We start from the raw sequence: 115,343 nt of genomic DNA, 5'->3' as shown, positions 1-115,343 counted from the left end.
CGAGCCCCACAGGCGGACCTGGCTGTAGCGCGCGGTCTGTGTTTGCAGATGGGCCAGGGTGATCACTTCGAACTGCGGCAGCACCGCGTGCCAGAAGAACGCATGCAGCGCCATCACCAGCGCCAGCCAGGCGTAGGTGTGGCTGACAAAAATCAGTGAAAAACTCGCCAGGGTGCATACCGCGCCGAAGCGCACGATGGCCAGGCGCCGGCCCGTGTAGTCGCCCAGCCAGCCCCACAGGTTGGGCGCCACGCAGCGCATCAGCATGGGGATGGCCACGAGTTCGCCGATACGCGCGCTGGAGAACCCCAAATGGTCGAAGTACAGCGCCAGGAACGGCGCGGTTGCGCCGAGCAGGGCGAAGTAGAACAGGTAGAAGCTGGAGAGGCGCCAGTAGGGGAGCGTGGTCACCGTCAGGCCGTCACAGCTGGCCCAGCACCGGCGTACTCACGCGTACGTCGGCGTTCTGCCCGCGATGGCGCAGCAGATGGTCCATCAGCACGATGGCCATCATCGCCTCGGCAATCGGCGTGGCACGGATGCCGACACACGGATCGTGGCGACCCTTGGTGATCACGTCCACCGGGTTGCCGTGCACGTCGATCGAACGGCCCGGCGTGGTGATGCTCGACGTCGCCTTGAGCGCCAGGTGTGCCACGATCGGCTGGCCGGAGGAAATACCGCCGAGGATGCCGCCGGCGTTGTTGCTGAGGAAACCTTCGGGGGTCAGCTCGTCGCGATGCTCGGTGCCACGTTGCGCCACGCAGGCAAAGCCGGCGCCGATTTCCACGCCTTTCACGGCGTTGATGCTCATCAGCGCGTGGGCCAGCTCAGCGTCGAGGCGGTCGAAGATCGGCTCGCCCAGGCCGGGCTTGACGCCTTCGGCAACCACGGTGATCCGAGCACCCACGGAATCCTGATCGCGGCGCAACTGGTCCATGTAGGCTTCCAGCTCCGGCACCTTGTCCGGGTCGGGGCTGAAGAAAGCGTTGTCGTCCACGCTGTCCCAGGTCTTGAACGGGATTTCAATCGGGCCCAGTTGGCTCATGTAGCCGCGAACAACGATGCCCTGGGTGGCCAGGTATTTCTTGGCGATGGCACCGGCGGCCACGCGCATGGCGGTTTCGCGGGCCGAGCTGCGGCCGCCGCCGCGGTAGTCGCGTTCGCCGTATTTGTGGTGGTAGGTGTAGTCGGCGTGGGCCGGGCGGAACAGGTCCTTGATGGCCGAGTAGTCCTTGGACTTCTGGTCGGTGTTGCGGATCAGCAGGCCAATGGCGCAACCGGTGGTGCGGCCTTCGAACACGCCGGAGAGGATCTCGACTTCGTCGGGCTCCTGGCGCTGGGTGGTGTGGCGGCTGGTGCCAGGCTTGCGGCGGTCGAGGTCACGCTGCAGGTCTTCCAGAGACAGCTCCAGGCCTGGCGGGCAGCCGTCGACAATGGCGACCAACGCCGGGCCATGGCTTTCGCCCGCGGTGGTGACAGTGAACAGCTTGCCGAAGGTATTGCCGGACATGCAGGGCGCTCCGTGAAATCAGTTGAATCAAGTCAACTGTAATAACTTAAGGCCGCCAGTATACGCAGGCCAACCGACTAGTTCATCCTCGAAACCTTACCGGTAGACCCTGGTCCAACCGGCACCTCTCCAATGATGGCGCGATGATGCTGCGAGTTCTGCTATTTACCCTCACCCTGTTTGCCGCCGTGGCCCAGGCCGCCTCCCCTGTCGTACTGCAACGCCCCATCAGCCTGGAAACCGGCAGCGGCGAGCTGTTTGGTTCGCTGCTGTTGCCGCAGTCGGACAAACCCGTGCCGGTAGTGCTGATCATCGCCGGCTCCGGACCCACCGACCGTAACGGCAACAGTGCCGACGGCGCGCGCAACGACAGCCTCAAGCGCCTGGCCTGGGTGCTGGCCCGGCATAACATCGCCAGCGTGCGCTACGACAAGCGTGGCGTGGCTGCCAGCCTGGCCGCCACGCCTGACGAGCGCAACCTGACCCTGGACGCCTATGTCGCGGACGCCGTAGCCTGGGGCAAACTGCTCAAGGCCGACAAACGCATGGGCCCCTTGATCGTCCTCGGCCACAGCGAAGGTGCGCTGGTGGCGGCGCTCGCCGCGCCGCAACTGGACCCGGCGGGCGTGATTTCGCTGTCCGGCAGCGCGCGCCCGGTCGACCAGGTCATTCGTCAACAGTTGGCCGATCACTTGCCCCCCGCCCTGCTGCTGCGCAGCAATCAAATCCTCGATCACCTCAAGGCAGGCCAAGTGGATGCGGATGTGCCTGGCCCGCTGGAAGGCATTTTCCGGCCCAGCGTGCAGCCGTACCTGATCAGCCTGTTCCGTGCCGACCCGTCGGCCGCCTTCGCCAAGCTGCGCATGCCGGCGCTGATCATCCAGGGCACCCACGATATCCAGGTCGGCGTGGGCGACGCCCAGCAACTGAAAAAGGCCAAGCCCGACGCACAGTTGGCGGTGATCGAAGGCATGAACCACGTGATGCGCATCGTGCCCAACGATGTAAAACAGCAACTGGCCTCCTACAACGACCCGCAACTGCCCCTCGCCGCCGAGCTGGGCAGCCGCCTGGTGCGCTTTATCGACGGCCTGCAACCTCGCTAAGCGGCAATTGGCCTCCAGTCCTGGGGAAAACGGCCGATAAGCCCAAGGTCGACAGCAAAAAGACTGTCGGCTTGCTGGGTTTGGACAGGATCGCGCCGCATGACAACCACTGAAGCAACACCGGAATCTACCGCCGAAACCCCGGCTGAAAAAACCGAGGCCGTCGACGCGGCGGCCCTGCCGTGGGCGGATGTTCAGGCCGAGCATTTCAAGATGCTGCGCCTGGCGCCCCTGGCCATTGACCGCGCCACGGGGGTGCGGCCGTTGCGGTTCGTGCAGTTCGGCTATGCCGAGCGCCATGACAAACACCATAGCCTGCTGCGCATGGTCATTCAGTTACCGGGGCAGCGCGTGCGCCGTGAGCAGAATCACCTGGATATCTGGGTTGACCACGACAAGCATCGCGTGCACTTCGGCCCGGGCAACAGCCTGGAAATCGAACCGGTCAACCGTGGGATCGGCCGCTTCCTGGTGGCCCAAGCGGCGGCCTGGGCGAAGAAAAAATGGTCGCACTACCGCGTCGACGGCGTGGACCTGTCCAACAAGGACGCGCTGAACGAATCCACGCGCCTGCGCCGCGATCATTTCCTGCGCATCCACGGTTTTGATGTGGCCTACGCCGATGTCCAGCATCTGAAGGGTAACGTGCAGCCGGGCAAGGTCGGCGATGTGCTGGAGAGCTGGAACACCGAGAAGGTGCAGTTCGTGGAGATTCTGGAGGCTGCGCAGATGCTGCAGCAAGCCGAGCAGAACCTGGCGGAGCAGGAAGTGAAGCTGCGCAAGGAAGAGGAAAAGGTCACCAAGTTCAAGCGTGAAGACAGCGGGTTGCGCTTTACCATCACCTGTTTGGTGGCGTTCACGGTGTTTCAGGCGGGGTTGTTGATCTGGATTGCCACGCACCGGTAGCCGGTTGAAATGCGATCAACCTGTGGGAGCTGGCTTGTCGGGTCGCCGCATCGCTGCGATGACGGTGGGTCAGCTTGCACAGGTTGGCGGTTTCCCCTGTGGCGAGCGGGCTTGCCCCGCGTTGGGCTGCGAAGCAGCCCTAAAATCAGGCTCTGCGGATTGTCTGATACACCGCATTCTGCTGACTGGGTCTGCTGCGCAGCCCAACGCGGGGCAAGCCCGCTCGCCACAGAGAGATTTGTCAGCCGTTGAAATTGTTTTGATATCTATGGCTATCGCAAGCCAGCTCCCAAACTGACCGCGCTCCTGCCGTCAGACCCTGGCGGCAAACACCGCCTGATGCTGGCGGCATTGCTCCGCCGTCAGCATGAACACCCCGTGCCCGCCACGCTGGAACTCCAGCCAGGCGAAGTCGACTTCCGGGTACAGCGCCTCGACGTGCACCTGGCTGTTGCCCACTTCAACGATCAGCAAGCCCTTCTCGGTCAGATGGTCCGCCGCCTCGGCCAGCATGCGCCGCACCAGGTTCAAGCCATCGTCGCCGCAGGCCAGGCCCAGCTCCGGCTCGTGCTGGTATTCGTCGGGCATATCGGCGAAGTCTTCGGCATCCACATACGGCGGGTTGGACACGATCAGGTCAAAGCGCTGGCCCGGCAGGCCGTCGAAGCCGTCGCCCTGCACGGTGTAGACGCGCTGGTCGACGCCGTGGCGTTCGATGTTCTGGTTGGCCACTTCCAGGGCTTCGAAGGACAAGTCACCCAGCACCACTTCGGCGTCCTGGAACTCGTAGGCACACGCGATGCCAATGCAGCCGGAGCCGGTGCACAGGTCGAGGATGCGTGCCGGCGGCTGGGCCAGCCAGGGTGCGAAGCGGTTTTCGATCAGCTCGCCGATCGGCGAACGCGGGATCAGCACGCGCTCATCGACGATAAACGACAAGCCGCAAAACCAGGCTTCACCAATCAAATAAGGCGTCGGCACGCGTTCGTGGATGCGGCGATGCAGCAACCGTTGCAGGTGGGCAACTTCCTCTTCTTCCAGGTTGCAGTCGAGGTAGCTGTCGGCGATTTCCCAAGGCAAGTGCAAGGCGCCGAGCACCAGTTGCCGGGCGTCGTCCCAGGCGTTGTCGGTGCCATGGCCAAAAAACAGGTCTTCCCCATGGAAACGGCTGACAGCCCAACGGATATGATCGCGCAAGGTGCGCAGGCGGGAAGTGGTCACGGGGTAAGCTCCTGGAAAAAACGACTGGCGATTCTATCAGCCTTCACCTGTACCGACGATGTACGAAAAAGCCTCTGCCACCCGTCGGATTTCATCTGAATTAGCCTCATTGTGTTAAACAGGCCAGCCTCTTGACATGGCTGCACGCCAGCAACGGCGTACCTTACGATGGTAGCGATTCACAGAACCGCTCAGCCAGTGGACAATGGCGCAAAAGCCCCCCTCACAGGAGCCCCAGAATGTCCGTTCCAAAGACGATGTTTCAACTCAGCGGTCGTGGTTACGCAGCAGCGAACCTCAGCCATGCGACCCTCGTGATCATCGACGCGCAGAAGGAATACCTCAGCGGCCCGCTCGCCCTGTCCGGCATGGACGCGGCGGTCAGCAACATCAAGCAGCTCGTGTCTTCGGCGCGCAACGCCGGGCGCCCGATCGTGCACGTGCGCCATCTGGGCACCGTGGGCGGCCTGTTTGACCCCCAGGGCGAGCGCGGCGAATTCATCCCGGGCCTTGAGCCTGAAGGTGACGAAACCATCATCGGCAAACTGTTGCCCAGCGCGTTCCACGGCACCGGCCTGGAAAAGCATCTGCAGGATCTTGGTTCCCTGGACCTGATCGTCTGCGGTTTCATGAGCCACTCCAGCGTCAGCACCACCGTGCGCGCCGCCAAGAACCTGGGCTTTCGCTGCACCCTGGTCGAAGATGCCTGCGCCACCCGTGACCTGCCTTACAAAGGCGGCATCCTCAGCGCCGAGCATGTGCAGCAGACCGAAATGGCGATCATGGCCGACAATTTCGCCACCCTTGCGCTGACTAAAGACCTGATCTGATCCAAACGAGCGCCGATGAGCGACGCGGCAATGTTTATTGCCTCGCTCATGGGCAAGACCCTTTCATTTGGCGCATTTACCCCTCGTCCCGGAACAACCTGTGTATTGTCCGGTCGAAGGGCCGATACCCTGGAGGAAAGGTCGGAATGAAGATATCCGATGGTTTTGATGCTCGTCGCTTGCGCCCCAAGGGCCCGAGCAACTGGCGTCTGCGCCTGGTGGCCGGCATTGCCGCGCTGCTGGCGATTGTAGGTCTGCTGCTGGCCGGCGCTGGTGGCGCCGGCCTGTTTGGTCACTCTCCGGCCCTTGGCGAGCTGAATGCCAGCCCTGGCGGCTCGGCGATTCTGTTGGCGATTGGCCTGCTGGTGCTGTGGCTGGGCGTGTGGTTATGGCGGCGCAGCCGTCGGAAAATGCGCCAGCCATTGTCGCTCAACATCGCTTCGCACCTGATGAAAAAGCACGACTGATGGCGCTTGGATAGCGTTTCCTGCGCCCTGGCCGCCGCGTTTTAGGTAAACTGCCCGCCCTTCGCGGAGGCCATCATGCAAGACGACGATTTTTCCCTGTTCAAGAACGAGCTGCGCGGCGTCAAGCCGATCAAGCACGACCGCGCCGACACCGGCAAGCCCAAGGCCGACCGGGCGCAGATCGCCAAGCTGCGCCAGGCCGCGACCGTGCGCACCGACGCCACCACCGTGGACGGCCTGTCGGACCAATTCGTGATCGACGTCGGCCCCGAAGACGAGCTGATGTGGGCCCGCGATGGCGTGCAGGAAAGCCAGATGCGCAAGCTCAAGGCCGGCCAGATCCCGTTCGAAGGCAGCCTTGATTTGCACGGCATGAACGTGGAGAAAGCCCGGGAAACCCTGTGGGCCTTCCTTGCCGAAGCGACCAAGTTCGAGATTCGCTGCGTGCGCGTCACCCACGGCAAGGCCGTGCGGCTGGACGGCAAGCGGCCCATGATCAAGAGCCACGTCAACACCTGGCTACGCCAGCACGCCCAGGTGCTCGGCTTTACCTCTTGCCAGGCCCGCCACGGCGGCGCGGGCGCAGTGTACGTGATGCTCAAGCGCACGATGATGGAAGGGCGCGACGAGTAGGCGTGAAAAAGCCCAGCACTCAGGCTGGGCTTTGGCTTAATGGGCCAGATGCCTAGTTGCCATTAAACTCTTGAGACTTCTTTTCTTTGGCCAAAGAAATCACAGCTTTTTGCATCGTTATCGCAGTATTGGCTGCGCTTCGATACACCGCCCGCCTTTCTTCTACCGAACAGTTGCGGAAAAAGTCCGACATGGTCGTTGATTGATATTTTTCTACCGATTCCGTGATTCCGCCTTTCATAAGGCTGCTCCGGTCAAAATTTGCTCAAGTTGATCTGGATAGTAGGGCTGGCTGACCAACTCGTCAACGTCCTCAGCCGAAAGGTCGATACCGACCTCTGCATCACCACCGTCCGTGTCCTTGATGAGTACGTCGACCTGAAGGCGATCCTGAAACTCGCGGTTTAACTGACAAACCGTCGCCTTTGATGCGTAGAACTGACGAACAAACTCATTGCAGGGAATGTTCCTTCCTTCGATGGCTTCACGTGCCAACACAAACTCCCAGGCTAACGTCGGTTTCTGATAAACATAGATCACTTGAACCGATCGGTTTTTCTTATCCAGAGCACGCTGAACATTTTCTCGGGCGACATCAAGATTCGCAAGTGTTCCATCCAAAAGAAACGACTGGCACTGTTGATAAACAAGGTCGACGGTCCGTTCCACGATGGCTGTTACACCACGCTGGAAAAGACTTGAGTTCCCACCCGTGTACTCAGGAAAATATTCTCTGAAATCGTCAGGATCGATACGAAGAGCAGTCGATCCGTGGGCCTCCATCAAACGGATAAAAGACTTCGAAACTTCTGTCTTGCCTGCGCCAGGGGAGCCGGCCATAAAGACTGAAACTGGATACTCTTCACCCGGATATCGACTCAGGCAGGCCAACTCCCGAGCTATTCGTGTCCGATTTGCTTTGGCAAAAAGTACGGCGCGCTCAGAAATGCTTCGTTCCAAGGGTGTCATCGGGTCCTCCTCAACGAGGGCTGACTCTAGCATCGGGATCGCCAAGGAATACAACTGTCGGCGCACCTAAGCTACTATGTGCGCCATTAATCAGCACGCGATGCGCTACACCCGCTGAAAACTGCGCTTCACATTGGTACAGGCATACACCGTACCGTTCTGAAATCCATACGGAAACAGCCCTGTGACATTGGAACAAAACTACACCGCGATCCTCGGCCAGCTCGGCGAGGACGTTTCCCGCGAGGGCCTGCTCGACACGCCAAAACGTGCCGCCAAGGCAATGCAGTACCTCTGCCGTGGCTATGCGCAGACACTGGAAGAAGTCACCAACGGTGCCTTGTTCAGTTCTGACAACAGCGAAATGGTTCTGGTCAAGGACATCGAGTTGTACTCGTTGTGCGAACACCACTTGCTGCCGTTTATCGGCAAGGCCCACGTGGCGTATATCCCGAGCGGCAAAGTGCTGGGCCTGTCGAAGGTCGCGCGGATCGTCGACATGTATGCGCGCCGCCTGCAGATCCAGGAAAACCTCAGCCGCCAGATCGCCGATGCGGTGCTGCAGGTGACCGGTGCGCTGGGCGTGGCCGTGGTGATCGAGGCCAAGCATATGTGCATGATGATGCGCGGGGTCGAGAAGCAGAATTCGTCGATGATCACGTCGGTAATGCTCGGTGAGTTCCGCGAAAACGCGGCTACCCGAAGCGAGTTTCTCAGCCTGATCAAGTAACGGGCTGCGTAGGAAGAACCGGCGTTCATCGCCGGTTTTTTTTCGCCCGGCAAAAATCAGGTAAGCTGCGGCCCCTTCTGTCATGGGCAAGAGGTTTCAGCCATGTTCGTCAAAGCACTTCGAGTGGGCCTCGGCCAACTCATCATCGCGGGCGACTACCTTACCCGCCCACGCAAAAAACAACGCAGCGCCGAACAGCAGGCGCAGGTGAACGCAGCGGCCAAGGAATTGACCCTCTACCAGTTCCACGCCTGCCCGTTCTGTGTGAAGACCCGCCGTACCCTGCACCGCCTGAATGTGCCAGTGGCGTTGAAAGACGCAAAGAACAACCCACAGGACCGCCAGACCCTGTTGGAGCAAGGCGGCAAGATCAAGGTGCCGTGCCTGCGCATCGAAGAAAATGGCCAGACGACCTGGATGTATGACTCCAAGGTGATCATTGATTACCTGGACCAGCGGTTCGCCGCGGTCTGACAGACGCTGCAAATCCCTGTGGGAGCTGGCTTGCCTGCGATGCAGACGACGCGGTAGCCCAGGCGTACCGAGGTGATGCCATCGCAGCATAGGTATCTACACATTTTTGTAGTGAGCGGGCTTGTCCCGCGCTGGGTGGCGAAGCCGCCCCAATAAAGACACCGCGCAGTTTCAGACAAACCCAATTCGCCTGGTTTGGGGCCGCTTCGCAGCCCAGCGCGGGACAAGCCCGCTCACTACAGGGATTTGTCAGCCTTTGAAAGTTGTGTAGATACCCATGGCCATCGCAGGCAAGCCAGCTCCCACAGGATCTACGCCAGTCTTAAATCCTGTATTTCCAAAGCCAACAGCGCCGAACCCAGGCACTTGCCATGGGCATCCAGCGCCAGCGAACGCGTGACGCCACCGCGCAGGATCCCCGGCAGCACGAAGTTCAGCGCCTGCACGTTGGGCAATTCATAGCGCCTTACCTGCGCCGCGCCTGCCTCGCGCATGCCCGCGAAGAACTCGGCCACGCGCTCGGCCGTCAAGTATTCGCACAGCAACGGATAATCCTCGGCGCGATAGGCAATGATCGAGATATTCGAGGTGTCGCCCTTATCTCCGGTGCGGGAATGGGCCAGCGTATGCAGCTTCATGCTTCGATCCTCGGCTTGACCGCGTTACGCGGCAGCAGCAACGACGCCACCGCCACCACCTGGCGCACGCTTTTGCTCGCGCCGCCGCCGCCCGACGGGCCGTTGGTATAAAGGGTTTCCACTTCATTGCCCACACGCACGGCTTCGCTGCGTTCTTCGCAGCGCGCGGCCACGCGCAGGCGTACTTCCCAGGGTTCGACGCCGCTGCGCGGGCCGTGGAGCGAGTCCATGCCGATCAGCTCGGCGCGCACGTCCTGCAGCTTCACGCCAATCAATTCCAGGCGTTTAAGGACCACATCCCTTGCCAGTTGGGCTCGTGCGACAGCGCCGGGGCCGCCATAGGACATCTGCCCTTCACCGATCCAACCCTCCAGGTAACCGACGCTGACCTTCAACTGCTCGGGTCGCGCACGCCCGTCGGCGCCCTGGGCGCGAACGCGATCGACGCCCTCCTCGACAAACCCTACCCGGGAAAAGTCCGCCGTCACATCCGGTGTGAGGTAGGCGGCCGGGTCGTGCACTTCGTAGATAAGCTGTTCAGTGCAGGTGGCACGACTGACCCGCCCACCGGAACCGGCCACCTTGGTGATCAACGCTTCACCGTCGGCATTGATCTCAGCCAACGGGAAGCCCAGGCGAGCCAGGTCATCCACGTCCTTGAAACCAGGGTCGGCGAAATACCCGCCGCTGACTTGCCCGGCACATTCGAGCAAATGCCCCACCAACGTGCCGCGCCCCAGGCGCTGCCAATCGTCCGCCGCCCAGCCGAATTCAAACATCTGCGGCGCCAGGAACAGCGATGGGTCAGCCACGCGTCCGGTAATGACGACGTCGGCATCAGCGCGCAAAGCTTCGAGAATGCCGTCGACACCCAGGTAGGCATTCGCCGAAATCAACCGCTCGCCCAACGAGCCGACGCTCTGGCCGTTATCCAGTAAAAAGTCGGGCTGCAGCACTTTCAACACATCGTCGCCGACGACGGCGACCACCTTGAGATCCAGGCCCAACGCGGCGGCGATCCGCCGCACTTCAATGGCCGCCGACACCGGATTGGCGGCGCCCATATTGGTGACCACCCGCAGACGACGACGCCCGGCCTGCACGCCCACAAAGGGCAACACGCGGCGCATGCGCTCGCTGAGCAAGGGGTCGTACCCACCGTCGGGATCGCTGATCCGCGCCTGTTGCGCCAGGGCAATGGTGCGTTCAGCCAGGCACTCGAACACCAGGTAATCCAAGTCGCCTTGTTCGGCCAGTTCCACGGCAGGCTCGATACGGTCGCCGGAGTAGCCGGCGCCGGAACCGATGCGCAAGGTTTTCATATCAGATAACTCCCAGGAGCAACGCGGTCAGGGTCATCAACACCGACGCGGCAAACAGAAACGGAATGGTGAAACGCTGGTGATCGGCCAATTCGATCTTGCACAGGCCCACCAGCAGGAAGGTCGCAGGGGTCAGCGGGCTGACCGGGAACCCGGTGGTGTGCACGCCCAGCAAGGAGGCCTGGGCCACTTGCAGAGGGTCGACGCCCAACGCTTTGCCGACTTCGGCGATCACCGGCATCACGCCGAAATAGTAGGAATCGGGATCGAACAGCATGCTCAACGGCATGGAAAGGAAACCCACCACCGCCGGGATCAGCTTGCCGTGGCCGGCCGGGATCTGCGCCACCGCCACTTCAGCGATGGCCTTGAGCATGCCGGTGCCCTGCATGATGCCGGTGAACACGCCGGCCGCCAGCAGGATACTGGCCATGGTCAGCGCGGTCTTGGCATGCGCGTCGATACGGGCGCGCTGGGCGTCGACGTTCGGGTAGTTGATGCACAGCGCGAGCACCGTGCCGAGCATGAACATCACCACCGGGTCGACCCAGCCGGCGATCATCACCACCATCACCAGCACCGTCAGGATCAGGTTGACCCAGAACAGGCGCGGACGGCGCAGCTTGATGTCGTCGTCACTGAGCACCCGCTGCGGCACGGCGTCCACGCTGGAACCGGCACCGAGGCCCAGGCGTTTTTCCTCACGATGGCCCAGCCACCAGGCACAGGCGAAGACGAAGATCAGGCCGACGATCTGCACCGGGATCAGCGGCTGGAACAGATCCGCCACCGGCACATGCAAGGCCGCCGACGAGCGCAGCACCGGGCCGGTCCAAGGCAGGAAGTTGACCCCGGCCGCCATCGCACAGACACACGCGAGGATGCGTTTATCGATCCCCAGCCGGGTATACAAGGGCAGCATGGCCGGCACCGTCACCAGAAAGGTCACCGCGCCGGAGCCGTCGAGGTGCACCAGCAGCGCCAAGGTCGCGGTACCTACGACAATTCGTGTAGGACGCGTCCCTACCGTGCGCAGGATGCGATCAATGATGGGGTCGAGCATGCCAGCATCGGTCATGATCCCGAAAAACAGAATCGCGAACACGAACATGCCCACCACGGGGGCGACGTTCTTGATACCGGTGATGATGAAGGCGCTGGTCTGCAGGCCGAACCCGCCGAGCAGTGCGGCAATGATCGGCAAGGCGATCAGGGCCACCAGCGGTGAGAGGCGTTTGCTCATGACGGCAGCGAGCAGGCACAGGATGGTGATGACACCCAGGGTTGCGAGCATGGGTTACTCCAGAGCGGCCTTGGTGGCCGGTTATTGTTTTCCCTGGAGTATTGGAAGCGAGGTAGTCTTTGTAAATTGGAATATTCACCTGCTGGCATTCGGAAAAACAAAATGAAGAACAGCATCCAACACATTCAGGCCTTCCTTGCGGTGGCGCGCGCAGGCAGTTTCACCAAGGCGGCCAATGAGCTGCACCTGTCGCCCTCGGCGCTCACCGTCCAGGTGCAACAACTGGAAGACTGGCTCGGCGTCGCCCTGCTCGACCGCAGCCCGCGCCACGTCAGCATCACCGCCGCCGGCCAGGAAGCTCGCGGGCCGATGGAAAAACTGCTGCTGGACCTGGACAACATTGTCACCGGTTCTCGTGACCTGGCCGCGCTGCGCCGGGGCGTGGTCACCCTCGCCGCCCTGCCCTCGGTGTGCGCCGGCACGCTGCCGCCGGTGCTGCGCCTGTTTCGCGAGCGTTTTGCCGGGATCGAAGTGCGCCTGCATGACCTGGTGGCCCATCGCATTCACGCCCAGGTGCGTTCCGGCGAGGTGGATTTCGGCATTGGCGTACGTGCGCGGCTCAGCCATGGCCTGGAATTCGTACCGGTACTGAATGACCGATTATGTGCGTTTGTGCCGCAGGATCATCCTCTCGCTCGCCATCGCCAGTTGACCCTGGAGCAACTGGCGGACCAGCCGATCATCCTCACCGGGCGCGACAGCAGTGTGCGTGAGCACGTGGATGCTCTATTCGATGAGACAAAGCTGACGATGACCGCCGGCATGGAAGCCAACTACATGTCGACGGTATTGGCACTGGTGCGCCAGGGGCTGGGGATCAGCGTGCTGCCGGAGTCGGCGGCGGACAGTCTGGAGGGGTTGAAGCGCATCCCTATTGATCATCCGGGTGTGAACCGGGAGATCGGGTTGATCAGTCGCAGTGGGGTTGCACTAAGCCCGGCCGCACAGCGCTGCTTTGATCTATTGCATGACCAGCTATCTGACACACCACCGGGCTAACTGTGGGAGCTGGCTTGATCTGCGCCAGGTTAGTTGCCTGACACACCGCTATCGAGGTATCGACACAACTTTCAAAGGCTGAAAAATCTCCCTGTAGTGAGCGGGCTTGTCCCGCGCTGGGTGGCGAAGCCGCCCCAATAAAGACACCGCGCAGTTTCAGGCAAATCCAATTCGTCTGGTTTGGGGCCGCTTCGCAGCCCAGCGCGGGACAAGCCCGCTCACTACAAAAATGTGTAGATACCTATGGCTATCGCAGGCAAGCCAGCTCCCACATTTGGACCGCGTTTAATCCAACATCGCCACATGTTTCGGATGGCTGGCCACACGCGCCAGCCATGCCTGCACTGCCGGATAGGGCGCCAGGTCAAACCCACCCTCATGGGCCACATGGGTATAGGCGTACAACGCAATATCAGCGATCGAATACTGCTCGCCCACTAAATACGGCGTGGCCTGCAACTGACGCTCCATGACCTTCAGCGCCTTGTAGCCGCCCTTATGGGTGGTTTTGTATTCCTCCAGGCGATCCTGCGGCATGTTCAGGTAAAACTGGATAAACCGCGCCACCGCAATGTACGGCTCATGGCTGTATTGCTCGAAGAACTGCCACTGCAACACTTGCGTGCGCAGGCGCGGCTCGGTGGGCAGGAACTCGCTGCCATCGGCGAGGAAGTTGAGGATCGCATTGGACTCCCACAGGCACGTGCCGTCTTCCAACTCCAGCACGGGGATCTTGCCGTTGGGGTTCTTGGCCAGGAATTCGACGGTCTGGGTGTCACCCTTGAGGATGTCCACATCGACCCATTGGTAAGGGATGCCCAGCAGGCTAAGCATCAACTTGACCTTGTAGCAGTTGCCCGACTTGTAATCGCCATAAACCTTGTACATGGGGCTCCCCTTATGCCGCTTGCGCGTGCTGTGCTTGACGGACCACCGCGGCCAGGCGCTTGAGACCTTCGTCCAGGCGGGCCGGGTCGATATGGCTGAAATTGAGTCGCAACGAGCCAAGGTGCTGGTCGGGCTCGGAAAAGAAGGGTTCACCGGGCATGAACGCGACGTTCTGGTCGAGCGCTTGAGCCAACAAGGTGCGGGTATCGAGCGGCTGTTTCAAGGTCAGCCAGAAGAATAATCCGCCTTGGGGCACTTGCCAGTCGGCCAGGTCGGCGAAGTGGCGCTGCAGCGCGGCCTGGAATGCATCGCGGCGATCGCGGTAAAAACTGCGCAACTGCACCAGGTGCTGCTGGTATTTCTGCGTGCCGATCCACTGCATGGCCTGCCATTGGCCGACGCGGTTGGTGTGCAGGTCCGCCGACTGCTTGAGCTTGAGCAGGTGTGGGAACAGGTCCGGGCTGGCGATCAGGTAGCCGACACGCAGGCCGGGCAGCAGGGTCTTGGACACGGTGCCGGTGTAGATCCAGCTGGCTTTTTGCAGGCGGGCGACAATGGGTTTGGCACTGGCGCCGTCGAAGGTCAACTCGCGGTAGGGTTCGTCTTCGATCAGCGTCACGCCGAACTCATCGAGCAAGGCGGCGACGGCTTCGCGCTTGGCCTCGCTGTAGCGCACCGCAGACGGGTTCTGGAAGGTCGGGATCAGGTAGATGAACGCCGGGCGATGGCGTTCGAGGTTACTGCGCAATGCACCCAGGTCGGGGCCGTCGGCCTCCAGCTGGACGGTGAGGCAGTCGGCGCCGAACAGTTGGAAGATCTGCAAGGCGGCCAGGTAAGTCGGGCCTTCCAGCAGGATCTGCGTGCCTTTGTCGATATACAGCTTGGCCGCCAGGTCGAGGGTTTGCTGGGAACCGCTGACCACCAGCACCTGGCTGGCCTGACAGTGGATACCCAGCGCGCGCGCCTCGGCGGCGAGCAGTTCACGCAGCTGCGGCTCGCCTTCGCTCATGCCGTATTGGCCGATGTTCAGCGGCATGTCGTCCCAGTTCAGCGCCGGCAGCATGGCTTCGGCGGGCAGGCCGCCGGCGAACGACATCACTTCCGGTCGCTGGGCCGCCGCAAGGATTTCACGGATCAAGGAGCTTTTGAGGCGCGTAACACGTTCAGAGAAGGCCATGGGGGTCACCGGTAGCGAAGCCTGGGGAAAATACGTCAAACTGGTTGACCGAAATTACGACGACTCACACGGATACGTCAATATGCTTGACCTTAAAAACCCCCTCGCCCAGCAAGAAGCCATGCAAGCGTTCTTCTTCGGTTACCAGGCGTTCACCGCCAAGGCCGACGAAATGCTTGAGCGCCGTGGGCTGAGCCGGGTGCATCAGCGCATCGTGTTTTTTATCGCGCGCTACCCGACGTTGAGCGTCAAGCAATTGCTGGAATTGCTGGGCGTGAGCAAACAGGCGCTGAATATCCCGCTGCGCCAGTTGCAGGAAATGCACTTGGTGCACAGCGTGGCGTCCGAGACCGACAAGCGTAAACGCCTGCTGCAACTGACCGAGGAAGGACTGCGTTTCGAGCAGTCGCTGCGCCGTGAACAGGTCAAGTTGCTGCAGCGCGCTTTCAGTGAAGCCGGCGAAGCCGCGGTGGCCGGATGGCTGGCCGTCAATCAGGCATTGAGCGCCGCGAACTAGCCTTTCATCGCGCTATTCGAAAACATTATTTGCTTTCTTTGTATACAAAAGCATAATTCGCCTCGAGCGAGTTCCTGACCTAATGGTCAACAAACCCGCCAGTACCTCACAGCGCGAGCCCACTTGCGTGACCCGCGCTGGAAATAACAATAAAACTCTTGAGGAGTACTTGCCGTGGATAGCCGCAAATCCGAAGCCCCTACGCTGGACCTTGCCCCGCCCCACAACGGCTGGCTGGAACGCCTGTTCAAACTGCGCTTGCATGGCACCACAGTGAAGACCGAGCTGATCGCCGGCCTCACCACCTTTATCACCATGGCCTACATCATCTTCGTCAACCCCAACATCATGGCCGATGCCGGCATTGATCACGGCGCCGCATTCGTCGCCACCTGCATCGCCGCCGCGCTCGGTTGCCTGTTGATGGGCCTGTACGCCAACTGGCCGGTGGGCCTGGCGCCAGGCATGGGCCTGAATGCGTTTTTCACCTACACCGTAGTCGGCACCATGGGCTACACCTGGGAAACCGCACTGGGGGCGGTGTTCGTTTCCGGCGTGCTGTTCATGGCCCTGACGCTTTCGCGGGTACGCGAATGGCTGCTCAACAGCATCCCCGTGAGCCTGCGCCATGCCATGGGCGAGGGTGTCGGCCTGTTCCTCGGGGTGATCGGCCTGAAGACCGCCGGGATCATCGTCGACAGCCCGGCCACGTTGATCAAGCTCGGCTCGTTGCATGAACCGGCACCGCTGCTGGCGGCCATCTGCTTCCTGCTGATCGCCATCCTCAGTTATCACCGTGTGTTCGGCGCGATCCTGATCAGCATCATCGCCGTCACGCTGGCCGGTTGGGGCCTGGGCCTGGTGCAGTACAACGGCATCCTCGCCACGCCGCCCAGCCTGGCGCCGACTTGGATGGCGATGGATGTAAAAGGTGTATTCAATGTAAGCATGATCAGCGTGGTATTTGCCTTTCTTTTTGTACACATGTTCGATACCGCAGGTACACTGATGGGCGTCGCGCAACGGGCCGGCCTGGTCAATGCCGATGGCAAGATCCATAACCTGTCCCGCGCGTTGAAAGCCGACAGCGCTTCCAGCGTGTTTGGCGCCATGGTCGGCGTGCCGCCGGTGACCAGCTACGTGGAAAGTGCCGCCGGTGTTGCCGCTGGCGGCCGTACCGGGCTGACGGCGGTGACCGTGGGTGTGTTGTTTGTGGCGGCGATGTTTTTTGCACCGCTGGCTGGCATGATTCCGGCCTATGCCACCGCCGGCGCGCTGATTTACGTGGCGATGCTGATGATGGCAAGCATGGCCCATATCAACTGGGATGAAGCCACCGACAGCATTCCGGCGATTGTCACGGCGATCATGATGCCGCTGACCTTCTCGGTGGCCGACGGCATCGCGTTGGGTTTTATCACCTACGTGGCGCTCAAGACCGGCACCGGCAAGTACCGCGAAATCTCCGTGAGCCTGTGGGTGCTGTGCGCGATCTTTATCGCCAAATTCATATTTCTGTAAGGAGCAACGGATGAACCTGGAAACCTGGCTGCTGTTCAGCGGCGCGGCCCTGGTGGTGATCCTGATACCGGGGCCACTGTCACTGCTGATGATCAGCAACAGCCTCAACTATGGCCTGCGCCGCTCGTACCCAGCGTTTCTCGGAGGGGTGTTTGCCTCGATCTGCCTGCTCAGCGCTTCGGCCCTGGGCCTGGGCGCCCTGCTGCTGGCGTCGGAACGGTTGTTCAGCGCCTTGAAGATCGTCGGCGCGGTGTACCTGTTCTACCTCGCTTGGCAGAGCTGGCAGCAATCGCGGCAACCGGCCAAGGCCGCCGAAGTGCCGTACAGCGCGCCCGTGCCACGGTTTCGTGCGTTGTTTGGCCGCGCATTCGTGCTGGGCGCGAGCAATCCCAAGGACATTCTGTTCTTTGCCGCGTTCCTGCCGCAGTTTCTCAGCAGCGAGCAGCCCTTCCTGCCTCAATTACTGACGATGATTGCCACCTGGACCCTGCTCGATCTGCTGTGCAAGCTGGCCTACGGTGTGGGTGCACAGGGGGCCTCGCGCTACCTGCGCAACGGCAGTGGCCAGAATTGGTTCAACCGCGTCAGCGCCGGGCTATTCGGTGGTGCTGGCGTGATGGCACTGATCAAGGCCCGGACCGGCTGACTTTGGCAAAATAGACACTCGCTTCGCGCCCGGCCTGACTGCTCCACTGAATACCCGCAACGATCGGGACGAGGCGGTTTTCGCTCATGGCGCTGCTGACGCCTGCCAATGCAGGCACATCCGGATTGCTGCGAATAGTTTCAGTTAACCAATGATCCGTCAGCCGCGTTTTCAAATCGATCGTCCCGCCGTATGCCCAATGCATTGACACGTAGTAAACCTTGTTGGAAAGCGGATGAGTCACGATCAATTCACGCGTGGGCTTATTGGCGTGGATTGCCAACACGTCTTGTACGTCAAAGCCTTGCCGCTGCAACACGTGGGTGATGGCCTGACGCATCGCAATGTTGCGCTGATCCGTCCGCTTGGGGACTGGGTACCGAAGCGTGGGATCTAAACCTTGGGTCCTGAAGTCGACCCGCGTCAAGCCCGGCGCCTCGCCTTCCAGCCCTATGAATATCGATTTGACCTGCCTCTCGGTGGGCCGCAGCATTCTCAGCAAATCATCCGTCTGCCCCGGTTGCGCGGGGGCCGGGGGCAGCCAGTCGTCCAATGTCGCACGGATATTGAGCATATGACTGGCCGTTGCAGGGCGCTCCGGGCCTGATAGCTCAATCATCCGTGCCACGGTGAATTCTCGGCTTTTGGCGGTCATGGTGGGAAACGCCGTGCCGACATAGTCCGGCAATGACCTGTCAAACAGAGGGGCATGGAGCTGCCAGCCGCCCGTCGGCGTATGCGACGCAGGAAGGGGCTGTTCGTGACGTGCTGTGCTTGTCCAACGTTCGATATCCACACGGGCCAATGAAACCAATGGCTCATCCGTTGTGATAAACACAATGTTACCCAATGGAGCCTGCCCCCCCTGGGGGAGCAACCTGTAATAAGCGCTCAAAGGATCGCTCAGGCTCGTAAAGGGTGGGGCTACACGCAGGACATTGTAGGAAAACCCTCGGTTATCCATCGGGACGTGAAAAATACCGGGCGACGGGCAAGTCAACTGCTGAACATCCGGAATATGCGTACGCCAAGCCAACCAGTGGGTGGCCGTGGTGGAGGATTGGAGTATCCGGCTTTCCGTCGTCCTGCGTACCACGGGTGGCCACCAGTCCGGCGGCGGCAATACCGGGGCTGTCCACGGGCGAAGCACGCTCGAACTCGTTCCCGCCACGGGTGGAGGGGCGTCCGCGCCGAGTAACCACTCCTTGGACTGGTGGATATCCAGAATCAGCTCGTCCTGCCCTGGCGACTGCCGATTTTTCAGACGAAACCATTGCTCGCTGTCCCGTTTGTAAACCGGGTAATGGTGTGTGTTATCCGCCACAAACAACTCGCCATGTTTGGCGTAGACACCTGTTTGACCCGGCCCTTTCAACGCCACGGCCCCCTCAGGCACCGATTTGATCCTGAAACGCTCCAGCGCCTGAAGTTGCTTCACAGATGACGCCGAACGGGCAATGCCTGCCGGTTCCACACGCCAATGGCGCACCCGCCCCAACGCAGAGGGCAGAGCGGACCGTATGGCGGGAGTCAACGCAACCCCCGCCTTCTTGGGGCCCGGTACGAAAGTCGTGAGCAGATTGACCAAAAAGAATTTTGTCGTATCGGCCAACACTCGCTTATCGCTGGGATCGCCCGAATGCTGATAACGCCGCGCCGCACCGTACAACGCATGGATGTCGCTGAATATCCCGAATATTGGAACAAAGGTACTTAACAGCATCCGAATATTGGCGACTCTATCGTCGCGAAGGCGGCGGATTCGGTATTCCTCCAAGGCCTTACTGGAGTAACTGGCCGCTTGTGTCTGGCGTTGCAACTCATGCACCTTGCCGTGGTATAGCAACGCCTGGGCATCGCAGTTGGAGTTGGCGACAATCGCCAGCCAGTCCTGCGGATCACAGGCAATCTGCTCGAGCACTTGTTCTTCTATTTCATCAAGCGACAGCGAGGGTTCCAGATGCTTCACGCGGGAGCTTCGAGTCCATCGCCAAACCCCTTTCACAAGGAAAATAACAGCGGACACATCAAGAAGGTTGATGGTCACTGGATCAAACAGAGAAGGGGTGGCCTGAAAGGCCCAGCCGGGTGCGACCTGTCGTGCCAGCGTCTTGACGTTATCTGGCAATGCGCCAAGACGGTTCAATTCAGCGCTGGCCTGTTCAAGGCTGCTGTACTCAGTGAGCACCAAGGGGAGCGGGGCCTGGGGCCAATAGATCACGCAAAGCTGCGAGCGCTTGTCCTGCATGACCACTATCCCTGCGACATAGCGGTCATGCAGCAGGGTATGCCCCACCAAATGAACCACGTGCAGGTGTAACTCGTGCTGGTTCTTCAACATGTCCTGAGGCGTGCGTGCGGCCATTGCCGTGCTGAATACGCTTTGCCCTTTCGCCGACAACCCCTGTTGCACCGCTGAAAACAGATGCTGTTCAACACCGGCGCGCAACGCGCGATTCAATAACTCGGGAATACGTCCTTCGCTGAGCGGATGGTTGGGATTAACGGATGGATAAAAGACCTCGTTGATCAACGCGTCGTACCGGCCGCCGATATCCAGCGAAGAGATGAGTTGTCTTAAATGCCCCGTCGAAAGGCTGTCTGGCCATGTCCATCGCAAAGGGCAAGCACGGTTTAATTTATGCTGCGTCCAGGGTGCCAGCGGGTCCAGGTTATGCAGCGCCAGCTCCAACAGACTGAAGGCTCTGCACGAAGAAGACGGGGGCAATGTTTTTTGCGGGTCCTTCAAGAGACAAGCGTCTTTATGATCGCAATAGGTGCCGTGAATATCCCCGGACATCGCTATAAAGGGCTCGTCCAGCCCAATGCCCAGGGCGATCCCGTCACGACGCAAGCGGGCGGTCAACGCCTGGCGCGCATAGGTGTTCAAGTCCGGCAGACGTTGTTCAAGCCGCGTTAAAAATGCCCAGGCGCTGGTCATGTAAAACTTCTGCGAGTGTCTGAAGTGTCTACGTTGCGCACGCGTTGCCCCTGCCAACCATGCCGGCAGTTTTTTAGCTTCACGCGCGACCTTGCGCAGCAACTCAATATTCGCCTGCGCGCGGCTCAGAGCACTGTTGACGGGAACCTGCAGTTGTTGCTCCAGCTCAGTCAGCAGCAGCTCGCGGCTCAACTCGGCATCCTTGACCTCGCTGAAAATACGCGTGATGTCATCGGTGCTTTTGTACAAGCGACCGCAGCTCCCAATGAGTTTTTTGATGGAGGCCAATGCCGGCTTCTGAGGGATGGGCACGTAGCGTACTTCCAAGGTTTCACGCGCCGCATGTGTGCGTAAGTCGTTACGCTTATCGCGCGCGACACTGCCCCACAGCACGGAATCGTCCCGACTGGCGAGGCTTGCCTTGACACTGCGCGTGAGTGCGTCCAGCCCGAAAAACGGCATCACCCCGCCCTCTTCTCCAAAAGCGTATAGCACCACGGGAAGTTGGCGACGCGGGACCCTCACCGCCGCTGCGGTCGTGACTACCCAGATGTTATGGAGCGAGTAAAAGGCATCCAGCTCGCTGCCGATGGCGATCGACAGCACTTGGGTTTGACTGCCCGCGCGGCGGGCGGGCAACGGCTGCTCCACCACTTCAATCATCAAGTCCCGATGCGCCGTACTCAGCAGCTTAAGCCTGTATTGAACCTGAACCTCACAGCGCAAGGCCTCGGTTTGGGCACGCATAAACAACGTAATCCGCCTGGGCGTATCCTTGCCACCGGGGCGCTCAGACCAAAAGTCAAGGTTAAGCAACCGTTGCCGGGCACCCTGCGACACTGCATTCACGGTTTGGGCGTGAGTCTTGAGTTGGACCAGCAACGCAACGACCTCCTGATAGGCCGGTGTCTCGGCGCTTGGATCTTGCGGATCCAGCAGCGCGACCAGGCCTTTTTCGTAACGCTTGATCTGCTGCTCTGCCGTGCGCAGGGCCAAGCCGGGCGCGGTACTGGCAAAGATAATTTCCTTGCTGCGTCGCTGGTGGTCCCACTTGAGCAATTCGTCACGCAGCTCACCGAGCCGAGCCCTCCCGACCAGTCGTTGCCTGTTGCCCTCCACATACTTGAGGAAAGCGCCGGCATCCAGCGGCTGCGGTCGCTCTTGGGCAAATACCTGCTTGTGATAAATCGTCGAAATACAGGCCAATTCATTATTCCATTGCTGCCTCAGCAACTCTTGCGCCCCCAATGCCAACGCGTCCTCCAGGATCTCCAAGCCACGTGCCACGGTGGACGCAGGGGACAAATCCGCAGGGCGGCACAGCACTTGGCGACGATTCAAGGGCAAGCATTGCCAGAGTTCGTCAAACCGCGATTGGCTCAGCTCCAGCACACCGCACTGAAGCGCGACGAAGGAAGGGTACTCGTAGAAATTGCGGGCAATACCTGGCAGGTAAATGATGTGGGGCACACCGCTGGGGTCACCCTCACGGTAGATATGCAACGCACCTGGAATCACAGTTGCAGGCGTACCTGGCCAGAGTAGCTGGCCCACTCGCACACAGGCCCAATCCGCACCGGCGCGCTGACGCGCCTCAGCGCTCGGAGCATCAATCACGGCCTGGACCATGGCCATTGCGTTACCCGACAGCTCATCCAGTTGCCGCGCGATAAAGGCACGGTCGGCGAACAGTTGCGCGTGCAACGCTACCCAGCGTTCCCGGAGCGTCAGCCAGGAACCGTACGCCAACGTGTCCCAATAATCAGCGGCCGCGCGGACCAATCGCTCAAAAAGTCTCATCGCATCCAACCGTTGAAGTGCTTGCAACGGCGTCAACGTCAAGCGATAGCCAGGCTTGCCTTTGAGGCTCAGGTTGGTTGACGAGGTGACACGGGGCTCCATCACGGGCTCGAAGAGCGACGACAATGCCCGACTTGTCAGGCTGTCGACTTTCTCGGGTTCATCGTCCTTCGCGGGCTCGGTAAACAGCAGGTCATCCGGGTCCTCCGTGAACGCCTTGTGCAGCTCGGCGCGAATAACCTTCAAGACTGTCGGCGAGCGCCCCAGCAGATGTGTCAGCGTCTGCGCCGACTCGCTGCAACGCATGTCGGCCAGGCAAATTTGATTGATCAAGCGGCTTGGCTGGGTAGAGGCGTTAATTTGCAGCGTCAACTGTTCGCGGATGGCCCATAACTCAGCTTCGGTGACCTCGTCGGTGTCGGTGTCGAACGGAGGGCTGGAAACGGGAGCAGCGGACGAGTTCTCGGTAACCGAGGTCATGGTCTTTTCTCTGATTGAGGAAAAACCAGCCTAGGCAGCGCAGGTGCTCAAGGGGCGTTAGATAGTTGAGTGCGCGCAAAAAAAAGCCCGCAGTGTGAGCGGGCAACTATCAACGAAGCGCTTTGGGGGGTGAAGCGAGGTGACGCTAGCTACCGCGATAGGTGGAGTAGCTGTAGGGCGAAATCAGCAGCGGGACATGGTAGTGCTCCTGTTCGGCGCTGATGCCGAAGCGCAACACCACCACGTCAAGGAACGCCGGCTCGGGCAATTGCACACCACGGGCGCGGTAGTAGTCACCGGCGCTGAATTGCAGCTGGTACACACCGCTGCGGTAGGCGTCGCCTTGCAACAGTGGCGCGTCACAGCGGCCGTCGCTGTTGGTCAAGGTGGTGGCAACCCGTTCCAGTTGCGTGCCTTCGACGCGATACAGCTCAACCTTGATCGCGCTGCCGGGGCAGCCGTGAGCGGCGTCCAAAACGTGTGTGGTCAAACGTCCCATGGCGGTTATGCGCCTCCCGAAGTCAGTCATAGAGTGATCCGCACTTTTTCAGGGCATCGAAAAAGTCGGCGATGGCTGATTAAGACACTTTTAAAAAAAATTGTACACAATAAAAATCACAAACTATTTAACGGCTTCCACGGAAGCTTTTCTGTAGGAGCGAGCTTGCTCGCGAAGATCGTCAAAGATAACGCGTTCAAACTGAATGAACACGACGTCCTTGGGTTTTTCGCGAGCGAGCTCGCTCCTACAACACGCGGCGTTTATTTTTATTTTGCTGACCACTCGGGCAAGTTTCTTGCAAAAGCTACCGTTCAGAAAAAATGCAGAAATGCAGGCTTACAAAGTCGATGATAAGTTGTATACAATCACTCATCGCTGTGACGCCACCCAGTCATTTCACTGCCCGGCCGCCACACACACTTGCTACCACGAACAAGAAGGAAGACTGCAGTGAGCGCTGACTACCCACGCGACCTGATCGGTTACGGCAGTAACCCTCCTCACCCCCACTGGCCGGGCAAGGCACGCATCGCGCTGTCTTTCGTACTCAACTACGAAGAGGGCGGTGAGCGCAACATTTTGCACGGCGATAAGGAATCCGAAGCGTTCCTCTCGGAAATGGTCTCGGCGCAACCGCTGCAGGGCGCGCGCAACATGAGCATGGAGTCGCTGTATGAATACGGCAGCCGTGCCGGGGTGTGGCGCATTCTCAAGCTGTTCAAGGAATTCGATATCCCGCTGACCGTGTTCGCCGTGGCGATGGCCGCACAGCGCCACCCCGAGGTGATCCGCGCCATGGTCGAGGCCGGTCATGAGATCTGCAGCCACGGCTACCGCTGGATCGACTACCAGTACATGGACGAGGCCCAGGAGCGCGAGCACATGCTCGAAGCCATCCGCATCCTCACCGAACTCACCGGCGAGCGCCCGCTGGGCTGGTACACCGGGCGCACCGGTCCCAATACGCGGCGGTTGGTGATGGAGGAAGGCGGCTTCCTCTATGACTGCGACACCTATGACGACGACCTGCCCTACTGGGAGCCCAACAACCCAACCGGCAAGCCGCACCTGGTGATCCCCTACACCTTGGACACCAACGACATGCGCTTCACCCAGGTGCAGGGCTTCAACAAGGGCGATGATTTTTTCGAGTACCTCAAAGACGCGTTCGACGTGCTGTATGCCGAAGGCGCGGAAGCGCCGAAGATGCTGTCCATCGGCCTGCATTGCCGCCTGATCGGCCGCCCGGCGCGCCTGGCCTCGTTGAAGCGTTTTATCGAGTACGCCAAAGGGCATGAACAGGTGTGGTTCACCCGCCGAGTGGACATTGCGCGCCATTGGCAGGAAACCCACCCGTACACGGGAGCCGCGAAATGACTGCGTTCCAGACCCTCAAGCCGTCGAGCCTGAGCCGCGATGAATTCGTCGCCGCCTTCGCCGACATCTACGAACACTCGCCATGGGTGGCCGAAAAGGCCTTCGACCTGGGCCAGGATGCTTCGATCGACCAGATCGAAACCCTGCACCAGCGCATGAGCGACACCCTGTTGAGTGCTGATCATCAAAGCCAACTGGCGCTGATCAACGCTCACCCCGACCTGGCAGGCCGTGCCGCCGTCCAGGGCGAACTGACCCAAGCCAGCACCGATGAGCAAGCTGGCGCGGGGATTCACCAATGCACGGCCGAAGAGTTTTCTCGCTTCACCGAGCTGAACGAGGCCTACAAGGCCAAGTTCAAGTTTCCCTTCATCATGGCGGTAAAAGGCAGCAACCGGCATCAGATCCTGGCCGCGTTCGAAACGCGCATCCACAACTCTGCGGACGCTGAGTTCAAATGCGCACTGGACGAGATCAACAAGATCGCGTTGTTCCGCTTACTGACCCTCTAAACGACCAATCCCCAGCCACTCTATCCAAGGCAGACAAGAAGAATGAATGCTTACGCCGTACCTTTCGAAAAGTTCGTCAACCTGGCCGACGCCCGTCTAGGCACAAAGATTATCTCGGTGACCGATGACTGGTTCGCCGACGCCAACCGCCTGTTCCAGCCGACCCCGGCCGTGTGGAAGGAGGGCGTTTTCGATGACAACGGCAAGTGGATGGACGGCTGGGAGTCGCGCCGCAAGCGCTTCGAAGGCTACGACAGCGCGGTGATCCAACTGGGCGTGCCCGGTTCGATCAAGGGTGTGGACATCGACACTTCATTCTTCACCGGCAACTACCCGCCGTCGGCATCGCTGGAAGCCTGCTTCCTGGCCTCGGGCGAGCCTGACGAGCACACCCAGTGGGTGGAAGTGCTGTCGGCCGTCGAGCTGCAAGGCAACAGCCACCACTATCACGAGATCAACAACGCGCAGGCGTTCAGCCACCTGCGCTTCAATATCTACCCGGATGGCGGCGTGGCGCGTCTGCGCGTGTACGGCGTGCCGTTCCGCGACTGGTCCGCGGTAGGCGACAACGAACAGGTCGACCTGGCAGCCGCGCTGAACGGCGGTCGCGCGCTGGCTTGCTCCGATGAACACTTCGGGCGCATGAGCAACATCCTCAACCCCGGCCGTGGTATCAACATGGGCGACGGCTGGGAAACCGCACGGCGTCGCACCCCAGGCAATGACTGGGTGATCGTCGCGCTGGGGCACCCTGGCGAGATCGAGAAAATCATCGTCGACACCCTGCACTTCAAGGGCAACTACCCGGACACCTGCTCGATTCAGGGCGCGTTCGTCAAGGGCGGCACCGACAGCCAGATCGAAACCCAATCGCTGTTCTGGCGCGAATTGCTGCCGGCGCAGAAGCTGGAAATGCACGCAGAACATACCTTCGCCGAGCAGATCAAGGCGCTGGGGCCGATTACCCACATCCGCCTGAACGTGTTCCCGGATGGCGGTGTGAGTCGCCTGCGGGTACTGGGTAAAGTTTCGAAATAAGCGGGCTGATCGTTCCCACGCTCCGCGTGGGAATGCATCCCGTGACGCTCCGCGTCACCAAGAGCGGACGCGGAGCGTCCAGGGCAGCGTTCCCACGCAGAGCGTGGGAACGATCTATACAGCATCCGGATAAGAGACAGCCATGCGCACACTGATGATCGAACCCCTGACCAAAGAAGCCTTCGCCCCTTTCGGAGACGTTATCGAAACCGACGGCAGCGATCACTTCATGATCAACAACGGGTCGACCATGCGCTTTCACAAGCTGGCGACGGTCGAGACCGCGCAGCCTGAAGACCACGCCATCATCAGCATCTTCCGCGCCGACGCGCAGGACATGCCGCTGACCGTGTGCATGCTGGAGAGACATCCGCTGGGCAGCCAGGCCTTCATTCCGCTGCTCGGCAACCCCTTTCTGATCGTGGTCGCGCCAGTTGGCGATGCACCTGTATCAGGCTTGGTCCGCGCCTTCGTCACCAACGGCAGGCAGGGCATCAATTACCATCGCGGCGTCTGGCACCACCCGGTGCTGACGATCGAAAAGCGGGATGACTTCCTGGTGGTTGATCGCAGTGGCACAGGCAATAACTGCGATGAGCATTTTTTTGAAGAGGATGAGCGGTTGATCCTCGCCCCCCACCAATAAGAGAAGGCCGGATCACCCGACAACAAGGGTGACAGGCGAGAGGTAAAGACTGTGGAAGCACATCTGTTGGAATGGCTGAACCTGAGCGTGCGCTGGGTTCACATGATCACTGGCGTCGCCTGGATCGGCGCTTCGTTCTACTTCGTCTGGCTGGAAAACAACCTTAACCGCGTCAACCCCAAAAGCGGCCTGGCCGGTGACTTGTGGGCGATCCACGGTGGCGGTATCTACCACCTGGAAAAATACAAACTGGCTCCCCCGACCATGCCGGACAACCTGCACTGGTTCAAATGGGAAGCCTATTTCACCTGGATGTCGGGCGTCGCGCTGCTGTGCGTGGTGTTCTACTGGAACCCCACGTTGTACCTGCTGGCACCGGGCAGCAGCCTCAGCGGCACCGAAGGCGTGTTGCTGGGCATCGGCTCGTTGTTCGCAGGCTGGTTCATTTACTCCTTTCTCTGTGACTCGGCACTGGGCAAACGCCCGGCCCTGCTCGGCTTGATCCTGTTCGTGCTGTTGATTGCCGCAGCTTATGGCTTCAGCAAGGTGTTCAGCGGACGCGGTGCGTACCTGCACGTGGGCGCGGTAATCGGGACGATCATGGTGGGCAACGTGTTCCGCATCATCATGCCCGCCCAGCGTGCACTGGTGGCGGCCATCGCCGAAAACCGCACGCCGGACCCGGCACTGCCGGCCAAAGGCTTGCTGCGTTCGCGTCACAACAACTACTTCACCCTGCCGGTGCTGTTCATCATGATCAGCAACCACTTCCCGAGCACCTACGGCAGCCAATACAACTGGCTGATCCTGGCCGGGATCGCCGTGGCGGCGGTGTTGGTGCGGCACTACTTCAACACTCGGCATAACAGCCAGAAGTATGCGTGGACCTTGCCGGTGGGGGCGTTGGCGATGATTTGCCTGGCCTATGTAACCGGTCCCAAGCCCGCCGCTGAAGTGGCCAAGGCGCCTGCGGCGATTGAGTACCAGCCCTTGCCGGAAACCGCGCTGGGTGGTGGCTTGAAGCCCGCAGCGCCTGCCGCACCGGCGGCTGGGCCGGCACCGGCACAGGCCACCACGGATTTCGGCCAGGTGCACCACGTGATCGAGCAGCGCTGCACCGTGTGCCATTCGGCCAAGCCCACCAGCCCGCTGTTCAGCACGGCACCGGCAGGTGTGATGTTCGACACCCCGGAGCAGATCCAGCAACAGGCGGCGCGTATTCAAGCGCAGGCCGTGGCGAGCCAGATCATGCCGCTCGGCAACATCACCCAGATGACCCAGCAGGAAAGAGACCTGATCGGCACCTGGATCAACCAAGGAGCCCGCACCAACTGACTGTTTCACACCGTTCCCATGTGGGAGCTGGCTTGCCAAAAATCTCCCTGTAGTGAGCGGGCTTGTCCCGCGCTGGGTGGCGAAGCCGCCCTAAACCCAGGCGCCTGAGTTCTGTCTGGCAGAACGCGGTGGCTGGATTGGGGCGGCTTTGCCACCCAGCGCGGGGCAAGCCCGCTCACTACAAAGATGTGTAAGTACTCCCACAATTGAGATGCGTTCCAAACAACACAACAATAAAAAGATCCGAGGTGTTGCATGACCGAGTTAGTCGAACCGCAGATTCCTGCCGCGCCCGCCATGGCGCGGCTGCCCCTCTTGCAACTGATTCTGGTAGGCCTGCAACACGTCTTGCTGATGTATGGCGGTGCCGTCGCCGTGCCCCTGATCATCGGCCAGGCTGCGGGCCTGGGCCGTGAAGAAATCGCCTTCCTGATCAATGCCGACCTGCTGGTGGCCGGTATCGCCACCCTCGTGCAGTCGTTCGGTATCGGCCCGCTGGGCATCCGCATGCCGGTGATGATGGGCGCCAGTTTCGCCGCCGTCGGCAGCATGGTGGCCATGGCCGGCATGCCGGGTATCGGCCTGCAAGGCATTTTCGGCGCGACCATCGCCGCCGGGTTCTTCGGCATGCTGATTGCGCCGTTCATGTCCAAGGTGGTGCGCTTTTTCCCGCCGTTGGTGACGGGCACAGTGATCACTGCGATTGGCCTGTCGCTGTTTCCCGTCGCCGTGAACTGGGCGGGTGGCGGCAGCGCCGCCGCGACCTTCGGCTCGCCGATCTACCTGGCGATCGCCGCGCTGGTGCTGGGCACCATCCTGCTGATCAACCGCTTCATGCGCGGCTTCTGGGTGAACATCTCGGTGCTGATCGGCATGGGCCTGGGGTATGTGTTGTGCGGCCTGCTTGGCATGGTCGACCTCAGTGGCCTGGCCCTGGCCCCGTGGGTGCAGGTGGTAACGCCGCTGCACTTTGGCATGCCCAGGTTCGAGCTGGCGCCGATCCTGTCGATGTGCCTGGTGGTAGTGATCATCTTTGTCGAGTCCACCGGGATGTTCCTCGCGTTGGGCAAGATCACCGGCCGGGACGTCACGCCCAAGATGCTGCGCCGTGGCCTGCTGTGTGATGCCGGCGCATCGTTCTTTGCCGGCTTCTTCAACACCTTTACCCACTCCTCCTTTGCGCAGAATATCGGCCTGGTGCAGATGACCGGCGTGCGTTGCCGCTCGGTGACGATCATGGCCGGGGTCTTTCTGATCGTACTGAGCCTGCTGCCCAAGGCCGCGTACCTGGTGGCGTCGATTCCCCCGGCGGTGCTGGGTGGCGCGGCGATTGCCATGTTCGGCATGGTGGCGGCCACTGGAATCAAGATCCTGCAAGAGGCCGATATTGCCGACCGTCGCAACCAGTTGCTGGTGGCGGTGAGCATCGGCATGGGTCTGATCCCCGTGGTGCGCCCGGAATTCTTCGCGCAACTGCCGCTGTGGATGAGCCCGATTACCCACAGTGGCATCGCCATGGCCACCCTCAGCGCGTTGTCGCTGAATATCCTCTTCAACATTCTTGGCGGGGCCGGGCGCCCTGCCGTTGAGCACGCCCACACCTGAAACATGCCCCATTGTTGCCCTGTGCGCGCTGTAACGGCGCACTTGAGCCCAGACGTGGGAGCCAGTATTCTCCGCGCCCGCTTGAATCGACGGTTTTTCTACCGCCTTGGCGCGGCTTTTGCTGTAGCCATAAAGCTGACCAATCAGACGAGTTTTTCAGCCAATCCAAAGGCGCCACACCAGAGCGCCAGATGAAAAAAAACATAAAACTTTAACTCGGGAGCACCGAATGAAACCTATGTTCAAAGGCCTGATGCTGGCGGGATCCCTGCTGGCCGGTGGCCAAGCCGTGGCCGGTGATGTGCTGCAGTGGCAGAACAACAGCCTGACTTACCTGTGGGGCAAGAACTTTACCGTCAACCCGCAGATCCAGCAGACCGTCACGTTCGAACATGCCGATGCCTGGAAGTACGGCGACAACTTCTTCTTCCTCGACCGCATCTTTTACAACGGCAAGGAAGACGGCAACGCCGGTCCGAATACCTACTACGGCGAGTTCAGCCCGCGTTTGTCGTTCGGCAAGATTCTGGACAAGGATTTGTCATTCGGCCCGATCAAGGACGTGCTGCTGGCCTTCACTTACGAGTTCGGCGAAGGCGACAACGAGTCGTACCTGCTGGGCCCGGCTTTTGACCTGAACATCCCTGGTTTCGATTACTTCCAGCTGAACTTCTACCAGCGCCAGACCGAAGGCAATCGCCCGGGTGACGGCGTGTGGCAGATCACACCGGTGTGGTCGTACACCCTTCCCGTGGGCAACTCCGATGTGTTGATCGACGGTTTCATGGACTGGGTGGTGGACAACGACAAGAACGCTCGCGGCACGTATCACGCCAACCTGCACTTCAACCCGCAGGTCAAATATGACCTGGGCAAGGCGCTGCATTGGGGTGACAAACAGCTGTATGTCGGTTTTGAATACGACTACTGGAAGAACAAGTACGGGATCGAAGATTCGGGCGCGTTCAAGACGACTCAGGACACGGCAAGCTTCCTGGTCAAGTATCACTTCTAACTGCTGGACACTATCCCCTGTGGGAGCTGGCTTGCCTGCGATAGCGATAAGTCTGTGCCAAATAGGTTGGCTGACACTCCGCCATCGCAGGCAAGCCAGCTCCCACATTCAGATTGGGGACAGGCCAAGGAACCGTGTGATTTCCTCACGCTTGGCCAGCGCATCCTTGCGCCCCAACTCAATCAACTCGCTGCAATACCCCGCCTCGAATAGCAGATAACTCAACACCCCCGCCCCGCTCGTCTTGGTCGCTCCCGGCCCACGCAGGAACATGCGCAGTGCCGCCGGCAATTCCTGCCGGTGCCGCGCGGCGATTTCATCGATGGGCTGGCTCGGCGCGATCACCAGTACTTCCACCGGCGCCAGGCCCTGGGCCGCGCTGCCGGTCGGCTGGAATTCGCTGAACTGGTTCAAGCGCTCAAGCAATTCGATATCACTTTCCAGGCTGTCGATGAACGTGCTGTTGAGCATATGCCCGCCGATCTGCGCCAGCGTCGGTTCCTGGCCGGTAAAGGTGCGCTGCACCGCTGGAGCATTGCCACGTGGGTTACCGCTGACGCCCACTACCAACACGCGGGTGGCGCCCAGGTGCAAGGCCGGGCTGATGGGTGCCGATTGCCGCACGGCGCCGTCGCCAAAGAACTCCTGGTCGAGTTTGACCGGGGCAAACAGCAAGGGGATCGCCGAACTGGCCAACAAGTGTTCAACCGTCAGCCGGGTGGGCATGCCGATACGGCGATGGCGCAACCAGGCGTCGATGGTGCCGCCGCCTTGATAGAAGGTCACCGCTTGCCCGGACTCATAGCCAAAGGCCGTCACGGCTACCGCGTGCAGGTGCTTGTGCCGGATGGCCTCGTCGATGCCGTCCAGGTCCAGGCGTTCTTGCAGCAGGTCGCGTAACGGTGAGCTGTTGAGCAAGGCCACCGGCACTTGGGCACCCAGGCCCAGCAGGCTATGGATAAAGAAACGGCTCGCTTGGCGCATCACGCCCGGCCAATCGCTGCGCAGCACCAGATGACTGCGAAAGCCCTGCCAGAAGGCGGTCAGGCGTTGGATCGCGGCCCGAAAGTCCATGGCGCCACTGGCCAGGCTCACCGCGTTGATCGCCCCCGCCGAAGTGCCGACAATCACCGGGAACGGGTTGGGTGCGCCCGGCGGCAGCAATTCGGCAATCGCCGCCAATACCCCTACCTGATACGCCGCTCGCGCCCCGCCGCCGGAAAGAATCAAGCCTGTAACCGGTTCAGCTGGGCGCATTGCGTCACTCCGCGTGGGGAAAAGTAGGCCTTATCGGCGGCGTTTTTCGTACAGCTTGGGTTCACCCGGTGGCCGGCTCTTGAAGCGGCGATGGGTCCACAGGTATTGCTCGGGGCATTCCCGCACCGAGGCTTCGACCCACTGGTTGATGCGCAGGCAGTCGATTTCATCGCTTTCGCCCGGAAAATCGCTCAACGGCGGGTGGATGACCAGCCGATAACCGCTGCCATCGGCCAGGCGCTCCTGGGTGAACGGCACCACCAGCGCCTTGCCCAGGCGCGCGAACTTGCTGGTGGCGGTCACGGTGGCGGCCTGGATGCCGAACAACGGCACGAAAATACTCTGCTTGGCGCCGTAGTCCTGGTCCGGTGCGTACCAGATGGCGCGGCCGGCGCGCAGCAGCTTGAGCATGCCGCGCACGTCTTCGCGCTCCACGGCCAGGGAGTCGAGGTTGTGACGCTCGCGGCCACGGCGCTGGATATAGTCGAACAACGGGTTGCCGTGCTCGCGGTACATGCCGTCGATGGTGTGCTTCTGCCCGAGCAGCGCGGCGCCGATTTCCAAGGTGGTGAAGTGCAGCGCCATGAGGATCACGCCCTTGCCATCCAGTTGGGCCTGCTTGAGATGCTCCAGGCCTTCGACATGGGCCAGGCGCGCCAGGCGTTGGCGCGACCACCACCAGCTCATGGCCATTTCAAAGAAGGCGATGCCGGTGGAAGCGAAGTTTTCCTTGAGCAAGCGCTTACGCGCCTGGGCGGATTTTTCCGGAAAGCACAGCTCGAGATTGCGCGCGGCGATGCGGCGACGTTCGCCGGCCACATGATACATGCCGGCACCCAGCACGCGACCAATGGTCAACAGCGCGCGGTACGGCAGTTGGGTAACCAGCCACAGCGCGCCAAGTCCCAGCCATAACAGCCAGAAACGCGGGTGAAAAAATGCAGTGCGAAAACGCGGGCGATCCATTACAGATTCCGGTAAAGACAGGGCCGCGCATTCTACAACGGTTCGACTCGGCTTGCGGCCCGTGGATGTTCTCGTTATAAGTCTCGACACTTTTCGTGACAAGCCGCTTTTGCCGACCATGAGCCAAACCGAACCGCTAGACCAAGATCCCGTGTTCCAGCTGAAGGGCAGCATGCTCGCCATCACCGTGCTGGAACTCGCCCGCAACGACCTCGACGCCCTGGATCGCCAGCTCGCCGCCAAGGTCGCCCTGGCGCCGAATTTCTTCAACAATGCCCCGCTGGTGCTGGCCCTGGACAAACTGCCGGCCGGCCAAGGCAGCATCGACCTGCCCGGCCTGATGCGCGTGTGCCGCTCCCATGGCCTGCGCACGCTGGCGATTCGCGCCAGCCGCATTGAAGACATCGCCGCCGCCATCGCTATTGAACTGCCAGTACTGCCACCGTCCGGCGCACGCGAGCGTCCGCTTGAACCATTGGTCGGTGAAGAGAAGAAAAAACCGGAAAAACCACCGGAGCCGACGATCAAGCCTACAAAGATCATCACCTCGCCCGTACGCGGCGGGCAGCAGATTTACGCCCAGGGTGGCGACCTTGTGGTGATCTCTTCGGTCAGCCCGGGGGCGGAACTTCTGGCCGATGGCAACATCCATGTATACGGCCCGATGCGCGGCCGTGCGCTGGCCGGCATCAAGGGTGATACCAGGGCCCGTATTTTCTGCCAGCAGTTGACCGCTGAGTTGGTATCCATCGCAGGCCAGTACAAGGTTGCCGAAGATTTGCGCCGCGATCCGCTGTGGGGGGCTTCGGTGCAGGTCAACCTGTCGGGCGATGTGTTGAACATCATTCGTCTTTAACGGATACTGCCGCATTTTCCAAGCATCTCTAAACTCTGATAGCACAGCGAAACCGGCAATACTTGTGTAGGACTAATTGGAAGTTGGCGTTTCCCTGCGGAAACCACATCTTTTTCCTACAAAGGCTGTCCGCCTGCAGCGAGTTCCAAGAGATGTTTTTCAGGGACTGAAACGTCCTTCTTCCTTAGGGGTGAAACACCTTGGCCAAGATTCTCGTGGTTACATCCGGCAAGGGTGGTGTGGGTAAGACCACCACCAGCGCCGCTATCGGTACCGGTCTCGCTCTGCGCGGCCACAAGACAGTGATTGTCGACTTCGACGTCGGCTTGCGTAACCTCGACCTGATCATGGGCTGCGAACGCCGCGTGGTGTATGACTTCGTCAACGTGGTCAACGGCGAAGCCAACCTGCAACAGGCCCTGATCAAGGACAAGCGCCTTGAGAACCTGTACGTACTGGCCGCCAGCCAGACCCGCGACAAAGACGCGCTGACCAAGGAAGGCGTAGGCAAAGTCCTGGCCGAGCTGAAGGAAACCTTCGAATACGTGGTCTGCGATTCGCCGGCCGGTATCGAGACCGGTGCTCACCTGGCGATGTATTTTGCCGACGAAGCGATCGTGGTGACCAACCCGGAAGTCTCCTCCGTACGTGACTCGGACCGCATGCTCGGCCTGCTGGCCAGCAAGTCCCAGCGCGCCGAGAAAGGCGAAGACCCGATCAAGGAGCACCTGCTGCTCACGCGCTACAACCCTGAGCGGGTCAGCAATGGCGAAATGCTTGGCGTTGAAGACGTGAAGGATATCCTCGCCGTGACCCTGCTGGGCGTGATTCCAGAATCCCAGGCCGTCCTCAAGGCTTCCAACCAGGGCGTCCCGGTGATCCTCGACGACCAGAGCGACGCCGGCCAGGCGTACAGCGACGCCGTCGATCGCCTGTTGGGCAAGACCGTGGAACACCGCTTCCTCGATGTCAAGAAGAAGGGATTCTTCGAGCGTATCTTTGGAGGCAACTAAACAATGAAATTTCTCGACTTCTTTCGCGCCAACAAAAAGCCAAGTACCGCGTCGGTAGCGAAAGAGCGTCTACAGATCATCGTGGCGCACGAACGCGGCCAACGCAGCACACCGGACTACCTGCCAGCCCTGCAGAAGGAACTGGTCGAGGTGATCCGCAAGTACGTCAATATCGGCAACGATGACGTGCATGTCGCCCTGGAAAATGACGGCAGCTGCTCGATTCTGGAACTCAATATCACCCTGCCTGATCGTTGATCGAACAGGCGGCCGCCACGGCGGCTCGTTCACCCGTATCCCTTTTCAAGGCCGGGTGGGCGAGCCGCCGTTGGCGTTTGTTACGAGGCTGTTTAATGCCGTTGTCCAACATCCATATCCTCTATCAGGACGCCGCCGTCCTGGTGGTGAACAAGCCGACCCTGCTGCTCTCGGTGCCTGGTCGCGCCGATGACAACAAGGACTGCCTGATCACCCGCCTGCAGGAAAACGGCTACCCCGAAGCCCGCATTGTTCATCGCCTGGACTGGGAAACCTCGGGGATCATCCTGCTGGCCCGGGACGCCGACACCCACCGCGAACTGTCGCGCCAGTTTCATGACCGTGAAACCGAAAAAGCCTACACCGCTCTGGCCTGGGGCCAACCGGCACTGGACAGCGGCAGCATCGATTTGCCCCTGCGCTACGACCCGCCGACCAAGCCACGGCATGTGGTGGACCACGAATTCGGCAAGCATGCGCTGACGTTCTGGAAAGTGCTCGAGCGTTGCGGCGACTGGTGCCGCGTGGAGCTGACGCCGATTACCGGGCGTTCGCACCAGTTGCGGGTGCACATGCTGTCTATCGGTCACCCGTTGTTGGGGGACGGTTTGTATGCCCATGAACAAGCCCTGGCCGCCTGGCCGCGCCTGTGCCTGCATGCGAGCATGTTGAGCTTTACCCATCCGCAAAGCGGCGAGCGCCTGCGCTTCGAGTGCCCGGCGCCTTTCTAACCTGCAAACCCGATCGAATGTGGGAGCTGGCTTGCCTGCGATAGCGATGGATCAGCACCACATTTTTTCCTGATAGACCGCTATCGCAGCGGTGCGGCGATCCGACAAGCCAGCTCCCACAGGGTTCTGAGTGATCTTCGATAGAGCAGCCACACTCCAAATCCGGAGCCAATACGGTAAACTCCGCACACTGCTGTCTGGAGCTATTTATGCGCGAAGCGTTGAATCAAGGCCTGATCGACTTCCTCAAGGCCTCCCCTACTCCTTTTCATGCCACTGCCGCCATGGCCCAGCGCCTCGAAGCGGCCGGTTACCAGCGCCTCGACGAGCGCGACACCTGGACCACCGAAGCCAACGGCCGTTATTACCTGACCCGCAACGACTCCTCGATCATCGCCTTCAAGCTCGGCCGCCATTCGCCGCTGCAGGGCGGTATCCGCCTGGTCGGTGCCCACACCGACAGCCCATGCCTGCGGGTCAAGCCGCAGCCGGAGTTGCAACGCCAAGGCTTCTGGCAGTTGGGCGTGGAAGTCTACGGCGGCGCGCTGCTGGCGCCGTGGTTCGACCGCGACCTGTCCCTGGCCGGCCGCGTGACCTTCCGCCGCGACGGCAAGGTCGAAAGCCAGTTGATCGACTTCAAGCTGCCCATCGCCATCATTCCCAACCTGGCGATTCACCTGAACCGTGAAGCCAACCAGGGCTGGGCGATCAATGCGCAGACCGAGCTGCCGCCGATCCTCGCGCAGTTTGCCGGTGACGAGCGCGTGGACTTTCGCGCCGTGCTTACCGAGCAATTGGCCCGGGAACACGGGCTGAACGCCGACGTGGTGCTCGACTACGAGCTGAGCTTCTACGATACCCAAGGCGCCGCGGTGATTGGCCTGAACGGCGACTTCATCGCCGGTGCGCGCCTGGACAACCTGCTGTCGTGCTACGCCGGCCTGCAAGCCCTGCTCACCAGCGACAGCGAAGAAACCTGCGTGCTGGTGTGCAACGACCACGAAGAAGTCGGCTCCTGCTCGGCCTGCGGTGCCGACGGCCCGATGCTCGAACAGACCCTGCGCCGATTGCTGCCTGAAGGTGATGAGTTCGTACGCACCATTCAGAAATCCCTGCTGGTTTCGGCGGACAACGCCCACGGCGTACACCCCAACTATGCCGACAAGCACGACGCCAACCACGGCCCCAAGCTCAATGCCGGCCCGGTGATCAAGGTCAACAGCAACCAGCGCTACGCCACCAACAGCGAAACCGCCGGGTTCTTCCGCCATCTGTGCATGGCCCAGGAAGTACCGGTGCAGAGCTTCGTGGTACGCAGCGACATGGGCTGCGGTTCCACCATCGGCCCGATCACCGCCAGCCATCTGGGCGTGCGCACCGTAGACATCGGCCTGCCGACGTTTGCCATGCACTCCATTCGGGAGCTGTGCGGCAGCCATGACCTGGCGCATCTGGTGAAGGTGTTGGGCGCGTTCTACGCGAGCCACGATTTGCCTTGAGACCGTAGCGCAGCCATCGCGGGCAAGCCCGCTCCCACATTTGGAAGGCATTCCCTGTGGGAGCGGGCTTGCCCGCGATGGCGATTTCAAACACACCGAACGCTACCTGATACACATCAACCCCACTTCCCCCAATCCCGCCTAGACTTGTCAGTATTCCTACTCCGACAAGGCCATCACCCCATGATTTCCATGTCCTCCTTCCACGCCATGCTGATCCCGATCCTGATCGGCATGTTCCTGCTGGCCGTGGGTTTCAACTTTCGTGACAAGCCCCTCGGCGTGTTCGGCATGTGGGTGGGTATGCTGCTGATTCTGGGCACGGTGGTATACAAGATCCTCGCCAAACTGGCCGAATGACGCTTGCCCTCGTACACTCGATCGACCTGCCGTCTTCAAGGTTGCCCGCCTCGTGTTTTCCCGTCTGTTCGCCCTGCCCTGCTCGCTATTGATTGCCCTGCTCGTACTGCTGCCATGCGCCCCTGCCCAAGCCGTGGGTTTGCCAGGCATGCTCGGCAGCGGCGCCAAGGCCCAACCCCAGGCCGAGGTGCCGTTGGGCCAGTCGTTGGACGAGGTCATCAAGACCCTGGAGAACGACCAGCAGCGCACCCAGTTGCTGAGTGACCTGAAGAAGCTGCGCGCAGCCACGCAAAAAGCCCAGCCCGCCGCAGAGCTGGGGGTGTTGGGGCTGATCGGCAGTACGCTGTCGGGCTTTGAGCAGCAGTTTTCCGGCACCGACAGCCCGATGGGGCGCTGGTCCAACGAAGTCGACCTGGCCAAGCAAGAACTCAGTGCGCTGATGCTGCCGGCCAACGAATGGCTACCGATCATTTTCGGTTTTGCCCTGATCCTGGCGGTATGGAGCCTGCTCGCCGCCGCGCTGATCTGGCTGAGCCACCGCGTGCGCGAACGTTTCGGCCTGCCCGAGGAATTGCCGCAGCACCCACGCACCTGGGACATGGTGCGCTTCGCCCTGCGCAAACTGGGCCCCTGGCTGATCGCCCTGGTGATCACGGTTTACCTGAGCTACGCCCTGCCTTCGTCCCTGGGCAAATCCCTGGCGATGGTATTGGCTTACGCCCTGGTGGTCGGCACCTGCTTCTCGGCCATCTGCGTGATTGCCTTTTCCGTGCTTGACGGCCCCCATCGCCATCGCGCGCTGTACATCCTGCGCCACCAGGCGTTCCGCCCCCTCTGGTGGATCGGCAGTTTTGCCGCCTTCGGTGAAGCCCTGAGCGATCCCAGGCTGGTACAAGCCCTTGGGCAACACCTGTCCCACACCGCCGCGACCGTGGCCAATGTGATGGCGGCTTTATCGACCGGCGTGTTTATCCTGCGTTTCCGTCGGCCCATCGCCCACCTGATCCGCAACCAGCCGCTGTCACGCCGCCTCACACGCCGCGCCCTCAGCGACACGATCGAAATCATCGGTTCGTTCTGGTACATCCCCGCGTTGCTGCTGGTGGGCATTTCGCTGTTCGCCACGTTCGTCTCCGCCGGCGACACCAGCACCGCCTTACGCCAGTCACTGCTGTGCACGGTGCTGCTGGTGTTGTGCATGGTGATCAACGGTCTGGTACGCCGCCACGCGCTCAAGCCACAACGCGGGCACAAGCGCCACGCGCTGTACTCCGAGCGCCTGAAAGGCTTCGTCTATACCTTGGCGCACCTGCTGGTGTGGCTGGTGTTTATCGAGCTGGGCCTGCGGGTGTGGGGCCTGTCGCTGATTCGTTTTACCGAAGGCGATGGCCATGAGGTCAGCGTCAAACTGTTCGGCCTGGCCGGGACCTTGCTGTTTGCCTGGCTGATCTGGATTCTCAGCGACACCGCGATTCACCATGCGCTCACCCGCTCGCGCAAAGGCCTGGCCAACGCGCGGGCACAGACTATGATGCCGTTGATCCGCAACGTGCTGTTCGTGACGATTTTCATCATCGCCGCCATCGTCGCCCTGGCGAACATGGGCATGAACGTCACGCCGCTGCTGGCCGGTGCCGGCGTGATCGGCCTGGCCATCGGCTTTGGCGCGCAATCGCTGGTGGCGGACTTGATCACCGGCCTGTTCATCATCATCGAGGACTCCCTGGCCATCGATGACTACGTGGACGTGGGCGGCCACCTGGGTACCGTCGAGGGCCTGACCATCCGCACGGTGCGCCTGCGCGACATCGACGGGATCGTGCACACCATCCCGTTCAGCGAGATCAAGAGCATCAAGAACTACTCGCGGGAGTTCGGCTACGCGATCTTCCGGGTGGCGATCCCGTACAACATGCAGATTGACGACGCCATCAAGCTGATACGCGATGTCGGCCAGAAAATGCGCAACGACCCCCTGCAACGGCGCAACATCTGGTCGCCTCTGGAGATCCAGGGTGTGGAGAGTTTCGAGTCGGGCAGCGCGATCCTGCGTGCACGCTTCAAGACCGCGCCGATCAAGCAGTGGGAAGTGTCGCGGGCGTTCAACCTGTTGCTCAAGCGCCAACTGGATGAAGCCGGGCTGGACCTGGCGACGCCGCGGTTGAGTGTGCAGGTGGTGACGGGGGCTGCGGGTGCAGAGGGGAAAGAGAAGAGTGTCCAGTAGGCAATGGGGTCTGGGAGTTGGATTGCCTGCGATGGCCGTGGCAAGGGAGCTTGCTCCCGTGGCGGCCCCTGGGCCGACCATGTCTCTGGGTTTGAGTACATATCCATTCCTGCGGTAACGGCGGCTATTGGTTCCGCCCTTACGGCGGCTCACTTTTGAAAAGCGCAAAAGTAAGCAAAACGCTCTTGCCCCACCACTCGGTGCCTCGCCTAGGCTCGGCATGCCCGAACGCAGGCTTGAATCCGTGGGCCGCCGTCATGGGCCATCCATGGCCCAGGACGGCTAACCCGGCGTCCTGCCGGGTTACCCACGGATTCAAGCCTGCGTTCGGCCAGCGTGGTTGACGGGGCGCCTGAGATCAAGATCAAAACCCAGATCAAGAGCAGATCAAGAGCAGATCAAGAGCAGATCAAGAGCAGATCAAGAGCAGATCAAGAGCAGATTAGGTGGCACTCCACCGATCTGCTTTTCTGTGGGAGCTGGCTTGCCTGCGATGCAGACAACTCGGTGTGCCTGATTTACCGAGGTGTTTGCATCGCAGGCAAGCCAGCTCCCACATTTTGAACCAGTACCGACAGCAAATACCGGTCGGCTCTAAGGCCGCCGCGCTTTGGCTTTTGATCTGGGATCGCCCCGTCAAACACGCTGGCCGAACGCAGGCTTTGGAGCGTGGGTAACCCGGCAGGACGCCGGGTTAGCCGCACTGGGCCATGGATGGCCCATTGCGGCGGCCCACGCTCCAAAGCCGGAGTGAGGGCATGCCGAGCCTAGGCGAGGCACCGAGTGTTGGGGCGAAGGCCTTTTGGTTACTTTTGGGCCTTTCCAAAAGTGACCCGCCGTAAGGGCGGAACCCTAAGTGGCCGTGACCGCAGGAATGGATATGTACTCAACCTCAAATACATGGTCGGCCCAAAGGCCGCCACGGAAGCAAGCTCCCACACTGAATCGTGACGAATCAGTTAGCGACGGCAGCACCATCCATCTTCTGCCGCAAACTCAACGGCCGCATATCAGTCCAGACTTCCTCAATGTACGCCAGGCACTCTTTCTTCATGCCGCTCTTGCCCACGGTGCGCCAGCCTTCCGGCACGGCCTTGTAGTCGGGCCAGATGGAATACTGTTCTTCGTGGTTGACCACTACCTGAAACAGGATGTCGTCGCGGTCAAATACTGAGGTCATTGCTGTTCTCCATCGCTAAAAGGCGGGCTGCGCACCGTGCGCAGCACTGATATCTGTAGAAACGTATAACCCTGGCAAAAAATTAGAGGCTGGCGACCGCCGCCGCCAACGCGCGCCCGAAGATATCCGCGACCCGGTCGACTTCGGCGGCGGTGATCACCAGCGGCGGCAGGAAGCGCACCACGCTGCCATGTCGCCCGCCCAGCTCGAGGATCAGCCCGCGCTTGAGGCATTCGCGCTGCACCAGCGGCGCCAGCTGGCGATGAACCGGTGGGTGGCCTTGAATGTCGAGTGGACCCTCGGGCTCAACCAGTTCCACGCCGAGCATCAGCCCGCGACCGCGAATATCCCCCAGGTGCGGGAAGTCGCGCTGCAGGATGCGCAGGTGTTCACCCAGGCGTTCGCCCATGGCCGCCGCATGGCCGGCCAGGTCGTGGTCCTTGAGGTAGCGCATCACCGCCGAACCCGCCGCCATCGCCATCTGGTTGCCACGGAAGGTGCCGGCATGCGCGCCCGGCAGCCAGGTGTCGAGCCAGTCGCGGTACACCACCACCGCCAGCGGCAGGCTGCCGCCGATGGCCTTGGACATCACCACCACATCCGGGATGATGCCCGCGTGTTCGAAGGCGAACATCTTGCCGGTGCGGCCGAAACCGCTCTGGATCTCATCGACGATCAACGCCACGCCCGCTTGCTCGGTGATGCGTCGCAGGCCGCGCAGCCAGTCCAGATCAGCCGGGATCACTCCGCCTTCGCCCTGCACCACTTCGACGATCACCGCCGCCGGCAGCAATACGCCTGCTTCCGGGTCATTCAACAGGTTTTCCAGGTAATGCAGGTTGACCCGCACACCTTCCGCGCCGCCCAGGCCGAACGGGCAACGGTAGTCGTAGGGATACGGCAGGAATTGCACGCCATTGCCGAGCAACGCGCCCAAGGGCTTCTTCGGTCCCAGGCTGCCCATCAGGCTCAACGCGCCCTGGCTCATGCCGTGATAACCGCCCTGGAACGACAACACGGTGCTGCGCCCGGTGGCGGTGCGCACCAGTTTCAAGGCGGCTTCGACGGCATCGGTGCCGGTGGGGCCGCAGAACTGGATCTTCGCTTCCCGCGCCAGCGCTGGCGGCAGCAGGCCGAACAGGTCCTGCACGAACTGGTCCTTGACCGGGGTGGTGAGGTCCAGGGTATGCAGGGGCAGTTCATCGGCGAGCACTTGCTGGATGGCCTCGATCACCACCGGGTGGTTATGCCCCAGCGCCAGGGTACCGGCGCCGGCCAGGCAGTCGATGAAACTGCGGCCTTCGACGTCTTCCACGTAGATGCCTTTGGCGCGCTTGAGCGCCAGGGGAATGCGCCGTGGGTAGCTGCGGGCGTTGGATTCCTGCTGGCGCTGACGGGCAAGCAGCGGGGAGTCGTCGAACTGGTAGAGCGTTTCATGCACCTGGGCGTCTTCGATACGGCTGGTAGCGACTGACATTTCTCGATCCCTCAATACGCTGATGATGACCAAACTGCCGATCCGATGGCGTCTGGCCCAAGGGGCATGCGCACGGATTTCCTGTTCTGGAAACGCACCAGCGCAGGGAGGATTTACTCCGCATGTCGCGAAAAGCCACTGGCCGGTAACTCGGGCAACTGTGGGAGCTGGCTTGCCTGCGATGACCATAGGTATCTACACAACTTTCAAAGGCTGACAAATCTCCGTGTAGTGAGCGGGCTTGTCCCGCGCTGGGCTGCGAAGCGGCCCCAACCCAGGCGACCTTGTTCTATCTGGAACTCTGCGGTGTCTTTATTGGGGCGGCTTCGCCACCCAGCGCGGGACAAGCCCGCTCACTACAAAAATGTGTAGATACCTATGCTGCGATGACATCACCTCGGTGTGCCTGATGTACCGAGGTGTCTGCATCGCAGGCAAGCCAGCTCCCACAGGACAGCATTCAGGCTTCAGAGTCCGAGGTACTTTTCATTCAGCGCATATAAGATCGCGCAGGTCTCTGTGTCCAGAACCCCGTAGAAATCCCGCGGGCGGAAGTGCATCTGAAATGCCCGCGTCCTCTGTTGAAACGCCTGCCGGTTCTTTGCAGGCGCATACCCGTAGCGCTGGAATGCCCGCTCCACCTCGACTTCCGAGGGCAACCCGGTGCAAAATCGACGTTGATACATCGCCCGCGTCGGCTCATCGAACCAGGCACCCACGCCTGCCTCATGCAAACGACGCCACGGCAGTTGCGGCCCCGGATCGCTCTTGCGCGCATACGCCACGTCCGAATGCCCAAGGATGTCGGTGGGCCCAACTTGCGGATAACGTCCAAGAATGTCGCGAACCAGCGCTATCAGCACGTCAGTCTGTTCCTCGCCGTAGGACGGAAAAGTGAACACCCCGCCGTCATCCCGCGCCAGGTTGACGATTTCGATGCCAATCGAGCGGCTATTGAGGTTATCGCGTCCCGCCCAATGGCTGACCCCGGCATGCCAGGCGCGCTGTTCTTCCGCCACCAGGCGAAACACCCGCAGCTCTTCATAACCGGCAGCGCGGTAACTTGGCTCATCTGGATCGGGCAGCAAATAGTGCGCACTGACCCCGTCCCGGGTCAGGGTGCGCAGGGAGGAGCCAAAGGGCGCCGCGGTGTAATGCAGAATCACCTGCCCCACAGACTCGCCGTTACGCTCGTTGAAGCCTGTGGCAGGAAAACTGGTATCAATGACCAACATAAGAACCGTCCTTTTCAATTCAGGCCGAGTCGTTCAGCCCGTTCAAACGCAAAAAATCAACGCCATCCTGAAGGCTTGAACCTCAGGAGGGCGGTAACTATTTGTGCTTGAAAGAAAAGTTGGCACCCAAAAGAAAAGTGATCAGCGCCGCAGCGGCATGCCCAATTCGACGCGCAGGCCATCCGCCTGGCTGTCGAACTTCAGCGAGCAGGAACAACGCTGCACGATCGCTTGCACGATCGCCAGGCCCAGGCCGCAGCCTTCGCTGTTGCCATTGCGCCAGAAGCGTTGGGTCAGGTATTGCAGGTCCTCGGGCGAGATCTGCTTGCCGTGGTCACGCACGCGGAACACCACATTATCGGCCGAGGTGATCACGCGCAGTTCCACGCGCGTATCCGCCGGCGTGTGGCGCAAGGCGTTATCCAGCAGGTTGCGCAAGGCCGCGACCGCCAGGCCAACCGGCATGCCCACCGGCGCGTCGGACAGGGTGTCGGGCAGGATCAGGTCGATGCGCGCGTTGTCGCCGGCATTCGCATCCTGGATCGCCAGCCGTGCCACTTCTTCGGCACTGGACTGCACGCCATCATCGAATGACAGGCTGCCTTCCACCCGCGCCAGCAACAGCAATTGCTCCAGGGTGCGATGCAGGCGGTCGGCGCCCTCCTCGGCGTGGGCCAGGGACTGGTCGCGGGCCGCGCCCTCGGTCATGCGCGCCACTTGCAGGTGGGTCTTGATCGCCGTCAGTGGGCTGCGCAGCTCGTGGGCGGCGTCCCCGGTGAGGCGCCGTTCGCGCTCGATGGTCTTGGCGATGCGTTGCAACAGTTGGTTCTGGGTGTCGAGCAGTGGCTTGAGCTCGCTGGGCAGTGGGTCGATCTGCAGCGGCTCGAGGGAGTCGGGGCTGCGGCGCATCAACGCATCACGCATGCGGTTGAGCGGCAGCAGGCTCTGGCCGATGCCCAGCCACAACAGGCACAGGCAGCCCAGCATCGCCACGCCCACCGGCACCGACGCCGCCAGCAGGATCGACAGGTTCAGCGCCTCGCGTTCCACCTGGCGGTCAGCGGTGGTGATCAACAGGTCGCCACGGGACAGGGTAAAACTGCGCCAATTCACGCCATCGATCACCTGGTCCCGAAAGCCGCTCACCCGCGACTCCAGCCCTTCATCCGGGGTAGCGTGGCTGCGCGCCAGCACTTCACCACGCAAGGAGCTGACCTGGCACGCCATGCCCCCCGGTACATTCAGGCTGCCATGCAAATGCGCGCCAGCGCTCTCACTGGCCAGCCCCGGCATCTGCTCGGTGAGCCCCGCCACCATGCGCGCGGACGCCACCAGGCGCTGGTCGAGGGAGAACATCATCTGGTTACGCAAGTCGTTGAGCATCCAGGCCGCCGCGAGGGCCCAGATCAGCACAAAGGCGGCGCCCAGCTTGAACGTCAGGCGCAGGCGCAGGCTTTTCACGGGGCGTCCTCGCCCCCGTCAGCCGGGCCCAGGCGGTAGCCCAGGCCGCGCACGGTCTCGACAATGCCGTTGCCCAATTTGCGCCGCAGATGGTGGATGTGCACGTTGAGCGCATTGCTTTCAAGCTCATCGTTGAAGCCGTAGACGCTGTCCTTGAGCTGCTCGCTGGACAGCACGCGGCCCTTGTTGTGCAGCAGGGCTTGCAGCAGCGCCTGCTCACGGCGTGACAGGTCCACCGGCTGGCCGCCCAGGAAGGTTTCGCGGCTGCTGGGGTCGTAGGCCAGGCGGCCATGTTCGATCAGGTTGACCCGGCGGCCGGCCACGCGGCGCAACAGGGTCTGCAGGCGCGCGGCGAGCTCGCGCAGGTCGAAGGGCTTGAGCAGGTAGTCGTCGGCGCCGGCTTGCAGGCCGTCGACGCGGTTGGTCACCGAGTCCCGCGCGGTGAGGATCAGCACCGGGATTTCCAGGCCCTGGCTGCGCTGTTGCTGCAACAGCTTGAGGCCATCCTCGTCGGGCAGGCCGAGGTCGAGCACCATGATGTCGAACGTGGCCGCCCTGAGCATGGCCCGCGCGGCGCCGGCGGTAGCCACGCGCTCGACGGTAAAACCCTGGGCGGTAAGGCCGGCCACGATGCCGCTGGCGATCAGTTCGTCGTCTTCACAGACCAGTACGTGCATGGTGAACCCTTCAGGAAAGATGGGGGTGATTAAAGGTGCCGCGGATTAAGCGCAGATTATGCCGCTAAACCCGCCACACTCCCTCTAGAATAGCCTGGGTTAATCATCGGTTAATCAACGCCACACATTGTGTGCCTCACTTGCATCGAACTAAGGCTTGACCATGCGGCATCTGTTTACCTTTCTGCTGGTGTTGTTCGCGGGGTTCGCCCAGGCCGCGCCGGGTAACCCGTTTGAAACAAAACCCGACTTCCTTCCGGTGGGCAAAGCCTTCACCTTTACCTCGGAACGTCTTGAAAGCGGCGAGACCCAGCTGTATTGGCAGATTGCCGATGGCTATTACCTGTACCAGCAGCGCATGAAGTTCGATGGCCTGGCCGAAAAGCCCGTGTTGCCCCAGGGTGAGCCCCATAGCGATGAGTTCTTCGGCGAGCAGCAAGTGTATCGCCAGGGCCTGGAAGTGAAGATTCCGGCCGGCGCAACCGGCCAGGTCAAACTGGGCTGGCAGGGCTGCGCCGATGCGGGCCTGTGCTACCCGCCGCAGTCGATCACCGTGGATTTGGGTGGCAATCCCGCCGTGGCAGCCACGGCCCAGGCTCAGGACCAGAGCCTGGCCAGCGGCTTGCAACAACGCAGCCTGGGCTGGAGCCTGCTGCTGTTCTTTGGCCTGGGCCTGCTGCTGGCGTTTGCACCGTGCTCCTTGCCGATGCTGCCGATTCTCGCCGGCCTGGTGGTGGGCAGTGGCGCCAGCCCCCGTCGCGGTTTTGCCTTGGCCAGCAGCTACGTGGTGTGCATGGCGCTGGTGTATGCGGCACTGGGCGTGTTGGCCGCATTGCTCGGCGGCAACCTCGCCGCGTTGCTGCAAACGCCGTGGATCCTCGGCAGTTTCGCTGCCTTGTTTGTGATCCTGGCCCTGCCGATGTTCGGCTTCTTTGAACTGCAACTGCCCGCGTTCCTGCGTGACCGCCTCGACAACGTCAGCCGCCGGCAAAGCGGCGGCAGCCTGGTGGGTGCCGGGGTGCTCGGCGCGCTGTCCGGCCTGTTGGTCGGCCCGTGCATGACCGCGCCCCTGGCCGGCGCGCTGCTCTATATCGCCCAGACCGGCAATGCGCTGCACGGCGGCCTGATCCTGTTCACCATGGGCATCGGCATCGGTATTCCGCTGTTGCTGCTGGTGACCGTGGGCAACCGCTTCCTGCCCAAGCCGGGCACCTGGATGAACGTACTCAAAGGCATCTTCGGCTTCCTGTTCCTCGGCACCGCCGTGCTGATGATTCGCCCGGTGGTTGGCGACGCCTTGTGGATCGGCCTGTGGGGCGCACTCGCGCTGGTGATGGCTTACTGCGGTTGGACCCTGGCCCGCGAATACGGCCTGGCCGCCAAGGTGTTTGGCGCCGGTTCCGTGGTGCTGGGCCTGTGGGGCGCCGTGCTGGTGGTGGGCGCAGCCGGTGGCAGCGGTGATCTGTGGCAACCGCTTAAGGTCTACAGCGGCTCGCGGGCCGCCGCCGTATCGACCGCCCACGACGCCTTCATGACCATCAACGACCCCGCCGTACTGCAAAGCCAGCTCGACAGCGCCAAGGCCGAGGGCCAATGGGTGCTGGTGGACTACTACGCGGACTGGTGCGTGTCGTGCAAGATCATGGAGAAGCAGGTGTTCGGCAAACCCGAAGTCATGCAAGCCCTGAAAGACGTGCGCCTGCTGCGCCTGGACGTCACCGCCGACAACGCCGCCAGCCGCGAGCTGCTCGGCCGCTACAAAGTCCCTGGCCCACCAACCTTCATCTGGATCGGCCCCAACGGCGAAGAACGCCGCGCCCAACGCATCACCGGCGAAGTGGATGCCGCCGCCTTCCTGCAACGCTGGACACACACCCGGGACGCCCTCTGAATGCTGACCCTGACCATCGGCACCTTCGCCATCGCCTTGAATCACCTGCTGCTCATCAGCGCGCTGGTTCTGGCCACCCTGGTGGGTTGGCGCGTGGCCAAGCGTGGCGGTGAAAACCCGGAATCGGTGCTGTTCAGCCTGTTTCTGCTGGGCATGCTGGTCGCCCGCGTCAGCTTTGTGCTGATGTACTGGAGCGATTACCGCCACGACCCGCTGCAGATGGTCGACCTGCGCGACGGCGGTTTCCTCGCCTGGCCCGGCGTGATCGCACTGGTCCTCGGCGCGCTGGCCTACGGCTGGCGCCGCCCGGCCCTGCGCAAGCCTCTGGGCGCCGGGGTAATCACCGGCCTGATGTTCTGGGGCATGACCAGCCTGTCCCTGAGCCTGTACGACAAGGGCACCCATCTGCCGGACATCACCTTGCGCAACGCCAATGGCGATGTGGTGCAACTGGCCGACTACAAGGGCGGCCCGCTGGTAATCAACCTCTGGGCCACCTGGTGCCCGCCGTGCCGTCGCGAGATGCCGGTACTGGAACGCGCCCAGCACCAACGCCCCGACGTGACCTTCCTGTTCGTCAACCAGGCCGAAAGCATGCAAAGCGTCGCAACCTTCCTCGCCACCCAGGGCCTGACCCTCGACAACGTGCTGTTCGACGCCAGCGGCCGCCTCGGCCAGGCCGTGGGCTCGATGGCGCTGCCCACCACGTTGTTCTACACCGCCGACGGCCGCCTGATCAACAGCCACCTCGGCGAACTGTCCCAAGCCAGCCTGGCCCGTGCCATGGAACCCTTCGACACCGATACAACAAGGAAACCCACATGCCCCGCCTCCGCCACCTGCTGACCCTGCTGCCACTGACGCTGGCCGCCACCCTGGCCCATGCCGAAGACTGGCCGGCACCGATCAAACAGATCGAGGCCAAGGGCGCCAAAATCCTCGGCAAATTCGACGCCCCCAGCGGCCTCACCGGCTACGCCGCGCAATACCAGAACCGCGGCATGGCGCTGTACCTGACCGCCGACGGCAAAAGCGTGATCGCCGGCAACCTGTACGATGCCCAAGGCAATGACCTGAGCAGCGCGCCCCTGGAGAAACTGGTGTACGCGCCGATGGCCAAGGAAGTCTGGGCCAAGATGGAAAAAAGCAGCTGGATCCAGGACGGCGACGTCAACGCGCCGCGCACCGTCTACCTGTTCAGCGACCCTAACTGCCCCTACTGCAACATGTTCTGGGAACAGGCCCGCCCGTGGGTAAAAGCCGGCAAGGTGCAATTGCGCCACATCATGGTCGGCATCATCCGCGAAGACAGCCCCGGCAAATCCGCCGCACTGTTCGCCGCCAAGGACCCGCAAAAAGCCCTGCAGGAACACGAAGCGGCGGGTAAAGGCAGCAAGTTGCAGGCACTGGACAAGATCCCGGCCGATATCGAGGCCAAGCTGGATGCGAATATGAAGTTGATGGAAGAGCTGGAGTTATCGGCGACGCCGGCGATTTTCTATCTGGATGACAAGGGTGGGTTGCAGCAACAGCAGGGGGCGCCTTCGCCGGAGAAGTTGGGGAAGATCATGGGGCCGAAGTAAGCGCATCCGAACAGGTTGACGTTAAAAAACGCCCATGCAGTTTGCATGGGCGTTTTTGTATGTCGCTACAACCAGAATGTGAAGAAGTCAAAGAACATGTAGTCCCCAGAGTGTATTTCTATACGCCCGATTTTTGAGCTCCCTGGCGTAGAGAAGTCCACCCAACCATGAAGCGGAGATCCAATATTGGCGCCATTCAAGTTCACCACACCCAAGTAGACACCCGACGCACTGTAGAACGTGAGCACCGTGTGGAGGTGGCTCCAAGTGTAAGCGAACTTCACTCTCTTGCATTCGAAGGCTAAATCCAAACGTAGATGTTGTTTAGGATTCTGGTCGGCGCCGCGACACAATACAATTGCTTGCCCCTCTAGCAGCCCCGGAGTTGGAGAGTATGAATCGATCCCCGCTGGGCCAGGGCCTGACAGGAAATTGATACGCATGGTCGGCGTACTAATACTCTGTCCCGCCGAAATAATCCTGGTGGGCTCTGTGGTGAAGTTCTCATAACGAATCTCCGGTGGCGCAACCAGGTTCAACACCCGCGGTGGGCATACCACGTTCACATTTGAACTACCATCGGTTGATAAGCTGAAAGTCAACGTCAGAGGGGTAGCGTCCATCAGTTTATCCAACTCGGGCCGCAGGACAGGTCCAGCCACCCCTACAGTCTCTTCTGCTGCCGTGATGGCTCTGGCCGAGTAAACATTGAACGAGTAGGGATTGCCGTTTTTATCCGTTCCATCCGTCCGTAACCAGGCCTTCTGCCCTGCCCGTAAAAACCACATTGGCTCTTCGATGGAATTGGCATTCCCAGTGAACGTTCTCAGGTCCAGAACAGCGTTTTGCGTCTTGGGCGGCGTTGCCTCCAATACGTTTGGCGTTTCCAGGCGCACAGGCAAACTGATCTTCAAGTTCAACGGCGGTGAGGTCTGCACCTTGCAGGCGGTGGTGACGGTGTAAGTGATCTCTACCGCTGTACCCATGCTCTCGATCACGGCTTCCGGCGGCAACAACCAGATCACCGCGCCCGTTGTGCTGCCAGGTTGGGAGGCCACCAACCAGCAAGAACCATTCGGTCTCTTCCAGCAGACGATGATGGCGTGCTTGGGGTTATTGCCGACATAATTCACTTCAACATGTACACCGGTGCGCCCGTTATAAGCGGTCAATTGGCCAAGCACCGCTTCCCTCACGGTGGGTTCGATCAGCACCATGGGCCCCTGTTCGATTTTGAAGGTCTGAACAGGAAATTCGTGTGCGCTAGCCAGATCACACTTGTCACAAAAACTCACTGCGAAGTGCAGGTCGAATTCGCTGCAATCCGCCAGCTTTTGCAGCTCAGCCCTTAGGATGGGTGGATTGATTCCATTCGCCTTCCAAACATCTGTAACAGGTGCATCCATCAAAATATCAAAACGGTAGGCACTGCCGTCTTCATGCTCACCCGTGATCCACATCCAGCAACATTTCGAACACTCGGCATAATCCCATACCGGCACAAAAGCCGTTGCGTCCGCTGGAAATGTGCTGAGGTCCAGGGTATTTCCCGTCGCCTGTTCGATCTGCGAATGAGGAAATTGGGGTAGCAACACGTTGACCATCTGTTCAGGTGATAGCTGTGGTTCACCGCCACTGGGGAATTGAACGGTGTAGGTGAGCATCATCGGCTTATTGAAAAAACAGGCAACGTCACAGGGCGACAGCTTGATAGACGCCCGATCCCCGTCCTTCTCAATCGTTACGCAGCCAAGCGGCTTGCTCCCATCATCGGGACCGCTCACGTAAAAACAGATTTGGTCGCCTTCGTAGATATCCAGACCGGAGACATCTACATCTCCCCCGTCTTTGGTGAGTTCCGGGTTGAGGCACCATTCATCGTCGTACAGCACTGATTGCCGTAGATGGGGGCGTGGCATGTTTTCAAGACGAGGATCCACAATCAACGCACTAGTGGGGCGAGGCCGACCTTCAAGCGCATTTTCCGGTAAACGTGTTTCAAGAATAGGATCGACATCAGCCGGAGGCAGTGGGGCGCGGCCATCGCAAATCCAACCCCAATGAATAGTCAACGACCCCCAAGGCCGACGACGCCCCATCCAGCCACGTGGCAGAGACAGCCTGAACACATGACCTGGCACAGCTTCAGCAGCCGTGACAACACGAGAAAACGCCACGTTATTGAAAGCAAAAGGCGTTTTGTCTTGGTCACCCGCCACGTTCACGAAAAATTGATCGCCTTCCTTAATGAGAGGATGGGCATACGCCTGGATCGTTTCATTCCCGGAAAACTTGTACATGTCCAACGTGGGCGTATTGTGAACGGGCTCAGAATGGACAAACTCGGGCGCAAAACCTTCAAGGTCTTTCTCGTCGTAAAAACGTACCTCCACTTCTGATACTCGAGACTGTGCAGGCTGTCCCGCCACCGTCCCTTTAAACGAAAACAACAGGGTGTGGCCCATACCCGAAGTTATGTAATTCAGAGGGATAGGGATTTTCCGCGCCCCACTCGTGCCACTGGTATCTACAATGTCTTCAAATTGCGGTTCGCCTCCATCCTTGACTTGAATCTGGACAGTAATATCCGAGTTGTCCATGTCCGAATCCGTGGTTAGAAAGGCTCCATCCTTCACATCCAATGGGTAAAGGGTACCTCCCTCCCCCTTGTAAATATCTGGAGCTTTAACCTCAACTGCCTTGGGCTTTGGAGGCTTAGGTTTGGGCGCTTTCACGAGTTTAGAGGGCGTGCCAGGCGTTAAATTTTTTTTAGCCATGATAAGAACTCCGTGTTCAGAACTTATTACCCTCGCCAGACCTGAGGCCGAGGGTCTCCCTCTAGTGAGCTCTTTTGACGCTTTCTCGCCTACTGTCAGAATTGACAGTTCGGACGAATCGCCTCGATTTGCCCGATAAACGGCTACCTTGAAACCAACATCACCGCCGCATTGCGCTCAAGATAAATCGCGGCGAAAGCAAGAACCCGCCTCCACTGGCATCTCGCCGAGATCGTCACCCGTTTTGGGGTAATACTAAAGTGAACGCACGCGAAATTCGTCAAGGTTGTAATCATCCCCATCACCGCCGGCGGGTACCGATCGATGGGTATAGACACTCAGCCACATGGTCGACGCCGTAGCTTGAAACGATCCTTTTAACTCAACCCATGTCCATCCTGGAAACTGCGTAGGCGCGGTGACATTAAGCACCGTAGTACCGTCGGTAGCCTGCAGGGACAGTGTCGGTACCGGAGGATAACCGTTGCGATTCTGAACCTTAATGCTGAATTCATAGCTTTGGCCAACAGCCAAACCGTCATAGCGTTTCCTCACCAGCTCGCCAGTTCTTGTGTCGGCTGCGTCGTGAACCAATACCCAGTTTCCTCCAAGGTTCGTCATAAGCAGGTCCACCGGACGGTAGGCGGCGGGACCAGGCTGCCAGCCATTCCAGTCCCCTCCCGTGAACGGGGTAAAGTCATAGAGTGGGTTGGTTTTGACTACCAGCATCCGCGATGGGCATACCACGTTCACATTAGCACTACCGTCGGTTGATAGGCTGAAAGTGAACATCAAAGGGGTGGCATCCATCAGTTTATCCAACTCGGGCCGCAGGACAGGCCCAGCCACCCCCGCAGTCTCCTCTGCCGCAGTAATGGCTCTTGCCGAGTAAACATTGAACGAGTAGGGATTGCCGTTTTTATCCGTTCCATCTGCGCGTAGCCAGCTATTCTGTCCCTCCCGCAAAAACCACATTGGCTCTTCGAGGGAATTGGCATTCCCAGTGAACGTTCTCAGGTCCAGAACAGCGTTTTGCGTCTTGGGCGGCGTTGCCTCCAATACGTTGGGCATTTCCAAACGCACCGGTAGGCTGATCTTCAAGTTCAGAGACGGTGATGTCTGCACTTTGCACGCGGTAGTGACGGTGAAACTGATCTCTACCACGTTACCCATGCTCTCGATCACGGCTTCCGGCGGCAACAACCAGACCACCGCGCCCGTCGTACTGCCTGGTTGAGGGGTCAGCAGCCAGCATGAACCGTTCGGTCTCTTCCAGCAGACGCTGATGGTGTGCTTGGGGTTATTGCCGACATAACTCACTTCAACATGTACGCCATTGCGCCCATTGTAAGCGGTCAATTGGTCAAGCACCGCTTCCGTCACTTTTGGCTCAAGCAGTACCAGAGGTGCCTGCTCTATTTTGAATCCCTGGGTTGGGAATTCAAACGCAGTAGCCCGATTGCATTTGCCATCAAAGCCCACAGCGAAATGCAATTGGAATTCGCTGCAATCTGCCAGTTTAGTCAGCTGAGCCCGTGAGATGGGGGTATTCACGCCTTTCCCCACCCAATCTGCAGTAAGGGATTCATCTACCAATACGTCGAACTGATAGACGCTGCCATTCTCAAGCTTGCCACTTACCCACATCCAGCAGCATTGACCCTCTGCGGCGTAGTCAAAGATCGGAACGATACCTGTCGCGTCACCAACGAATGTACTGAGGTCCACCGTACCCGCTGTTGCCTCTTCAATGTCCGGACCTGGAAGTTGTGGCGCCAGTACGTCGACATCTCGCTGAGGCGAAGACTGCGGCGCGTAATTATTGAATTGAAGGGTGTAATCCAGCGTCAGCGTCTTATTGAATAGCGCAGCGAAGACCTTGGGAGGGACGTCAAACGACAAGCTGCTTTCACCCGCTTTCACTGTCTGACAACCGAGCGCAATAGGCCCATAGTTGGGCCCTCGGGCCTGAGCACAAACAAGATCGCCTTCAGCCATGCCTGCATAATTGACGACCGCATGCCCGCCCTTGACGGTGTTGGTTGGGTTGACCTGCCAGTGACCGGAAGGCAGCTCGACCGACTCTCGCAGATGTGCAGGATTCAAATCCTGGTACGGGTCCACTTGCAGCAGCGTGGTGGTACGCAAGTGGAAATCCTGGGCATTAATAGGCAGCGGGTTTTCAAGAAGAGGGTCATCAGGCTGTGGAAATACTGGGCGGGTCCCATCCCAAATCAAGCCAAAGTGGGCCGTCAGCGCCGAATTGTCATCCAGCCTGGACATCCATGGGCGTGAAAGAGGGAACCTGAAGACATAACCCCCATGAGCCTCATGGGGCTGTACCACATAATCCAGCGCGACCCAGATGAATCGGTATGGCGCGGTATGCTGGTTACCGGCGACCGTGATAAACAACCGTTGCCCAGGAAAGATAAAGGGCCAGGCCTTGACTTCGAGGGTTCCATCACCAGTAAAACTCTGCATCCTCAGCCACCAAGTGTTCCACTCGTTCTTGGAATGCTTAAACACCGCCCTCGATACAACCAGATCCTCCTCCCTCAATAACTGGACTTCCAGCTCCAGCACCAGGGAAGTTTCCTCCTTTGCGCCTGCCAACGCCGTGTACCACATCAGCACCGTATGCCCAATCATCAAACTGAGTAACCGCGCAGAAATCTGTACTACATCATCGCCGTCATCCACAAAGATGGGCTCGAATGCAGGCTCGGCCTGATCCTTGATGGCGATAAAAAATGTGCAGTCCGTCGCCCCCGCAGGCAGTGTCAGCTTGGCTTCAGTCCCATTGATCGCCTCCATGGGGTTAAGCACGCTGTTATTGGCTGCGAACTCGACAATAGGAACGGGAAATTGCGCTTTGGGCTTTTTCGGCCGGCGGGGTGGAGTTTTGGCGGGTTGGAGAGACGACGCTTTAGAGATCAGTTTTTTAGCCACGATAAGACTCCTGTCCAACGTTAGATAACCATCAAGGCTGGCTTTACCAACCAAAAACTTCGGTTATCTAACGCTCGGATCAGAAATCTTGCCTACTGTCAGATCTGACAGTTCTGACAAACGGCCCGCTCAAAGCCCCTCCAACTCCGCCATCAAATCACTCAACCGATCCACCGTCCCGGCACTGATCTCATTCCCCGCCAGCCCGTCGATATACTCAGCCAACTCCGCCACCGTACTGCACTCGAACATCGCCCTTAGCGGCACATCCCGCTGCAAGGTCTTCTGCACCCGCGACGCAATCTGCGTGGCCAGCAACGAGTGCCCGCCCAGTTCGAAAAAGTTGTCCTGTACCCCTACCCGCTCGACCTTGAGTACCTCGGCCCAGATCGCGGCCAACGTGGTTTCCAGGTCGTTGCGCGGCGCCAGGTAGTCCTGGCTGTGAAGCTGGCCGATCTCCAGGGCCGGCAGGGCCTTGCGGTCGAGTTTGCCGTTGGCGTTGAGTGGCAGGCGGTCGAGCCAGAGCCAGTGCAGCGGCACCATGTATTCCGGCAGTTCAGCGCGCAGGCGTTGCTTGATGCGGTCCAGGCGTTCGCCTGGGTTGAGCGTTTCATCCGTCGCCACCAGGTAGCCGACCAGGTGCTTGCCGTTGACGCCTTCCTGCACGCCGACTGCCCCATCGCGCACTTCCGGTTGTTCGTGCAGGCGCGCTTCGATTTCGCCGAGTTCGATGCGGTAGCCGCGAATTTTCACCTGGTGGTCGATACGCCCGACGTACTCCAGCACGCCGTCGCTGCGTCGCCGTGCGAGGTCACCGGTGCGGTAGAGTCGCTCGCCCGGTGCGCCAAACGGGTTTGGCACAAACACCGGGGCGGTACGCAGCGGGTCGCTGACGTAGCCGCGACCGACACCCGTACCGGCGACGCACAACTCGCCCACCGCGCCTTGGGGCACCAACTCCAAAGCACCATCGAGCAGATACAAACGGTTGTTGTCGGTCGGCGTGCCAATCGGCAGGTAAGTGCCACGGGTCGAGGCCAGGTCGACGCGGAAGAACGCTACGTCGTCGGAACATTCCGCCGGGCCGTAAGCGTTCACCAGCCCGATCTGCGGATAACGTTGCAACCACTGGCGCGCCAGTTCCGGCGGCATGGCTTCACCGGTCGGCAGCATCCAGCGCAGGCCATCCAGGCCGATACGCTCCTGGGCCAACATGCCCTGGATCAGCGACGGTACGCTTTCCAGCAGGGTGATGCCCTTGGCCTGCACATGTTCCAGCAGGCCTTGGGGATCATGCGCAATGCTGTTCGGCACAATGTCCACCCGTGCGCCGAACAGCGGCGCGGCGAGGAACTGCCACACGGAAATATCGAAGCTCTGTGAAGCGGTCTGCGCGATCACATCCGCGTCGCTCAAGGCCAGGTACGGCACCTTGCTCAGCTGGTTATTGAGCATGCCGCGCTGTTCCACCATCACGCCCTTGGGCAGGCCGGTGGAACCCGAGGTGTAGATCACATACGCGAGGTTGTCCGGGCCGCTGTAAATGCCGGGGTTTTCCCCACGTGCGGGCACTTCTTCCCACACCAGCAGCTGGCAGTCGAAACCCTCCAGCAACTCGATGGCCTGCTCGCGGCACGCCTCGGTGCACACCAGCAACGGCGTGCGGCTCAGCTCGAGGATGCTGCGTAAACGCTGGCTCGGCAGGCCCGGGTCCAGCGGCAGGTAACCGGCACCCGCCTTGAAGCTGCCGATGATCATGCCCAGCAGGTCGAGGTTACGCTCGGCCAGCAACGCTACCGGTTGATCCAGGCCGACGCCCGCCGTGATCAGCGCGTGGCCCAGGCCGTTAGCGCGACGGTTCAGCGTGTCATAGCTCCATTGCTGGTCCAGGCAACTGGCGACGATGCGCTGCGGATACGCGGCCGCCTGGGCTTCGAACAGTTCGACATAGCTGCGTTCCAGCGGGTAGTCATGTTCACTCTGATTGCAGCCGTTGAGCAGGAATTCGCGCTCCTGTTCGCCCATCAGCGGCAGGTCGGCCATGTCGCCATGGAAACCCTGCACCAGCGCCAGCAGCAAGCGCTTGAACTCGCCCAGCATGCCTTGCACGGTGGTTTCGTCGAAGTAGCGCTGGTCATAGGAGAGGTGCAATCCAAGGTCATCCCCGGGATAGCACACGGCGGTCAGCGGGAAGTTGGTGTGAGTACGCCCGGAATCCGAGGTGGCATTCAGGCTCTGCGCACGGTCCAGCACCGAGACTTCCACCGGGGCGTTTTCGAACACGAACAGGCTGTCGAACAACGGCTGGCCCTTGGGCAGTTCGCTGTGTTCCTGGATCGTCACCAGCGGCAGGTATTCGTACTCGCGCAGCTGCATATTGCTGTCGAGCAGGCCGCTCAGCCACTGGCGCACACTGCAGCGCTGGTCGTCCTCGGGCAGTTTGACCCGCAGCGCGATGCTGTTGATGAACAGGCCGACGGTGCGCTGCATCTCGGGCATGTCCACCGGGCGGCCGGCGACGGTAACGCCGAACACCACGTCGCGCTCACCGCTCAAACGCCGCAACACCAGAGCCCATGCCGCCTGGGCGAAGGTGTTGATGGTCAACTGATGGGCCTGGGCCAGTTCGCGCAGTTGCGCACCGTCGCGGGCATCGAGACGGGTGTAGCAGTCACCCACCACCATGCCGCCGCTGTGGCCCGCATGTTCGCGCAGGAACGGCCGGTCGCTCGGAATCGGCGTGGTGCGCTCGAAGCCTTGCAGGTTCTGTTGCCACCACTGGCGCGCCTCATTCAGGTCCTGGCGTTGCAGCCAGGCAATGTAGTCGCGGTAGCGCGGTGGCGCGGCCAGTTGCGCGTCGCGGCCTTCGCCGAGGGCCGTGTAGAGGTCGAAGAAATCATTCATCAGCAACGAACGGCACCAGGCATCGATGAGGATGTGGTGGTTGCTCATCATGAACCAGTAGCGGGCCTCGGCGACGCGGATCAGGCGCAGATGGAACGGCGCCTGGTTGAGCAGATCGAAACCGGCTTCGCGCTCCTGCTTGAGCAACGCTTGCAGGCGTGCTTCCTGTTCGGCTTGCGGGTCGTTGCTCCAGTCCAGGTATTCGATCGGCGTGCTGCCGGGTTTATGGATCACTTGCAGCATGTCTTCGCCAACGTTCCAGCAGAACGAGGCGCGCAGGGCTTCGTGGCGGGCGATCACCGCCTGCCAGGCCTGGGCGAAACGCTCGGGGTCCAGGGCGCTGTTGATGCGGTAGCGGTCCTGCATGTAGTAGAGACCGGTGCCCGGTTCCAGCAGGGTGTGCAGCAGCAGGCCTTCCTGCATCGGGGTCAACGGGTAGACGTCTTCGATGGCGCTGGCCGGTACCGGCAGGCTGTCGAGCTGCGACTGGGTCAGGCGCGCCAGCGGGAAGTCGGACGGCGTGAGGCCGCCGGCGTCGTCCCGGATGCAGTGCAGAGTCAGGCTTTGCAGTTCAGCCAGGTACGCATCGGCCAATTCGCGGATCGTGTGCGGGTCAAATCGCTCGCGGCTGAAGGTCCAGCGCAGCACCAGTTCACCGCCGTACACCTGGCTGTCGACGCTCAGTTCGTTGGGCAGCGGCGCGTCCGGGTCATGGGCCAGGCCTGCGGATTCATCCAGCGGATGGAACAGCGCATCGGCGCCGAAGCTCTGGTCAAACTGGCCCAGGTAGTTGAAGGTAATCGGCGCGCTCGGCAGTGCGGCCATGCTCTGTTTGCAAGCATGATCCGCCAGGTAGCGCAGCACGCCGTAACCCAAGCCTTTATGCGGCACGCCGCGCAGTTGTTCCTTGATCGCCTTGATCGAGTCGCCCTGGGTCGCTTGCGGGGTCAGGCGCAGCGGATAAGCACTGGTGAACCAGCCGACACTGCGGGTCAGGTCGATGTCATCGAACAGGGTTTCGCGGCCGTGGCCCTCCAGCTGGACCAGCGCCGAGGCGTGGCCGCTCCAGCGGCACAGCACGCGCGCCAAGGCGGTCAGCAGCAGGTCGTTGACCTGGGTGCGATAGGCGCTCGGCGCCTGTTGCAGCAACTGGCGGGTGTGTTCGGCATCCAGGCGCACGCTGACGCTGTCGGCATCGCGGTGGCGCAGCGAACCCTGCGCGCGGGCCACCGGCAATGCCGTGTCGGGCCCGGCCAGTTGCGCCTGCCAGAGGCTAAACTCTTCGCGCAGCGACTCGCTGCCGGCATAGGCTTGCAAACGCGCGGCCCAGTCACGCAGGGCGCTGGTCTTGGCCGGCAGGCTGACGGGCTGGCCGTCGCTGAGTTGGCGGTAGACCGTTTGCACGTCTTCCAGCAACACGCGCCACGACACGCCATCCACCACCAGGTGATGGATCGCGATCAGCAGACGTTGCTGACCTTCGGGACCGTCCACCAGCAAGGCGCGCAGCAGCGGACCGTGCTGCAGGTCGAGGCTGCGCTGGGTGTCGGTGAACAAGGCGGTGCAGTCCGCCATGTCGCGCACTTGCGCCTGCAGCAGCACCCCGCCTTGGGGCACGGCCAGATGTTCGGCGTGCCACTGCGCGTCGCGCTTGCTGAAGCTCAGGCGCAGAGCGTCGTGGTGTTCCAGCACGGTCAGCAACGCTTGTTCCAGGCGATGGGGCTGCAGCAATTGCAGCGGTTTGAGGACCAGCGCCTGGTTCCAGTGCTGACGCTGTGGAATTTCGGTGTCGAAGAACCAATGCTGGATCGGTGTGAGGCCCGAGCTACCGGTCAGCACGCCCTGCTCCGCCGTGACCAGCTCGGTGCGCGTGGCAACGGCGGCCAGGGTCTGCACGGTCTGGTGCTGGAACAGGTCACGCGGGCTGAAGTGTATGCCCGCCTGCCGCGCACGGCTGACCACCTGGATCGACAGGATCGAGTCGCCGCCCAGCTCAAAGAAGTTATCGTCCAGGCCGACTTGCTGCACGTTCAACACCGCGCACCAGATCGCTGCCAAGCTGCTTTCCAGCGCGTTGCGCGGCGCCACATAGGCTTGGCGGTTGGCCTCGGGATCCGGTTGCGGCAAGGCCCGGCGGTCGAGTTTGCCGTTGGCGGTCAGCGGCATGCTGTCCAGGACGATCAGGTGCGCGGGCACCATATAGTCCGGCAGATGTGCCTTGAGATGCGTCTTCAGCGCATCACGCAGCGTGCCGTGGTCGGCGTCGCTGGCCAGGTACGCCACCAGCTGTTTGCCACTCGGCGCATCCAGCGCCAGCACCACCGCTTCGCGCACGGCTTCGTGTTCCAGCAGGCGGGTTTCGATTTCGCCCAGCTCAATACGGAAACCGCGGATCTTCACCTGATGGTCGATGCGCCCCAGGTACTCCACCAGGCCATCGGCGCGCTGGCGCACCAGGTCGCCGGTGCGGTACAGCCGCGCGCCATTGCGGGCAAACGGGTCGGCGACAAAACGCTCGGCGGTCATGCCGGGACGCTGGTGATACCCCTGGGCAAGGCCGGCGCCGCCGACATACAACTCGCCGCTCGCCCCTTGCGGCAGCAACGCCAGGTCGGCGTCGAGAATATAGGCCACACGGTCGCCGATAATGCTGCCGATCGGTACGCTGCCGGCGCCCTCCTCCAACTGCTCGGGCGCAAGGCTGGCCAGCGGCATCACCACGGTTTCGGTCGGGCCGTACGCGTTGAAGAACATTTGAGGCTGGAACGCCGCGCGGATGCGCTGCAAGTGCTCGCCGGTGAGCGCTTCGCCGCCGGTGATACACATGCGCACCGGCAAGGTCTGCTGCCGGGTCGCCAGCCACTGCGCCAACTGGCTGCCGTAGCTGGGCGTAAAGCCCAGAATGTTGACGCGATGGGTGCGGATCAGCGCGCAGATTTCTTGCGCATCCCACTGGCCCTGGGCTCGCAGCACCACCTGCGCGCCGCTGAGCAGCGGCACCAGCAAACGCTCGGTGGCGGCGTCGAAGTTGATCGAATAAAAGTGCAGTTCGCAGTCGTCCGGGCGCATGCCGAAACGCTCGATCACGGCCTGGCAATGCATGGCGATTTCACCGTGGCACACCACCACGCCTTTCGGCTTGCCGGTGGAGCCGGAGGTGTAGATCAAGTAGGCCTGATGGTGCGCCAGGCTGATAAACGGCAGCTCATCGCTCGGGTAGTCGGCAAGCCGCGGCACATCATCCTCAAGGCACCAGCACGCCACGCCCGCCGGCAATTCGCCGAGGGCCTGGAACATGGCCGCGTCGCTGAGCAGCAGGCCAATGCCGCTGTCTTCGATCATGTAGTGCAGACGGTCCAGCGGGTATTCCGGGTCCAGCGGCACATAGGCGCCACCGGCCTTGAGAATCGCCAGCAGGCCGATGACCATTTCCAGGGAACGCGGCAGCGCCAGGCCGACGCGCACCTGCGGGCCGACGCCGCGCTCGCGCAGCATCCAGGCCAGGCGGTTGGCGCGGGCGTCCAGCTCGCGGTAGCTGAGCGTCACGTCGGCAAAGGTCAGCGCGGGCGCATCGCCACGGGCTGCCGCCTGCTGGCTGAACAGTGGATGAAGACACTGGTCGAGACGGCGTTCGCCCGCTTCGATGCCCAGGCTGTCCTGCACTGCGCGTTGCTCGGTGGCGCTGAGCAACGGCAGTTCGCTGAGGCGCTGTTGCGGGTCCGTAATCAACGCCTCCAGCAGGTTGCGCCAATGCTCGGCCATGCGTGCGATGCGCGGTTCGTCGAACAGGTCGGTGCTGTAGGTCAGGCAGCAACCCAGGCGATGGTCGAGGTCGGTGACTTCCAGGTTGAGGTCGAACTTGGTCGCGCGCGCGTCGTTCGCCAAGTACTCCACGGTCATGCCGGCCAGTTGGCGGCTTTGCTGGAATTCCCAGCGCTGCACGTTGCACATCACCTGGAACAGCGGGTTGTAGGCCGCGCTGCGCGGTGGTTGCAGGGCTTCCACCAGGTGATCAAACGGCAGGTCCTGATGGGACTGGCCCTCGATCACGGTGTGGCGCACCTGCTCGAACAACTGCGCGACAGTCATCTGCCCATCGAGCTGGCAACGCAGCACCTGGGTATTGAGGAACGCGCCGATCAGCCCTTCGCTTTCCGGACGAATGCGGTTGGCCACGGGCGCACCGATGCGCAGGTCGTTCTGGCCGCTGTAGCGATAGAGCAACACGGCCAGGGTGGCGGTCATGGTCATGAACAGGGTCAAGCCGCGCTCGGCATTGAACGCTCGTACGCGGGCGGCCAGGTCAGCGCTCAGATCGAAGCGGTACAGCTCGCCCCGGTGGCTTTGCACAGGCGGCCGTGGCCGGTCGCCGGGCAGTTCCAACAGCGGATGTTCGTTGCCCAGTTGCGCGGTCCAGTAGTCCAACTGACGCTGGCGTTCGCCGGACTCCAGCCACTGACGCTGCCACACGCTGTAGTCGAGGTATTGCACCGGCAACGGCGCCAGCGGTGACAAGCGCTCATCGATAAAGGCTTCGTACAGGGCGCTGAGTTCACGGGCAAAGATGTCCATGGCCCAGCCTTCGGTGACGATGTGGTGCAGGGTCAGCACCAGGTAGTGTTCCTGCTCGCCGGCCTTGACCAGGCACGCACGCAGCAAGGGCCCGGTTTCCAGGTTGAACGGCGTGTGCGCTTCTTGATCGGCCAGTTGTTGCAGACGCAGTTGGCGCTCGGATTCGCCAAGGCTTGAGACGTCCTGCCAGTCCATGCGCAGGCCCGTTTGCGGCGAGACCTTTTGACAGGCTACGCCGTCGACGCTCGGGAAAGTGGTGCGCAGGGTTTCGTGACGCATGATCAACGCCTGCAGCGCGGCCTCGAAACGCCCCACATCCAGCACGCCACGCAGGCGCGCCATGCCGCCGACGTTGTAGGCCGGGCTGTCCGGTTCCATCTGCCACAGGAACCACATGCGCTGCTGGGAATACGACAGCGGCACCGGTTGGCTGCGGTCGACCTTGGCGATGGCGGTCTGCTGGTTGCGTTGGCCCGAGGCCTGGATCAGGCCGACTTGCTCAGCAAAAGCGCCCAACTCACTGGCTTCGAACAAGGTGCGCAACGGCAGCTCGACGTCGCAGGCCTGGCGGGTGCGGGAGATGATCTGCGTGGCCAGCAACGAGTGGCCGCCCAGCGCGAAGAAGTCATCACGCAGGCCAACGCGCGGCAGGCCCAGCACTTCGCGCCAGATCGCGGCGATCTGCTGCTGCAAAGGGGTCTCGGGTTCGACATGTTCGCGGGTTTGCCACACCGGTTCCGGCAGCGCGCGACGATCCAGCTTGCCGCTGGGGCTCAGGGGCATGCTGTCCAGGCGCATCAACAGCGCGGGCACCATGTACTCCGGCAGCTCGGCGGCCAGGGTGGTTTTGACCTGCTGTTCATCAAGTTCACCATGGGCGGTGAAGTAGCCGATCAATTGCCCGTCGCGCACCAGCACTACGGCTTGGCCGATGCCGTCCATGGCCAGCAGGCGCGCTTCGATCTCCTGCGGTTCCACCCGGAAACCGCGCAGCTTGACCTGCTGGTCGAGACGACCAAGGTATTCAAGCACCCCGTCGGCGCTCCAACGGGCGCGGTCACCGGTACGATACAGTCGTGTACCTGAGTGGTCGGCGACAAACCGCTCGGCCGTCAGCCCGGCACGGCCAAGGTAACCCCGGGCCAAGCCGATGCCGCCGATGCACAGTTCACCCGGCACGCCCAACGGCACGGGGTTGAGCTGCTCATCCAGCACACGGCAGATCACATTGCCCAGCGGGCGGCCAATCGGCGAGCGTTCGCCGTCTTCGGCGCGGCAGTGCCAGTGGGTCACGTTGATCGCGGTTTCGGTCGGGCCATAGCGGTTGTGCAACTGCACCGCCGGCAGCTGCGCCAAGACGCGGTTGCGCAACTCGGCGGGCAAGGCTTCGCCGCCGGAGAACAAACGACGCAGGCTGGTGCATTCGGCGGCCAGGGGTTCGTCGACAAACAATTGCAGCAGCGGCGGCACGAAGTGCAAGGTGGTCACCCCGTGTTGCTGCACCAACTGTGCGATACGGTGCGGGTCACGGTGCTCGCCAGGGCCGGCCAGCACCAGGCGGCAGCCGGTGATCAGCGGCCAGAAGCATTCCCACACTGACACGTCGAAACTGATCGGCGCCTTTTGCAGTAGCACGTCGGTTTCATTCAATTGATAGGTGGCCTGCATCCACTGCAAGCGCTCAGCCAGGGCCGCATGGGTATTACCCACGCCCTTGGGCTGGCCGGTGGAACCGGAGGTGTAGATCACGTAGGCCAGGTTATCGCCGTGCAGACGCAGGCCAGGTGGCTGGGTGGGCCAACTGTCCAAGTGCAGGCTGTCCATCGCAATCACGCACACGCCGCTGGCACTGGGCAGTTGTTCCAGCAACGCGGTCTGGGTCAGCAACAAATGCACGCCGCTGTCCTTGAGCATGTAGGCCAGGCGCTCGGCGGGGTAATCCGGGTCGAGTGGCACGAAGGCGCCACCGGCCTTGATAATCGCCAGCAGGCCGATCAGCAGTTGCGGCGAGCGCTCGGCGGCGATGGCCACGCACACGTCCGGGCCGACGCCTTTGTCGCGCAGGTAATGGGCCAGGCGATTGGCCTGGGTGTGCAGTTGGGCAAAGCTCAGGTGGCCGTCCTGCCAGACCAGTGCGGTGCTGTCCGTGGTGTGCTGATTGAGCAGCTCAGGCAGCCACCGTTGCGCAGGCGCGCAAGGTGCCTGGCTCCACGGTTGCTGTTCGTCGTGCTGCATCAGCGCGAGTTCGCCGATGGCCTGTTGCGGTTGTGCGCAGATCGCCTGCAGCAGGTTGATGTAGTGCGCGGCCATGCGCTGGAGGGTGGCGGCGTCGAACAGTTCGTCGGCGTAGTCGAACGACAGGCTCAGGCGCCCGTTGCGGTCCTCTTCGCTGTGCAGTTGCAGGTCGAACTTGGCCTCGCGACTGTGCCATGGCAGCTCGTCGGCGAGCAGCCCCGGCAGGCGGCGCAAGGCGCTGAGGTCGCGTTGCTGATGATTGAACATGACTTGGAACAGGCCTTGTTCGCGGGCCTGGGGGAACGCTTCCAGCAGCTGTTCGAACGGCAGGTCCTGATGCGCCTGGGCGCCCAACGCCGCGTCGCGGGTGGCGGCCAACAGCGCGTTGAACGGCAAGCGCCCGTCCAGCTCGGCGCGCATGACCTGCGTGTTGATGAAGAAGCCGACCAGGCCTTGGGTTTCCAGGCGCGGGCGGTTGGCGCTGGGCACGCCAATGCGGATATCGCGCTGGCCGCTGTAACGGTAGAGCAGCACCTGATAGGCCGCCAGCAACAGCATGAACGGGGTGGACTCGCTGGCCTGGGCGGTATGGCGAATGGCGTGGCTGAGGCCCGCATCCAAGCGCACGGTGTGCCGCGAAGCGCTGCGGTGCTGTTGCGCCGCGCGCGGGTGGTCGGTGGCCAGGTTCAGGGCGGGATGCTCCTGGCCCAGTTGCGCTTTCCAGTACGCCAACTGGCGCTGGCCTTCGCCTGCGGCCAGCCATTGGCGCTGCCAGCTGCCGTAGTCGGCGTAGTGCAGGGCCAGGGGTGGCAACGCCAGGGTCTGGCCTTGGGCAAAGGCGGCGTACAGGCGTGAGAACTCGTCCATGAGGATATTCAGCGACCAGCCATCGGCGATGATGTGGTGCAGCGTCACCAGCAGTTGGTGATCTTCATCGTCCAGGCGCACCAGGGTTACCCGAAGCAGCGGGCCTTTTTCCAGGTCGAATTGGGTGCGGGCTTCGTCTTCGCGGATCTGCTGCGCGCGCGCTTCGCGCTCGGCCGCAGGCAGGTCGCTGAGGTCGATGACGTGCAGCTTGAAAGCGGTTTTGGCGTCGATGCGCTGGAAGGCCTGGCCGTCTCTCTCGTAAAAGCGGGTGCGCAGGGCTTCGTGGCGCTGGATCAATTGCTCGAAGCTCAAACGCACGGCGTCTTCATCCAGCTCGCCGCGCAGGCGCAGGGCGCCGGGGATAGTATAGGCGCTGCTGTGCGGGTCCAGTTGCCAGGTGATCCACAGGCGGTTTTGCGCCAGAGACTGGGGCAGCTCATCGTGACGCGACAGGGAATGGATAGCACCTTGGGCAATGCCGCCGTCCTGCTGCAACTGCGCAACGCCGGCGGCAAAGTCTTGCAGGGTTGGCGCTTCGAACAGCAGGCGCAGGTTCAGCTCCAGGCCCAGGGTTTCACGCAGGCGCGCGACCACCTGGGTGGCGGTGATGGAGTTGCCGCCGAGCAGGAAGAAGTGGTCATCGGCGGCGACGGAGGCGACTTGCAGTTGCTCGCACCAGATCGCGGCGATGCGGTCTTGCAGCTCGGATTCCGGCCCCCCATGGCTCGCCGGCGTTTGCAGGCCGGGGAACTGCGCATAGCTGTCGAGGCTGCCATCCTTGTGGCGAAGCGCGCACGCCGCACGTTGCACCTTGCCGCTGGAAGTCTTCGGCAAGGCACCGGGGTTGAGCAATACCACCACGCTCGGCGCTTGCTGATACGTCTCGGCGACGGCCTGGCGGATCGCCTTGACCAGCGTTTCGGGCGGGAGGATTTTCTGCACGCTGCGGCTGATTTCAGCGGCAATGCCGATGCCTTCCAGGCCCTGGTCATTCACGGCAAACGCTGCAACCCGGCCCTTGCGCACCACCTCCACTTCGCGCTCGATGGTCTGCTCGATGTCCTGCGGGTAGAGGTTGTGGCCGCGCACGATCAGCAGGTCTTTCAGGCGACCAGTGATGTATACCTCGCCGTCGCGGATAAAGCCCAGGTCGCCGGTGCGCAGCCAGGTACGCCCGGCGTGCTGCACGAAGGTCCTGGCCGTGGCTTCGGGGTTGCGCCAGTAGCCATGGGCGATGCTCGGCCCGCTGGCCCAGAGTTCGCCCACGCGGTTGTCGGCCAGTTCGCTCAGGGTGTGTGGGTCGGCGATCAGTACGGCGTGTTCGGGCTGGCTGGTACCGCAGCTCATGATCGCATTGCCCTGCCCAGGCTCGGCGCGGTTGGCGGCCAGCGCCTGTTCATCGACACGCAGCGCCGGGATGCCGTGGCCACGTTTGCCACCGGCGACAAACAGGGTCGCCTCGGCCAGGCCATAGGAGGCGAAGAAATTGTCCGGAGTAAACCCGCAGGCAGCGAACTTCTCGGCGAAGCGTTCCAGGGTGTCGAGGCGGATCGGTTCGGAGCCGGAATACGCCACGCGCCAGTGGCTCAAGTCGAGGCGCTCCAGGGCCGATTCGCTGACCCGCTCGCTGCACAGGCGATAAGCGAAATCCGGGCCGCCGCTGATGGTGCCGCCGTATTCGCTGATCGCTTCGAGCCAGCGCAACGGCCGGCCGAGAAAGTAGGCCGGCGACATCAGCACGCAGGGCACGCCGCTGAAAATTGGCTGCAGCAGGCCGCCGATCAGGCCCATGTCGTGGTACAGCGGCAGCCAGCTGACGATCACGTCATCCGGGTTGAGGTCGATGCCGAAGCCGCGACGGATCAGTACTTCGTTGGCCACCAGGTTGCCGTGGCTGACCTGCACACCCTTGGGCAACGCGGTCGAGCCGGAGGTGTATTGCAGGAAGGCAATGTCGTTGGGGTGCAGGTCGGGAGCGATCCAGTCGCCAGCGTTTTCCAGGTGATCGACACTCATTATGGGCGGCGCGCCTTCGATCTGCGCCAGGCCGTCGGCAAGGCTGGCGATGGTCAGCAACAGGCGCGGCTCGGCATCGCTGATGATCGACAGCAGACGCTCCTGGTGATGACGGCGGGTCGACTCCGGCGGGTAGGCCGGCACCGCAATGACCCCGGCGTAGAGGCAGCCAAAGAACGCCGCGACGTAATCCGGGCCGCTGGGGAACAGCAACACCGCACGGTCGCCCTGGCTCGCATTGGCCTGCAAGGCGGCGGCGATGCCACGGGCACGTTGGTCCAGGTCGCGGTAACTGAGCACCACGCTCTGTTCGGCGGACTCGGCGAGGAAGCGCAGGGCCACCTGGTCCGGGGTCTGCGCGGCGCGGCGCTGAAGGGACTGGACCAGCGTGAGGGGAAGTTCGAAGGCATCCATCATGGGGTTCCTGCCTGAAATCGGCTTGCGGGAAATTCGGGAATTGAAGGGGCTTTCAGCCGGCGGCCAGATGCCGTGCGGCGCCGTTGCGCCAGCGGGCCAGGTGTTCGTCGGCGTAGCGCCGCACGCAGCGCAGCACGGCGCTTTCGTGTTGCATGAGGAAGAAGTGGTGGCCGTCGAACATATCCAGCGAAAAGCCACTGGCCGCCTCGAGCTGCCAGTCGAGCAACTGGTCGGCGCGCACGCTGTCCTGCTTGCCGCCGAACACGTGGATCGGCACGTCCAGCGGCACGCGCTCGCCATAGGTGAAGCTGCCGCACAAGAGGAAATCGGCGCGCAGGATCGGCAGCATCAATTGCATCAACTCGGGGTTGGCCAGAGCTTCTTCGGCGGTGCCTTGCAGTTCACGCAGGCGGGCGATCAGTTGTTCGTCGGTCTTTTCGATGGCGTATTCACTGACATCGCGACGCGCCGGCCCGGCCGTGCCGGAGGCAAACAGCGCCAGCGGCGCAGGCACCTTGCGCGCAGCCAGCGCGTGGGCCAGTTCGAACGCGAGCAGGCCGCCCAGGCTGTGGCCGAACAGGGCATAGGGGCCGCTCAAGTCGCGGCTGATTTCGTCCGCCAGTTGCGCGGCCAAGGCCTTGATGTCGCGCTGCAACGGCTCGTCCATGCGCATGCCACGGCCCGGCAACTCCAGCGGGCATACCTGCAACCACTCCGGCAGCGCTCGCCGCCAACGCGCGTAAACCATGGCGCTGGCGCCCGAATAGGGCAGGCAGAACAGGCGCAGTCGAGTCGACGTACTCATCAGGCGACGACTCCAAACTGAAACACGCTGTATGCACGATAGAAACCCATTTCGTCCTCCTGCGGGTGCTGATCCTTGGCCGTTTTACTAACGGCCTGTCACCCAGAAGAACGGACGGCAGCGGCAAATAATTAGTCGCCGGGTACGTGCGAGACGTGGTTCACACCTAACAAGAAAGCATAAGATTAGTTCGCCTTCTCATTTGACAATAATTATCATTAAGCATAATTTGTTGCCCGATGTGTAGGAGGCTTCAGCAAGGACGCCCTCCCCTAACCTCTTTTGCTACAAGGTGAATTCCATGACGGAACAAGTATCCACAGGCAGGTGCGACTCACCGCTTCTCCAGGCATTCGTCGACAATCGTCTGATCCTGGTGAAGATCGCGGCACGCATTACCGGGTGCCGCTCCCGTGCCGAAGACGTAGTGCAGGACGCCTACTTCCGGCTGCAGTCGGCGCCGACGATCACGTCGTCATTCAAGGCCCAGCTCAGTTACCTGTTCCAGATCGTGCGCAACCTGGCGATCGATCATTACCGCAAGCAGGCCCTGGAGCTCAAATATTCAGGGACCGAAGAGGAAGGCTTGAATGTGGTTATCCACGGCGCTTCACCGGAAACCTCGCACATCAATTTCAGCACCCTGGAAAACATCGCCGACGCCCTGACGGAGCTGCCCCAGCGCACCCGCTATGCGTTCGAGATGTACCGTTTGCACGGCGTGCCGCAAAAGGACATCGCCAAGGAATTGGGAGTGTCGCCAACGTTGGTGAACTTCATGATCCGGGATGCGCTGGTGCACTGCCGCAAGGTGTCGGGCACTCACAGCGATACGTTTGCGCGCCGCGTGTGAACATTTGGATCTGCAGGGTGCCTGTCAGGGCGCCGGCATGACATCGATGCGATAGGGCTCGAAAATCTTCAGCATCTGGCCATTGTCCCGCAGGCGCTTGAGCAGTGCGGAAAACGCTTCGCCCGTGATCGGAGCTTTCGGGCGCAGCAGTGCGTAGTGGTGATACACCTGGTCGATGCGCTCCGACACCAGGAACTGCCCGGCCATATCCGCATTGCGCACCATGAAGTCACTCAGGTACGAACGGGTCACCAAGGCGATATCGGCACGCCCGCGCGCGACCATCAGCAGGTTGCTGTCGTGGGAATAAGTCAACGTGGCGTTGAAGTGCTCGACCATGTACTTGGGATCGGGGTTGAAATGGGCGAAGGCGTAGTGATAACCGCTGAATACGGCCAGCCGTTTGCCTTTGAGGTCAGCGAAATAGGCCTGGCCGCGACCGGGCTCACGCTGGGCGACAAAAATCTCCGCGTCCTCCAGCCCCAGGTCGACGGCAGTGTGGGGAATCTCCTGCCAACCCCAGTCAGGGTTCTCGAAGATGGCCATGTCGACCCGGCCCTGCTCGAAATCGCGAAAGCGCCGGGGGATAGAGGTGGGTACCAACACAAATTGATAATCGCTTTGCAAGGCGTTCAGCGCCACGATCAGTTGCGGCAGCAGGCCGGTGTCGGCGCCCTGCTCCGGACGCACGGTGTAGGGAGGAAAATGCGCCGCGCCTATCCTCACCAGCTGCGCAGCCGAGGCGGGTATGCACCAAGCGCTGCCCAATGCCCAAAAGGTAAGTCCTGCGGCCAGCCGCCGTGGCGAAAACATCAAGGCACACACCGTTCAAAAGGCTAATGGCGATAAGCTAGGCGTTTTTGTCTGGCGAGACAACTTTCTACCGGCAAATTAATAGCTTGCGTCAGGGGAGGCTTTGAGCACCATCAGCAGGGCTTCCTGCGCCAATTGTTCGAGGGTCAGGCTACCCTCGGCGCGGTACCAGGTGGTGGTCCAGGACAGCGCGCCGGTGAGAAACCGCCGGGTAATAACCACATCGCCGCGTATATAACCTGCCGCCTTGGCCTCCCCCAGCACTTGCAGCCAGATGTCTTCGTACTCGTCGCGCAGGGCCAGCACCTGGGCCTGGCCTTGCGTCGACAGCGAGCGCCATTCGTACACCAGCACCGCCATGGCCTCGCCGCTGCCGCCCATGATCGACTGCAATTCGCAACGAATCAGCGCCAGCACACGTTCGCGCACATCCACCGCGTCTTCAAGGCAAGCGCGCATCATCGCGGTGTTGTAGCGGATGGTTTCTTCCATCACTGCGCGCAGGATCTCGTCCTTGCTCTTGAAGTGATGAAAGATGCTGCCGGACTGGATGCCCACGGCGCTGGCCAGGTCACGCACGGTGGTACGCTCGAAACCCTTGTTGCGAAACAGGTGGGCCGCGGTTTGCAGCAGCTTGCCTCGGGCGCTGTCGGGGTCGGTCAATTGGCCGCCGTCCACCAGGGTGCGCATCACCCGCAGGGCATTGTACTCATCCATGCCTCTCTCCTTGCTTCTACGGTCATGTTGGCCGGCAATTTAGGCCGTGCCGGCCAACCAAGCAAGCGCTTGGCGGAACTACAGGGCCGGGCTACGCTCTATCCCCAACAGAAAGGGAAGAGTACGGGAACTGCGCGATGCCTCATTGGCTGATTATTGACCTTGAAGCCACAACGGATGAAGGCGGCTGGCCCGTGACGGAGATGGAAGTCATCGAGATCGGCGCGAGCCTGGTCAACCGCAAGGGGCGCGAGCTGGATCATTTCCAGCGCTTTGTGCGACCGCTGCGCCGGCCGCTGCTGACGCCCTTCTGTCGGCAACTGACGCACATCACCCAGGCGAACATCGATGGCGCCGCGCCGATCACCGAGGTGTGGCCGCTGTTCGAGCGCTGGCTGGGCCAGCACCGGCCGCGCCTGGAAGGCTGGGCCAGTTGGGGCGATTACGACCGCCGCCAACTGGAACTGGAGTGGCAGCGCCATGGCCTGGCCAGTGCGCTCGCCGATACGCCCCATGTAAACCTCAAGCAACGCTTCGCCAAGGCCCGGCGCCTGGACAAGCCCCTGGGGCTCAACGGCGCCCTGCAGTTGGCGGGGATGCAGTTTCATGGCCAGCAACATCGGGCGCTGGAAGATGCGCGCAACACCGCACGCCTGCTGCCGCTGATTTTGCCGGTCTAGGCAGCTCCCGACGGCTTGGGCATACTGAGCAACCTTTTCTTGCGGCTCAACTGTAGGAGCGAGCTTGCTCGCGAAGAAGGCCAACGATAACGCAGCGCTATCAGATGGCCCGTGTCGCTTATGCGTTTTTCGCGAGCAAGCTCGCTCCTACGGTAGAGTCTCAACCCCCTTTTCCGAGGAATCGCCCATGTTTAAAGTCAACGAGTACTTCGACGGCACCGTCAAGTCGATCGCTTTCGGCACCGCAGAAGGTCCGGCGACCATCGGCGTCATGGCCCCCGGCGAATACGAATTCGGCACCGACCAACGTGAAATCATGCACGTGGTCTCCGGCGCCCTGGTCGTCAAGCTGCCTGATGCCGAGTGGGAAACCTTCGCCGCCGGCAGCCAGTTCAACGTACCGGCCAACAGCAAGTTCCAGCTGAAGGTCGCCGTGGACACCGCCTACCTGTGCGAATACCGCAGCTAAGGGTTCCTGGCAGTCAAAAAAACGCCCGTCTCCCCAGAGACGGGCATTTTTTATGGCCAGTAACGCTATTCGAGCACTGTCACCGGCATGCCGATTTCCAGGCGCCCGTTGCCATCGTTGACCAGGTTCTGGCCGAACATCGCCCCCTGCTCAGTCTTGCGATAGGTCTCCAGCGTGGCGAAGGGTTCGCGGTCGGCGCTGCGTTCGCCGGTCTGCGGGTCGATAGTGGTCAGAATGCAGCGCGAGCACGGCTTGACCACTCGGAACTCCACATCACCGATACGCAGGCGTTTCCAGCCGTCTTCAGCAAAGGCGTCGCCGCCTTCGATCACCAGGTTGGGACGAAAGCGCAGCATTTGCATCGGGCGACCGATGCGCTCGCATAAATCGTCCAGGGAAGCCTGGCCGATCAACAGCAGCGGGTAGCCATCGGCAAAGCCTACCTGGTCATCGTCCTGGCCGTACCCGGCATCGGTGGCCCGCGCGCGCTCCAGGGGCAGTTGCACCAGGCGCGTCGGCTTGCCGATGAAATCGCTGACCCAGGCCGCGGCTTCATCGCCCGCATCCGGCACGCGCAGGGTGTCGCGCCAGATGGTTACGCCAAGCAACGCGGCGTCGCTGCCGGGCAGCGCCACGTCCAGCGGCGCGCACCCCGGCGAACTCAGGGTGAGGCCACCGCTGCCGTTCCACAGCGCCGACAATTGGCTCATCTTCGCCACGGCACGCTGGGTGAGGAAACGCCCGCTGGCTTCATCCACCAGCATCCAGCGTCGATCGCCTTCCACCCCGAGCTTATCCAGGCCGGCCTGCTGCAGTCTTTCGGCCTTGCCGGACTTCAAGGGGTAACGGTACAACGCGCTGAGACGAAGCATGGGCCTGCATTCCTGAACAAATAAAGCCCGCACTATATCCCGTAGTGAGCGGGCTTGCCCCGCGCTGGGGGGCGAAGCCGCCCCAAAAGAAGACACCTCGGTGTTTCAAAAAATTGAGTCGCCTGGTTTGGGGCGGCTTCGCCACCCAGCGCGGGCGGTGCGACGATTCGACAAGCCCGCTCACTACAAAGCGGGCACTTCGTCCAGCATCAAACGCTGACGCACTACATCCACCAGCTTGTCGGGCTGGAATTTGGACAGGAAGTTGTCGCACCCGACTTTTTTCACCATCGAGTCGTTGAAGCTGCCCGACAGCGACGTGTGCAATACCACGTAGAGTTTGCGCAGGCGTGGGTCGTTACGGATCTCGGTGGTGAGACGGTAGCCGTCCATTTCGGGCATTTCGGCATCGGTGAAGATCATCAGCAGCTTGTCGGTCATCACCTCGCCGCTGTCGGCCCAGCCCTTGAGCATGTTCAAAGCCTTGAGGCCGTCGCTGGCGATGTGCATCTTCACGCCCAGTTGGCCGAGGGTGTCGCGCAGTTGCGAAAGCGCTACGTTGGAGTCATCCACCAGCAGCACCTCGCGGCCACGGGCGCGCTCCAGTACCGGGTCGTCGAGTTTTTCACGGGAAACCTTGGCGTTGTACGGCACGATCTCGGCCAGGACTTTTTCCACGTCGATGATTTCCACCAGTTGGTCGTCGACCTTGCTGATGGCGGTGAGGTAGTGCTGGCGCCCGGCACTGGCCGGCGGCGGCAGGATGGCTTCCCAGTTCATGTTGACGATGCGGTCCACGCCGCCCACCAGGAACGCCTGCACGGAACGGTTGTATTCGGTGACGATAATGGTGCTGTTGGGCCCCGGCACCAGCGGGCGCATGCCGATGGCCTGAGACAGGTCGATCACCGGCAGGGTCTGGCCACGCAGGTTGACCACGCCGCACACGAAGGGGTGGCGCTGGGGCATCAAGGTCAGCTTGGGCAATTGCAGGACTTCCTGCACCTTGAACACGTTGATCGCGAACAACTGGCGCCCGGCCAGGCGAAACATGAGGATCTCCAGGCGATTCTCACCCACCAGTTGCGTGCGTTGATCTACCGTGTCGAGAATGCCGGCCATTGAAAGCTCCTGATGCGCTAAGGGGTTGTGCAGTTCACATAAGCTGGTTATCGGCGGCGAGCGCCAGACCTTGACCCTGAGTAAAATGCCACGTAAATACATTGATGTCACACTGACATCATGGTTTACTGCATTGCCTTCTGCACAGAGCGGTACAGCGTCGTTGCGCGACATTCGATTCGACGCAAAGTTCCGCCATGTAGGGGATTCCCCTATGCGCAATCAGGCCCAACCTGATATTCGCAGTATCTAATAGCCATTAATGTGACGCCATTCTCAATGCATGAATGGAGTCAGGCTTTTGTTTGCCATACCAAGCCCTCGACCCGCGGGTCTTCCAGACATCCGGACGTCAACAATCGAAGGTGCGCAATCGGCCCCACTCATGAGGGTCGCGCGCAGCCGTCGCCTGCACTCTCATAAACGTCCTACTGAAAAGTCAGAAGCGACCTACAGATTCCAGTCTCATTTCAGCGCTAGTTTTAAGCCATTCACCCAACGCGGCATCTCATCACCCGACCTTATGTTGCGGAGACTTGCATGATGAACAGCGCAAATGAATGGCAGACCACGCTTCCCGAGTTCTTGCTGGAAGCGCAAACGCTGCTGGCCAAGTCAGAAGAGTGCTTGAGCCACCTGCACCTGATTCGCGACGACAGCGATGCCATCGACTGCATGAAGTCCAGCCTCGCCAAACTGGCCGAGAAAGCCGACAGCCTGGCCCTGCAGGCGATCAGCGAGTTCTCCCGACATATTCAATACCTGATCGCCAACGCCGCCTGCCCCATGCAATTGCATGACCAGGCGCTGGAGGCCTTGCACGCGTGCCTGACGTTGCTGGCGTGGCAATTGGAACTGATCGATACCCGCACGGGCGAATTGGGCATGGATGAGAGCGAGCAAGCGAAATTGATTGCAACGGTCACGCTGCAAATTCCGCAGAAAGAATTCACTTATAAACCTGAGCAACCTGTGCACCGCGTATCTTGAACGCTTGCGGTCGGGTTTGACCCGGCATTATCTGGATAACGACAACGCCAACTCATTTATTGGTGGGAATAGCCGCGGAAGATATCAATTAGCCACTAACCTGAATATATAACCGCCCACTCCAAGAACTCTGGGAATACCGCCTGGAGTATTTGCGTGGTTAATAACTCTGCAAGACACAGCATCAGGCGACCGACGGTAATAGTGGTGGTACTATGCTCGACTCGAAGTGACTCAACTTCATAGCCATGAAGACGATCCAACTACGTATTCCAAACAAAGCCCGGTCAGCCGCCGTGACCGGTCTTCCCGCAGTGAACCCTCATTGGCTCCATCCGCTATGTATGCCAGCCTAAAGACCTTCATCGCCAGGTTCGCGTCCTGCAGCAACGCACGCTGCTGGATCATCGCCCTGTGCCTTGGCTCGCTGTTGCTGAGCCTGTGGGCCTATACCCGCTCCGCGCCGCTGCCATTACTGGTGATTGTGCTCAACCTCGCCACGTTGTTATTGGTCGGCCTGCGGCAATGGCGTTCACGCACGTCCATCAAGTTCCAGCCCCAGGAACTGGCCGACCGTTTACTGCAGGTGCAGGAAAACGAACGCCACCGCCTCAGCCGCGAACTGCATGACGATATTGGCCAACTGCTCACCGCCGCCAAGCTGCAAGGCGAATGGCTCAAGCGGCGCCTGCCCGAAGATCTGCAAAGCCAGTGCACGGTGCTGTGCGACACCTTGAATGAAACCCTGGCCAAGGTGCGCGACGTCTCCGCCATCCTCAACCCACGCCAACTGGCCAGCCTGGGCCTGGAAGCCAGCCTGCGTGCGCACCTGCTCAAGAGCCTGGAACACACACCGGTGTGCTGGAGCCTGGAATGCCAGCAACGGCTGACCAGCATCCCGGAAGAAATGGCCGTGGCGGCCTTTCGCATCACCCAGGAAGCGGTCACCAACATGCTGCGCCACGCCCAGGCGCGCAACCTGCTGGTACGCCTGCAACGCCTGCCCGAGGGCCTGTCGCTGAGTATCTGCGATGACGGCCAGGGCTTCTCGCCCGCCGCCAACCCGGGCCTGGAAGGCCAACGGGGCATGGCCGGCATGTTCGAGCGGGTTGATCAACTGGGCGGCACTTTGTCCGTCAGCAGCCAGCCGGGCCAAGGGACCCGGATCGACGCACTCTTCCCCTGGGCGCCCCGCGCCCTCGAACGGGCCAGTTCCCCTAAGGTTTTCGAGTGAGCTGCACATTACTTCTGGTGGATGACCATGCACTGATCCGGGCCGGCGTACGCGCACTGGTCCAGGACATTCCCGGCTACACGGTGATCGGCGAAGCCAGCGATGGCGCGCAATTGCTGGAGCAGTTCAGCACGCTGCTGCCCGATATCGTGCTGCTGGACCTGTCGATGAAGCACACCGGCGGCCTGGACGCCTTGCAGCAACTCAAGCGCGCCTACCCCAAGAGCCGCGTGCTGATCCTGTCGATGCACACCGAGCCGGAACTGATCATGTGCGCGCTGGAGTCCGGCGCCCACGGCTACCTGCTCAAGGACACCACCCCCAACGAGCTGGAACACGCGCTGCTCGCGTTGTGCAATAACGAACGCTACCTGAGCCCGGCGATCGCCCACACCGTGATAAGCCAGGCGCTGGTGCGCAGCCAGGGCCCGACCACACCAAAGGCTCAAAGCCATAACCTCACGGCTCGGCAGTTGGAGATCCTGCGTCTGGTCGTGCGCGGCAAGTCCACGCGGGAAATCGCCCACGGCCTGGGCTTGAGCATCAAGACCGTGGAAGCCCACCGCTCGCAGATCATGAAACGCCTGCAGATCTTCGACGTGGCGGGCCTGGTGCTATTCGCGGTGCGCGAGCAGATCATCAGCCTGGACGACTAGCGGCGAACCGACTGGCAGGTGCACGCGCAAGGCCTTGGGCAACACTTCGAAGCGCAGGTCGTCACCTTCCAGCGGCTCACCATCGAGGTTGATGTACAGGCCCTGCGCAACCTTGATATTCACCCATGGCAGACGCGCGCGGACGAACATGGTGTCCAGGCCCCAGCCGTTGGTCATCAGTTCGCGAAGCGTACCGACCACTTCCTGGGGCGCCGGCAGGATGCTGACGTCCAACAAACCGTCATCCGCCATGGCGCCAGGGCACAGCTCATGCCCGCCACCCGCCTGGCGACCATTGCCGATGCCCAGCGCGAGCAGCTCGCCCTTCCAGTGGAAATCCGGACCTTCCAGCTCGCCATAGGCGGCTTTCAACTCGCTGAAGCGTGACAAACCGGTGAACAGATACGCCGCGCCACCGAGGATTTTCTTCAGGTCTTCGGAGGTATTGGCGGTGACCTGGCTGCCAAAGCCGCCCGTGGCCATGTTGAGGAAGATCTGCCCGGCGACCCGGCCAAGGTCGATGGCCCGGGCCGGCACGTCCAGCAGCGCCAGCGCCGGACCGGGCTCCAGCGGTACACCGGCGGCCTTGGCGAAATCGTTGGCGGTGCCCAGCGGCATCAACACCAGACTGGCGTCGGTCTTGGCCAGGGCCATGGCCTCGGCCACGTCGCGCAAGGTGCCGTCGCCGCCACCGGCAATGATGTGGGTGTAGCCGGCGGTCAACGCTTCGTTGACCAGCCGCTGGGCATCGCCGCCCTCCCATGTGACGCGCACCGCCAGTTCACCGCCGCGCTCGCGCCGAGCCTGCACGGCCGCTCGCACGTCCTCGTTGAGGGCTTGCTTGCCGTGGAGGATCAACAGTGCCTTGGGGCTGGTCATGGACGAGGTACTCCTGGATTCAAAGGTGCTTGAAGGATGTGGACCTTTGGCGAGGAGAAAAAAGCCATTGAATACGGAAAAAAATCGGAGGCACGACGCAGGCCCGCTTCTCTGTGGGAGCTGGCTTGCCTGCGATGCTGACACCCTGGTGTGTCAGGCACACCGAGTTGAAGCCATCGCAGCATGGGTATCTATACATTTTTGTAGTGAGCGGGCTTGTCCCGCGCTGGGTGGCGAAGCCGCCCCAATAGAGACACCGCGCAGTTCAGACAAACCCAATCCGCCTGGTTTGGGGCCGCTTCGCAGCCCAGCGCGGGACAAGCCCGCTCACTACAGGGAGATTTGTCAGCCTCTGAAAATTGTGTAGATACCCATGGCCATCGCAGGCAAGCCAGCTCCCACAGTTGGGCAGGTACGCAATCAGCCCTTGTGAAGCTTGCTCATCAACTGCGCCTCGGCCTGGGTCAACCCGCACGACTGCGTCAGCTCATCCACCGTAGCCCCCATCCCCACCAGCTTGGCAGCCTGGGCGAACGACAAACTCGAAGGATCACGCTGCTCGATCTGCGCCAGCTTATCCGGCAAAGGCGCAAGAATAGCGCGCAGTTCATGCACCTCGTCACCGACCTTCACCGCGCTTTGCTGGTAATGATCAACACGCTTGAGCAACTCGAGGATGCGCCGGTCTCGCACGGCGTCACGCTCGGCCTGCTGCAATAACAATTCGCGCTGCTGGCGCACATGGCGCAGCAGGAATGCCAAGGTCCCGGCCCACAACAGGGCCAGGACAATTACCACGGCCTCAAGGAACAATCAGATGCTCTCCAGTTCCGACCATTCTTCTTCGCTCATCATCTTGTCCAGCTCGACCAGAATCAGCAGTTCGCCGTTCTTGTTGCACACGCCCTGGATGAACTTGGCGGATTCTTCGTTACCCACGTTCGGCGCGGTTTCCACTTCCGATTGGCGCAGGTAGACCACTTCCGCCACGCTGTCGACCATGATCCCGACCACTTGCTTGTCGGCTTCGATGATGACGATACGGGTGTTGTCGTTGACTTCGGTCGGGACCAGGCCGAAACGCTGGCGGGTGTCGATGACCGTCACCACGTTGCCGCGCAGGTTGATGATACCCAGCACATAGCTGGGCGCACCCGGTACCGGCGCGATCTCGGTGTAGCGCAGCACTTCCTGCACGCGCATCACGTTAATGCCATAGGACTCGTTGTCCAGTTTGAAGGTAACCCATTGCAGGATCGGATCATCCAAACCTTGTGCGGACGCTGACTTGTTCATTTCTCTGACCCCTTCAAATACCGTTCGACACGGCGTGTGTGCTTCTTTGACCGCACTCGCATGCGGCCCTTATTGTTCAATCAACTGCGTTTGGTCACCGGCATCGTCTTGACCGCACCGCTGGCGATCAACTCGGCCAGTTCGGCGACGTCGAGCAACGCGCACATGTGTTCGATCACGGTGCCCGCCAGCCAAGGCCGTTGGCCCCGGTGGCTGCGCCATTTGATTTCGTTGGGGTCCAGGCGCAACGAGCGGCTGACTTGATGCACCGCCAGCCCCCACTCGTAGCCCTGCACCGAGATCACGTACTGCAAGCCCTGGCGAAAGTCGTCGCGGTAGCGGTCGGGCATCACCCAGCGCGCGGTATCGAGCACCTTCAGGTTGCCGGCCTGGCTGGGCAGGATGCCGAGGAACCATTCCGGTTGCCCGAACAGCGGTGTCAGTTCCTGGCCTTCCAGGGAATAGATCGAGCCCAGGCACACCAGCGGCACCGCCAGGGTCAACCCGGCGACGTCGAACAGCAGGCATTCGAACGGCTCGGCCGCCCAGCTCGGGCGACCGTCGCCCGTCACCGGCGGCGGCGTGATGCTCGGCGGCAGGTGCACTTGCACCACCGGCTCGACCATTACGGGAGCAATCACGGCGGGTGCGAGCACCACCGGCGTGATCGGCACCACCACCTGCGCATCACGTGCCTGTTCTTCGAGCACCGCCAGCTGGAATTCATCCAGCGTGCTTGCGGGCTCGACGGCAGGCTCCAGCACCAGAATCGGTTCCGGCAGTTCTTCCGCGGTCGCTTCCTGCAACAAGGCATCCAGGTAGGATTCCAGCGCCAGTTGCGGCCGGGTCTTGAGTTCGGTAGGCCGATTCATCACGCCACCTGCGCCACAAGCTGCTGCGACAGCAAATGCTTGAGCAACACGCGGTAGGCCTGCACGCCGCGGCTCTTGCCGTCGAACTGCGACGGCGTAAGCCCGGCGCGGCTGGCGTCGCGCAGGCGCGTGTCCACCGGGATATAGCCATTCCAGATGCTCTCCGGGTAGGCGTCGCGCAGTACCCGCAACGTGCCGAGGGAGGCCTGGGTGCGGCGGTCGAACAAGGTCGGCACGATGCTGTAGGGCAATGGCTGTTTGCGTGACCGGTTGATCATCGCCAAGGTGCTGACCATGCGCTCCAGGCCTTTGACCGCCAGGTGCTCGGTCTGCACCGGGATCACCAACTGTTGGCTCGCCGCCAAGGCGTTGACCATCAACACGCCAAGCAATGGCGGGCTGTCGATGATCGCGTAATCGAAGTCCTGCCACAGCTGCGCCAGGGTCTTGGCGATCACCAGGCCCAGGCCGCTCTGCCCCGGCGACTGGCGCTCGAGAGTAGCCAGGGCGGTGCTGGACGGCAGCAGGAAAATGCGTTCGTTGCTGGTGGGCAACAGCAGTTGCCCAGGCAGATCGGCCGGCACACTGCCTTTGTGCAGGAACAGGTCGAAGTTACTGTGTTCCAGCGCGTCCGGGTCGTAGCCGAAATAGCTGGTCATGGAACCGTGAGGATCCAGGTCCACCACGACCACACGCTTGCCCGCCTCGGCCAGCAAACCGGCTAAGGCGATGGAGGTGGTGGTCTTGCCGACTCCACCTTTTTGATTGGCAACTGCCCAGACTCTCATTCGGTTGGTTCCTCCCGGCAGGCACACGCGCGACCGAGACATTGCATAAGTTATTGAGCCGGCGACGGAGAATTGACGGCACTCTGACGAACCGGCGGCTTTACAAGGGCCGGTGCAGTTTGTGTGCCAGCCCGCTTCAGGGCCGCATCCGGTGTTGCGTTGGCGGTGCCGGTGCCCGTCAGGCTGCGGCGCACTTCCAGGTTGCGCGACACCACCAGCACGACCCGGCGGTTGCGTGAACGCCCTTCCACCGTGGCGTTATTGGCCACTGGTTGGAACTCGCCATACCCCACCGACGCCAGGCGACCCGGGTTGATACCCTGCATCGCCAACATACGCACGATGCTCGCGGCGCGCGCCGACGACAGTTCCCAGTTGGTCGGGTACTGCGCGGTGCTGATCGGCACATTGTCGGTAAAACCTTCAACGTGGATCGGGTTCTCGAATGGCCGCAGGATCGCCGCGACCTTGTCGATGATGGTGAACGCCTGGTCACTGGGCATCGCATCGGCGCTGGCGAACAGCAGGCTGGAATTGAGCTCGATCTCCACCCACAACTCGTTGCCGCGCACGGTCATCTGGTTGGAGCTGATCAAATCGCCAAACGCAGCGCTGATGTCATCGGCGATGCTTTTGAGCGGATCGCTGGTGCCCCCGACGCCAGCGGCGGTTTCGTCGCTGTCGTTGACCAGCGGCTTGGCCGGGGTCACGGTCTTGGGTCGCTCGTCGCCAATCGGGATCGGCTTGAGCGCGCGGTCAGAATCGGAAAACACCCCGATCAGCGCCTCGGAAATGACTTTGTACTTGCCTTCGTTCACCGATGAGATGGAGTACATCACCACAAAAAACGCAAACAGCAAGGTGATGAAGTCCGCATAGGACACCAGCCAGCGTTCATGGTTGACGTGTTCTTCAGGCTCGCGACGGCGACGGCTCACAGGCAATTACCTCGACAAAACCAATCACCTATAGGAGCGAGCTTGCTCGCGAAAAACCCGAGAGCAACGCGTTTATCCAGGATACCCACGTTATCGTTGACGATTTTCGCGAGCAAGCTCGCTCCTACAGGGAAGCAGAGGTTCATGGCCATCAATCCATGAAGCCCTGGAGCTTCAATTCGATGGAACGCGGGTTCTCGCCTTCGGCAATCGACAGGATGCCTTCGAGCAACATTTCGCGATAACGGGACTGGCGCATGGCGATCGACTTGAGCTTGCTGGCCACCGGCAACAACACCAGGTTGGCACTGGCCACGCCGTAGATGGTGGCGACGAACGCCACGGCAATCCCGCTGCCCAATTGCGAAGGGTCGGCCAGGTTGCCCATCACGTGGATCAGGCCCATGACCGCACCGATGATGCCGATGGTCGGCGCGTAGCCGCCCATGCTTTCATAGACTTTGGCGGCGTTGATGTCGCGGCTTTCCTGGGTGTAGAAGTCCACCTCCAGGATGCTGCGGATCGCTTCCGGCTCGGCGCCGTCCACCAATAATTGCAGGCCTTTGCGCGCATAGCTGTCCGGCTCGGCATCGGCCACGCCTTCCAGGCCCAACAGGCCTTCCTTGCGGGCGGTGAGGCTCCAGTTGACGACGCGGTCGATGCCGCCGGCCAAATCGACACGCGGCGGAAAGATGATCCAGATAAGGATCTGCATCGCCCGCTTGAACGAACTCATCGGCGACTGCAGCAACGCCGCGCCCACGGTGCCGCCGATCACGATCAGCGCCGCCGGGCCATTGGCCAGGGCGCCGAGGTGGCCGCCTTCCAAATAGTTGCCGCCGATGATCGCGACAAACGCCATGATGATGCCGATCAGGCTCAATACATCCATCAGAGGCAGGCCTCCACCAGATGCTTGCCGATGTCGTCCAGGCTGTAGACGGCGTCGGCCAGGTCAGCCTTGACGATGGCCATGGGCATGCCATAGATCACGCAGCTGGCTTCGTCCTGGGCCCAGATGGCGCTGCCGCCCTGCTTGAGCAGGCGCGCGCCTTCACGGCCGTCGGCGCCCATGCCGGTGAGCACCACCGCCAGAACTTTGTCGCCGTAGGACTTGGCCGCCGAACCGAAGGTGATGTCCACGCACGGCTTGTAGTTCAAGCGTTCATCGCCCGGCAGGATTTTGATCGCGCCGCGACCATCCACCATCATCTGCTTGCCGCCTGGCGCCAGCAGCGCCAGGCCTGGACGCAGGATGTCGCCATCCTCGGCTTCCTTGACGCTGATGCGGCACAGCTTGTCCAAGCGCTCGGCGAAGGCCTTGGTGAACGCGGCGGGCATATGCTGGATCAACACGATCGGCGCCGGGAAGTTGGCCGGCAGCTGGGTCAAGACGCGCTGCAGGGCCACCGGGCCGCCGGTGGACGTGCCGATGGCGACCAGCTTGTAGGCTTTGCGCTTGGGCGCGGGCGAATGCGCCGCAGGCGCGGCGGTCCGCACAGGCGCGGTCGCCGCCGGCCGTGCAACCGGCGCCGGGGCAGGACGTGCATAAGCGCTCGTCGAGGCCGCTGGAGCCGGCGCTGGGGTTGCGGCGGGCGCCGGCGCGCTGAACAGGCTACGGCGGTTACTGCGCGAAATGCTGTGCACTTTCTCGCACAGCATCTGCTTGACCTTGTCGGGGTTGCGCGAGATGTCTTCGAAATTCTTCGGCAGGAAGTCCACCGCGCCGGCGTCCAGCGCATCCAGGGTCACCCGGGCGCCTTCGTGGGTCAGCGAGGAGAACATCAACACCGGAGTCGGGCAGCGTTGCATGATGTGCCGAACTGCCGTGATGCCATCCATCATCGGCATCTCGTAGTCCATGGTGATCACGTCGGGCTTCAATGCAATGGCTTGATCAATCGCCTCTTTGCCATTGGTGGCCGTACCGACCACCTGGATCGTTGGATCGGCGGAAAGAATTTCCGAGACGCGGCGGCGGAAGAAACCCGAATCGTCCACCACCAGGACCTTGACTACCATAAGCACTCCGTTAGGCGGGACGGGCAATACCGCCCTGACCCACCAGAATCAAATACGCCGAGCGGCGTAACGCTTGAGCATGCTCGGAACATCGAGAATCAGCGCGATCCGACCGTCACCGGTGATGGTCGCGCCCGACATGCCCGGGGTTCCCTGCAGCATTTTGCCCAATGGCTTGATGACCACTTCTTCCTGCCCCACCAGTTGATCGACGACAAAGCCGATACGCTGGGTGCCCACGGAGAGAATCACCACATGGCCTTCGCGCTGCTCTTCATGGGCAGCCGAAGCGACCAGCCAGCGCTTGAGGTAGAACAGCGGCAATGCCTTGTCGCGCACGATCACCACTTCCTGGCCGTCCACCACGTTGGTGCGCGACAGGTCGAGGTGGAAGATCTCGTTGACGTTGACCAGCGGGAAAGCGAAGGCCTGGTTGCCCAGCATCACCATCAGGGTCGGCATGATCGCCAGGGTCAACGGCACCTTGATGACGATCTTGGAGCCCTGGCCCTTGGTCGAGTAGATATTGATCGAGCCGTTGAGCTGGCTGATCTTGGTCTTCACCACGTCCATGCCCACGCCACGGCCCGACACGTCGGAAATCTCGGTCTTGGTCGAGAAGCCCGGGGCGAAGATCAGGTTGTAGCACTCGGTGTCGGTCAGGCGGTCGGCGGCGTCCTTGTCCATCACGCCACGCTTGACCGCGATATTGCGCAGAATGGCCGGGTCCATGCCTTTGCCGTCATCGGTGATCGACAGCAGGATATGATCGCCTTCCTGTTCCGCCGCCAGGATCACCTTGCCGCCCCGGGACTTGCCCGAGGCTTCGCGTTCTTCCGGGGTTTCCACACCGTGGTCGACGGCGTTGCGCACCAAGTGGACCAGCGGGTCGGCCAGGGCCTCGACCAGGTTTTTGTCGAGGTCGGTTTCTTCACCCACCAGTTCCAGGTTGATTTCTTTCTTGAGCTGGCGCGCCAGGTCGCGAACCAGGCGCGGGAAGCGGCCGAAGACTTTCTTGATCGGCTGCATCCGCGTTTTCATCACGGCGGTCTGCAGGTCGGCGGTGACCACGTCGAGGTTCGACACGGCCTTTTGCATGGCTTCATCGCCGCTGCTCAGGCCCAGTCGCACCAGGCGGTTACGCACCAGTACCAGCTCGCCGACCATGTTCATGATGTCGTCCAGGCGCGCGGTATCAACGCGCACGGTGGTTTCGGCTTCAGTGGCGGGCTTGTCGGCCACCGGCGCCGCAACGGCACGCGCCGGAGCAGGTGCGGCGGCGGGGGTTGGCGCTGGCGCAGGCTTGGCCACCGGCGCCGGGGCGGCCGCTTTGGCGGCAACCGGTGCAGGCGTAGCGGCCGGGGCCACTTCGCTGAACTTGCCCTTGCCGTGCAATTCGTCCAGCAGCGACTCGAACTCGTGGTCCGAGATCAGGCCATCGCCGGCGGGCGCGGCACTGGCGGCGGCAGGCGCTGCGGCAGTAGCAGCCGTGGCGGCGACATTCGGCAAGGCGTCGGCCGCGAACGTGCCCTTGCCATGCAGTTGGTCGAGCAAGGCTTCGAATTCGTCATCGGTGATGTCGGTGCTGGCCTTGGCGGCCGGCGCATCCACAGCGGTGCTTGCGGCAGCGGCAGGCGCCAAGGCGTCGGCCGCGAACTGGCCTTTGCCATGCAACTGGTCGAGCAGGGATTCGAACTCTGCGTCGGAAATGTCTTCGCTGGTCGGTGCCGCCGGCGGCGCAACGGCGGCCGGTGCTTCGGCCTCGGCCTTCACCGCGCTGAGGGAGTTGAGCAGTTGCTCGAACTCGCTGTCGGTCACATCCGGCTCGGCTTGCGCCACAGGCTCCGGTGCAGCCTCAGCCACCGGCGCCGCGGACAGGTCGGCAGGCTCTGCATAGCGCGCCAGGGCGGCCAGCAGTTCCGGGGTGGCGGCGGTAACCGGTGCACGTTCACGCACTTGGCTGAACATGCCGTTGACCGCGTCCAGTGCTTCGAGAATCACGTCCATCAATTCCGAGTCAACCTGACGCTCACCCTTGCGCAGGATGTCGAACACGTTCTCGGCGATGTGGCAGCACTCCACCAGCTCATGGAGCTGGAGGAAGCCGGCGCCCCCTTTTACAGTGTGAAAACCGCGAAAAATTGCATTGAGCAGGTTCGCATCATCCGGTCGGCTTTCCAGCTCGACCAGTTGCTCGGACAGTTGCTCTAAAATTTCGCCGGCCTCTACAAGGAAATCCTGAAGGATTTCTTCATCGGCGCCGAAGCTCATGGGTGTGCTCCTTAGAAGCCTAAACTGGATAACAGGTCATCGACATCATCTTGACCCGATACAACGTCTTCACGTTTATCGGCATGAATCTGCGGACCTTCACCCTTGGCGAGATGTTTTTGTGGATCTTTTTCCGAGAGGATCGCTTCGCGGTCATGTTCGATGCCTGCAAAGCGGTCTACCTGGCCTGCCATCAGCACTAATTTGAGCAAGTTGCTTTCCACTTCGGTGACCAATTGGGTCACACGCTTGATCACCTGGCCGGTGAGGTCCTGGTAATCCTGGGCGAGCAGAATGTCGTTGAGGTTGCTGGAAACCGTGCGGTTTTCCTGCTCGCTGCGTGACAAGAACCCTTCGACCCGACGCGCCAATTCACGGAACTCTTCAGCCCCGACTTCACGGCGCATGAAACGGCCCCAGTCAACGCTGAGCGCCTGGGCTTCGGTGGCCATGCCATTGACCAGAGGCGTGGCGTTTTCCACCAGGTCCATGGTGCGGTTGGCCGCCGCCTCGGTCAGCCTGACCACATAGGACAGGCGTTCGGTGGCATCGGTGATCTGCGAGATTTCTTCGGCCTGGGGCATGTGCGGGTCAATCTGGAAATTGACGATCGCACTGTGCAGCTCGCGCGTGAGCTTGCCCACTTCCTGGTACAGGCCGCGGTCACGGGTCTGGTTGAGCTCATGGATTAACTGCACCGCGTCGCCGAACTGGCCTTTTTCAAGGCTTTCGACCAACTGGTGAGCATGCTTTTTCAGGGTCGACTCAAAGTCGCCCTGTGACGTTTCTTTATGCTCCATAGCTCCCCCGCGATGGCATTAGCCGTGGATGCGTTCGAAGATTTTTTCGATCTTCTCTTTCAAGGCCAATGCAGTGAATGGCTTGACCACGTAACCGTTTACCCCGGCTTGGGCGGCTTCGATGATCTGCTCACGCTTGGCTTCGGCGGTCACCATCAACACGGGAAGGCTGCGCAGTTTTTCGTCGGCACGCACATGGCGCAGCAAGTCGATACCGGTCATGCCAGGCATGTTCCAGTCCGTTACCAGAAAGTCGATACTCCCGCTGTTGAGGATCGGAATCGCGGTAATGCCGTCGTCCGCCTCGACCGTGTTAGTGAACCCAAGGTCACGCAACAGGTTTTTTATGATCCGCCGCATCGTTGAGAAGTCATCAACGATGAGGATTTTCATGTTCTTGTCCAATTCGACCTCCAAGCAGTCTTAAACGCGCCCAGCACCTGGACGCGCCATTTCAATCAACAGGCATTACACAAAAAGGACTGCCGGGGGCACCACGGGCCGAACCCGCAAAGGCTTGGCGCCCTCGCGGTATCGTCTGCAGTGCCCCCCACACTGCCTGTCAGCGCGCTCGCCACTCTCCCAAACGCCCCCGCAAGCGGGCTGCGCACTGGCTATGCAACTGGCTGACCCGCGATTCGCTGACCCCCAGGACCTCACCGATTTCCTTGAGGTTCAGCTCTTCGTCGTAGTACAGCGCCAACACCAGCCGCTCACGCTCCGGCAAATTGGCAATCGCGTCCGCCAACGCCCCCTGGAAGCGTTCATCCTCCAGGTCGCGCGATGGCTCCATATGAGCGCTCGCGCCGTCCTCGTGCAGCCCTTCGTGTTCGCCGTCCTGCAACAGGTCGTCGAAACTGAACAGGCGGCTGCCCAAGGTATCGTTCAAAATCCCGTAATAATCGTCGAGACTCAATTGGAGTTCGGCCGCAACTTCGTGATCTTTAGCGTCGCGACCGGTTTTTGCTTCAATTGCGCGAATTGCGTCACTGACCATGCGCGTATTGCGGTGCACCGAACGGGGCGCCCAATCACCCTTGCGCACCTCGTCGAGCATTGCGCCACGGATACGGATCCCCGCATACGTCTCGAAACTGGCACCCTTGCTCGCGTCATATTTGGTCGATACTTCGAGCAGGCCGATCATGCCGGCCTGGATCAAGTCTTCGACCTGGACGCTCGCGGGCAGGCGTGCCAACAGGTGGTAGGCAATGCGCTTGACCAATGGCGCGTAGCGCTCGATCAACTCGCCCTGGCTGTCACGGGCGGATTTCTTGTAGGCGTTGTAGCCGTTCGCTGTCATAGCACCGGTCCTGCGCTCGTCTGATGCACCAATCGCTCGACGAAAAACTCCAGATGCCCCCGCGGGTTGGCGGGCAACGGCCAGGTATCGACCTTCTGGGCAATAGCCTTGAACGCCAATGCGCACTTGGAACGAGGGAACGCTTCGTAGACCGCACGCTGCTTTTGCACAGCCTTGCGCACACACTCGTCGTAGGGAACTGCGCCAACGTATTGTAAGGCGACATCGAGAAAGCGATCCGTGACCTTGGTCAACTTGGCGAACAGGTTGCGCCCTTCCTGCGGGCTCTGGGCCATGTTGGCCAGGACGCGGAAGCGGTTCATGCCGTAGTCGCGGTTAAGCAGTTTGATCAGGGCGTAGGCGTCGGTGATCGAGGTGGGTTCATCGCAGACCACCAGCAGCACTTCCTGCGCGGCGCGCACAAAGCTGACCACGGACTCGCCGATCCCGGCGGCGGTGTCGATCACCAGCACGTCGAGGTTGTCGCCGATATCGCTGAACGCCTGGATCAGGCCGGCATGCTGCGCCGGGCTCAGGTGCACCATGCTCTGGGTGCCGGAGGCAGCCGGCACGATGCGGATGCCACCGGGGCCCTGCAACAGCACATCGCGCAGCTCGCAGCGGCCCTCGATCACATCGGCGAGGGTGTGTTTGGGCGTCAGCCCCAGCAGAACGTCGACGTTCGCCAGCCCCAGGTCAGCATCCAGCAGCATGACGCGGCGGCCAAGCTCTGCCAGGGCCAGGGACAAATTCACTGACACGTTAGTTTTCCCGACGCCACCTTTGCCGCCGGTCACCGCGATCACCTGTACGGGATGCATGCTGCCCATTTTATTTCTTTACCTTGTCTTGCTTAGACGCAGGCTACATGGCTTGGCCGCGTGAATCGCTTGCAGACCATCGATGTAGATACATTTCATGGTGTTCATCCTGACTTATCCCACCCGTTTTGCCGGGTTGTGGTAAAGGTCGGCGAACATATCGGCCATCGCTTCCTCGCTAGGCTCTTCTTGCATTTGCACACTGACTGCACGGCTGACCAATTGATGACGGCGCGGCAGATGCAGATCATCCGGGATCCGCGGGCCGTCGGTCAGGTAGGCGACCGGCAATTCATGACTGATGGCCAGGCTCAGCACTTCGCCCAGGCTCGCGGTTTCATCGAGCTTGGTGAGGATGCAACCGGCCAGGCCGCAGCGCTTGTAGCTGTGGTACGCAGCGGTAAGAACCTGTTTCTGGCTGGTGGTTGCAAGCACCAGGTAATTTTTCGACTTGATGCCACGCCCGGCCAGGCTTTCCAGCTGCATGCGCAGTGCCGGGTCGCTGGCTTGCAGGCCGGCGGTATCGATCAGCACCACGCGCTTGCGCAGCAGCGGGTCGAGGGCGTTGGCCAGGGACTGGCCCGGGTCGACATGGGTCACCGACACATTGAGGATGCGGCCCAGGGTCTTGAGCTGTTCCTGGGCACCGATGCGGTAGCTGTCCATGCTCACCAGGGCGATATTCTGCGCGCCGTACTTGAGTACGTAACGGGCGGCCAGCTTGGCCAGGGTGGTGGTCTTGCCCATGCCGGCGGGGCCGACCATGGCAATCACCCCGCCCTCTTCCAGCGGTTCGATTTCGGGCGTGGCGATCATCCGCGCCAAGTGGGCCAGCAGCATGCGCCAGGCTTGGCGAGGTTCCTGGATCTCGGTGGTCAAGGCCAGCAGGTCGCGGGACAACGGGCCGGACAGGCCGATGCGTTGCAGACGGCGCCACAGGTTGGCCTGTTGTGGCTTGCTGCCTTGCAGTTGGGTCCAGGCCAGCGAGCCCAGCTGCACTTCGAGCAGCTCGCGCAGGCCGTTGAGTTCAAAGCGCATCGAGTCGAACGCGCGCGGGTCGACAGCAGCGGCCGGTGCAGGCGCTGCCGGACGTGGCGGCTCTTTGAACGTCGGCTCGACCAAGGGCTCGGCCGCGGTCAGCGGCAGGCCGGCGAACAACTGGCGATTGGTGGTGGCATCGCTGTCACCGCGCATGCTCAGTTCGGCCTGGGCCGAGACAATGCGCGAGGCCGTCTTGCGCAGCTCGTCTTCGAGCTCCATGTTCGGCACGCGCGGCGCCAGGGCCTGGGGGGTGTAATCCAGGGCAGCCGTCAGCTCGACACCGCCGGCAATACGACGGTTACCGATAATCGCGGCGTCGGCGCCCAGCTCATCACGAACCAGTTTCATGGCCTGACGCATATCGGCGGCGAAAAAACGCTTCACTTGCATAACCCACTACCCTCAGCCGTTGGGCCCTACTGTCGCGACGATAGTCACTTGCTTGTTGTCAGGAATTTCCTGATAAGCCAAAACGTGCAAATTCGGTACTGCCAGGCGTCCAAACCGCGACAACATCGCGCGGACCGGGCCGGCCACCAGCAAGATCACCGGTTGGCCCTGCATTTCCTGGCGCTGTGCGGCGTCGATCAACGAACGCTGCAGCTTCTCAGCCATGCTTGGCTCCAGCAGGACGCCTTCTTCCTGGCCTTGACCTGCCTTCTGAATACTATTGAGCAATATTTGTTCCAACCTGGGTTCCAAGGTGATCACAGGCAGCTCGGAGTCAAGCCCTACAATGCTTTGCACGATTGCGCGCGACAATCCGACGCGCACCGCGGCCACCAGCGCGGCAGTATCTTGACTCTTGGCGGCATTGTTCGCGATGGCCTCGGCAATGCTGCGAATGTCGCGTACCGGCACCTGTTCGGCCAGCAGCGCCTGCAAAACTTTGAGCAACTGCGACAGCGACAGCACGCCCGGCACCAGCTCCTCGGCGAGTTTTGGCGAGGCTTTGCCGAGCAAACCCATCAATTGCTGGACTTCCTCGTGGCCGATCAGCTCATGGGAGTGTTTGTAGAGGATCTGGTTGAGGTGCGTGGCAACCACGGTGCTGGCGTCGACCACGGTGTAGCCCAGGGACTGCGCCTGGCTGCGCTGGCTGATTTCGATCCACACCGCCTCCAGGCCAAAAGCCGGATCTTTGGCGGTGATGCCGTTGAGGCTGCCGAACACCTGGCCTGGGTTGATCGCCAGCTCGCGGTCCGGGTAGATCTCGGCCTCGGCCAGGATCACGCCCATCAGGGTCAAGCGGTAGGCGCTGGGGGCCAGGTCCAGGTTGTCGCGGATATGCACGGTGGGCATCAAAAAGCCCAGGTCCTGGGACAGCTTCTTGCGCACGCCCTTGATCCGCGCGAGCAATTGGCCGCCCTGGTTGCGGTCCACCAGCGGGATCAGGCGGTAGCCGACTTCCAGGCCGATCATGTCGATCGGGGTCACGTCATCCCAGCCCAGCTCCTTGGTTTCCTGGGCGCGGGCCGGGGAAGGCAGCAGCTCCTGCTGGCGCGCGACTTCCTGCAGGGCCTGGACCTTGACCGCATTCTGCTTCTTCCAGAACAAGTAGGCGCCGCCACCGGCCAGGGCCGCCATGCTCAGGAACGACACGTGCGGCATGCCCGGCACGATGCCCATGATCGCCATGATGCCCGCCGCCACGGCCAGTGCCTTGGGCGATGCGAACATCTGGCGGCTGATCTGCTTGCCCATGTCTTCGGAGCCCGAAGCACGGGTCACCATGATGGCCGCCGCTGTGGATAACAACAGTGATGGCAATTGCGCCACTAAACCGTCACCGATGGTCAGCAAGGCGTAGACCTTGCCCGCATCGCCGAACGTCATGCCGTGCTGGAAGATACCGACCGCGATGCCGCCGATCAGGTTGATGAACAGAATCAGCAGGCCGGCGATGGCGTCACCGCGCACGAACTTGCTGGCACCGTCCATGGAGCCGTAGAACTCGGCTTCCTGGGCCACTTCCAGGCGGCGTGACTTGGCCTGGTTCTGGTCGATCAGGCCGGCGTTGAGGTCGGCGTCGATGGCCATTTGTTTGCCGGGCATGGCGTCGAGGGTGAAGCGCGCGCTCACCTCGGAAATCCGCCCGGCGCCCTTGGTCACCACCACGAAGTTGATGATCATCAGGATCGCGAACACCACGATACCGACCACGTAGTTGCCGCCGATCACCACCTCACCGAAGGCCTGGATCACCTTACCGGCGGCGGCGTGACCGTCCTGGCCGTGGAGCATCACCACGCGGGTGGACGCTACGTTCAGCGCCAGGCGCAACAGGGTCGCCACCAGCAGAATCGTCGGGAACACCGCGAAATCCAGCGGCCGCAGGGCGTAGACGCACACCAGCAGCACCACGACGGACAGGGCGATGTTGAAGGTGAAGAACACGTCCAAAAGGAACGGCGGCATCGGCAACATCATCATTGCCAGCATCACCAGCAACAACAACGGCACACCCAGATTGCCTCGGGAGAGGTCAGTCAGGGTGGTACGGGCCGTGCCGAACATTTGAGAGCGATCCACCACCGGTATTCCTCGTTTCCTTGAAGCAAAGTTTTGACGCGGGGAGGCGTCCTGGAGGCGGTATTGCAAGAAGCCTTCCAACTTTTGCTCTAGAGGAATACAGTTGGGGAATTCTTTTGAAGTGTTAACAACTAAACGCGTCTGAGGTTGCGAACACTGCCACTGACCAAATCGAATGACACCCTGTCGTCCTTCTTAAGATCGTCAATGGTAATTCCAGCGCCCTGAAGGATTTGCCTGTCCAGAGTTACATCACCACCACCCTGGTCCGGGGTGACCATTACAAAATAATTGTTGGTATCGACTACTGAAACGGTTCCGTATGCCATGACGGCTCTCCTTGGTTCACTTGCGTTACCGCACCCTGTGTGCAGCAATACGCCCTTAGTCAAGCCTAGAAAATTTGAGCGGACTACTGTCAACGTTGACGGGTCGAATGAAATTTCAGATAGACGGTGATGGCAGGACGGAAGTCCTCGCGGCTCGCTCCCACGTAGAACGTCCACGTTGCCGGCTATGGAGCGGCTCCAGTGTGGGAGATTGCTTGCCTGCGATAGCCATGGGTATCTACACATCTTTGTAGTGAGCGGGCTTGTCCCGCGCCGGGCTGCGAAGCGGCCCCAATAAGGACACCGCAGTGTTCCAGATGAAGCCAGATCGTCTGGTTGGGCGGCTCCGCCACCCAGCGCGGGACAAGCCCGCTCACTACAGGGAGATTTGACAGCTTTTGAAAGTTATGTAGATACGCATGCCGCGATAGCGGTGTATCAGTGACAGATGCATTAGCTGACCCAGCGCAATCGCAGGCAAGCCAGCTCCCACCTTTGGATTTGTGTATAGCCGCCGCTACCGAGGAAATTTCCGACAGCGTTTTGGGGTTGCCCCTAGGAAACTCGATCTCTAGTCTCCGTACACCGCTGCAAACGCAGCGGACGGGCGTCGCGGCCCGGTTTACTACGGAACAAAAGCACCATCTGCCTTTCAGTAAGCGGTTTTTTATCGTCTACTGTGCGGCGCTATGGCGGCTGTGCGCGGGATACCTTCGGGTATGCCGGGTTGTTCCTAGACCGGTCCGCGAACCTGCGTACAGCTGCCACCCTCCATCGCGTCGCGGCGATCAGTGGCAGCTCCACTTTTCTAGGAACTTCACAATGATCAAACCCACCCCAAATCCCCCACTCGACTCCAACGACGCACCGGTCGTGCTATTGCGCGTAAAAGACGGCATCCCCACCGAAGACCTGCTGATCAACCTCACCGAAACACTGGCGTCAGCCCACGCCCTGACCTGCAACTTTGCCTTCGAACTGGACAGCTCGCGGCGCGAAGGCGCGTTGGGTGTCGCGCAGTTGATTGAAGTGGCGCGGTTACTGGCAGAGCGTGTGCTGGAGGGCGTTGAGTCGGCAACTGCAACGGGCTAACCCGCTCGGGCCTGATCGCGGTTCAAATGTGGGAGCTGGCTTGCCTGCGATAGCGGTGCATCAGTAACAAATGCATCAACTGACCCACCGCTATCGCAGGCAAGCCAGCTCCCACAGGTTGACCCTTGTACGACTTGGGAACGGGTCAGGCATTACGCACGTTCTCGGCCTGCAGGCCTTTTGGGCCTTGAGCCGTGTCGTACACGACTCTTTGCCCCTCATCCAAACTTTTGAAACCAGAACTTTGGATGGCTGAATAGTGGACAAAAACATCCGCACTGCCATCTTCGGGCTTAATAAACCCAAACCCTTTCTCCGCGTTAAACCACTTCACCGTACCTGTTGCCATGACTGTTCTCCTGCCGTCACTTTCAAAGATTTGCACGGGGCATGCGAATGAGTTTCAGGCGAAACGCATAGATGCCCTTGGGGCCATGGATTCTGGAAAATTGAACCCGCTGGCCCTTTCTAAACCGCCGACCTGCCGAGCTCCTCATATCCAACAGTACCGGCTCTCGCCCACCGTCCAGCTCGATCAAACCTTCTCCGGTGGCGCGGCTATAAGAACTGATCGTGCCCATCACCACTTCCATGATCACCCTCCTGCATCTCTTGACTACCCGCGCGCAGTATCTGGCGTTATGGAACCGCAAGGGGCCAACACTGACTACTGTCAAAGTTGACAGGTAGAGGGGGTTTAAGACGAATGGCACGGTAGCAATCCGTGGTTCACTTCATGCATCCGATGACTTTTTGCGCTTGCGCGGTTTTCGCGGCTTGGGAGGGGCTGGCGGGACATCACTGCATTGAGTGTCGGTCGACTGAACGGCAACCTCGTTGCCATCACGGTCCCGGGCAATAAAACCGATGCCTTTGACCGCATCAAACCACTTGACCGTAGGCCTATCCATCACCGCCTCCCGAGCCGCGCAGGGCTGCGCGGCTCATCGCTCTATCAAACCCTGCTGGCGGCGTATTGCCTACTGTCAACCTTGACAGGTAGACGCACGACAGCAGGAGCGCGACCGTCAGGAATCGCGACGCAAATCCGGCGGAATCGGCAGGTCCTTGAGCGGGTCCGGGCGCTTGCCCTTGCCCGCGCGGTATTGGCGAATCTGATAGACATACGCCAACACCTGGGCCACGGCCAGGTAGAGCCCGGCGGGGATTTCCTGGTCGAGGTCGGTGGAGTAGAAGATCGAGCGCGCCAGCTCCGGCGACTCCAGCAACAGGATGTCGTTGGCCACGGCGATTTCGCGGATTTTCAACGCGGTAAAGTCGCTGCCCTTGGCCAGCAGCATCGGCGCGCCGCCCTTCTCCGGGTCGTACTTGAGCGCCACGGCGTAGTGCGTCGGGTTGGTGATGACCACGTCGGCGTCGGGCACCGCCGCCATCATCTTGCGCTGGGACATTTCGCGCTGCAGCTGGCGAATACGCTGTTTGACCTCGGGCCGGCCTTCGGAATCCTTGTGTTCGTCGCGCACTTCCTGCTTGGTCATCAGCAGTTTCTTGTGGCTTTCCCACAGCTGGATCGGCGCATCCACCGCCGCGATGATGATCAGCCCGGCGGCCATCCACAGCGCACTCCAGCCCACCACCTGCACGCTGTGGATGATCGCCGACTCCAGCGGTTCATGGGCGATCAGCAGCAGGTCGTCGATGTCGGACGACAACACCGCCAGCGCCACAAACAGGATCAGGATAAATTTGGCCAAAGCCTTGAGCAGCTCCACCAGGGCCTTGGCGGAAAACATGCGCTTGAGCCCGGCGCCGGGGTTCATGCGGCTGAACTTGGGCGCCATGCTGCCAGCGGCAAACAGCCAGCCACCCAGGGCGACCGGGCCGATCAGCGCGGCCAGCAGCAAGGTAATCAGAATAGGCTGCACCGCCAGCAGCGCGATCTTGCCCGAGTGCAGCAGGTACTGGCCCATGGCGTCGGGGTTGAGCAGCACTTCGCGGGGCAAGGCGAAGTTGTGCTTCATCAACTCCATCAAGTCCAGCGCCAGGCCGCCGCCATAGATCAACAAGGCGCCAGCGCCGGCCATCATGGTGGCGACGGTGTTGAGTTCCTTGGAGCGAGCAATTTCGCCCTTTTCCCTGGAGTCCTTTTTGCGTTTCTCCGTGGGGTCTTCTGTCTTGTCCTGACCACTCTCGCTCTCGGCCATGGCTCAGCGCGCCCGTGCCAGATCACGTAAGAACTGCAGGGCGTCAGTCGCCAGCGGTTGATACTGATTGAGAATGTCCGCCAGGCCGACCCAGAAAATCCACATGCCCAACACCAGGGTCAACGGGAAACCGATGGAAAAGATGTTCAACTGCGGCGCCGCGCGGGTCATCACGCCAAAGGCGATGTTGATCACCAGCAACGCGGTGATCGCCGGCAGCACCAGCAACAGAGAAGCGCCGAACACCCAGCCCAGGCGCCCGACGATTTCCCAGAAATGGTTGACCACCAGGCCCGAACCCACCGGCAAGGTGGTGAAACTCTCGGTCATCACCTCGAAGGCCACCAGATGGCCGTTCATGGCCAAGAACAGCAAGGTGACCAGCATGGTCAGGAATTGCCCGATCACCGCCGCCGAGACACCATTGGTAGGGTCGACCATGGACGCGAAGCCCATGCCCATCTGGACCGAGATGATTTGCCCGGCGATCACAAAGGCCTGGAAAAACAGCGAAAGGGAAAAGCCCATGAGTGTGCCGATCAGGATCTGCTCGGCAATCAGCAGCAACGCGCTGAGGTCGATGGCATTGACCGGCGGCATCGGCGGCAAACCCGGCACGATCACCACGGTAATCGCCACCGCAAAGTACAGGCGCACACGCCGGGGTACCAGGGTCGTGCCGAACACCGGCATGGCCATCAACATGGCCGTGACGCGGAACAGCGGCAGGATGAAGGCAGCCACCCACGTGCTGATCTGGGTGTCGGTCAATGCCAGCAAGGACTGCATCGGGTCAGCCGATCAACTGCGGAATACTGCCGTACAACTGCAGGATGTATTCCATGAAGGTCTGCACCAGCCACGGGCCGGCGACGATCAGCGTGACCAGCATCACCAGCAGGCGCGGCAGGAAGCTCAAGGTCTGTTCGTTGATCTGGGTCGCCGCCTGGAACATCGCCACCAGCAGGCCCACCAACAGGCTGGGCACCACCAGCACCGCGACCATCACGGTGGTCAACCACAGCGCTTCGCGGAACAGGTCGACCGCTACTTCTGGAGTCATGGCCCTATACTCCGCCGAAACTGCCGGCCAGGGTGCCGATAATCAGCGCCCAGCCGTCCACCAGCACAAACAGCATGATCTTGAACGGCAGCGAGATGATCAACGGCGAGAGCATCATCATACCCATGGCCATCAGCACGCTCGCCACCACCAGGTCGATGATCAGGAACGGGATAAAGATCATGAAGCCGATCTGGAACGCGGTCTTCAATTCGGAAGTGACGAACGCCGGCACCAGGATGGTCAACGGCGCCTGGTCGGGGGTGGCGATGTCGGTGCGCTTGGACAGGCGCATGAACAGCTCGAGGTCGCTGGAGCGGGTCTGCGACAGCATGAAGTCCTTGATCGGCACTTGGGCGCGGTCGATCGCCACCTGGGCGGTGATGGTTTCCGCCAGGTACGGCTGCAGCGCTTGCTGGTTCACCTTGTCGAACACCGGCGCCATGATGAACATGGTCAGAAACAAGGCCATGCCGGTGAGGATCTGGTTCGACGGCGTCTGCTGCAGGCCCAGGGCCTGGCGCAGGATCGAGAACACGATGATGATCCGCGTGAAGCTGGTCATCAGCATGACAAACGCCGGGATGAAGCTCAGCGCGGTCATGATCAGCAGGATCTGCAGGCTGACCGAATACTCCTGCGCCCCTGCCGCATTGGTGCCCAGGGTGATCGCCGGGATCGACAACGGGTCGGCGCCAAACGCCAGCGGCGCGGCCAGCAACAGCATGAGCGCCAATAAAACGCGCATTACTTCTTATCCTTCTGATCCTTGCCCAGCAACTCCATCAGGCGCTGGGCGAATTCTGGCGTGGCGGCCTTGGTCTCGGCCACATCCACCGGCGTCTTGAGCACGTGCAACGGGGTGATGCGGCCGGGGGTGATGCCCAGCAGAATCTGCTCCTCGCCCACTTGCACCAGCACCAGCCGATCACGCGGGCCAAGGGCACGGGAGCCGATCATTTCGATCACCTGGCCGTTGCCCGCCCCCGCGCTCTGTACGCGGCGCATCAGCCAGGCCAGCGCAAAGATCAAGCCGACCACCAGCAACAGGCCGAGCACCAGTTGGGTCAACTGCCCGCCGACACTGCCCACGGCAGGCGCGGCGGCGGCCTGAGCCACCGGCTCGGCTGCCCAGGCGTCCAACGGCAGCGCGACAAGAAGTGCCACCAGCAACCGTTTCATATCAGCGCAACTTCTTGATGCGTTCGCTCGGGCTGATCACGTCCGTCAGGCGGATGCCGAACTTTTCGTTGACCACAACGACTTCACCGTGGGCGATCAGCGTGCCGTTGACCAGCACGTCCAGCGGCTCGCCGGCCAGGCGATCGAGCTCGATCACCGAACCCTGGTTGAGTTGCAGCAGGTTGCGGATGTTGATTTCGGTGCTGCCGACTTCCATGGAGATCGACACCGGAATGTCGAGGATCACGTCCAGGTTCGGGCCGTCGAGGGTCACCGGGTCGTTGTTCTTCGGCACGCTGCCGAATTCTTCCATGGCCAGGCGGTTGCCGGCCGGCGCGGTGGCGGCGTCGGCGGCCAGCAGCGCGTCGATATCGTCCTGGCCAACATCGCCGGTTTCTTCCAGGGCAGCCGCCCATTCGTCAGCCAGGGCCTGGTCTTCGGCGGAAGTGTTTTCGTGTTCGGTAGCCATTACATGTCCTCGGCGGAGCAAACATTCATAAATTAATTAGGGTGCATCACCGACGGTTGATCGGTTCCACCACTTGCAGCGCCAGGTTGCCCTTGTGGGAACCCAGCTTGACCTTGAATGACGGCACGCCGTTGGCGCGCATGATCATTTCTTCCGGCAATTCGACCGGGATGATGTCGCCCGGCTGCATGTGCAAGATATCGCGCAGGCGCAACTGGCGACGGGCAACCGTGGCGCTCAGCGGTACGTCGACATCCAGCAAGTCTTCGCGCAGGGCCTTGACCCAACGTTCGTCCTGGTCGTCCAGGTCGGACTGGAAGCCGGCGTCGAGCATTTCGCGCACCGGCTCGATCATCGAGTACGGCATGGTCACGTGCAGGTCGCCGCCGCCGCCATCGAGTTCGATGTGGAAGGTGGACACCACAATGGCTTCGCTGGGCCCGACGATGTTGGCCATGGCCGGGTTCACTTCCGAGTTGATGTACTCGAAACTGACTTCCATGATCGCCTGCCAGGCTTCCTTCAAATCGATGAAGGCTTGCTCCAGCACCATGCGCACCACCCGCAGCTCGGTGGGGGTGAATTCGCGGCCTTCGATCTTGGCGTGACGACCGTCGCCGCCGAAGAAGTTGTCCACCAGCTTGAACACCAGTTTAGCGTCAAGGATGAACAGCGCGGTGCCGCGCAGCGGCTTGATCTTGACCAGGTTGAGGCTGGTGGGCACGTACAGCGAGTGCACGTACTCGCCGAACTTCATCACCTGCACGCCGCCCACCGCCACGTCCGCCGAACGGCGCAGCATGTTGAACATGCTGATGCGGGTGTAGCGGGCGAAGCGCTCGTTGATCATTTCCAGGGTCGGCATGCGTCCGCGGACGATGCGATCCTGGCTGGTCAGGTCGTAACTTTTGACGCTGCCAGGCTCGGCAGCCGTTTCGGTCTGTACCAGACCGTCGTCGACGCCATGCAACAGCGCGTCGATTTCATCCTGGGACAGCAGATCTTGCACGGCCATGTCGTGATCCTACTGCAATACGAAGTTAGTGAAGAGCGCCTGCTCGATCACGACTTTGCCGAGTTCCTTCTGGGCCACTTCCTGCACGCTGGCGGTAACCTTCTGACGCAGCATTTCCTGGCCCACCGGCGTGGCGAGTGTGTCGAAGCCCTGGCTGGAGAACAGCATCACCAGGTTGTTGCGGATCACTGGCATATGCACCTTGAGGGCATCCAGGTCCGACTGGTTACGCGCCAGCAAGGTGATGCTCACCTGCAGGTAGCGTTGACGGCCGTTCTGATTGAAGTTGGCGACAAAGGCCGGAAGCATCGGCTCGAAGATTGCCGGTTGCTTGACGTTAGTGGCGGTTTCGGCGGCGGGCGCCGGTTTCGCGGCGCTGCTGTGCATGATGTACCAGGTGCCGCCCACCGAGGCGCCGATGGCCAGGAGCAGGCCCACGACTATCATCAGGATAAGCTTGAGTTTGCCTTTGCCCGCGGGTGGTTTTGCTGCTGCGTCGTCGCTCTTCGCCATGCCAATAATCCGTCACTATTCGGGGATTCATAGATCTACGGGAAGGCAAGAGCAAGTGTTATGCCAGAGTTGTCTGGCAATTGAGGGAAGAAGGAACACCACAAACCAAATGTGGGAGCTGGCTTGCCTGCGATGGCGGCGTGTAGTGAGCGGGCTTGCCCCGCGCTGGGTGGCGAAGCCGCCCCAATAAAAACACCGCCGACCTCCAGGTAGAACCGAGTCGCCTGGTTTGGGGCGGCTTCGCCACCCAGCGCGGGGCAAGCCCGCTCACTACAGGCCGCAGGCAAGCCAGCTCCCACATGGCGGAGTTTCGACAGCAATCAGGCGTAGTAGTCGACGGCGCTGGAACCGACCACGGTGGAGGTCACCGGCGTTACCGCTTCGGCCACATCGATGGCGTTGCCGCTGTCGCCGTTATCGCCACCCCGCCCGCCGCCACTCACGCCACGGGTCTGGGCCTGTTGTTGCTGCTCCTGGCCACGGGACTGGTCGGACACATTTACATCCACTTGCCCCATACCCTGCTGGGCAAACATTTCGCGCAAGCGGCCGGACTGGCTTTCCAGGGCTTCACGCACCACCGGATGCGCGCTCATGAAGTTGACCTGGGCCTGCTGGTCGGCGGTCATGTTGACCTTGATGTCCAGGCGGCCGAGTTCAGCCGGTTGCAACTGGATCTCCGCCGACTTGAGGTTGGCGCTGGACAGGTACATCACGCGGTTGACGATCTCGTCGGTCCAGCCGCTCTGATGCATGGCCAACGGTGCGTTGGCTACCGGCGGCAAGGCATTGGCGGTTTTCGGCGTGGCGGCCTGGGTCAACGCGGCCAAGCGATTGGCGAAGTCGTCGACACGGGTATCGCTGCTGGCGCTCTTCAGGTCCTTGAGGCCCTCTTCGATCAGCCCGCTGAAGGCTTTGTCGCCGCCCTCGGTGCTGTCCTTGGTGGCTTGTTGGTCGACCATGGTGGCCATGCCGGCCGCGAAGTTCTGCGCGGCAGTCGGTTGATCCAGCGCCGACGGCGGCGCGGTTTTCGCCGTTGCCTGGCTGCTTGCCGACACGTGCCCACCCTGCTCCATCGCCAGGCGTACAGCCGGCATGGCGTCCAGAGGATCGGCTTGCGGATCGAAGGTTGGCTTGGCCGGCTCGGTCGCTGTGATCGGCGCTGCCACCACCGGCAGGGCCTGGTCATCGGTGGCGGCGACGGGCACCGGGGTCTCCACAGGAACCGGCACGGCCACCGGGGTCACGCTGGCGATCAACGCCGGGTCGACTACCGGATCAACCGGGGGCAGTTGTACCAGGCTCGGGTCGACAGCTGCGTCGTCATCGCTGCTGGCACTGTCATCGGTCTTGGCCGGCGGGCTGGCAGGCAAGGTATTGCCGCTATCGGCAACCGCTGGCGTACCGGCGGCAGGCTTGTCGCCGCCCGCCACAGGTTTGGCGCTGGCGTCGGCCGGCTTGTCCCGCGTGGGTTTGGCCGCGCTGTCGTCGGCCTTGGCGCTGGGCTTGGGACCCTGGTTGGCAAACACTTGAGCGAAGCCAGGGCCCTTGTCCCGTGGGTCCGCAGCGGCTGCCGGCGGGTTGACGGCGGGCGCTTGAGGCTTGGCCGCGGGGGCAGCCTGAAGGAGCGAATTCGGGGCGACTGGCATAGGTAAAGGTCTCCACTGCATGGGGATCGGGGATGCAGTACGAAGAGATAGAGCAAGAGTCGGGCCAGGTTGATCGTTCCCATGCTCCGCGTGGGAATGCTGCCCCGGACGCTCCGCGTCCAGCGGCGGTTAAATGCCTCAGGTCTTGCGCAAGGTGACGCGGAGCGTCACGGGATGCATTCCCACGCAGAGCGTGGGAACGATCATGGGTCAGAGCTGAAAGCGCTGGCGCTCGGACTCATACAGCGGCCTGACCAACGCAAACTCCTGATCAATCTGGTCCACCAGCGCCCCAAGTTCCGCAGCGGGGCCGGCGGACTCCTCTTCAAGCTGCTGGCACAGTTGCGTCAGCCGCACCGCGCCGAGGTTTCCACTGCTTCCCTTGAAACTATGCGCGATCAGCCCCAACGCCTTGGCGTCATCCCGCGCCTTGCGCAGGGCCTCGACGCGCTTCTGGGAATCATCAAGAAAGGTCTCGAGCAGCTTGGGATACTCGCTTTCCATGACCTCCTGCAAACTCGACAACACGTCGGGGTCCAGATGTAGATCAACCACTTGTTCGCTCCTTGATCAAGAATCGGTGGATTATGCCAGAGCCTCCCAGGAAAACTCTACGCAGACACGACGCCCGCCCTCGGACCAGCGTACCGCGCTGCACAGTTCGCGCACCAGGCTCAAACCCCGGCCAGACAGGCGGTCGATGTCCAGCGGCTGCTCCAACACGTGCTCCACGTCAAAGCCCGGCCCGCTGTCTTCGACACACAGGCTCAGGCGACCGCCAGCCTGCGTGGGCAGCACCTGCACCTGCACGCGCACGTGACCACTGCTCAATTGCGCCAGGCGCTCATTGCGCTGGCGATAGTACTCGGCGAACCCCTGGGCATCGCGCTTGAGCCGCGAATCCAGGCCCAGCACGCCATGTTCCAGCGCATTCGAATACAGCTCGGCCATCACGCTGTAGAGCGCCCCGCTCTGCTCGCGCAACCCGTGGATCTCCAGCAGCAGTTGCAGCAGGTACGGCAACGGGTTGTAGCGTTTCAAGGTCTCGGCACGAAACTCGAAGTTCGCCGACCAGTTCAGCGGGCACGACTGGCCACTGTCGGCGTACAACGGCCCGGCCGCGCGAAGCGACTGGCCACCTTGCAAGGTAATTTCCACCATGCTCACGTCATCGCGCGCCTCACCTCGAAACGCCGCCAGGGCCTGTTCGATCTCGTCAAATAACCGATCAGGCTCGCGATTGGCGGCGAACACCTGCTGCAAGCGCTCTGCGCCAAACAGCTGATCATCAGGGCCGGCCGTCTCCAGCACACCGTCGGAGAGCAGGAACACCCGGTCGCCCAAGGCCATGGGCCAGACTTCGGTGCGATCATCAAAGGCCTCGGCCGACAGCACGCCCAGGGGCAAATGCCGCGATTCCAGCGGCGTGCGCTTGCCGCTGGCAATTTCATGTACATAGCCTTCAGGCATGCCGCCGTTCCACACCTCGACCACGCGCCGATGCGTGCTCAGGCACAACAGCGTGGCGCAGCAGAACATGTCCACGGGCAGGATGCGCTTGAGCTTGGCGTTCATCTCGCGCAGGGTCTGCGCCAGGCCGTAGCCCTTGGCAGACATGCCATAGAACACTTCCGCCAGGGGCATGGCGCCCACCGCGGCCGGCAGCCCGTGGCCGGTGAAATCGCCGAGCAGCACGTGCATGTCACCGGAAGGCGTGTAGGCCGCCAACAGCAAGTCGCCGTTGAACAGCGCATAGGGCGATTGCAGGTAGCGGATGTTCGGCGCGGCATTGATGCAGCCCGAATGCGCGACCTTGTCGAACACCTCCTTGGCCACCCGCTGCTCGTGCAGCAGGTAGTCGTGATGCTTGGCGATCAGGTCACGCTGCTCCAGGACCGTGGCCTGCAACCGACGCAAGCGGTCCATGGCATTGATCTTGGCCGCCAGGATCAGCGGGTTGTAGGGCTTGGGCAAAAAGTCATCGCCGCCGGCATCCAGGCACTCGGCCAGGTCGGCGCTTTCGCGCAACGAGGTGAGGAAAATGATAGGAACCAGCGCTTCACCGGCCAACTGCTTGATCCATCGCGCGGCGGCGAAGCCATCCATCACCGGCATCAAGGCATCCATCAACACAAGCTGCGGACGCTCGCGGGCGAATACCTCAACGGCTTGCTCGCCGTTGGTGGCGGTGAGTACCTGATGGCCCTGGCGGCGCACGATGGTCGACAGCAGCAGCAGGTCGGCGGCGCTGTCTTCGGCGATCAGGATCGTCAGCGTCTCGAGGGGGGCCAGGACGCTCAATTGATGTCGAACAGCTTGTCGAAGTTGGAGATTGCCAGGATCTTGCGCACGTCGGCGTTGCAGTTGATCACACTGACATCTGACTCATCGCCACCGGCGTAGTCCCTCAGCAACAGGAGCATGCCCAAGGCAGAACTGTCGATGTAGGTGGTTTCCTTCAAGTCGACGACATAGGCTTCAGGCACCTTGTAGAACCGCTCGTAGGCTTCACGAAAGGCCTGGTGGCTACCGAAATCGAACCGGCCCTTGATGGCGATCGTCAACTTCTTCCCGTCCAGGGAGACTTCTGACTCGATTGACATGCGACTGCTTCCTTGTCATTGGCGATGAAGGAAGGTTTAGCAGGTGAACTGAATGTGGGCAACACGACGAAGCAAATGTGGGAGCTGGCTTGCCTGCGATTGCGGTGGGTATCTACACAACTTTCAGAGGCTGACTTCACCCCCTGTGGGAGCTGTCGAGCTTTAGCGAGGCTGCGAAAGCGGTGGGTCAGGCGAAAAAAATGCCAGCAGTGCCGCCGCCTTCGCAGCCTCGCTGGGGCTCGACAGCTCCCACATTTTGAACCGAGTTCGACATGAATACCGGTCGGCTCTAAGGCCGCCGCGCTTTGTTTTTGATCTTGATCTGAGGCGCCCCGTCAACCACGCTGGCCGCAATTCGATATTGATTTGGGGGGTAAACCGGCAGGACGCCGGTTTAGCCGCCCCGCGCCATGGATGGCGCGTGGCGGCGGCCCCCCAAATCAATGTCGGATTACGGGCATGCCGAGCCTAGGCGAGGCACCGAGTGGTGGGGCGATGCGTTTTTGGTTACTTTTTGCGCTCTTCAAAAAGTGACCCGCCGTAAGGGCGGAACCCTAAGCCGCCGTTACCGCAGCAACGGATATGTACTCGGTCAAACCCAAAAAAACGGTCGGCCCGTAGGCCGCCCTCGCCACACACCGTCGAAAGTTGTGTAGATACCTATGCTGCGATTGCGGTGGGTCAGCTTGCTCATATGGCACTCATACATCGCTATCGCAGGCAAGCCAGCTCCCACATTTGACGGAGCCGGCAGTTAGAATTGGGACTGGCGTGGCAGCCGTTGTGACAGCTCGTCCAGCAGCTTCTGCTCGCGCTTGTCTTCCAGCGCCCTGGCTTCGTCGATATAGCGCTGCACCAGCTTGCGCAGGCCCTCGACACGGGCGAACGCCTGTTGCCAACTTTCGCGGGCTTTATCCAGGTTGTTCTGGTGCCATGCCAGGCTCTGGCGTTGCTGGCCGACGGCGGTTTCGAGCTGGTTGAGAAAGCCCTGGTAACCCATCAGCCATTGGCCCGATACGCCTTTGGCGCCACGGTCGATCCATTGCTGCTGGTACTCACTGCGAAAACGCTCCAGGTCGCCCAGCTTGCTTTCGGCCAGGCGCACCTGGCCCTGGAAGTAGCCCAGGCGTTGCACGGCGGTTTTCTCGGCCTTCTCGGCCATGTCCACCACCGGAGCCAGGCGCGCGGCGCGGCTGTTGGCCATGGCTTAGCCGCCCGGCGCAGGCGCGAAGATCGACTGCAGGTGCGCTTCGCTTTCGCCCATGCTGATCTTGTCGTTGAGGCCCTGGCGCAGGTAGGTCACCAACTGCGGCTGCAGGGCGATGGCCAGGTCGGTCTCGCGATCACCACCGGCCACATAGGCGCCGACGCTGATCAAATCACGGCTCTGCTGGTAGCGCGACCACAGTTGCTTGAATTGTTGCGCACGAGCCATGTGCTCCGGGGTGACCACCGCAGGCATCACCCGGCTGATCGACGCTTCGATGTCGATGGCCGGGTAATGCCCTTCCTCGGCCAGCCGCCGCGAGAGCACGATGTGGCCGTCGAGCACGCCCCGCGCCGAGTCGGCAATCGGGTCCTGCTGGTCATCGCCTTCGGACAGCACGGTGTAGAACGCGGTGATCGAGCCACCGCCGGCCTCGGCGTTACCGGCGCGCTCCACCAGCTTGGGCAGTTTGGCGAACACCGACGGCGGATAACCCTTGGTCGCCGGCGGTTCGCCAATGGCCAGGGCGATTTCCCGCTGGGCCTGGGCAAAACGCGTGAGCGAGTCCATCAGCAACAGGACATTCTTGCCCTTGTCGCGAAAATATTCGGCGATGCGCGTGCAGTACATGGCGGCGCGCAGGCGCATCAGCGGTGCATCGTCCGCCGGCGAGGCGACCACGACCGAGCGCTTGAGGCCTTCTTCGCCAAGGCTGTGCTCGATGAACTCCTTGACCTCACGGCCCCGCTCGCCGATCAGCCCCACCACAATGATGTCGGCCTCGGTAAAGCGCGTCATCATGCCCAGCAACACCGACTTACCCACGCCGGTACCGGCGAACAGGCCCAGACGCTGGCCGCGGCCGACCGTCAATAAACCGTTGATACTGCGAATGCCCACATCGAGCGGCTGGCTGATGGGGTTGCGGTTGAGCGGGTTGATGGTGGGGCCGTCCATCGGCACCCAGTCTTCGGCCTTCATGCCGCCCTTGCCGTCCAGCGCGCGGCCGGCGCCGTCGAGCACGCGGCCGAGCATGCTCATGCCCATCGGCAGGCGGCCGGTGTCGGCCAACGGCACCACGCGGGCGCCGGGCGCGATACCGGCGATACTGCCCACCGGCATCAGGAAAATCTTGTTGCCGGAAAAGCCCATCACTTCGGCTTCGACCTGCACCGGATGGTAGCTGTCGTCGTTGATCACCATGCAGCGGCTGCCCATGGCGGCGCGCAGTCCCTCGGCCTCAAGAGTCAGGCCAACCATGCGCAACAGGCGCCCTTCGAGGATCGGTTGGCCGGGCAACTGCGTGGCGTCGGTGTAACCGCTCAGGCGCCTGGCGAAGCTGGTGCGATCAAGGCGCATCGGCGGCGTCCAGGTCCAGGCTCAGGTCGGGCTCGGCCGGGTTCAATACCTGCTCGTGGGCCTGGTCCAGCAGCTTGGCCATGATCTGGCTGATGCGGGTTTCCACCGTGGCATCGATGCGGCTGTGCTCGGTCTCGACGCGGCAGCCGCCCGGCTGCAAGGCGGCGTCTTCGACGATGCGCCAGGTTTCTTCATGGCGCTCGCGCAGGGCTTTGACCTGTTCGAAGTCCTGCGGGTTGATGTACAGCCGCACATTACCGACGCCCAGGGGCAGCAGCTTGAGGGCTTCGCGCATGACGCTTTCGATTTGGCTGGAGTCGAGCACCAGCTCACGCTGGATCACCTGGCGAGCGATGTGCTGCACCAGGCCGACCATGGCCTTTTCGATCTGGGAATCCTGCTCGGCGATAGGGTCGAACAGGCCGCCCATCAAGCGCTCAAGACTCGCCAGCTTGACGCTCAGCGCCGCCTCGGCTTCCTGGCGCACCTTGAGGGTGGTGCTGCGAAAACCGTCTTTCTCACCGGCGGCGAAGCCTTCGTTGTAGGCCTCCTGGCGGATGCTTTCCAACTCTTCCAGGGTCAGTGGCTGGACTTCGTCCAGCGGCACTTCTTCCATTTCCACCGGCGGCTCGATCACCGGCTCCGGCTCGGGCTCCGGCACATGCGGATCGAAGCTGGGCAGCGACCAGATGTCGAACCCACCGACATCCCGTGCGCGAATCAGGTCGCTGGGTGCCTCATCTTTGCTCGACATCACAGGCGCCTTAAATCATTTCTTCGCCGCCCTTCCCACCGAGAACGATTTCTCCGGCTTCGGCCATACGGCGGGCAATGGTGAGGATTTCCTTCTGTGCGGTTTCCACGTCGCTGACGCGCACCGGGCCTTTGGCTTCCAGGTCGTCGCGCAACAGTTCCGAGGCACGCTTGGACATGTTCTTGAAGATCTTTTCCTTGACGCCTTCGTCCGAGCCCTTGAGGGCCAGCACCAGCACGTCGGAGGACACTTCGCGCAGCAGCGCCTGGATGCCACGGTCGTCGACATCGGAGAGGTTGTTGAACACGAACATGAGGTCTTCGATCTGGCCGGACAGGGTGTCGTCGATCTCGCGGATCGAGTCCATCAACTGGCCTTCGACCGAGCTGTCGAGGAAGTTCATGATGTCGGCCGCACGCTTGATACCGCCCAGGGTGGTACGCGAGGCATTCGAGTTGCCGGAGAACTGCTTCTCCAGGATGGTGTTCAATTCTTTCAAGGCCGCCGGCTGCACGGTGTTCAGCGACGACACGCGCAGGATGATGTCCAGGCGCACTTTGTGGTCGAAGTGGCCGAGGACTTCACCGGCCTGGTCCGGGTCGAGGTACGCCACCACGATCGCCTGGATCTGCGGGTGCTCGTAGCGGATCACGTCGGCGACGGCGCGTGGCTCCATCCATTTCAGGCTGTCGAGGCCACTGGTGTTGCCACCGAGCAGGATGCGGTCGATCAGGCCGTTGGCCTTGTCTTCGCCCAGCGCCGAGGTGAGCATCTTGCGGATGTAGCTGTCGGAGCCGACGCCCAGGCTGGTCTGGTCGCCAACGATCTCGACGAACTCGCTCATCACCTGCTCGACTTGCTCGCGGTGCACATTGCGCATTTGCGCCATGGCCACGCCGACGCGCTGGACTTCTTTGGGGCCCATGTGACGCAGCACTTGGGCGGCATCGGTTTCACCCAGGGACAGCAGCAGCACGGCGGCTTTGTCGACCTTGGAGAGCTTGGCAACTGCGGCTCGATCACTCATCTGCGTTAATCCACTCTTTCACGACCTGGGCCACACGGCCCGGGTCTTCTGCCACCAGGCTCTTGATTGCGTTCAACTGAGCGTCATAGCCTTCGCTCGGGCTCGGCAACAGGATGCTTTGCGGGCCGCCGAGGCTGACGCGGTCGTTGGCCAGTTCGCCGTCCAGGCCGCCCATGCCGCCCAACTCGACGTCGCTGCCACCAAAGGCCGCCAGTTGCTTGTTCTTGCCGTTGCCGGTGATGTTGTTGAGCACCGGACGCAGCACACCGAACACCAGTACCAGGATGAACAACACCCCCAGCACTTGTTTGACGATGTCCCAGAACCAAGGCTGCGTGTAGAACGCGGCTTCGGCGATGACTTCGCCACGCTCGGCGGAGAACGGCATGTTGATCACGCTGACGCTGTCGCCACGGCTGGCGTCGAAACCGACGGCGTCCTGCACCAGGCGGGTGAAGCGCGCCAATTCGTCGGCGCTCCACGGCGCACGGGTGACCGCGCCGTCAGCGGCATTGACCTTGACCTGGTCATCGACCACCACCGACACCGACAGGCGATTGACGCGGCCTTGCTGCTGCTTGACGTGGCTGATGGAACGATCGAGCTCGAAGTTCTTGGTGGACTGGTTACGCTTGTCCGCCGGGTACGGTGCGAGCATCGGCTGGCCGGTGGCCGGGTCCATGATCTGCTGGCCGTTGGCGTCCAGCAAAGGCTGGCCAGGCTGGATCGCGGCCGCCGCGGCAGCGCCCGCGCCACCGGTGGTCTGCGGTGCCGAGGCCGGGGATGGCGGCTGGTTGCTCAGGGCCCCCGGCACGCCTTGCGGCGGGCCATTGGCGGCGGTGCGCTGTTCGCTGGTGGACTGCTCGCTGCGCAGTGCCGGCTGGTCGGGGTTGAACTGCTCGGATGTCGACTCGACGGCGCTGAAGTCCACGTCGGCGGACACTTCAGCCTTGTAGCGGTCGTTGCCCAATACCGGCTGCAGGATGTTGTGCACACGCTGGGTGAGCATGCTTTCCATGCGGCGGCTGTAATCGAACTGCTTGCCGGCCTGGGTCAATGCCGAGTTTTCCGCCATGTCGGACAGTAGGTTGCCCTTCTGGTCGACCACGGTGATCTGCGACTTGCTCAATTCAGGCACGCTGGTGGCGACCAGGTTGATGATCGCCAGGACTTGGCCAGGCTCCAGGGAGCGGCCGGAGAACAGTTCCACCAGGACCGAGGCGCTGGGCTTGCGCTCGTCGCGCACGAACACCGAGCTTTTCGGAATGGCCAGGTGCACGCGGGCGCCCTTGACGTTATTCAGGCTGGAGATGGTGCGTGCCAGTTCGCCTTCCAGGCCACGACGGTAGCGGGTGGCTTCCATGAACTGGCTGGTACCCAGGCCCTGGTCCTTGTCGAGGATCTCAAAACCGATGTTGGCGTCGGACGGGGTCACGCCGGCGGCGGCCAGCTTCATGCGCGCACGGGCCACGTCATCGGCCTTGACCAGCAAAGCGCCGGAGTTGGGCTCCACGGTGTAGGCGATGTCGGCGGCGGCGAGGGTTTCCATGATCTGCTTGGAATCCATGCCCGCCAGGCTGCCGTACAGCGGCCGGTAATCGGGTTGCTGCGACCACAACACCACGGCAAAACCAATCGCCACGCTGGCAGCCAGGCCAACCATCAGGCCCACCTGACGCAACATGGTCATTTCCGAGAGGTTTTCCAGGAACGACAGGCCAAACAGCGGCGGCTTGCCGTCTGCCTTGGCGGGTACGTTGTCCACGACTGCTTCTGCCATGACTTAAATCTCGTCCTTAAACCGGCATCTGCATGATGTCTTGATAGGCCTGCACCAGCTTGTTACGCACCTGGGTCAAGGCCTGAAAGGACACGCTGGCTTTTTGCGAGGCGACCATCACGTCGGTGAGGTCCACGCCGCTCTTACCGATCTCGAACGCGTTGGCCAACTGGCTGGACGCTTGTTGGGTGTCACTGACTTTATTGATGGCCGAACCGAGCATGTCGGCAAAACTGCTCTGGCCCAGTTGCGGCACCTGCGCGACGGATTTCGGCTGAGCCATGGCATCCATTTGCATGGAGCGCATATCCAACATCAACCGATTGAATTCAATACCCTGGCTCATGACCTTCTCTCTCCGACAACCCGCAAATTTTTGACACTACGCAGCGATTACTAAGGGAGGTAGCAACAAGGGTGCCAGCTCTGGTTCAGCTCGTAAGAAAAGGCGACAAACCTTGTCGGCCCTGTTACCGACACACCACAAGAAATCGCCTTGTAGTGAGCGGGCTTGCCCCGCGCTGGGTGGCGAAGCCGCCCCAATGAAGACACCGCCGAGTTCCAGATAAAACCGAGTCGCTTGGTTTGGGGCCGCTTCGCAGCCCAGCGCGGGCGGTGCGACGATTCGACAAGCCCGCTCACTACAAAGATGTGTAGGGAGCTATGGCTATGGGGGTGAAGTCAGGTGGCGAACAGATACGCTTCCACATCCATCCCGGCGTCGCGCATCTGCGCCAGCTTGTAGCGCAGGGTGCGCGGACTGATCCCCAGGCGCTCGGCGGCCTCTTTGCGGCGGCCGCGCTCGGCGCGCAGGGTGTCGATGATCATCTGGAATTCGCGGCGACGCAGGTCGTCGCCCAGGGCACCGGCGAACTCCGCCTCCGCCACCAGCGGCGCGGGCGCCAGCGTTGGCAAGGGCGCCGCGCCGCTGCCCATGGCCAGGCAGAAATCCTGGGGTTGGATCAGGCCGCCCTGTTGCAGGATCAGCGCGCGCTGGATCGCGTTGTCCAGCTCGCGCACATTGCCCGGCCATGGATAGGCGATCAAGCAGGCCTGGGCCTCGGCGGACAGGCGCGCCTGGGCATGCTTCATTTTTTTGACGTGGTTATTCAACAGGCGCTCGGCCAGCGGAATGATGTCCGCCGGGCGCTCGCGCAACGGGCGCCAGGCCAGGGGGAACACCGACAGCCGGTAGAACAGGTCTTCACGGAAGCGCCCCGCCGCCACTTCGCCCGCCAGGTCGCGGTTGGTGGTGGCGACCACGCGGATATCCAGCTGGATCGGCTTGCGCGCGCCGACGCGCTCCACTTCGCGCTCCTGCAATACGCGCAGCAACTTGGCTTGCAGGCCCAGGGGCATTTCCGAAATTTCATCGAGCAGGATGGTGCCGCCGTCGGCCTGTTCGAACTTGCCCGCCTGGGCCGCGATGGCGCCGGTGAACGAGCCTTTTTCATGGCCGAACAACGTGGCTTCGAGCATGTTGTCGGGGATCGCCGCGCAGTTGATCGCGATAAACGGCTGTTTGGCACGGGTCGATTGCTGGTGAATGTAACGCGCCAGCACCTCCTTGCCGGTGCCCGACTCGCCGGAGATCAACACGGTGGAATCGCTGCGCGCCACACGGGCCGCCAGCTCCAGCAATTGTGCGCTGGCCGGTTCGAAGGCAATCGGGCCCTCGCCTTCAGTGGCCGGGATCACGCCCAGGGCATGCCGCGCGACCAGCTCGATCAGCGCCTTGGGTTCGAACGGTTTGACCAGGTAATCCGCCGCGCCTTGGCGCATCGCGTCGACCGCGCGCTCCACGGCGCCATGGGCGGTCATCAGCAACACCGGCAACTGCGGCTGCCGCGCACGCAGCACGCCGAGCAGCTGGTGGCCATCCATGCCGGGCATGTTCACGTCGCTGACCACCAGGCTGAAGGACTCCTGCTCCACCGCTTCCAAGGCGTCCTCGGCAGAACCGACCGCCCGGTAGTCATGGCCCGCCAACAGCAGCGTGTCAGCCAATGCTTCACGCAGGGCGCGATCGTCTTCCACCAACAGAACCTTGATAGCCATATCCTCTTTACTCCGTGCTTGCCGCGCATGAAAACAGCGGCAAGGTCATCAATGCACAGGTGCCACGCCCCAGGCGCGAATGCAGCTGCAATTCTCCCTGATGCGCACGTGCCACGGCCTTGACCACGGTCAGGCCCAGGCCGGTGCCGTTAGTCTTGGTGGTAAAAAACGGCTCGCCCAAGCGGCGCAGCACGGCCGGCTCGATACCGCTGCCGCTGTCGCTGATGCACAGGCGCAGGGTCTGCCCACGGTTGTACAGGTGCACCTTGAGCCGCGCCCCGGCGCCGCTGGCCTGGGTGGCGTTTTCGATCAGGTTGAGCAGTGAACCCACCAGCGTGTCGCGGTTGCACAGCAGTTCACCGAGGTGGCTGTCGCACTGCCAGCGCACTTGGGCCTCTTGAATATGGGTGGCGGCCGCCGCTTGCAGGGCCTTCATCAACTCGGCCGGCGTGATGCGCTCGGTCAGCGGCAATTCGCCACGGGCGAACACCAGCATGTCGCGCACCTGGTGCTCCAGCTCATGCAGGCGCTCCTTGAGGCGACCGGCAAAGCGCTGGTGGGTGGCGGCGGGCAGTTGCTCGTCAGTCAAATGACTGGCGTAGATCAACGCGGCCGACAGCGGCGTGCGGATCTGATGCGCCAGGGAAGCGACCATGCGCCCCAGCGAAGACAACCGCTCGTGGCGCGCCAACTGGTCTTGCAGGTGACGGGTTTCAGTCAGGTCGTTGAGCAGCACCAACTGGCCCGGTTCTGCGTCCAGGGAACGGGTGGCAATGGACAAGCGACGGCCGTCCTTGAGGGAAATTTCATGGCCATCATCTTCACGCGGCGCAAAGCAGCGGGTGATCACGTGGCGCCACAGCTGACCTTCCAGCGGCAAGCCGAGCATGTCGCAGGCGGCCGGGTTGGCTTCGCGCACGCGGCCCTCTTCATCGATGACGATCACGCCGCCCGGCAACAGCGAGAGCAGGTTTTGCAGGCGGTTGGCCAGGCGTTCCTTCTCGGCCAGCTCTTCCATGCGTTGGGCGCTGACCACGGCCAGCTCGCCCTTGAGCTCGGACACCCGAGCCTCGAGCAGGCTGTAGGAGTCGGTCAGCTGGCTCGACATCTGGCTGAACTGCGAGAACGCGTGTTCAAGCCCCTGGCGGGCCAGCGGCTCTACAGACGGAATGAGCCCCGGGATGGCAGGGGTCGAAGCTACTTGGGCGGCGTGGGGCATCATGCTCTCTCGCTTGGCTGACCGTCAGTTAAACGGAACGTTGCGAGGGCTGTAGCAATACTTGTGCCGAAAAAAAACCGCTGATAAATCAGCGGCTTGAAAAACAGGCGTCAATCATCCGCCTGTTCATCACCTTCTTTGCGGCTCATGCCGTACTTGCGCATCTTCTCCACCAGGGTGGTGCGACGGATACGCAGGCGCTCGGCGGCACGCGCGACGATACCGTTGGCGTCGTCCAGGGCCTGCTGGATAAGACCCTGCTCCAGGTTGCCGAGGTAGTCCTTCAGGTCCAGGCCTTCGGGCGGCAGCATGGCGGTGGAACCGAAGTCCGGGGTGTGGCCGTTGATGGCGACCCGCTCTTCCAGGTCGCTGCGCAGGCTGTCGACCAGTTGCTCGTCTTCGTCGTCGACGTAGCGGAATTTCTTCGGCAACTCGACCACGCCGATCACACCGTAGGGGTGCATGATCGCCATGCGCTCCACCAGGTTGGCCAGCTCACGCACGTTGCCCGGCCAGCCGTGGCGGCACAGGGACATGATCGCGGCGGAGTTGAAACGGATCGAGCC

General features: G+C 61.7%; 101 protein-coding genes (2 of these 101 cut by a window edge). 35 read left to right on the top strand and 66 right to left on the bottom strand.

Annotated features, from left to right (window positions below):
* Together BLL36_RS20090 and aroC are read right to left on the bottom strand one after the other, a co-directional pair.
* Positions 1 to 411, bottom strand: the 5' portion of a protein-coding gene (locus BLL36_RS20090) for an MFS transporter (RefSeq protein ID WP_076953063.1). Its footprint begins 750 nt before the window's first position; 411 of the gene's 1,161 nt are visible here — the first part of the coding sequence; its start codon is at positions 409 to 411; its stop codon lies off the left edge, out of view.
* 10 nt (positions 412 to 421) lie between these two features.
* Positions 422 to 1,513 carry a chorismate synthase gene (aroC, locus tag BLL36_RS20085; RefSeq protein WP_076953062.1) on the bottom strand — a complete coding sequence of 364 codons (1,092 nt, stop codon included), beginning with the start codon at positions 1,511 to 1,513 and terminating at the stop codon, positions 422 to 424.
* Between the two features lie 143 nt (positions 1,514 to 1,656).
* Here aroC and BLL36_RS20080 point away from each other — a divergent pair, with 143 nt between their 5' ends.
* The gene (locus BLL36_RS20080; protein ID WP_076953061.1) at positions 1,657 to 2,619 is read left to right on the top strand and encodes an alpha/beta hydrolase; all 963 of its coding nucleotides are present in this window, start codon (positions 1,657 to 1,659) and stop codon (positions 2,617 to 2,619) included.
* A 99-nt stretch (positions 2,620 to 2,718) separates the two neighbouring features.
* Positions 2,719 to 3,525 carry a hypothetical protein gene (locus BLL36_RS20075; RefSeq protein ID WP_076953060.1) on the top strand — a complete coding sequence of 269 codons (807 nt, stop codon included), beginning with the start codon at positions 2,719 to 2,721 and terminating at the stop codon, positions 3,523 to 3,525.
* A 312-nt stretch (positions 3,526 to 3,837) separates the two neighbouring features.
* Here BLL36_RS20075 and prmB read toward each other — a convergent pair whose 3' ends face one another.
* A complete protein-coding gene (prmB, locus tag BLL36_RS20070) occupies positions 3,838 to 4,746 on the bottom strand; it encodes a 50S ribosomal protein L3 N(5)-glutamine methyltransferase (protein WP_076953059.1) in 909 nt (302 codons plus the stop codon).
* Between the two features lie 239 nt (positions 4,747 to 4,985).
* Between prmB and BLL36_RS20065 the strand changes: the two genes are divergently transcribed.
* The 3 genes from BLL36_RS20065 (at position 4,986) to BLL36_RS20055 (ending at position 6,676) form a co-directional block, all read left to right on the top strand.
* Complete coding sequence (locus BLL36_RS20065) at positions 4,986 to 5,576, top strand: cysteine hydrolase family protein (RefSeq protein WP_076953058.1); 591 nt, start codon at positions 4,986 to 4,988, stop codon at positions 5,574 to 5,576.
* A 146-nt stretch (positions 5,577 to 5,722) separates the two neighbouring features.
* The gene (locus BLL36_RS20060) at positions 5,723 to 6,043 is read left to right on the top strand and encodes a hypothetical protein (protein ID WP_010208859.1); all 321 of its coding nucleotides are present in this window, start codon (positions 5,723 to 5,725) and stop codon (positions 6,041 to 6,043) included.
* Positions 6,044 to 6,118: 75 nt separating this feature from the next.
* Positions 6,119 to 6,676, top strand: coding sequence for a Smr/MutS family protein (locus BLL36_RS20055; protein WP_016976371.1), 558 nt, complete (start codon positions 6,119 to 6,121; stop codon positions 6,674 to 6,676).
* A gap of 52 nt (positions 6,677 to 6,728) precedes the next feature.
* Here BLL36_RS20055 and BLL36_RS20050 read toward each other — a convergent pair whose 3' ends face one another.
* Positions 6,729 to 6,917 carry a hypothetical protein gene (locus BLL36_RS20050; RefSeq protein ID WP_076953057.1) on the bottom strand — a complete coding sequence of 63 codons (189 nt, stop codon included), beginning with the start codon at positions 6,915 to 6,917 and terminating at the stop codon, positions 6,729 to 6,731.
* A complete protein-coding gene (locus BLL36_RS20045; protein ID WP_076953115.1) occupies positions 6,914 to 7,645 on the bottom strand; it encodes a zeta toxin family protein in 732 nt (243 codons plus the stop codon). The genes BLL36_RS20050 and BLL36_RS20045 overlap by 4 nt, the downstream gene beginning before the upstream one ends.
* A gap of 184 nt (positions 7,646 to 7,829) precedes the next feature.
* Between BLL36_RS20045 and folE the strand changes: the two genes are divergently transcribed.
* Together folE and BLL36_RS20035 are read left to right on the top strand one after the other, a co-directional pair.
* Positions 7,830 to 8,375, top strand: a complete 546-nt coding sequence (gene folE, locus BLL36_RS20040) for a GTP cyclohydrolase I FolE (RefSeq protein WP_076953056.1) — start codon at positions 7,830 to 7,832, stop codon at positions 8,373 to 8,375.
* 102 nt (positions 8,376 to 8,477) lie between these two features.
* The gene (locus BLL36_RS20035) at positions 8,478 to 8,849 is read left to right on the top strand and encodes a glutaredoxin family protein (protein ID WP_076953055.1); all 372 of its coding nucleotides are present in this window, start codon (positions 8,478 to 8,480) and stop codon (positions 8,847 to 8,849) included.
* 311 nt (positions 8,850 to 9,160) lie between these two features.
* Here the strand turns inward: BLL36_RS20035 and BLL36_RS20030 are convergent, their stop codons facing one another.
* The 3 genes from BLL36_RS20030 to BLL36_RS20020 are packed head-to-tail and all read right to left on the bottom strand — an operon-like array spanning position 9,161 to position 12,103.
* Positions 9,161 to 9,487 (bottom strand): AtuA-related protein, encoded by a 327-nt coding sequence (locus BLL36_RS20030; protein WP_076953054.1) that lies wholly within the window; start codon positions 9,485 to 9,487, stop codon positions 9,161 to 9,163.
* A complete protein-coding gene (locus BLL36_RS20025) occupies positions 9,484 to 10,809 on the bottom strand; it encodes an acyclic terpene utilization AtuA family protein (protein WP_076953053.1) in 1,326 nt (441 codons plus the stop codon). Before BLL36_RS20025 ends, BLL36_RS20030 begins: the two co-directional genes overlap by 4 nt.
* A gap of 1 nt (position 10,810) precedes the next feature.
* Complete coding sequence (locus BLL36_RS20020) at positions 10,811 to 12,103, bottom strand: CitMHS family transporter (RefSeq protein WP_076953052.1); 1,293 nt, start codon at positions 12,101 to 12,103, stop codon at positions 10,811 to 10,813.
* 111 nt (positions 12,104 to 12,214) lie between these two features.
* On the opposite strand from BLL36_RS20020, the gene BLL36_RS20015 reads away from it, so the two are divergent.
* Entirely contained in the window at positions 12,215 to 13,111 is an 897-nt protein-coding gene (locus BLL36_RS20015; protein ID WP_076953051.1) for a LysR family transcriptional regulator, read from the top strand.
* 285 nt (positions 13,112 to 13,396) lie between these two features.
* On the opposite strand, the gene BLL36_RS20010 is transcribed toward BLL36_RS20015, so the two are convergent.
* Complete coding sequence (locus tag BLL36_RS20010) at positions 13,397 to 13,999, bottom strand: glutathione S-transferase family protein (protein WP_076953050.1); 603 nt, start codon at positions 13,997 to 13,999, stop codon at positions 13,397 to 13,399.
* Positions 14,000 to 14,009: 10 nt separating this feature from the next.
* Positions 14,010 to 15,176 carry an aminotransferase-like domain-containing protein gene (locus BLL36_RS20005; RefSeq protein ID WP_076953049.1) on the bottom strand — a complete coding sequence of 389 codons (1,167 nt, stop codon included), beginning with the start codon at positions 15,174 to 15,176 and terminating at the stop codon, positions 14,010 to 14,012.
* An 82-nt stretch (positions 15,177 to 15,258) separates the two neighbouring features.
* Here BLL36_RS20005 and BLL36_RS20000 point away from each other — a divergent pair, with 82 nt between their 5' ends.
* The 3 genes from BLL36_RS20000 (at position 15,259) to BLL36_RS19990 (ending at position 17,860) form a co-directional block, all read left to right on the top strand.
* Positions 15,259 to 15,693 carry a MarR family winged helix-turn-helix transcriptional regulator gene (locus BLL36_RS20000; RefSeq protein ID WP_076953114.1) on the top strand — a complete coding sequence of 145 codons (435 nt, stop codon included), beginning with the start codon at positions 15,259 to 15,261 and terminating at the stop codon, positions 15,691 to 15,693.
* 174 nt (positions 15,694 to 15,867) lie between these two features.
* Positions 15,868 to 17,214, top strand: coding sequence for an NCS2 family permease (locus tag BLL36_RS19995; protein WP_076953048.1), 1,347 nt, complete (start codon positions 15,868 to 15,870; stop codon positions 17,212 to 17,214).
* 10 nt (positions 17,215 to 17,224) lie between these two features.
* Positions 17,225 to 17,860 (top strand): LysE family translocator, encoded by a 636-nt coding sequence (locus tag BLL36_RS19990; protein WP_076953047.1) that lies wholly within the window; start codon positions 17,225 to 17,227, stop codon positions 17,858 to 17,860.
* Here the strand turns inward: BLL36_RS19990 and BLL36_RS19985 are convergent.
* Both BLL36_RS19985 and uraH read right to left on the bottom strand, forming a co-directional pair.
* Positions 17,841 to 23,081, bottom strand: coding sequence for a dermonecrotic toxin domain-containing protein (locus tag BLL36_RS19985; RefSeq protein WP_076953046.1), 5,241 nt, complete (start codon positions 23,079 to 23,081; stop codon positions 17,841 to 17,843). The two genes, BLL36_RS19990 and BLL36_RS19985, sit on opposite strands and share 20 nt — an antisense overlap.
* 145 nt (positions 23,082 to 23,226) lie before the next feature.
* Positions 23,227 to 23,580, bottom strand: a complete 354-nt coding sequence (gene uraH / locus BLL36_RS19980; protein WP_076953045.1) for a hydroxyisourate hydrolase — start codon at positions 23,578 to 23,580, stop codon at positions 23,227 to 23,229.
* 453 nt (positions 23,581 to 24,033) lie between these two features.
* Here uraH and puuE point away from each other — a divergent pair, with 453 nt between their 5' ends.
* The 7 genes from puuE (at position 24,034) to BLL36_RS19940 (ending at position 31,111) form a co-directional block, all read left to right on the top strand.
* Positions 24,034 to 24,960, top strand: a complete 927-nt coding sequence (puuE, locus tag BLL36_RS19970) for an allantoinase PuuE (RefSeq protein WP_076953044.1) — start codon at positions 24,034 to 24,036, stop codon at positions 24,958 to 24,960.
* Positions 24,957 to 25,472 carry a 2-oxo-4-hydroxy-4-carboxy-5-ureidoimidazoline decarboxylase gene (gene uraD / locus BLL36_RS19965; protein ID WP_076953043.1) on the top strand — a complete coding sequence of 172 codons (516 nt, stop codon included), beginning with the start codon at positions 24,957 to 24,959 and terminating at the stop codon, positions 25,470 to 25,472. Before puuE ends, uraD begins: the two co-directional genes overlap by 4 nt.
* 42 nt (positions 25,473 to 25,514) lie before the next feature.
* Positions 25,515 to 26,510: an allantoicase gene (gene alc, locus BLL36_RS19960; protein WP_076953042.1), complete on the top strand. Its 996-nt coding sequence runs from the start codon at positions 25,515 to 25,517 to the stop codon at positions 26,508 to 26,510.
* A gap of 142 nt (positions 26,511 to 26,652) precedes the next feature.
* Entirely contained in the window at positions 26,653 to 27,156 is a 504-nt protein-coding gene (locus BLL36_RS19955) for an ureidoglycolate lyase (RefSeq protein ID WP_076953041.1), read from the top strand.
* A 51-nt stretch (positions 27,157 to 27,207) separates the two neighbouring features.
* Positions 27,208 to 28,491 carry a urate hydroxylase PuuD gene (locus tag BLL36_RS19950; RefSeq protein ID WP_076953040.1) on the top strand — a complete coding sequence of 428 codons (1,284 nt, stop codon included), beginning with the start codon at positions 27,208 to 27,210 and terminating at the stop codon, positions 28,489 to 28,491.
* Positions 28,492 to 28,746: 255 nt separating this feature from the next.
* A complete protein-coding gene (locus BLL36_RS19945) occupies positions 28,747 to 30,096 on the top strand; it encodes a nucleobase:cation symporter-2 family protein (protein ID WP_076953039.1) in 1,350 nt (449 codons plus the stop codon).
* A 229-nt stretch (positions 30,097 to 30,325) separates the two neighbouring features.
* Entirely contained in the window at positions 30,326 to 31,111 is a 786-nt protein-coding gene (locus BLL36_RS19940; protein ID WP_076953038.1) for an outer membrane protein OmpK, read from the top strand.
* 108 nt (positions 31,112 to 31,219) lie between these two features.
* On the opposite strand, the gene BLL36_RS19935 is transcribed toward BLL36_RS19940, so the two are convergent.
* Positions 31,220 to 32,368, bottom strand: coding sequence for a patatin-like phospholipase family protein (locus tag BLL36_RS19935; RefSeq protein ID WP_076953037.1), 1,149 nt, complete (start codon positions 32,366 to 32,368; stop codon positions 31,220 to 31,222).
* Between the two features lie 30 nt (positions 32,369 to 32,398).
* Entirely contained in the window at positions 32,399 to 33,334 is a 936-nt protein-coding gene (locus BLL36_RS19930; RefSeq protein ID WP_076953036.1) for a lipid A biosynthesis lauroyl acyltransferase, read from the bottom strand.
* A 118-nt stretch (positions 33,335 to 33,452) separates the two neighbouring features.
* On the opposite strand from BLL36_RS19930, the gene minC reads away from it, so the two are divergent.
* From minC to BLL36_RS19900, 7 genes are all read left to right on the top strand, one after another.
* Positions 33,453 to 34,190 (top strand): septum site-determining protein MinC, encoded by a 738-nt coding sequence (gene minC / locus BLL36_RS19925; RefSeq protein WP_076953035.1) that lies wholly within the window; start codon positions 33,453 to 33,455, stop codon positions 34,188 to 34,190.
* Between the two features lie 200 nt (positions 34,191 to 34,390).
* Entirely contained in the window at positions 34,391 to 35,203 is an 813-nt protein-coding gene (gene minD, locus BLL36_RS19920) for a septum site-determining protein MinD (RefSeq protein ID WP_017737535.1), read from the top strand.
* 3 nt (positions 35,204 to 35,206) lie between these two features.
* Complete coding sequence (minE, locus tag BLL36_RS19915; protein WP_003175252.1) at positions 35,207 to 35,461, top strand: cell division topological specificity factor MinE; 255 nt, start codon at positions 35,207 to 35,209, stop codon at positions 35,459 to 35,461.
* Between the two features lie 95 nt (positions 35,462 to 35,556).
* Complete coding sequence (locus BLL36_RS19910) at positions 35,557 to 36,192, top strand: RluA family pseudouridine synthase (protein WP_076953034.1); 636 nt, start codon at positions 35,557 to 35,559, stop codon at positions 36,190 to 36,192.
* A gap of 209 nt (positions 36,193 to 36,401) precedes the next feature.
* On the top strand, positions 36,402 to 37,691 hold the full coding sequence (locus tag BLL36_RS19905; RefSeq protein ID WP_076953033.1) for a M18 family aminopeptidase: 1,290 nt from the start codon (positions 36,402 to 36,404) through the stop codon (positions 37,689 to 37,691).
* Positions 37,692 to 37,874: 183 nt separating this feature from the next.
* Entirely contained in the window at positions 37,875 to 38,051 is a 177-nt protein-coding gene (locus BLL36_RS31065) for a hypothetical protein (RefSeq protein ID WP_165448113.1), read from the top strand.
* A gap of 52 nt (positions 38,052 to 38,103) precedes the next feature.
* Entirely contained in the window at positions 38,104 to 40,275 is a 2,172-nt protein-coding gene (locus BLL36_RS19900) for a mechanosensitive ion channel family protein (RefSeq protein ID WP_076953032.1), read from the top strand.
* A gap of 955 nt (positions 40,276 to 41,230) precedes the next feature.
* On the opposite strand, the gene BLL36_RS19885 is transcribed toward BLL36_RS19900, so the two are convergent.
* The 5 genes from BLL36_RS19885 to BLL36_RS19865 all read right to left on the bottom strand — a co-directional run bounded on the left by BLL36_RS19885 (position 41,231) and on the right by BLL36_RS19865 (position 46,305).
* Positions 41,231 to 41,455, bottom strand: a complete 225-nt coding sequence (locus tag BLL36_RS19885) for an MbtH family protein (protein ID WP_076953031.1) — start codon at positions 41,453 to 41,455, stop codon at positions 41,231 to 41,233.
* Between the two features lie 82 nt (positions 41,456 to 41,537).
* Positions 41,538 to 42,932 (bottom strand): aspartate aminotransferase family protein, encoded by a 1,395-nt coding sequence (locus BLL36_RS19880; RefSeq protein ID WP_076953030.1) that lies wholly within the window; start codon positions 42,930 to 42,932, stop codon positions 41,538 to 41,540.
* Between the two features lie 467 nt (positions 42,933 to 43,399).
* Positions 43,400 to 44,167 (bottom strand): N-acetylmuramoyl-L-alanine amidase, encoded by a 768-nt coding sequence (locus BLL36_RS19875; RefSeq protein WP_076953029.1) that lies wholly within the window; start codon positions 44,165 to 44,167, stop codon positions 43,400 to 43,402.
* Between the two features lie 141 nt (positions 44,168 to 44,308).
* Positions 44,309 to 45,628, bottom strand: coding sequence for an ATP-binding protein (locus BLL36_RS19870; protein ID WP_076953028.1), 1,320 nt, complete (start codon positions 45,626 to 45,628; stop codon positions 44,309 to 44,311).
* Complete coding sequence (locus BLL36_RS19865) at positions 45,625 to 46,305, bottom strand: response regulator (RefSeq protein ID WP_076953027.1); 681 nt, start codon at positions 46,303 to 46,305, stop codon at positions 45,625 to 45,627. Before BLL36_RS19865 ends, BLL36_RS19870 begins: the two co-directional genes overlap by 4 nt.
* Before the next feature lie 163 nt (positions 46,306 to 46,468).
* Between BLL36_RS19865 and dsbD the strand changes: the two genes are divergently transcribed.
* The 3 genes from dsbD to dsbG are packed head-to-tail and all read left to right on the top strand — an operon-like array spanning position 46,469 to position 49,779.
* Positions 46,469 to 48,196, top strand: a complete 1,728-nt coding sequence (gene dsbD / locus BLL36_RS19860; RefSeq protein WP_076953026.1) for a protein-disulfide reductase DsbD — start codon at positions 46,469 to 46,471, stop codon at positions 48,194 to 48,196.
* Complete coding sequence (locus BLL36_RS19855) at positions 48,197 to 49,042, top strand: TlpA disulfide reductase family protein (RefSeq protein WP_076953025.1); 846 nt, start codon at positions 48,197 to 48,199, stop codon at positions 49,040 to 49,042.
* Entirely contained in the window at positions 49,018 to 49,779 is a 762-nt protein-coding gene (dsbG, locus tag BLL36_RS19850) for a thiol:disulfide interchange protein DsbG (RefSeq protein WP_076953024.1), read from the top strand. Before BLL36_RS19855 ends, dsbG begins: the two co-directional genes overlap by 25 nt.
* Before the next feature lie 65 nt (positions 49,780 to 49,844).
* On the opposite strand, the gene BLL36_RS19845 is transcribed toward dsbG, so the two are convergent.
* The 4 genes from BLL36_RS19845 to BLL36_RS19830 form a co-directional block, all read right to left on the bottom strand.
* Complete coding sequence (locus tag BLL36_RS19845; protein WP_076953023.1) at positions 49,845 to 52,556, bottom strand: hypothetical protein; 2,712 nt, start codon at positions 52,554 to 52,556, stop codon at positions 49,845 to 49,847.
* Between the two features lie 255 nt (positions 52,557 to 52,811).
* Positions 52,812 to 55,508: a hypothetical protein gene (locus BLL36_RS19840; RefSeq protein WP_076953022.1), complete on the bottom strand. Its 2,697-nt coding sequence runs from the start codon at positions 55,506 to 55,508 to the stop codon at positions 52,812 to 52,814.
* A 129-nt stretch (positions 55,509 to 55,637) separates the two neighbouring features.
* A complete protein-coding gene (locus BLL36_RS19835; RefSeq protein ID WP_076953021.1) occupies positions 55,638 to 68,519 on the bottom strand; it encodes a non-ribosomal peptide synthetase in 12,882 nt (4,293 codons plus the stop codon).
* Positions 68,520 to 68,571: 52 nt separating this feature from the next.
* The gene (locus BLL36_RS19830; protein WP_076953020.1) at positions 68,572 to 69,324 is read right to left on the bottom strand and encodes a thioesterase II family protein; all 753 of its coding nucleotides are present in this window, start codon (positions 69,322 to 69,324) and stop codon (positions 68,572 to 68,574) included.
* A 301-nt stretch (positions 69,325 to 69,625) separates the two neighbouring features.
* Between BLL36_RS19830 and BLL36_RS19825 the strand changes: the two genes are divergently transcribed.
* Positions 69,626 to 70,177, top strand: coding sequence for an RNA polymerase factor sigma-70 (locus BLL36_RS19825; RefSeq protein ID WP_076953019.1), 552 nt, complete (start codon positions 69,626 to 69,628; stop codon positions 70,175 to 70,177).
* A gap of 24 nt (positions 70,178 to 70,201) precedes the next feature.
* On the opposite strand, the gene BLL36_RS19820 is transcribed toward BLL36_RS19825, so the two are convergent.
* Together BLL36_RS19820 and BLL36_RS19815 are read right to left on the bottom strand one after the other, a co-directional pair.
* Positions 70,202 to 70,990 carry a substrate-binding periplasmic protein gene (locus tag BLL36_RS19820; RefSeq protein ID WP_076953018.1) on the bottom strand — a complete coding sequence of 263 codons (789 nt, stop codon included), beginning with the start codon at positions 70,988 to 70,990 and terminating at the stop codon, positions 70,202 to 70,204.
* Positions 70,991 to 71,068: 78 nt separating this feature from the next.
* On the bottom strand, positions 71,069 to 71,707 hold the full coding sequence (locus BLL36_RS19815; protein WP_076953017.1) for a TetR/AcrR family transcriptional regulator: 639 nt from the start codon (positions 71,705 to 71,707) through the stop codon (positions 71,069 to 71,071).
* Between the two features lie 137 nt (positions 71,708 to 71,844).
* On the opposite strand from BLL36_RS19815, the gene BLL36_RS19810 reads away from it, so the two are divergent.
* Together BLL36_RS19810 and ppnP are read left to right on the top strand one after the other, a co-directional pair.
* Complete coding sequence (locus BLL36_RS19810; RefSeq protein ID WP_076953016.1) at positions 71,845 to 72,387, top strand: exonuclease domain-containing protein; 543 nt, start codon at positions 71,845 to 71,847, stop codon at positions 72,385 to 72,387.
* Between the two features lie 187 nt (positions 72,388 to 72,574).
* Complete coding sequence (ppnP, locus tag BLL36_RS19805; RefSeq protein WP_076953015.1) at positions 72,575 to 72,856, top strand: pyrimidine/purine nucleoside phosphorylase; 282 nt, start codon at positions 72,575 to 72,577, stop codon at positions 72,854 to 72,856.
* A 65-nt stretch (positions 72,857 to 72,921) separates the two neighbouring features.
* Here the strand turns inward: ppnP and BLL36_RS19800 are convergent, their stop codons facing one another.
* Together BLL36_RS19800 and BLL36_RS19795 are read right to left on the bottom strand one after the other, a co-directional pair.
* Complete coding sequence (locus BLL36_RS19800) at positions 72,922 to 73,728, bottom strand: MOSC domain-containing protein (RefSeq protein WP_076953014.1); 807 nt, start codon at positions 73,726 to 73,728, stop codon at positions 72,922 to 72,924.
* Between the two features lie 183 nt (positions 73,729 to 73,911).
* A complete protein-coding gene (locus BLL36_RS19795; RefSeq protein ID WP_076953013.1) occupies positions 73,912 to 74,850 on the bottom strand; it encodes a chemotaxis protein CheV in 939 nt (312 codons plus the stop codon).
* A 540-nt stretch (positions 74,851 to 75,390) separates the two neighbouring features.
* On the opposite strand from BLL36_RS19795, the gene BLL36_RS19790 reads away from it, so the two are divergent.
* The 3 genes from BLL36_RS19790 to BLL36_RS19780 all read left to right on the top strand — a co-directional run bounded on the left by BLL36_RS19790 (position 75,391) and on the right by BLL36_RS19780 (position 77,730).
* Entirely contained in the window at positions 75,391 to 75,840 is a 450-nt protein-coding gene (locus BLL36_RS19790) for a hypothetical protein (protein WP_197678435.1), read from the top strand.
* Between the two features lie 340 nt (positions 75,841 to 76,180).
* The gene (locus tag BLL36_RS19785; RefSeq protein WP_076953012.1) at positions 76,181 to 77,074 is read left to right on the top strand and encodes a sensor histidine kinase; all 894 of its coding nucleotides are present in this window, start codon (positions 76,181 to 76,183) and stop codon (positions 77,072 to 77,074) included.
* Complete coding sequence (locus BLL36_RS19780) at positions 77,071 to 77,730, top strand: response regulator transcription factor (RefSeq protein WP_076953011.1); 660 nt, start codon at positions 77,071 to 77,073, stop codon at positions 77,728 to 77,730. Before BLL36_RS19785 ends, BLL36_RS19780 begins: the two co-directional genes overlap by 4 nt.
* Here BLL36_RS19780 and yegS read toward each other — a convergent pair.
* The 16 genes from yegS to BLL36_RS19700 all read right to left on the bottom strand — a co-directional run bounded on the left by yegS (position 77,689) and on the right by BLL36_RS19700 (position 93,622).
* Complete coding sequence (gene yegS, locus BLL36_RS19775; RefSeq protein WP_076953010.1) at positions 77,689 to 78,609, bottom strand: lipid kinase YegS; 921 nt, start codon at positions 78,607 to 78,609, stop codon at positions 77,689 to 77,691. The two genes, BLL36_RS19780 and yegS, sit on opposite strands and share 42 nt — an antisense overlap.
* Before the next feature lie 420 nt (positions 78,610 to 79,029).
* Positions 79,030 to 79,422 carry a DUF2802 domain-containing protein gene (locus tag BLL36_RS19770; RefSeq protein ID WP_076953009.1) on the bottom strand — a complete coding sequence of 131 codons (393 nt, stop codon included), beginning with the start codon at positions 79,420 to 79,422 and terminating at the stop codon, positions 79,030 to 79,032.
* Positions 79,423 to 79,905 (bottom strand): chemotaxis protein CheW, encoded by a 483-nt coding sequence (locus tag BLL36_RS19765; protein ID WP_010564003.1) that lies wholly within the window; start codon positions 79,903 to 79,905, stop codon positions 79,423 to 79,425.
* A gap of 80 nt (positions 79,906 to 79,985) precedes the next feature.
* Complete coding sequence (locus BLL36_RS19760; protein WP_076953008.1) at positions 79,986 to 80,777, bottom strand: CheW domain-containing protein; 792 nt, start codon at positions 80,775 to 80,777, stop codon at positions 79,986 to 79,988.
* Positions 80,777 to 81,565: a ParA family protein gene (locus BLL36_RS19755; RefSeq protein WP_076953007.1), complete on the bottom strand. Its 789-nt coding sequence runs from the start codon at positions 81,563 to 81,565 to the stop codon at positions 80,777 to 80,779. The genes BLL36_RS19760 and BLL36_RS19755 overlap by 1 nt, the downstream gene beginning before the upstream one ends.
* A 50-nt stretch (positions 81,566 to 81,615) precedes the next feature.
* Positions 81,616 to 82,503, bottom strand: a complete 888-nt coding sequence (motD, locus tag BLL36_RS19750) for a flagellar motor protein MotD (RefSeq protein WP_076953006.1) — start codon at positions 82,501 to 82,503, stop codon at positions 81,616 to 81,618.
* Positions 82,504 to 82,654: 151 nt separating this feature from the next.
* The gene (locus tag BLL36_RS19745) at positions 82,655 to 83,395 is read right to left on the bottom strand and encodes a flagellar motor protein (RefSeq protein WP_076953005.1); all 741 of its coding nucleotides are present in this window, start codon (positions 83,393 to 83,395) and stop codon (positions 82,655 to 82,657) included.
* A complete protein-coding gene (locus BLL36_RS19740; protein WP_076953004.1) occupies positions 83,395 to 84,525 on the bottom strand; it encodes a protein-glutamate methylesterase/protein-glutamine glutaminase in 1,131 nt (376 codons plus the stop codon). Before BLL36_RS19740 ends, BLL36_RS19745 begins: the two co-directional genes overlap by 1 nt.
* Positions 84,526 to 84,573: 48 nt before the next feature.
* A complete protein-coding gene (locus BLL36_RS19735; protein WP_076953003.1) occupies positions 84,574 to 86,796 on the bottom strand; it encodes a chemotaxis protein CheA in 2,223 nt (740 codons plus the stop codon).
* Between the two features lie 11 nt (positions 86,797 to 86,807).
* The gene (locus tag BLL36_RS19730) at positions 86,808 to 87,596 is read right to left on the bottom strand and encodes a protein phosphatase CheZ (protein ID WP_065873738.1); all 789 of its coding nucleotides are present in this window, start codon (positions 87,594 to 87,596) and stop codon (positions 86,808 to 86,810) included.
* A gap of 18 nt (positions 87,597 to 87,614) precedes the next feature.
* Positions 87,615 to 87,989 carry a chemotaxis response regulator CheY gene (locus tag BLL36_RS19725; protein ID WP_015885173.1) on the bottom strand — a complete coding sequence of 125 codons (375 nt, stop codon included), beginning with the start codon at positions 87,987 to 87,989 and terminating at the stop codon, positions 87,615 to 87,617.
* Positions 87,990 to 88,158: 169 nt separating this feature from the next.
* A complete protein-coding gene (gene fliA / locus BLL36_RS19720) occupies positions 88,159 to 88,899 on the bottom strand; it encodes an RNA polymerase sigma factor FliA (protein WP_015885174.1) in 741 nt (246 codons plus the stop codon).
* Positions 88,896 to 89,729, bottom strand: a complete 834-nt coding sequence (fleN, locus tag BLL36_RS19715) for a flagellar synthesis regulator FleN (protein WP_003192912.1) — start codon at positions 89,727 to 89,729, stop codon at positions 88,896 to 88,898. Before fleN ends, fliA begins: the two co-directional genes overlap by 4 nt.
* 105 nt (positions 89,730 to 89,834) lie before the next feature.
* The gene (flhF, locus tag BLL36_RS19710; RefSeq protein ID WP_076953002.1) at positions 89,835 to 91,151 is read right to left on the bottom strand and encodes a flagellar biosynthesis protein FlhF; all 1,317 of its coding nucleotides are present in this window, start codon (positions 91,149 to 91,151) and stop codon (positions 89,835 to 89,837) included.
* Between the two features lie 12 nt (positions 91,152 to 91,163).
* The gene (flhA, locus tag BLL36_RS19705; protein ID WP_178115249.1) at positions 91,164 to 93,278 is read right to left on the bottom strand and encodes a flagellar biosynthesis protein FlhA; all 2,115 of its coding nucleotides are present in this window, start codon (positions 93,276 to 93,278) and stop codon (positions 91,164 to 91,166) included.
* Positions 93,279 to 93,424: 146 nt separating this feature from the next.
* Positions 93,425 to 93,622: a hypothetical protein gene (locus BLL36_RS19700; RefSeq protein WP_076953001.1), complete on the bottom strand. Its 198-nt coding sequence runs from the start codon at positions 93,620 to 93,622 to the stop codon at positions 93,425 to 93,427.
* An 822-nt stretch (positions 93,623 to 94,444) separates the two neighbouring features.
* On the opposite strand from BLL36_RS19700, the gene BLL36_RS19695 reads away from it, so the two are divergent.
* Complete coding sequence (locus BLL36_RS19695; RefSeq protein ID WP_076953000.1) at positions 94,445 to 94,714, top strand: DUF6124 family protein; 270 nt, start codon at positions 94,445 to 94,447, stop codon at positions 94,712 to 94,714.
* Between the two features lie 145 nt (positions 94,715 to 94,859).
* Here BLL36_RS19695 and BLL36_RS19690 read toward each other — a convergent pair whose 3' ends face one another.
* The 23 genes from BLL36_RS19690 to BLL36_RS19580 form a co-directional block, all read right to left on the bottom strand.
* Positions 94,860 to 95,063: a cold-shock protein gene (locus BLL36_RS19690; protein WP_076952999.1), complete on the bottom strand. Its 204-nt coding sequence runs from the start codon at positions 95,061 to 95,063 to the stop codon at positions 94,860 to 94,862.
* 22 nt (positions 95,064 to 95,085) lie between these two features.
* Positions 95,086 to 95,307: a cold-shock protein gene (locus tag BLL36_RS19685; protein ID WP_076952998.1), complete on the bottom strand. Its 222-nt coding sequence runs from the start codon at positions 95,305 to 95,307 to the stop codon at positions 95,086 to 95,088.
* A gap of 435 nt (positions 95,308 to 95,742) precedes the next feature.
* Positions 95,743 to 96,879: a flagellar biosynthesis protein FlhB gene (gene flhB / locus BLL36_RS19680; RefSeq protein WP_076952997.1), complete on the bottom strand. Its 1,137-nt coding sequence runs from the start codon at positions 96,877 to 96,879 to the stop codon at positions 95,743 to 95,745.
* 3 nt (positions 96,880 to 96,882) lie between these two features.
* Positions 96,883 to 97,668: a flagellar biosynthetic protein FliR gene (fliR, locus tag BLL36_RS19675; protein ID WP_076952996.1), complete on the bottom strand. Its 786-nt coding sequence runs from the start codon at positions 97,666 to 97,668 to the stop codon at positions 96,883 to 96,885.
* 4 nt (positions 97,669 to 97,672) lie between these two features.
* Positions 97,673 to 97,942, bottom strand: a complete 270-nt coding sequence (gene fliQ, locus BLL36_RS19670; RefSeq protein ID WP_010208761.1) for a flagellar biosynthesis protein FliQ — start codon at positions 97,940 to 97,942, stop codon at positions 97,673 to 97,675.
* Positions 97,943 to 97,946: 4 nt separating this feature from the next.
* Positions 97,947 to 98,690 carry a flagellar type III secretion system pore protein FliP gene (gene fliP, locus BLL36_RS19665; RefSeq protein ID WP_076952995.1) on the bottom strand — a complete coding sequence of 248 codons (744 nt, stop codon included), beginning with the start codon at positions 98,688 to 98,690 and terminating at the stop codon, positions 97,947 to 97,949.
* Positions 98,690 to 99,124, bottom strand: coding sequence for a flagellar biosynthetic protein FliO (gene fliO, locus BLL36_RS19660; RefSeq protein ID WP_076952994.1), 435 nt, complete (start codon positions 99,122 to 99,124; stop codon positions 98,690 to 98,692). The genes fliP and fliO overlap by 1 nt, the downstream gene beginning before the upstream one ends.
* Position 99,125: 1 nt before the next feature.
* Entirely contained in the window at positions 99,126 to 99,593 is a 468-nt protein-coding gene (gene fliN / locus BLL36_RS19655; protein ID WP_076952993.1) for a flagellar motor switch protein FliN, read from the bottom strand.
* Between the two features lie 46 nt (positions 99,594 to 99,639).
* Positions 99,640 to 100,608: a flagellar motor switch protein FliM gene (gene fliM / locus BLL36_RS19650; protein WP_076952992.1), complete on the bottom strand. Its 969-nt coding sequence runs from the start codon at positions 100,606 to 100,608 to the stop codon at positions 99,640 to 99,642.
* Between the two features lie 9 nt (positions 100,609 to 100,617).
* Entirely contained in the window at positions 100,618 to 101,121 is a 504-nt protein-coding gene (gene fliL, locus BLL36_RS19645) for a flagellar basal body-associated protein FliL (protein WP_076952991.1), read from the bottom strand.
* 320 nt (positions 101,122 to 101,441) lie between these two features.
* A complete protein-coding gene (locus BLL36_RS19640; protein ID WP_076952990.1) occupies positions 101,442 to 102,770 on the bottom strand; it encodes a flagellar hook-length control protein FliK in 1,329 nt (442 codons plus the stop codon).
* Between the two features lie 210 nt (positions 102,771 to 102,980).
* Positions 102,981 to 103,325, bottom strand: coding sequence for an Hpt domain-containing protein (locus BLL36_RS19635; RefSeq protein WP_076952989.1), 345 nt, complete (start codon positions 103,323 to 103,325; stop codon positions 102,981 to 102,983).
* A gap of 30 nt (positions 103,326 to 103,355) precedes the next feature.
* On the bottom strand, positions 103,356 to 105,071 hold the full coding sequence (locus BLL36_RS19630) for an ATP-binding SpoIIE family protein phosphatase (protein ID WP_076952988.1): 1,716 nt from the start codon (positions 105,069 to 105,071) through the stop codon (positions 103,356 to 103,358).
* Entirely contained in the window at positions 105,068 to 105,373 is a 306-nt protein-coding gene (locus BLL36_RS19625) for an STAS domain-containing protein (RefSeq protein WP_076952987.1), read from the bottom strand. Before BLL36_RS19625 ends, BLL36_RS19630 begins: the two co-directional genes overlap by 4 nt.
* 754 nt (positions 105,374 to 106,127) lie before the next feature.
* Complete coding sequence (gene fliJ, locus BLL36_RS19620) at positions 106,128 to 106,577, bottom strand: flagellar export protein FliJ (RefSeq protein WP_076952986.1); 450 nt, start codon at positions 106,575 to 106,577, stop codon at positions 106,128 to 106,130.
* A 3-nt stretch (positions 106,578 to 106,580) separates the two neighbouring features.
* The gene (gene fliI / locus BLL36_RS19615) at positions 106,581 to 107,939 is read right to left on the bottom strand and encodes a flagellar protein export ATPase FliI (RefSeq protein ID WP_076952985.1); all 1,359 of its coding nucleotides are present in this window, start codon (positions 107,937 to 107,939) and stop codon (positions 106,581 to 106,583) included.
* A complete protein-coding gene (fliH, locus tag BLL36_RS19610) occupies positions 107,929 to 108,693 on the bottom strand; it encodes a flagellar assembly protein FliH (RefSeq protein WP_076952984.1) in 765 nt (254 codons plus the stop codon). Before fliH ends, fliI begins: the two co-directional genes overlap by 11 nt.
* A gap of 10 nt (positions 108,694 to 108,703) precedes the next feature.
* Complete coding sequence (gene fliG / locus BLL36_RS19605) at positions 108,704 to 109,720, bottom strand: flagellar motor switch protein FliG (RefSeq protein WP_076952983.1); 1,017 nt, start codon at positions 109,718 to 109,720, stop codon at positions 108,704 to 108,706.
* A complete protein-coding gene (fliF, locus tag BLL36_RS19600; RefSeq protein ID WP_076952982.1) occupies positions 109,713 to 111,500 on the bottom strand; it encodes a flagellar basal-body MS-ring/collar protein FliF in 1,788 nt (595 codons plus the stop codon). Before fliF ends, fliG begins: the two co-directional genes overlap by 8 nt.
* 16 nt (positions 111,501 to 111,516) lie before the next feature.
* Positions 111,517 to 111,846 (bottom strand): flagellar hook-basal body complex protein FliE, encoded by a 330-nt coding sequence (gene fliE / locus BLL36_RS19595; RefSeq protein ID WP_076952981.1) that lies wholly within the window; start codon positions 111,844 to 111,846, stop codon positions 111,517 to 111,519.
* Positions 111,847 to 112,181: 335 nt separating this feature from the next.
* The gene (locus tag BLL36_RS19590; RefSeq protein WP_076952980.1) at positions 112,182 to 113,558 is read right to left on the bottom strand and encodes a sigma-54-dependent transcriptional regulator; all 1,377 of its coding nucleotides are present in this window, start codon (positions 113,556 to 113,558) and stop codon (positions 112,182 to 112,184) included.
* 7 nt (positions 113,559 to 113,565) lie between these two features.
* Positions 113,566 to 114,777 (bottom strand): sensor histidine kinase, encoded by a 1,212-nt coding sequence (locus tag BLL36_RS19585; protein ID WP_076953111.1) that lies wholly within the window; start codon positions 114,775 to 114,777, stop codon positions 113,566 to 113,568.
* 110 nt (positions 114,778 to 114,887) lie between these two features.
* Positions 114,888 to 115,343, bottom strand: the 3' end of a protein-coding gene (locus BLL36_RS19580; RefSeq protein ID WP_076952979.1) for a sigma-54 dependent transcriptional regulator. The gene runs 1,020 nt beyond the window's last position; the window shows 456 of its 1,476 coding nt (coding positions 1,021-1,476); its start codon lies beyond the right edge, outside the window; the stop codon is at positions 114,888 to 114,890.

This window comes from Pseudomonas cedrina subsp. cedrina (genome assembly GCF_001983175.1).
GTDB classification, from domain to species: Bacteria; Pseudomonadota; Gammaproteobacteria; order Pseudomonadales; family Pseudomonadaceae; genus Aquipseudomonas; species Aquipseudomonas cedrina.
Note: the sequence above shows the minus strand (reverse complement) of the source record. Positions and strands in the feature narration are given on the sequence as shown.

Bases quoted from the DNA above. Each gene is read 5' to 3' on its own strand.
- BLL36_RS20030 (WP_076953054.1), bottom strand. From the start codon at position 9,487: ATGAAGCTGCATACGCTGGCCCATTCCCGCACCGGAGATAAGGGCGAC.
- BLL36_RS20060 (WP_010208859.1), top strand. From the start codon at position 5,723: ATGAAGATATCCGATGGTTTTGATGCTCGTCGCTTGCGCCCCAAGGGC.
- BLL36_RS19880 (WP_076953030.1), bottom strand. From the start codon at position 42,932: ATGTCAGTCGCTACCAGCCGTATCGAAGACGCCCAGGTGCATGAAACG.
- BLL36_RS19835 (WP_076953021.1), bottom strand. From the start codon at position 68,519: ATGATGGATGCCTTCGAACTTCCCCTCACGCTGGTCCAGTCCCTTCAG.
- BLL36_RS19905 (WP_076953033.1), top strand. From the start codon at position 36,402: ATGCGCGAAGCGTTGAATCAAGGCCTGATCGACTTCCTCAAGGCCTCC.
- BLL36_RS19865 (WP_076953027.1), bottom strand. From the start codon at position 46,305: ATGCACGTACTGGTCTGTGAAGACGACGAACTGATCGCCAGCGGCATC.
- fliE (WP_076952981.1), bottom strand. From the start codon at position 111,846: ATGAGCCAGGGTATTGAATTCAATCGGTTGATGTTGGATATGCGCTCC.
- BLL36_RS20035 (WP_076953055.1), top strand. From the start codon at position 8,478: ATGTTCGTCAAAGCACTTCGAGTGGGCCTCGGCCAACTCATCATCGCG.
- fliG (WP_076952983.1), bottom strand. From the start codon at position 109,720: ATGAGTGATCGAGCCGCAGTTGCCAAGCTCTCCAAGGTCGACAAAGCC.
- BLL36_RS20065 (WP_076953058.1), top strand. From the start codon at position 4,986: ATGTCCGTTCCAAAGACGATGTTTCAACTCAGCGGTCGTGGTTACGCA.
- BLL36_RS19700 (WP_076953001.1), bottom strand. From the start codon at position 93,622: ATGGCATACGGAACCGTTTCAGTAGTCGATACCAACAATTATTTTGTA.
- yegS (WP_076953010.1), bottom strand. From the start codon at position 78,609: ATGACCAGCCCCAAGGCACTGTTGATCCTCCACGGCAAGCAAGCCCTC.
- BLL36_RS19690 (WP_076952999.1), bottom strand. From the start codon at position 95,063: ATGGCAACAGGTACGGTGAAGTGGTTTAACGCGGAGAAAGGGTTTGGG.
- fliM (WP_076952992.1), bottom strand. From the start codon at position 100,608: ATGGCCGTGCAAGATCTGCTGTCCCAGGATGAAATCGACGCGCTGTTG.
- BLL36_RS19990 (WP_076953047.1), top strand. From the start codon at position 17,225: ATGAACCTGGAAACCTGGCTGCTGTTCAGCGGCGCGGCCCTGGTGGTG.
- fliI (WP_076952985.1), bottom strand. From the start codon at position 107,939: ATGCGCCTTGATCGCACCAGCTTCGCCAGGCGCCTGAGCGGTTACACC.
- BLL36_RS31065 (WP_165448113.1), top strand. From the start codon at position 37,875: ATGATTTCCATGTCCTCCTTCCACGCCATGCTGATCCCGATCCTGATC.
- BLL36_RS19825 (WP_076953019.1), top strand. From the start codon at position 69,626: ATGACGGAACAAGTATCCACAGGCAGGTGCGACTCACCGCTTCTCCAG.
- fliJ (WP_076952986.1), bottom strand. From the start codon at position 106,577: ATGGCCAACAGCCGCGCCGCGCGCCTGGCTCCGGTGGTGGACATGGCC.
- BLL36_RS19590 (WP_076952980.1), bottom strand. From the start codon at position 113,558: ATGGCTATCAAGGTTCTGTTGGTGGAAGACGATCGCGCCCTGCGTGAA.
- BLL36_RS20010 (WP_076953050.1), bottom strand. From the start codon at position 13,999: ATGTACAAGGTTTATGGCGATTACAAGTCGGGCAACTGCTACAAGGTC.
- BLL36_RS20045 (WP_076953115.1), bottom strand. From the start codon at position 7,645: ATGACACCCTTGGAACGAAGCATTTCTGAGCGCGCCGTACTTTTTGCC.
- BLL36_RS19765 (WP_010564003.1), bottom strand. From the start codon at position 79,905: ATGAACAAGTCAGCGTCCGCACAAGGTTTGGATGATCCGATCCTGCAA.
- BLL36_RS19830 (WP_076953020.1), bottom strand. From the start codon at position 69,324: ATGAGTACGTCGACTCGACTGCGCCTGTTCTGCCTGCCCTATTCGGGC.
- BLL36_RS19760 (WP_076953008.1), bottom strand. From the start codon at position 80,777: ATGAATCGGCCTACCGAACTCAAGACCCGGCCGCAACTGGCGCTGGAA.
- BLL36_RS19640 (WP_076952990.1), bottom strand. From the start codon at position 102,770: ATGCCAGTCGCCCCGAATTCGCTCCTTCAGGCTGCCCCCGCGGCCAAG.
- uraD (WP_076953043.1), top strand. From the start codon at position 24,957: ATGACTGCGTTCCAGACCCTCAAGCCGTCGAGCCTGAGCCGCGATGAA.
- BLL36_RS19585 (WP_076953111.1), bottom strand. From the start codon at position 114,777: ATGCCCCACGCCGCCCAAGTAGCTTCGACCCCTGCCATCCCGGGGCTC.
- alc (WP_076953042.1), top strand. From the start codon at position 25,515: ATGAATGCTTACGCCGTACCTTTCGAAAAGTTCGTCAACCTGGCCGAC.
- fliR (WP_076952996.1), bottom strand. From the start codon at position 97,668: ATGCAGTCCTTGCTGGCATTGACCGACACCCAGATCAGCACGTGGGTG.
- fliF (WP_076952982.1), bottom strand. From the start codon at position 111,500: ATGGCAGAAGCAGTCGTGGACAACGTACCCGCCAAGGCAGACGGCAAG.
- BLL36_RS19820 (WP_076953018.1), bottom strand. From the start codon at position 70,990: ATGTTTTCGCCACGGCGGCTGGCCGCAGGACTTACCTTTTGGGCATTG.
- dsbG (WP_076953024.1), top strand. From the start codon at position 49,018: ATGCCCCGCCTCCGCCACCTGCTGACCCTGCTGCCACTGACGCTGGCC.
- fliQ (WP_010208761.1), bottom strand. From the start codon at position 97,942: ATGACTCCAGAAGTAGCGGTCGACCTGTTCCGCGAAGCGCTGTGGTTG.
- BLL36_RS19935 (WP_076953037.1), bottom strand. From the start codon at position 32,368: ATGCGCCCAGCTGAACCGGTTACAGGCTTGATTCTTTCCGGCGGCGGG.
- BLL36_RS19695 (WP_076953000.1), top strand. From the start codon at position 94,445: ATGATCAAACCCACCCCAAATCCCCCACTCGACTCCAACGACGCACCG.
- BLL36_RS20055 (WP_016976371.1), top strand. From the start codon at position 6,119: ATGCAAGACGACGATTTTTCCCTGTTCAAGAACGAGCTGCGCGGCGTC.
- fliP (WP_076952995.1), bottom strand. From the start codon at position 98,690: ATGCGCGTTTTATTGGCGCTCATGCTGTTGCTGGCCGCGCCGCTGGCG.
- flhA (WP_178115249.1), bottom strand. From the start codon at position 93,278: ATGTTCGGCACGGCCCGTACCACCCTGACTGACCTCTCCCGAGGCAAT.
- BLL36_RS19790 (WP_197678435.1), top strand. From the start codon at position 75,391: ATGATGAACAGCGCAAATGAATGGCAGACCACGCTTCCCGAGTTCTTG.
- flhF (WP_076953002.1), bottom strand. From the start codon at position 91,151: ATGCAAGTGAAGCGTTTTTTCGCCGCCGATATGCGTCAGGCCATGAAA.
- BLL36_RS19755 (WP_076953007.1), bottom strand. From the start codon at position 81,565: ATGAGAGTCTGGGCAGTTGCCAATCAAAAAGGTGGAGTCGGCAAGACC.
- BLL36_RS19855 (WP_076953025.1), top strand. From the start codon at position 48,197: ATGCTGACCCTGACCATCGGCACCTTCGCCATCGCCTTGAATCACCTG.
- BLL36_RS20025 (WP_076953053.1), bottom strand. From the start codon at position 10,809: ATGAAAACCTTGCGCATCGGTTCCGGCGCCGGCTACTCCGGCGACCGT.
- BLL36_RS19800 (WP_076953014.1), bottom strand. From the start codon at position 73,728: ATGCTTCGTCTCAGCGCGTTGTACCGTTACCCCTTGAAGTCCGGCAAG.
- fliA (WP_015885174.1), bottom strand. From the start codon at position 88,899: ATGACAGCGAACGGCTACAACGCCTACAAGAAATCCGCCCGTGACAGC.
- BLL36_RS19725 (WP_015885173.1), bottom strand. From the start codon at position 87,989: ATGAAAATCCTCATCGTTGATGACTTCTCAACGATGCGGCGGATCATA.
- BLL36_RS19875 (WP_076953029.1), bottom strand. From the start codon at position 44,167: ATGTTGGTCATTGATACCAGTTTTCCTGCCACAGGCTTCAACGAGCGT.
- BLL36_RS19945 (WP_076953039.1), top strand. From the start codon at position 28,747: ATGACCGAGTTAGTCGAACCGCAGATTCCTGCCGCGCCCGCCATGGCG.
- dsbD (WP_076953026.1), top strand. From the start codon at position 46,469: ATGCGGCATCTGTTTACCTTTCTGCTGGTGTTGTTCGCGGGGTTCGCC.
- BLL36_RS20015 (WP_076953051.1), top strand. From the start codon at position 12,215: ATGAAGAACAGCATCCAACACATTCAGGCCTTCCTTGCGGTGGCGCGC.
- BLL36_RS19685 (WP_076952998.1), bottom strand. From the start codon at position 95,307: ATGGAAGTGGTGATGGGCACGATCAGTTCTTATAGCCGCGCCACCGGA.
- BLL36_RS19795 (WP_076953013.1), bottom strand. From the start codon at position 74,850: ATGGCCGGCATTCTCGACACGGTAGATCAACGCACGCAACTGGTGGGT.
- BLL36_RS19735 (WP_076953003.1), bottom strand. From the start codon at position 86,796: ATGAGCTTCGGCGCCGATGAAGAAATCCTTCAGGATTTCCTTGTAGAG.
- BLL36_RS19730 (WP_065873738.1), bottom strand. From the start codon at position 87,596: ATGGAGCATAAAGAAACGTCACAGGGCGACTTTGAGTCGACCCTGAAA.
- minC (WP_076953035.1), top strand. From the start codon at position 33,453: ATGAGCCAAACCGAACCGCTAGACCAAGATCCCGTGTTCCAGCTGAAG.
- BLL36_RS19740 (WP_076953004.1), bottom strand. From the start codon at position 84,525: ATGGTAGTCAAGGTCCTGGTGGTGGACGATTCGGGTTTCTTCCGCCGC.
- fliO (WP_076952994.1), bottom strand. From the start codon at position 99,124: ATGAAACGGTTGCTGGTGGCACTTCTTGTCGCGCTGCCGTTGGACGCC.
- minE (WP_003175252.1), top strand. From the start codon at position 35,207: ATGAAATTTCTCGACTTCTTTCGCGCCAACAAAAAGCCAAGTACCGCG.
- BLL36_RS20005 (WP_076953049.1), bottom strand. From the start codon at position 15,176: ATGGCCTTCTCTGAACGTGTTACGCGCCTCAAAAGCTCCTTGATCCGT.
- BLL36_RS20000 (WP_076953114.1), top strand. From the start codon at position 15,259: ATGCTTGACCTTAAAAACCCCCTCGCCCAGCAAGAAGCCATGCAAGCG.
- BLL36_RS20050 (WP_076953057.1), bottom strand. From the start codon at position 6,917: ATGAAAGGCGGAATCACGGAATCGGTAGAAAAATATCAATCAACGACC.
- BLL36_RS19940 (WP_076953038.1), top strand. From the start codon at position 30,326: ATGAAACCTATGTTCAAAGGCCTGATGCTGGCGGGATCCCTGCTGGCC.
- BLL36_RS19815 (WP_076953017.1), bottom strand. From the start codon at position 71,707: ATGGATGAGTACAATGCCCTGCGGGTGATGCGCACCCTGGTGGACGGC.
- BLL36_RS19745 (WP_076953005.1), bottom strand. From the start codon at position 83,395: ATGGATGTATTGAGCCTGATCGGCATCATCATGGCGTTTGTCGCGATC.
- BLL36_RS19810 (WP_076953016.1), top strand. From the start codon at position 71,845: ATGCCTCATTGGCTGATTATTGACCTTGAAGCCACAACGGATGAAGGC.
- BLL36_RS19885 (WP_076953031.1), bottom strand. From the start codon at position 41,455: ATGACCTCAGTATTTGACCGCGACGACATCCTGTTTCAGGTAGTGGTC.
- fliL (WP_076952991.1), bottom strand. From the start codon at position 101,121: ATGGCGAAGAGCGACGACGCAGCAGCAAAACCACCCGCGGGCAAAGGC.
- BLL36_RS20075 (WP_076953060.1), top strand. From the start codon at position 2,719: ATGACAACCACTGAAGCAACACCGGAATCTACCGCCGAAACCCCGGCT.
- fliH (WP_076952984.1), bottom strand. From the start codon at position 108,693: ATGTCGAGCAAAGATGAGGCACCCAGCGACCTGATTCGCGCACGGGAT.
- fliN (WP_076952993.1), bottom strand. From the start codon at position 99,593: ATGGCTACCGAACACGAAAACACTTCCGCCGAAGACCAGGCCCTGGCT.
- fleN (WP_003192912.1), bottom strand. From the start codon at position 89,729: ATGGGCAGCATGCATCCCGTACAGGTGATCGCGGTGACCGGCGGCAAA.
- ppnP (WP_076953015.1), top strand. From the start codon at position 72,575: ATGTTTAAAGTCAACGAGTACTTCGACGGCACCGTCAAGTCGATCGCT.
- aroC (WP_076953062.1), bottom strand. From the start codon at position 1,513: ATGTCCGGCAATACCTTCGGCAAGCTGTTCACTGTCACCACCGCGGGC.
- BLL36_RS19910 (WP_076953034.1), top strand. From the start codon at position 35,557: ATGCCGTTGTCCAACATCCATATCCTCTATCAGGACGCCGCCGTCCTG.
- BLL36_RS19625 (WP_076952987.1), bottom strand. From the start codon at position 105,373: ATGTCAATCGAGTCAGAAGTCTCCCTGGACGGGAAGAAGTTGACGATC.
- flhB (WP_076952997.1), bottom strand. From the start codon at position 96,879: ATGGCCGAGAGCGAGAGTGGTCAGGACAAGACAGAAGACCCCACGGAG.
- BLL36_RS19930 (WP_076953036.1), bottom strand. From the start codon at position 33,334: ATGGATCGCCCGCGTTTTCGCACTGCATTTTTTCACCCGCGTTTCTGG.
- BLL36_RS20020 (WP_076953052.1), bottom strand. From the start codon at position 12,103: ATGCTCGCAACCCTGGGTGTCATCACCATCCTGTGCCTGCTCGCTGCC.
- uraH (WP_076953045.1), bottom strand. From the start codon at position 23,580: ATGGGACGTTTGACCACACACGTTTTGGACGCCGCTCACGGCTGCCCC.
- BLL36_RS19985 (WP_076953046.1), bottom strand. From the start codon at position 23,081: ATGACCTCGGTTACCGAGAACTCGTCCGCTGCTCCCGTTTCCAGCCCT.
- BLL36_RS20080 (WP_076953061.1), top strand. From the start codon at position 1,657: ATGATGCTGCGAGTTCTGCTATTTACCCTCACCCTGTTTGCCGCCGTG.
- BLL36_RS19845 (WP_076953023.1), bottom strand. From the start codon at position 52,556: ATGGCTAAAAAAAATTTAACGCCTGGCACGCCCTCTAAACTCGTGAAA.
- BLL36_RS19955 (WP_076953041.1), top strand. From the start codon at position 26,653: ATGCGCACACTGATGATCGAACCCCTGACCAAAGAAGCCTTCGCCCCT.
- BLL36_RS19785 (WP_076953012.1), top strand. From the start codon at position 76,181: ATGTATGCCAGCCTAAAGACCTTCATCGCCAGGTTCGCGTCCTGCAGC.